78 protein-coding genes and 1 pseudogene are annotated in these 82,175 nt (G+C 54.1%); 58 read left to right on the top strand and 21 right to left on the bottom strand.

Annotation, left to right across the window (positions count from 1 at the left end):
* The first annotated feature begins 167 nt into the window (after window positions 1–167).
* Complete coding sequence (locus tag Q8R39_03440) at window positions 168–1,523, top strand: hypothetical protein (GenBank protein MDP3735455.1); 1,356 nt, start codon at window positions 168–170, stop codon at window positions 1,521–1,523.
* A 68-nt stretch (window positions 1,524–1,591) separates the two neighbouring features.
* On the opposite strand, the gene Q8R39_03435 is transcribed toward Q8R39_03440, so the two are convergent.
* Window positions 1,592–2,536: a WavE lipopolysaccharide synthesis family protein gene (locus Q8R39_03435; GenBank protein ID MDP3735454.1), complete on the bottom strand. Its 945-nt coding sequence runs from the start codon at window positions 2,534–2,536 to the stop codon at window positions 1,592–1,594.
* A gap of 276 nt (window positions 2,537–2,812) precedes the next feature.
* Between Q8R39_03435 and Q8R39_03430 the strand changes: the two genes are divergently transcribed.
* The 11 genes from Q8R39_03430 to Q8R39_03380 all read left to right on the top strand — a co-directional run bounded on the left by Q8R39_03430 (window position 2,813) and on the right by Q8R39_03380 (window position 12,876).
* Window positions 2,813–4,186 (top strand): HAD-IA family hydrolase, encoded by a 1,374-nt coding sequence (locus Q8R39_03430; protein ID MDP3735453.1) that lies wholly within the window; start codon window positions 2,813–2,815, stop codon window positions 4,184–4,186.
* Between the two features lie 29 nt (window positions 4,187–4,215).
* On the top strand, window positions 4,216–5,010 hold the full coding sequence (locus Q8R39_03425; GenBank protein ID MDP3735452.1) for a hypothetical protein: 795 nt from the start codon (window positions 4,216–4,218) through the stop codon (window positions 5,008–5,010).
* A 137-nt stretch (window positions 5,011–5,147) separates the two neighbouring features.
* Entirely contained in the window at window positions 5,148–5,882 is a 735-nt protein-coding gene (locus Q8R39_03420; GenBank protein ID MDP3735451.1) for an aldolase/citrate lyase family protein, read from the top strand.
* 16 nt (window positions 5,883–5,898) lie between these two features.
* Window positions 5,899–6,675 carry a 3-deoxy-manno-octulosonate cytidylyltransferase gene (kdsB, locus tag Q8R39_03415; GenBank protein MDP3735450.1) on the top strand — a complete coding sequence of 259 codons (777 nt, stop codon included), beginning with the start codon at window positions 5,899–5,901 and terminating at the stop codon, window positions 6,673–6,675.
* Window positions 6,672–7,592: a phosphoglycerate dehydrogenase gene (locus Q8R39_03410; GenBank protein ID MDP3735449.1), complete on the top strand. Its 921-nt coding sequence runs from the start codon at window positions 6,672–6,674 to the stop codon at window positions 7,590–7,592. The genes kdsB and Q8R39_03410 overlap by 4 nt, the downstream gene beginning before the upstream one ends.
* Window positions 7,593–7,596: 4 nt before the next feature.
* Window positions 7,597–8,631 (top strand): Gfo/Idh/MocA family oxidoreductase, encoded by a 1,035-nt coding sequence (locus tag Q8R39_03405; GenBank protein MDP3735448.1) that lies wholly within the window; start codon window positions 7,597–7,599, stop codon window positions 8,629–8,631.
* Between the two features lie 36 nt (window positions 8,632–8,667).
* On the top strand, window positions 8,668–9,339 hold the full coding sequence (locus Q8R39_03400; GenBank protein MDP3735447.1) for an SIS domain-containing protein: 672 nt from the start codon (window positions 8,668–8,670) through the stop codon (window positions 9,337–9,339).
* Complete coding sequence (locus Q8R39_03395) at window positions 9,329–10,084, top strand: SDR family NAD(P)-dependent oxidoreductase (GenBank protein ID MDP3735446.1); 756 nt, start codon at window positions 9,329–9,331, stop codon at window positions 10,082–10,084. The genes Q8R39_03400 and Q8R39_03395 overlap by 11 nt, the downstream gene beginning before the upstream one ends.
* A 233-nt stretch (window positions 10,085–10,317) precedes the next feature.
* A complete protein-coding gene (locus Q8R39_03390) occupies window positions 10,318–11,385 on the top strand; it encodes a 3-dehydroquinate synthase (protein MDP3735445.1) in 1,068 nt (355 codons plus the stop codon).
* A gap of 2 nt (window positions 11,386–11,387) precedes the next feature.
* Entirely contained in the window at window positions 11,388–11,972 is a 585-nt protein-coding gene (locus tag Q8R39_03385; GenBank protein ID MDP3735444.1) for an SIS domain-containing protein, read from the top strand.
* A gap of 31 nt (window positions 11,973–12,003) precedes the next feature.
* Window positions 12,004–12,876, top strand: coding sequence for a hypothetical protein (locus tag Q8R39_03380; protein MDP3735443.1), 873 nt, complete (start codon window positions 12,004–12,006; stop codon window positions 12,874–12,876).
* Between the two features lie 181 nt (window positions 12,877–13,057).
* On the opposite strand, the gene Q8R39_03375 is transcribed toward Q8R39_03380, so the two are convergent.
* From Q8R39_03375 to Q8R39_03320, 12 genes are all read right to left on the bottom strand, one after another.
* Window positions 13,058–13,699 carry a hypothetical protein gene (locus Q8R39_03375; protein ID MDP3735442.1) on the bottom strand — a complete coding sequence of 214 codons (642 nt, stop codon included), beginning with the start codon at window positions 13,697–13,699 and terminating at the stop codon, window positions 13,058–13,060.
* Between the two features lie 105 nt (window positions 13,700–13,804).
* Window positions 13,805–14,584 (bottom strand): glycerophosphodiester phosphodiesterase family protein, encoded by a 780-nt coding sequence (locus Q8R39_03370; GenBank protein MDP3735441.1) that lies wholly within the window; start codon window positions 14,582–14,584, stop codon window positions 13,805–13,807.
* Window positions 14,585–14,638: 54 nt separating this feature from the next.
* On the bottom strand, window positions 14,639–15,994 hold the full coding sequence (locus Q8R39_03365) for a CDP-glycerol glycerophosphotransferase family protein (GenBank protein ID MDP3735440.1): 1,356 nt from the start codon (window positions 15,992–15,994) through the stop codon (window positions 14,639–14,641).
* A gap of 252 nt (window positions 15,995–16,246) precedes the next feature.
* Window positions 16,247–16,603, bottom strand: a complete 357-nt coding sequence (locus tag Q8R39_03360) for a hypothetical protein (protein ID MDP3735439.1) — start codon at window positions 16,601–16,603, stop codon at window positions 16,247–16,249.
* 54 nt (window positions 16,604–16,657) lie between these two features.
* Entirely contained in the window at window positions 16,658–17,623 is a 966-nt protein-coding gene (locus Q8R39_03355; protein ID MDP3735438.1) for a polysaccharide deacetylase family protein, read from the bottom strand.
* Window positions 17,620–18,768, bottom strand: a complete 1,149-nt coding sequence (locus Q8R39_03350; GenBank protein ID MDP3735437.1) for a hypothetical protein — start codon at window positions 18,766–18,768, stop codon at window positions 17,620–17,622. The genes Q8R39_03355 and Q8R39_03350 overlap by 4 nt, the downstream gene beginning before the upstream one ends.
* Window position 18,769: 1 nt before the next feature.
* Window positions 18,770–20,053: an acyl-CoA reductase gene (locus tag Q8R39_03345; protein ID MDP3735436.1), complete on the bottom strand. Its 1,284-nt coding sequence runs from the start codon at window positions 20,051–20,053 to the stop codon at window positions 18,770–18,772.
* 4 nt (window positions 20,054–20,057) lie between these two features.
* Window positions 20,058–21,155 (bottom strand): hypothetical protein, encoded by a 1,098-nt coding sequence (locus Q8R39_03340; GenBank protein ID MDP3735435.1) that lies wholly within the window; start codon window positions 21,153–21,155, stop codon window positions 20,058–20,060.
* Window positions 21,145–22,230: an iron-containing alcohol dehydrogenase gene (locus Q8R39_03335; GenBank protein ID MDP3735434.1), complete on the bottom strand. Its 1,086-nt coding sequence runs from the start codon at window positions 22,228–22,230 to the stop codon at window positions 21,145–21,147. The genes Q8R39_03340 and Q8R39_03335 overlap by 11 nt, the downstream gene beginning before the upstream one ends.
* Window positions 22,227–23,696 (bottom strand): class I adenylate-forming enzyme family protein, encoded by a 1,470-nt coding sequence (locus Q8R39_03330; protein ID MDP3735433.1) that lies wholly within the window; start codon window positions 23,694–23,696, stop codon window positions 22,227–22,229. The genes Q8R39_03335 and Q8R39_03330 overlap by 4 nt, the downstream gene beginning before the upstream one ends.
* Window positions 23,674–23,925 carry an acyl carrier protein gene (locus tag Q8R39_03325; GenBank protein ID MDP3735432.1) on the bottom strand — a complete coding sequence of 84 codons (252 nt, stop codon included), beginning with the start codon at window positions 23,923–23,925 and terminating at the stop codon, window positions 23,674–23,676. Before Q8R39_03325 ends, Q8R39_03330 begins: the two co-directional genes overlap by 23 nt.
* On the bottom strand, window positions 23,894–24,316 hold the full coding sequence (locus Q8R39_03320; protein ID MDP3735431.1) for a 4'-phosphopantetheinyl transferase superfamily protein: 423 nt from the start codon (window positions 24,314–24,316) through the stop codon (window positions 23,894–23,896). The genes Q8R39_03325 and Q8R39_03320 overlap by 32 nt, the downstream gene beginning before the upstream one ends.
* Window positions 24,317–24,417: 101 nt before the next feature.
* On the opposite strand from Q8R39_03320, the gene Q8R39_03315 reads away from it, so the two are divergent.
* The 5 genes from Q8R39_03315 to Q8R39_03295 all read left to right on the top strand — a co-directional run bounded on the left by Q8R39_03315 (window position 24,418) and on the right by Q8R39_03295 (window position 28,749).
* Window positions 24,418–25,473, top strand: coding sequence for an N-acetylneuraminate synthase family protein (locus tag Q8R39_03315; GenBank protein ID MDP3735430.1), 1,056 nt, complete (start codon window positions 24,418–24,420; stop codon window positions 25,471–25,473).
* A 175-nt stretch (window positions 25,474–25,648) separates the two neighbouring features.
* Window positions 25,649–26,665, top strand: a complete 1,017-nt coding sequence (locus Q8R39_03310; GenBank protein ID MDP3735429.1) for a polysaccharide biosynthesis protein — start codon at window positions 25,649–25,651, stop codon at window positions 26,663–26,665.
* 248 nt (window positions 26,666–26,913) lie between these two features.
* A complete protein-coding gene (gene neuC / locus Q8R39_03305) occupies window positions 26,914–28,074 on the top strand; it encodes a UDP-N-acetylglucosamine 2-epimerase (GenBank protein MDP3735428.1) in 1,161 nt (386 codons plus the stop codon).
* Between the two features lie 197 nt (window positions 28,075–28,271).
* Window positions 28,272–28,499, top strand: coding sequence for a type II toxin-antitoxin system HicB family antitoxin (locus Q8R39_03300; protein MDP3735427.1), 228 nt, complete (start codon window positions 28,272–28,274; stop codon window positions 28,497–28,499).
* Between the two features lie 25 nt (window positions 28,500–28,524).
* Complete coding sequence (locus Q8R39_03295) at window positions 28,525–28,749, top strand: type II toxin-antitoxin system HicA family toxin (protein MDP3735426.1); 225 nt, start codon at window positions 28,525–28,527, stop codon at window positions 28,747–28,749.
* Window positions 28,750–28,754: 5 nt separating this feature from the next.
* Here Q8R39_03295 and Q8R39_03290 read toward each other — a convergent pair whose 3' ends face one another.
* The 3 genes from Q8R39_03290 to Q8R39_03280 all read right to left on the bottom strand — a co-directional run bounded on the left by Q8R39_03290 (window position 28,755) and on the right by Q8R39_03280 (window position 31,396).
* The gene (locus Q8R39_03290; protein ID MDP3735425.1) at window positions 28,755–29,522 is read right to left on the bottom strand and encodes an acylneuraminate cytidylyltransferase family protein; all 768 of its coding nucleotides are present in this window, start codon (window positions 29,520–29,522) and stop codon (window positions 28,755–28,757) included.
* A gap of 163 nt (window positions 29,523–29,685) precedes the next feature.
* The gene (locus Q8R39_03285; GenBank protein ID MDP3735424.1) at window positions 29,686–30,552 is read right to left on the bottom strand and encodes a transaldolase family protein; all 867 of its coding nucleotides are present in this window, start codon (window positions 30,550–30,552) and stop codon (window positions 29,686–29,688) included.
* Window positions 30,553–30,571: 19 nt separating this feature from the next.
* A complete protein-coding gene (locus Q8R39_03280; GenBank protein ID MDP3735423.1) occupies window positions 30,572–31,396 on the bottom strand; it encodes an SDR family oxidoreductase in 825 nt (274 codons plus the stop codon).
* A gap of 255 nt (window positions 31,397–31,651) precedes the next feature.
* Here Q8R39_03280 and Q8R39_03275 point away from each other — a divergent pair, with 255 nt between their 5' ends.
* The 4 genes from Q8R39_03275 to Q8R39_03260 are packed head-to-tail and all read left to right on the top strand — an operon-like array spanning window position 31,652 to window position 36,464.
* The gene (locus Q8R39_03275; protein ID MDP3735422.1) at window positions 31,652–32,659 is read left to right on the top strand and encodes a Gfo/Idh/MocA family oxidoreductase; all 1,008 of its coding nucleotides are present in this window, start codon (window positions 31,652–31,654) and stop codon (window positions 32,657–32,659) included.
* 41 nt (window positions 32,660–32,700) lie between these two features.
* Complete coding sequence (locus tag Q8R39_03270; GenBank protein ID MDP3735421.1) at window positions 32,701–33,114, top strand: AraC family ligand binding domain-containing protein; 414 nt, start codon at window positions 32,701–32,703, stop codon at window positions 33,112–33,114.
* A complete protein-coding gene (asnB, locus tag Q8R39_03265; GenBank protein ID MDP3735420.1) occupies window positions 33,111–35,033 on the top strand; it encodes an asparagine synthase (glutamine-hydrolyzing) in 1,923 nt (640 codons plus the stop codon). Before Q8R39_03270 ends, asnB begins: the two co-directional genes overlap by 4 nt.
* Window positions 35,034–35,042: 9 nt before the next feature.
* Window positions 35,043–36,464, top strand: a complete 1,422-nt coding sequence (locus Q8R39_03260) for an oligosaccharide flippase family protein (protein ID MDP3735419.1) — start codon at window positions 35,043–35,045, stop codon at window positions 36,462–36,464.
* A 12-nt stretch (window positions 36,465–36,476) separates the two neighbouring features.
* Here Q8R39_03260 and Q8R39_03255 read toward each other — a convergent pair whose 3' ends face one another.
* The 3 genes from Q8R39_03255 to Q8R39_03245 form a co-directional block, all read right to left on the bottom strand.
* A complete protein-coding gene (locus Q8R39_03255; protein MDP3735418.1) occupies window positions 36,477–37,139 on the bottom strand; it encodes a DUF4956 domain-containing protein in 663 nt (220 codons plus the stop codon).
* Window positions 37,140–37,141: 2 nt separating this feature from the next.
* On the bottom strand, window positions 37,142–37,873 hold the full coding sequence (locus Q8R39_03250) for a polyphosphate polymerase domain-containing protein (GenBank protein MDP3735417.1): 732 nt from the start codon (window positions 37,871–37,873) through the stop codon (window positions 37,142–37,144).
* Window positions 37,874–38,020: 147 nt separating this feature from the next.
* The gene (locus tag Q8R39_03245) at window positions 38,021–40,492 is read right to left on the bottom strand and encodes a CotH kinase family protein (protein MDP3735416.1); all 2,472 of its coding nucleotides are present in this window, start codon (window positions 40,490–40,492) and stop codon (window positions 38,021–38,023) included.
* A gap of 271 nt (window positions 40,493–40,763) precedes the next feature.
* Between Q8R39_03245 and Q8R39_03240 the strand changes: the two genes are divergently transcribed.
* The 37 genes and pseudogenes from Q8R39_03240 to tsf all read left to right on the top strand — a co-directional run bounded on the left by Q8R39_03240 (window position 40,764) and on the right by tsf (window position 80,826).
* The gene (locus tag Q8R39_03240; GenBank protein ID MDP3735415.1) at window positions 40,764–41,291 is read left to right on the top strand and encodes a hypothetical protein; all 528 of its coding nucleotides are present in this window, start codon (window positions 40,764–40,766) and stop codon (window positions 41,289–41,291) included.
* Between the two features lie 52 nt (window positions 41,292–41,343).
* Window positions 41,344–42,219 carry an SPFH domain-containing protein gene (locus Q8R39_03235; protein MDP3735414.1) on the top strand — a complete coding sequence of 292 codons (876 nt, stop codon included), beginning with the start codon at window positions 41,344–41,346 and terminating at the stop codon, window positions 42,217–42,219.
* Window positions 42,220–42,311: 92 nt separating this feature from the next.
* Window positions 42,312–42,932, top strand: coding sequence for a hypothetical protein (locus Q8R39_03230; protein ID MDP3735413.1), 621 nt, complete (start codon window positions 42,312–42,314; stop codon window positions 42,930–42,932).
* A 4-nt stretch (window positions 42,933–42,936) separates the two neighbouring features.
* Window positions 42,937–44,781: a peptidoglycan-binding domain-containing protein gene (locus Q8R39_03225; protein ID MDP3735412.1), complete on the top strand. Its 1,845-nt coding sequence runs from the start codon at window positions 42,937–42,939 to the stop codon at window positions 44,779–44,781.
* Between the two features lie 159 nt (window positions 44,782–44,940).
* Window positions 44,941–46,302: a hypothetical protein gene (locus Q8R39_03220; protein MDP3735411.1), complete on the top strand. Its 1,362-nt coding sequence runs from the start codon at window positions 44,941–44,943 to the stop codon at window positions 46,300–46,302.
* A complete protein-coding gene (locus tag Q8R39_03215) occupies window positions 46,299–47,690 on the top strand; it encodes a hypothetical protein (protein MDP3735410.1) in 1,392 nt (463 codons plus the stop codon). The genes Q8R39_03220 and Q8R39_03215 overlap by 4 nt, the downstream gene beginning before the upstream one ends.
* Window positions 47,691–47,790: 100 nt before the next feature.
* Window positions 47,791–48,762 carry a hypothetical protein gene (locus Q8R39_03210; protein ID MDP3735409.1) on the top strand — a complete coding sequence of 324 codons (972 nt, stop codon included), beginning with the start codon at window positions 47,791–47,793 and terminating at the stop codon, window positions 48,760–48,762.
* Between the two features lie 44 nt (window positions 48,763–48,806).
* Complete coding sequence (locus tag Q8R39_03205) at window positions 48,807–51,311, top strand: YfhO family protein (GenBank protein ID MDP3735408.1); 2,505 nt, start codon at window positions 48,807–48,809, stop codon at window positions 51,309–51,311.
* 41 nt (window positions 51,312–51,352) lie between these two features.
* A complete protein-coding gene (locus tag Q8R39_03200; protein ID MDP3735407.1) occupies window positions 51,353–52,705 on the top strand; it encodes a glycosyltransferase in 1,353 nt (450 codons plus the stop codon).
* A gap of 65 nt (window positions 52,706–52,770) precedes the next feature.
* Window positions 52,771–53,607 (top strand): polysaccharide deacetylase family protein, encoded by an 837-nt coding sequence (locus Q8R39_03195; protein MDP3735406.1) that lies wholly within the window; start codon window positions 52,771–52,773, stop codon window positions 53,605–53,607.
* Entirely contained in the window at window positions 53,597–54,250 is a 654-nt protein-coding gene (locus Q8R39_03190) for a class I SAM-dependent methyltransferase (protein MDP3735405.1), read from the top strand. The genes Q8R39_03195 and Q8R39_03190 overlap by 11 nt, the downstream gene beginning before the upstream one ends.
* Window positions 54,251–54,300: 50 nt before the next feature.
* On the top strand, window positions 54,301–55,671 hold the full coding sequence (locus Q8R39_03185) for a hypothetical protein (protein ID MDP3735404.1): 1,371 nt from the start codon (window positions 54,301–54,303) through the stop codon (window positions 55,669–55,671).
* 35 nt (window positions 55,672–55,706) lie between these two features.
* Window positions 55,707–56,591 carry an EamA family transporter gene (locus tag Q8R39_03180; GenBank protein MDP3735403.1) on the top strand — a complete coding sequence of 295 codons (885 nt, stop codon included), beginning with the start codon at window positions 55,707–55,709 and terminating at the stop codon, window positions 56,589–56,591.
* A gap of 2 nt (window positions 56,592–56,593) precedes the next feature.
* Entirely contained in the window at window positions 56,594–57,337 is a 744-nt protein-coding gene (locus tag Q8R39_03175) for an acylneuraminate cytidylyltransferase family protein (protein ID MDP3735402.1), read from the top strand.
* Between the two features lie 82 nt (window positions 57,338–57,419).
* Window positions 57,420–58,148, top strand: a complete 729-nt coding sequence (locus Q8R39_03170; GenBank protein ID MDP3735401.1) for an acylneuraminate cytidylyltransferase family protein — start codon at window positions 57,420–57,422, stop codon at window positions 58,146–58,148.
* 11 nt (window positions 58,149–58,159) lie between these two features.
* Complete coding sequence (locus tag Q8R39_03165) at window positions 58,160–59,893, top strand: nucleotide sugar dehydrogenase (GenBank protein MDP3735400.1); 1,734 nt, start codon at window positions 58,160–58,162, stop codon at window positions 59,891–59,893.
* Window positions 59,894–59,920: 27 nt separating this feature from the next.
* A complete protein-coding gene (locus Q8R39_03160) occupies window positions 59,921–61,213 on the top strand; it encodes a hypothetical protein (GenBank protein MDP3735399.1) in 1,293 nt (430 codons plus the stop codon).
* Between the two features lie 6 nt (window positions 61,214–61,219).
* The gene (locus tag Q8R39_03155) at window positions 61,220–61,945 is read left to right on the top strand and encodes a class I SAM-dependent methyltransferase (protein ID MDP3735398.1); all 726 of its coding nucleotides are present in this window, start codon (window positions 61,220–61,222) and stop codon (window positions 61,943–61,945) included.
* A gap of 73 nt (window positions 61,946–62,018) precedes the next feature.
* Complete coding sequence (locus tag Q8R39_03150) at window positions 62,019–62,987, top strand: N-acetylneuraminate synthase family protein (protein MDP3735397.1); 969 nt, start codon at window positions 62,019–62,021, stop codon at window positions 62,985–62,987.
* A 35-nt stretch (window positions 62,988–63,022) separates the two neighbouring features.
* On the top strand, window positions 63,023–64,276 hold the full coding sequence (locus Q8R39_03145) for a glycosyltransferase family 2 protein (protein MDP3735396.1): 1,254 nt from the start codon (window positions 63,023–63,025) through the stop codon (window positions 64,274–64,276).
* A gap of 80 nt (window positions 64,277–64,356) precedes the next feature.
* The gene (locus Q8R39_03140; protein MDP3735395.1) at window positions 64,357–65,001 is read left to right on the top strand and encodes a hypothetical protein; all 645 of its coding nucleotides are present in this window, start codon (window positions 64,357–64,359) and stop codon (window positions 64,999–65,001) included.
* Between the two features lie 111 nt (window positions 65,002–65,112).
* Window positions 65,113–65,502, top strand: coding sequence for a cupin domain-containing protein (locus Q8R39_03135; protein ID MDP3735394.1), 390 nt, complete (start codon window positions 65,113–65,115; stop codon window positions 65,500–65,502).
* 3 nt (window positions 65,503–65,505) lie between these two features.
* Complete coding sequence (locus Q8R39_03130) at window positions 65,506–66,765, top strand: class I SAM-dependent methyltransferase (protein MDP3735393.1); 1,260 nt, start codon at window positions 65,506–65,508, stop codon at window positions 66,763–66,765.
* Between the two features lie 5 nt (window positions 66,766–66,770).
* A complete protein-coding gene (locus Q8R39_03125; GenBank protein ID MDP3735392.1) occupies window positions 66,771–67,865 on the top strand; it encodes an NAD-dependent epimerase/dehydratase family protein in 1,095 nt (364 codons plus the stop codon).
* A 21-nt stretch (window positions 67,866–67,886) separates the two neighbouring features.
* Window positions 67,887–68,834, top strand: a complete 948-nt coding sequence (locus Q8R39_03120; GenBank protein MDP3735391.1) for a Gfo/Idh/MocA family oxidoreductase — start codon at window positions 67,887–67,889, stop codon at window positions 68,832–68,834.
* Window positions 68,822–70,009, top strand: a complete 1,188-nt coding sequence (locus Q8R39_03115; GenBank protein MDP3735390.1) for an NAD(P)-dependent oxidoreductase — start codon at window positions 68,822–68,824, stop codon at window positions 70,007–70,009. Before Q8R39_03120 ends, Q8R39_03115 begins: the two co-directional genes overlap by 13 nt.
* Window positions 70,010–70,532: 523 nt before the next feature.
* Complete coding sequence (locus tag Q8R39_03110) at window positions 70,533–71,669, top strand: Gfo/Idh/MocA family oxidoreductase (GenBank protein ID MDP3735389.1); 1,137 nt, start codon at window positions 70,533–70,535, stop codon at window positions 71,667–71,669.
* Window positions 71,670–71,767: 98 nt separating this feature from the next.
* On the top strand, window positions 71,768–72,016 hold the full coding sequence (locus tag Q8R39_03105) for a DUF4258 domain-containing protein (protein ID MDP3735388.1): 249 nt from the start codon (window positions 71,768–71,770) through the stop codon (window positions 72,014–72,016).
* A complete protein-coding gene (locus Q8R39_03100) occupies window positions 72,013–72,264 on the top strand; it encodes a DUF2283 domain-containing protein (protein MDP3735387.1) in 252 nt (83 codons plus the stop codon). The genes Q8R39_03105 and Q8R39_03100 overlap by 4 nt, the downstream gene beginning before the upstream one ends.
* 173 nt (window positions 72,265–72,437) lie before the next feature.
* Entirely contained in the window at window positions 72,438–73,019 is a 582-nt protein-coding gene (locus tag Q8R39_03095) for a histidine phosphatase family protein (protein MDP3735386.1), read from the top strand.
* A gap of 241 nt (window positions 73,020–73,260) precedes the next feature.
* Window positions 73,261–74,103, top strand: coding sequence for a hypothetical protein (locus Q8R39_03090; GenBank protein MDP3735385.1), 843 nt, complete (start codon window positions 73,261–73,263; stop codon window positions 74,101–74,103).
* A gap of 83 nt (window positions 74,104–74,186) precedes the next feature.
* Window positions 74,187–75,977, top strand: a complete 1,791-nt coding sequence (gene polX, locus Q8R39_03085) for a DNA polymerase/3'-5' exonuclease PolX (protein ID MDP3735384.1) — start codon at window positions 74,187–74,189, stop codon at window positions 75,975–75,977.
* A 21-nt stretch (window positions 75,978–75,998) separates the two neighbouring features.
* A pseudogene (gene rpmE / locus Q8R39_03080) lies at window positions 75,999–76,187 on the top strand (50S ribosomal protein L31).
* 242 nt (window positions 76,188–76,429) lie between these two features.
* Entirely contained in the window at window positions 76,430–77,401 is a 972-nt protein-coding gene (locus Q8R39_03075) for a PCRF domain-containing protein (protein MDP3735383.1), read from the top strand.
* Window positions 77,402–77,452: 51 nt separating this feature from the next.
* On the top strand, window positions 77,453–78,175 hold the full coding sequence (gene rpsB / locus Q8R39_03070; protein ID MDP3735382.1) for a 30S ribosomal protein S2: 723 nt from the start codon (window positions 77,453–77,455) through the stop codon (window positions 78,173–78,175).
* A gap of 183 nt (window positions 78,176–78,358) precedes the next feature.
* The gene (locus Q8R39_03065) at window positions 78,359–80,230 is read left to right on the top strand and encodes an Ig-like domain-containing protein (protein MDP3735381.1); all 1,872 of its coding nucleotides are present in this window, start codon (window positions 78,359–78,361) and stop codon (window positions 80,228–80,230) included.
* A gap of 17 nt (window positions 80,231–80,247) precedes the next feature.
* Window positions 80,248–80,826 carry an elongation factor Ts gene (gene tsf, locus Q8R39_03060; protein MDP3735380.1) on the top strand — a complete coding sequence of 193 codons (579 nt, stop codon included), beginning with the start codon at window positions 80,248–80,250 and terminating at the stop codon, window positions 80,824–80,826.
* Window positions 80,827–81,262: 436 nt separating this feature from the next.
* On the opposite strand, the gene Q8R39_03055 is transcribed toward tsf, so the two are convergent.
* The gene (locus Q8R39_03055; protein ID MDP3735379.1) at window positions 81,263–81,574 is read right to left on the bottom strand and encodes a cupin domain-containing protein; all 312 of its coding nucleotides are present in this window, start codon (window positions 81,572–81,574) and stop codon (window positions 81,263–81,265) included.
* A 22-nt stretch (window positions 81,575–81,596) separates the two neighbouring features.
* The gene (locus Q8R39_03050) at window positions 81,597–81,830 is read right to left on the bottom strand and encodes a DUF4242 domain-containing protein (GenBank protein MDP3735378.1); all 234 of its coding nucleotides are present in this window, start codon (window positions 81,828–81,830) and stop codon (window positions 81,597–81,599) included.
* Window positions 81,831–82,175: the final 345 nt, after the last annotated feature.

Raw genomic sequence — 82,175 nt, 5'->3', positions numbered from 1 at the left:
GTTCCAAACAAATTTCAAATTCCAATGCACCAAATCTCAAACACGCACGTCGTGTTTGGAGGTTGGATTTTGAGTATTGTGATTTGTTTGGAGCTTGTTTTTTGGAATTTGGAAATTCAGACTGGAACGGGGGACATCGGATGTCTCGTAATTTCGTAATTCGCAGTATGCAAGATATCAAAAAATTTTCGCCGCCGCGCGTCGTGTGTCTCATGTATCCGAGTATGGGGATTCTCGACAATTGGCTCCCCGTACTCTCTGAGCTGAAGCAGAGGCGGCCGGACCTGAAAATCACCGCGCTCCTTCCGCGGCAGCGAGTTGTTGCAGAAATTGACCTTGCTGAAGTGACGATGCGCCTCGGCGAGCAGGTCTTCGATGAGGTCGTTTATAAATCGCGTGCCGGTTTTTGGGCGAGGGCGGAGAGCTTCGCGCAAACAAAAGCTCTCGCTGAACGCTCGCGTACTGTAAGCAGCATGATCGGCACGGTGCGAGCAGTTTTTTGGTATATGGACGCAATACATTTCCTCCGGCCTCTCATACGACCTGTTGCCCTGATGGCCGACAAATTTTTGCAGCGTCTAGGCGCTCTCTCTACTGACGAAACATATGCCGACATGGCGCGCATCGGGCGAGACACCACGGCGCTCTGTTTTGACCTTTTTGCGCTCACGAAAGTGGACGGTAGGGACATCATAAGGTACTTTCAAAAAGCAGCATGTTTTTCAATACAGCACGGACTAAACATAGTTGAGAGCGTAGGCGACGGTGTACGCATTCGACGCGCGCCGGCGAGGATCGTGGCGTATGCGTATTCAAAACACGAGACCGTCGCGTACAAGCATAATTACGGACTTGGCGAGGGGGAGATAAAAGTCATCGGGGTGCCGCGACACGAGTCGCGTTGGATTGAAAAGATTTTGCGTGAATCAAAACGTGATATGCCGGAGTCGTGGGGGCGCTATATTTTTTTGATATCCCGACCCGCGAACAGCGAGTTTCTCACGAAAGAGAAAAAACGACAGGCATTGGAAGACTTACGGAGGCTTGCTTTCGATGATCTCGGTTGTAAGATTGTGGTGAAGTTGCATCCGACGGAGCTGGTACCGAAGAATAACGATGCCCTCCTATACGAGCAGACGTTCGACAACTCGATGTATGGAAAACGCTGGCGGTATTCTTCTACCCACCCGTTCGTGCTCGGCGAGCGAAGTATGTTCGCCGTCGCGTTTTATTCAGGTGTGCCGGTGGACATGCTCGCGCTTGGTGTGCCAACGATCGAGTTGCGGAACATCGGAGGAGCGGGAGAAGAAGGCGCGGGAGCCGCATATCGTTCGCGAGGTCTTGTGCTCCCCGCAGACAATTACGAAGAACTGAAGCGCCACGCGGACGCCATCATACATGACAGGGCGGCGGTCATACAGCAGCTCCTGCCGCAGTATGAAGCATTTTTCGGAGGGGCGCACAAACAGCCGATATGCGTGATTGCGGATGATATCTGCAGAGCTCTTGATGCATCTGCGTAGCCATACAGATGACGAATCAAAATCTCAACGCGCATCAACACAGGCCGCGTCGGTCTCGAGGCGGGCCGTTACTCACGCCGACTTTTATCATGAACGAATACGTGGAGCCATTCTAAAAACGATATAGACCGTTGTGTTTTGTTGCTATACTTCGTGTATCGAAATTCCCGATGTCGTTTATATTTATACCAATACCAATCGACCAACACGGGATCGATAAAAAGACAGTGCTTGCGATACGCGCATTCTGAATCTTGAAGCGTCAACGAAGGATTGCCGCCGATCTTTTTTAGATACTCTCGGAATAAATATGCTTCTGGGGCGATATTTTTTTCAAGGTTCTGATCAGCAACGAGATCAACCGCCCAGTAGAGAAGCATATCATCCGTATCGCCGAACAGAAACATGTCAGCAAGTCTATAATAGTCACCTCTCATATTACCGCACGACAAGCCGACGAGCCGTTTTTTTTGGTGGAATCCGTCGTGTACGGGGAAATGAGTAATTAAATCGATTAGCGATTCAAGCAAAAACGGATTATACATCCTTTGGTCTGTTCGCGTTTTCAGAATATACTGCACTTTTTTGTCACGCGCGAATTGGATACCGGCGCACGTTGAAATGATTTGAAAATTGATATTATACGGGCCGTTATACTTTGGCTTGTCGTGCAACAATACCACCGCCTCCTGTTTGATTTTATCGATGTACGAGGAATCTTCATTGTTCCACGTGGAGATAACGATGAGTGCCTGAGGGAAGTGTTTTTTATAGATGCGGACTGTCTCTAACGTAAAATGATGGCTTTTCAGAAGTGGTCCTTGCAGCACGATAGCGCAATTTGAATAGTCAGAACCCGCAATTGGCGTCGTTATAACGTCTTTTGCATACATAGGTCTTCGGTGAAAGGTAAGGAACTTCCCGGTGATTTTTTCGTATAGTGCAATCTGCATTTCAACGAGTCGTGCAAGAAAAGCAATGACAACGGGAGTTATTTTGTGAAATGCGTTCATGATGGTACAGTGGAATTGACGTGCGGCAAGAAGGCCGATAGTGCAGGCATTATCTCACGGTGGCAATTGGTGTGCCACACGGCGGGCGTCCTGGACGGGGTTGTAGAGGGAAAGGACAGTCGCCCGATGGTGTTTCATGATGATTGTTTTGACCTTGCCAGGACCTACGCAAAATTACACTCGATTCACGATTCAAGCCATATTTCTCCGGCGAACGGTGTCCACTTTAGGCATATTTTAGCTTTTGTATAAGTCCTACTTGCCATGCCCACGCCTATGCTTAAGCTTATTATTTTTGATCTCGACGGCGTTCTGGTGGAGGCGCGAGACATGCACTACGAGGCCCTGAACAGGGCACTTGCGCAGTTTGGGTACACGATTACTCACGATGAGCACCTCTCAACCTACGACGCGCTGCCGACATCAAAGAAACTCGAGATGTTGACGGAGCACAAGGGTTTCCCTGCGGATCTGCACGAGAAAGTGTGGCAGGAAAAACAGCAGCAGACGCGCGCGCTTATCAATGAGATGGCGTACGATGAGCGGATGCGGTCAATCCTGAGGCGGCTGCGGGACGACGGATACGGCATTGTTGTTTGCTCAAATTCGGTTCGGGAGTCGACAAAAATGATGCTGCTCCGGAAAGGGCTTCTCGAATATGTTGACTTTTATCTCTCTAATCAGGATGTCGCGAACGCTAAACCCCATCCTGAAATATATCTTGCCGCAATGATCAAGGCGGGTGTGCGGCCGAGAGAGTGCCTTGTTGTTGAAGATTCTCACTATGGTCGGCAGGCAGCGGTTGATGCGGGCGCTTACTTGTGTCCCGTACGGGACGTAGCAGATGTAACCTACGAGCGAATTACTGAAGCCGTCGCGGAAGCGAACAGGGACGCCAACTACAAAAAGTTCGTGCCGAAGTGGCAGGGGCGGGATCTTACCATTCTCATTCCCCTGGCAGGGGCGGGGAGACAATTTCAAGAGCGGGGCTACACCTTTCCAAAGCCTTTGGTCGAAGTCCATGGGAAACCTATGATTCAACTCGTCGTAGAGAACCTTAACACCGAGGGGAACTTTATTTTTGTGGTACAGCGAGAACACTACCAAAAGTACCACCTGAGTTACTTACTGAACCTCATCGCGCCGGGATGCAGGATCGTGCAGACCGAGGGGATTACCCGTGGCGCCGCCGAGTCCGCGCTCCTGGCCAGCGAATACATTGAAAACGACCGCCCGTTGGTGATCGCAAACTCGGACCAATTTCTTGAGTGGAACAGTAACGAATTTTTTTACGCAATGGCGCACGAAGAGTGCGACGGGGGAATCGTAACCTTTAAGTCGACTCATCCCCGCTGGAGTTTTGCAAGACGGGGAGAAAACGGTTACGTCGTGGAAGTTGCCGAGAAGCGACCCATAAGCGACGATGCGACAGCCGGTGTCTATTACTACGAACGCGGCGCAGATTTTGTTCGCGGAGCACGGCGAATGATCGAACGAAATATTCGTACGAACAATGAATTTTATGTCTGCCCCGTGTTCAATGAGCTGATCCAAGAAGGTAAAAAGATCCGCATGTTTCCGATTCGTCGGATGTACGGACTCGGCACGCCGGAGGACCTTGAGTTGTTTTTAAAAACGTCGCCCACATAAGAGGCGTTCCAGCCGAAGGAGGAAATGATATGAAGTTACTCATACCAATTGCAGGAAGGGGTTCTCGGTTTAAGAAAGAGGCGCACCTGAATCCCGAGTATCATATTCCGAAGCCGTTTATTTCAGTGCGCGGGTACCCGATGGTGCGGTGGGCCACCGGCTCCTTGCCTTTTGTGGCACACAGGGGACAGCGGGTGGGGAGTGACTTTGCGATACGCGCGGGCGACATCGTGTTCGTAGCGCTTGAAGAGCACGAAAGAGACTACGCCCTTGTGCGTCGTCTTAAGGAAATCTACGGGAAAGAAGTCAACGTCCTGTTGATCCCTGAGGTAACGCGCGGCGCTGCAGAAACGGCGCTCTGCGCCGAGGAGTACATCGTCGCCGACGAGCCGCTTCTTGTTTCCGACTCGGACCATTTTTTTGACGGCGGCGCGCTTCTTAATGCGATTGCAGCAGACCCATCTGCCGATGGGTTTATTCCCGTGTTCGAGGTTCCGGAAGGGGACACGAAATGGAGCTTTAGCCGTTTTGACCCGAGCGGTTCTATTGACTTGGTGGCGGAGAAACAACCGATTTCCACATGGGCCAACATCGGTGCGTATTATTTTGGCAGGGGGAGCGATTTCCTTGAAGCAGCGACCGAGGCGATCGAGCGTGGAGAATATGTGAATAATGAATTTTATCTGGCTCCACTCTACAATAAACTCATTGCGCGAGGGAGGAGCATCAAGGCGGTGTTCCCGAAGTATGTCTATGGTCTGGGAACGCCCAGAGACTTAGAGTATTTTCTCCAGGAGACTAATTTCGACCTTTCGGACGAGTGACCTTTTTTTTCTCCATTTCCTCCTGCGTACGGACAGCAAGGGAACCATTCGCGGCAGAAGCAGGTTTTAGAACAGTGCAGAGGGCACGGGGTTTTGTGCTTGACGCCGCCCCCTTTTGATCGTTTAAGACAAAACGCATGAAACCTGTCTCTATAGGCACGTGGATCACGCTCGGGCATCCGTCTATCGCGGAGATTTTTGCTGCGGCTGATTTCGACTGGGTGTGCGTTGATATGGAGCACTCGGTGATTGACTATACCGAAGCGCAGCTTTTAATCGCGGCTATCCAGTCGAAAGGAAAGCAGGCATACGTGCGCGTCGGGGAGAACAACCCACGGATCATCAAGAGGGTGCTTGATGCGGGCGCCGACGGCATTATTGTACCGATGGTCTGCTCCGCGAGCGATGCGCGTCGAGCGGTAGAGGCGGTGCGGTATCCGCCGCGAGGGAAGCGCGGCGTGGGGCTTGCGCGCGCGCAAGGGTACGGCTTTTCTTTTGACGAGTATAAGCGCGGCAAAGCGAAAGACATCAAGCTCGTGGTGATAATCGAGCACATTGACGCCATCAAGAACCTGCGAGAGATCATCGAGGTGGAGGGCGTTGATGGCACGTTCATCGGCCCGTATGATCTTTCCGGCTCGCTCGGCAAACCGGGAGACTACAATGAACCGGATGTGCAGGCGGCGCTCGCCGACTATGAGCGCATCGCGCTCCAGTATGACAAGTGGGTCGGTTTCCATGTGGTGCCGCCGGATCACCGGCTTGTCGAAGAAAAGATCGCGAAGGGGTACAATTTTATTGCCTTCTGTTTCGATGCGGCATTTCTTGGCAACGCGTGCAGGACCGAGTTAAGTCAAATAGCAAGGCCGTAATGGCGAGTAAATTTTTATGAAAGTTGTTGGCATAATACCCGCGCGCATGGCGTCAACCCGTTTTCCAGGCAAGCCCCTGGCGCCAATCCACGGCATGCCCATGGTGGGGCATTGCTTATTGAGGAGTAGCCTCTGTTCGCTTATGGACGAGGTGTATGTGGCGACGTGCGACCAGGAGATTTTTGATTATGTAGAGAGCATTGGCGGGAAGGCGGTGATGACCGCGAATACGCACGAGCGTGCCACTGATCGTACCGCAGAGGCGGTCGCGAAGATCGAAGAGGCGACCGGCGAGTCGATAGACCTCGTCGTCATGGTGCAGGGCGATGAGCCGATGGTCGTGCCGGAAATGCTCGAAAAAGCAATCCGGCCGATGTTAGACGATCCGTCTCTCAATATCTTGAACATTATTGCGCGCGTGGACCGTGAGACTTTTGAAAGCCCCAACACCGTAAAGGTGGTAGTGGACGGCACGGGGAGGGCGCTCTATCTTTCTCGATCTCCTATTCCATCGGACGCGAAATACAAAGGTGAGATACCGATGTTAAAGCAGCTCGGCATTATTCTTTTCAACAAAGATTTCCTGATAAAGTACAACCGCATGCCCGCGACGCCCCTAGAGACAATAGAGTCCGTTGACATGCTGCGCGTTATTGAAAACGGCATTCGCTTGCAGACGTCGATAACGGACACAGATACCAGCTCCGTTGATACGCCGGAGGACCTCGAGAGAGTCATCGCGCGGATGAAATCCGATCCCCTTATTGCAACGTACGTGAAGTCGCCATCATGAGTGAAATTGTTGTAACTTCCCGGACATTCTCCGGGACAAAAGAGTTGCGAGAGGAGCTCTTGAAACATTTTCCGGATACTGCGTTCAATAGTGATCGGGCGCTCGCGGACGATGACCTGGCATTCTTTATTGGCGATGCTCGTGGGGCGATTGTCGGACTCGAGAGAATACACGAAGGGGTGTTAGACAAGCGCCTAAATTTAGAAATAATCGCGAAATATGGCGTCGGACTCGACAACATTGACGGTGAGGCTTGTGCGCGGCGCAACATCACGATTGGCTGGACCGGCGGCGTGAACCGACTCTCGGTCGCAGAAATGACGCTCGGCTTCATGCTTGCGCTCTCGCGGAATCTTTTTAAGACATCAGCCCGATTAAAGCGCGGAGAGTGGGACAAGAGCGGCGGTTTCGAGTTGAGCGGGAAGACGGTCGGCATCATCGGCGTTGGGCATGTCGGAAAAGAAGTCATTCGCCTGCTCAAGCCCTTTGGCTGCCGGATATTGGTAAACGATATTATTGATCAGGCCGATTACTACCGCGACGAGGGGGTTGAGGAGGTCAGTAAGGAGGAAATTTTTAGGCGTGCAGATATAGTAAGTATCCACACGCCGCTTACAGAAGCGACACGCGCTCTCGTCAACGAGGGAACGCTTTCGATGATGCGGCCTGACTCACACCTCATTAATACCGCGCGCGGTCCCATAGTGAAGCTAGAGGCCTTGACGCAGGCTCTAAAATCTGGCAGGCTTGCCGGGGCGGCGATTGACGTCTACAACGAGGAGCCTCCCAAGGACAAAGAATTACTCGCGCTCGAGAACGTGATAACGACGCCGCACATAGGAGGCAACTCCAAAGAAGCGGTTCTCGCGATGGGCATGAGTGCCATAGAGCACTTGAGGCGACACTTCAAGAGATAACGCTATGATAAAAAAGAGGGTAGGCATTGTCGGGTACGGGGTCGTGGGCAAGAGGCGGAGAAGTTTTATAGACGCGCACCCCGTGCTCACGACCGTTGCGGTCTCTGACATAACGTTTCCCGAAGACGTTGTGGAGGCGGGCGGCGCGCGGGCGTATCGAGACTACCAACACCTGCTGAAAGAGGACTTGGATGCTCTGTTTGTTTCTGTCCCCAACTACCTTGCTCCGGAGGCGACCATCGCGGGGCTCAAACAAGGCCTCCATGTTTTTTGCGAAAAGCCGCCCGGTCGCTCGGTCAAAGACATTGAGGAGGTGATACAGGAAGAAAAATCGCACCCGGGTTTAATTTTGAAATATGGATTTAACCACCGGTACCACGACTCTGTTCAGGCGGCCCTGAAGATTATCGAGTCGGGAGAGATGGGGGAAATTATCAACGTACGCGGGGTGTATGGGAAGAGCAAAGTAGTCCCGTTTTCCGGGGGGTGGCGATCGGAAAGAAAATACGCCGGAGGGGGCATTCTCCTTGATCAAGGAATCCACATGCTGGACTTGATGCGTTTGTTCTGTGGGGAGTTTCGGGAGGTGCGGAGTGCTGTGTCGAACGATTTTTGGAACCACGACGTGGAGGATAATGCGTACGCCATCATGAAAGACGAGCGGGGGAGGGTTGCCATGATCCACTCGAGCGCCACCCTCTGGGAACACGGTTTTTCTCTGCATGTCTTTTTAGAAAAGGGATATCTCAAGCTCTCCGGCCTCGTGACCGGTTCAAAAAGCTACGGGGAGGAAACACTGCAGATTGGGCGGCGAGGCGATTCGGACCAGGGTACACTGGGCTCTGAGACCATTAAATACCTGGATGATAATTCCTGGAAGCGTGAAATAGACGAGTTCGCCGATGCCATACAAGGCGGCGCTCCTGTAAAGTTCGGCACGAGCGAAGACGCGCTCGACACCATGAAATTGGTCTACCGGATCTACTTCGCCGATCGAGCATGGCGTGATAAATTTAGCATCGCGGACCCTGATGCGTAGCCTGTAACCAGCTTAACCGGTACTCTCTGGAAGGGTATGAATAACCTGGAAAAAATATTTTTAGCGAGTCAAAACATCGAGGCCTTTGCCGGTGGTTATTTCCGCTACCTCGCTGGGCTTCTTGAGTCCCTTGACCAGGGAGCGATCAGCGCGTTTATGCAAACACTCGAAAACGCGCGAGTCCACGACAGTACGGTGTTCGTGGCAGGAAACGGCGGGTCCGCGTCAACGGCCTCGCATATAGGGAACGACATCGGGATGGCGATGGTGAAGGTGGCGCAGCGTAATCGGCCGTACCGGGTTTTCCCGCTCACGGATCATGTGTCAACCATGACCGCTGTCGGCAACGATTACGGATATGACGACATCTTCACGAAGCAGCTTGCGATACACTACAGAGACGGGGACGTGCTCGTCGTGATCTCAGCGAGCGGCAATTCCCCGAATGTGGTGAGAGCAGCAGAGTGGGTGCGCGAGAGGCAGGGGACGGTCCTCGGACTTCTCGGGTTTGACGGCGGGAAGCTGAAGGACCTCTGCCATGTGCCGATCGTCGTGGCGACGCCGAAGGGCGAGTACGGGCCGGTTGAGGACGTTCACCTGATCTTGAACCACATGCTTACAAGCTGGATACAGCAGAAGTTCGGGGGTAGCGCGGCCGTTTCGCTTGCGCCGCACGCGCACCCCACAGGGATGCCGTATGCAATTTGATTTCACCGGCAAGATAATTATTGTGACCGGCGGCACGCGCGGCATCGGGAAAAGTATTGCCGAGCATTTCGCGGCGCTTGGCGGAGAAGTCATTGCCACCGGCACGGACCTGGATCGTCTGAGCGCCGCGCAGGGTCTCACTTTTCGTCGTGAGCGGCGAGCAAATTACTTTCATCTGGATTTTCTCGAGGACGGCTCGTGTGACTCTTTTGTGACGGAAGTAGAGGAGTGCTACGGGCGCGTTGATATATTGGTGAACAATGCCGGTATCAATGAGGTCGGGGCAATTGGCGAGACGAGTACAGTGGACTTCGAGAACGTGATGAAGGTGAATGTGACTGGCCCCCTGCAGCTGCTACAAGAGACGAGCGTCATGATGAAGAAAAACGGATACGGGCGCATCGTTAATGTCGCGTCCATTTTTGGCGTTGTCGCACGCGACAAGCGCGTCTCGTATATAACGTCTAAAAATGCGCTGATTGGCCTCACCAAGGCCGCAGCAGTTGACCTTGCCCCGTATAATATCCTTGTAAACGCAGTTTCGCCCGGCTTCGTGGCGACAGAGATGACAAAACGGATGCTTGCTGATCCCCGCGAGCGCGATGCGCTTCTCGCAAAAGTGCCACTCCGGCGCTGTGCAGAACCAGACGAGATAGCGAAAGTCGTGCTGTTCTTAACAAGCGATCTGAACACTTTCATCACCGCGCAAAATATTATCGTCGACGGGGGGTTTGTGAGTGTATAGGGGGTAACCACCCACGTCTCATAATTTCGCGCTCGAGCTTCGGTGTTTGGAAATGATAGTCGCCTCAGCGACGAAAAACGCATAACTCGCCTGCGGGCCAGAAACAGATGCGTTTTTCTATTCAGGCTCGCGTTTCCTAAACACCTCTCGCTATGCGCGAAATTATGAGACGTGGGTGGTATGGCGAGAGGTTTGGTGTTTCGTGCGGGTGATTACAATTACAGGGATTAGATATGCTGCATACTTTTTCAGTAAAATCTTCGGTCCATAATTACACGGCTGCTTTTGTCGATGATGCACCAACTACGCTCGCGTCATGCCTCTCGGAGGGCGATTTTGTGATCGTTGATAAAAATGTCCTCGAGCTGTACGAGCGTACGATCGGAGCTCTTGTCCGCGGCCACGGGCACGTTGTCCTTGACGCGACCGAGGAGAAGAAGAGTTATCTCGGGGTCGTGTCGGTGCTTGAGCACCTGATTGAGAATGGCTTCAGGAAAAACAACCGTCTTGTCGCGATTGGCGGGGGTATTACACAGGACGTGACGGCCTTTGTAGCCTCCATTCTTTATCGAGGCGTGGCGTGGTCGTTTTTCCCGACGACGCTCCTTGCGATGGGCGACAGCTGTATTGGGAGTAAAACAGCGATTAACTTTGGACGCTACAAAAATCAGGTGGGCAATTTTTATCCGCCGCACCAAATTTTTATTGACATGACGTGGCTCGACACGCTGCCCGAGCGCGATATGAAATCAGGGCTAGGTGAGATGCTGCACTACTATATTGTCTCCGGAGAGCGGGATTACGAACGCTTTGTTCGTGAGTATGTTCGCGCACTCACCGATCGGGAGACTCTGCGGGGAGTTATTGAGAGGAGTCTCGAGATTAAGAAAAAAATTATAGAACTGGACGAATTCGACCGGAATGAAAGACAGGTTTTGAATTACGGCCATTCCTTCGGACATGCTCTTGAGTGCGTGACCCACCACAAGATACCGCACGGCATAGGGGTTGTGTTCGGTATGGACATGGCGAATTTCATCTCGATGAAGCTGGGGTTTATCTCAAAAGAGCTGTTTGAAGACCTCAGCGCATTTTTTTCGAAGGTCTGTGCGGGTTTTGACATGGGAGACAGTAACTTCGATACATTTATGGACGCGCTCGGCAGGGACAAAAAAAATGTCGGGTCAGATCTCGGGTTGATATTGATGCGTGGCGTGGGGCAGACGTTTAAGACCGTCGTCCGCCCCGATCGCCAATTCAGAGAGTGGATGGGAGAATATTTTGCCGCTAGAATTCATTAACTATGCACACGAGAACGTTTCGACTATATCTTGATGCACTGTCTCAGACGCTCGAGCGCATGCAAGCGGATGAGGAGCTCCTGGGACGCGTCGAGTCTGCGCGGGAGTGTCTCGGCGCCTCGCTTGCGAGCGGTTGTAAGGTGCTTATCGCAGGAAACGGCGCGAGCGCGACGCACGCCGAGTATTTTGCCTCACAGCTCGTGGGGTCGTTCAATAAAAGCAAACGCCGCGCTCTCCCCGCGCTTGCGCTCACCACCGATACGTCGTTCCTCACCGCGTGGAGTAACGACGTTGGCTTCGAGAGCGTTTTTGCACGCCAGATCGAGGCGCTTGGGAGAACGGGCGATGTTTTTATAGCAATCTCAACGAGCGGAAACTCACCGAACATCCTTGCGGGGGTCGACGAGGCGCGCCGACAGCGTCTCAAGACCGTGAGCCTCCTCGGCAAGGACGGCGGTGCGATGAAAGGTCGCGCGGACTATGAGATTATCGTGCCATCCTCATCAACCCAAGAGATTCAAGACGCTCATCAGTGGATCCTCCACAGTTGGTGCGAGGCACTCACGGAAATGTTCGAAAATAAATGACATTATGACTACGCATGAGTGTATACCTCTGATGAGCGCCACTGCAGTGCGGTATATAACCACGCATCTGCTTCGGCGAAAAAATTCGAGCCTAGAGAGGGAGCATTTCATTATCGAATACGGGTCGGGGGACTCAACGAAGTTCTTTGTAGACGAGTTGATTACGGCGAACATTGTCGCGCGTTACGTCGCCGTTGAGCGATCGCCGCTCTGGTATGCGAGGATGCTCTCGTATTTTCCGGGTGGGACAACAGCCCGAAACGTTTGGTCCCTAAAAGACTACGTCGCATTTTTGCGCTCTGAATCGCAGAACGTATGGGACGTGCCTCCGGAATGTCGGCGGCTCGAGCGTGAGCAGAAGAAAATGAAAACGCTACGATTCATCGCCGAGTTCCTGTTCCGGAAGAACAATTTTTGGTTCGATGAGAAGTATGGCGTGAAAATCGACTGCATTGATTTCGAGTATGCGTATATATACGAGGGGTTCAAAGACCAGTACGGCGAGTCGCCGAATAAGCATAAGTATATTCGCCTGCCGCTTACTGGATTGCTCGAAGCACTTCAAGCGGGACGGAAATGCCACGCGGTGTTCATCATTGATGGCGGACCGAGAGCAGATATTGTCAAGGAGTGCTTCGACCTGATTGATCGGTACAAAAATCTGACAGTCGATATTTTTCTGCTTGAAGCGTACCGCGGTTACTACGAGTCGATACTTTCGTCTCGGCCTGGCGGACGGTTTATAGCGGCGGAAAAAAACGAGATGCTCGATGGTCGAGCGTATCTGCCCGAGCCGCATGGGAGCGAGGCGCCCCTGTCTGCTTGCTCAGTATTACTCGACGCGCCGACCAGAGAAGCGGCACTTCTCAAAGAGTTGTGGCATTTCACCAATGTGCGAGAGTGAACGATTAGGCAAAAAGTGCACGAAATACTTTATATAAGTCTCTATTTTTCCTCGCTTGTGGTTATGGAAGACCGCGGAGTGCCGACAGGAATGCCCTGCCCTCCGGTAGGGTCGTTTACAATGTAGAACCCCACAGCGCATGGCTGTGGGGCCCAACATCAAATTTATTGTTTGCTCCTTTTTATAGCAAATCTAGCGCCGAACCGATGCGGACACGTCGACATTGAAATAACGTTTCGCCTTCGAGCTTCTCAATCCCACAGCAAAACGCGGAGAGATCCCCACCATCATAACTGCGAATCCTACAGAGTGTTGCGTGCAAGATGTCGTCCATCCGGCGAACCTGCAGGTTGTAGGCCTTGTATACGGTGGCGAGGTCCATCCTCAACCCGATGAGCCATGTCGGAATGCTATCCGCCATCAAAAGGCAGTTGCCTTCTCCATCGAGGATTACATGTTGAAACAGCAAGTCCTTGTGGTGACGATAACCGTCAGCAACAAGGGAAATTTCTTGCGACATGAATGAGCAAATTTCGCACCAGTCGCCAAGATTTTCGTTCCAATCAGCTTCAAGCACAGTGGCATGGAGCGGGAAGTCAAGGCCAGCAAGGATAACGTCAATCCCATGGGACTCAGCCGACTTCGCTATTGCCGTCAATAGCTGGTCGTTGGTGAAGTCGCCGAGAAAGGAAACATTCATGCGTTGCGCAAGCGCTGGCGGAAACCCACTGAATGTTCCCACGTTTCCCGCCTGCACCGCCGCCGCACCGGCTTCTTTCAGACCCTTAATTTTCTCAAGCACCGGATCCGTTCCGTTTGCCATGAGACACTCCTTTTCTTTATGATTGTCCGAAAGTACGAACCAAAAAACAGCGAGTGTGCTCGCTGCCTTGTCAAGGCATAGCCCTGCGAAATCACTAGATTTACGCTATAGCAACCCGAGCAGATCGTCAAGGTCTCGCGGGTGGGCGGTGCACACCCCGTCAATTTTCCACGTGATGAAATTCCGCCAGTCTTTCTCGTAGCCCTGGAGAGCGTGCGAGTGGCCGTGATCGGCGTGAAGTTCTGGCGATATCGCGTAAATCTTTTTACCCGCCCTCTGGATTTCCCGGGCGCGCTGCTCAGTATACTCACTGGCCGGTATTTTCCACTCATCCCACCAGACCGTGTGGAAGAGATTGAGGTGCTGCCGCGCCTCTCCCCAGGTGTATATGGTAGGAGCATAATTCTTCTCGCCGACCGAGATCGCAATTTCGACAGACGGGTCGGCTTTGCGCACGCGCTCGGCGGTTTCGAATGTGAGATCGAAGAGCAGGGCTTTTTCGTGCAGGCCGCAACGCCTGAAAGCCTCGAGCAGTATGCGGATCTGTTGCTCTCCCTGCTCGTCGCCCTTCACATGGATAGCGGCTTTCTGTGTTGGGCCAAACCGCGCCATTATTTGCTCTGCCACGTCCGGAAAACGTGGAATTTTCACACCCGGTTTCAGTACGTCCAACCGAGAAAGCTCTTCGTACGTGCTCTCCCGGACCGTGAGCTTCGTGCCAGTCACGTGCTCCGTGTCCGGATTGTGCAGGCATATAAGCTGTCTGTCTTTCGTGAGCCGCACGTCAAGCTCAATGCCAAATCCCGCCTCGAGCGCCGCGGCAAACGCCGGCATAGTGTTTTCCGGATGCTCCAACTTTAATCCTCGATGTGCAAAAATCAGCATAGTGACCAAGTGGGGCTATTTTTAAGGGATGACGCGTGACGGTGAAAGAGCGTGTCATGAAGCCAACAGGGCTCTAAGAGCACGAACGACCCTCTCGGACGCTCTTGTATCTGATGGACCGCAGATGGTGCGGACAATATCGCCTCGTTCGCTCTCATCGAGGTGAGGGTTTTGTAAATACATTTTTAATAAATCACGAAATTCCCCCTCGCTCTCTGCGACCCGGACACCGCCGCTCCGGACCAATCGTTTGATGTGCGTAAAGTCGTAACCATAGAGTTTGTCCCAGTGCGTTTTTGCCGCGGCGTAAAAATGAATCAGAATAATCGGTTTATTGAACAGAGCCGCGTCGAGCGCAATGGTAGAGGGTCCGGTCGTTACCACGTCGCTGTGACAGAGGGCGTTCATCAAAAAAGTATCATCCGCGGCTGTTATTTCTCGGTCGGCAAACCTGTTGGCGCCAAAAGCGAGGCCCGGCTTATTAATATACACGTTCGGTGCACGGAGAGTTTCGATATTACTCACCGTGTCGAGTGGCGGAAAGCGCACGATGATATTTTCCCCGGTCTCCGCAAGTAACTCGAGGAGCACGCGGTCAATCTCGGCGTCGTTCACATAGAAATTGCCGATGGGCGCGTGGAGAACAACTTTTTTTGTCGGATCAAGACCGAGCGACGCGAGAAATGTCTCCCGACTCTCCTGCGGGCCGCGGCGGTAGCGATCGTAGTGAGGAACGCCGGTAACCGCGATGCGTTTCTCGGGGATATAGTGGAGCGCGTGCGCCTCCTGTCTTGAAACCTCATCTGCGACGATGAGTGTCAGTGGCACAATCCGGATCATCCCCCACTGGCTGAGGTTGTCCCACGATCTGACCATCGCCGCTCGTGGCACAGAGCGTTTTTTTGCTTCCTGCAGTAGCGCGACGTCATTTTCGTTCTGGATATCAGTGGCAAAAATGAGATCGGGGGCATAGTGCTCAAAAATTTTCTTAAATATATTTTTGGGCGACAGATGGTAATCCAAAAATCGCACGAAGCGCACGAGCAGAGACGAGCGCGCCAGCACACGCGCTGGCAGAAAAAATAGATAGTACTGGAGCCACTTTTTGTTGACGACGCGTTGGTACGTTTGCCTGATGGCGACGGTCTCGGTGGCGAGCATGTTCCAGGACAGGCGTTTGAAGAAGAGACCGAAAAAATAACGCGTTGGTTGATTGGCGTCGACGCCTTCAATACAAACATTCGGTCCGCCGAAATTTTTTTCGTAATATACGGTTTTATGCCGAGGAACCACGATCACGAGGCGCGCCCCGTCTCGTAGAAGCAGTTTCAAGATATCCGTCGAGAGAATATTTCTCGAAATTAAGGAGTGAAAACTGGTAATGACGATTGTTTTGGCGTCCTTATGCATATGACTTGAGAGCGGACTTAACGAAGGTCCGTGCCCTGTTGATCCGGAATTGCAGATGAGTTTTTATCTTGTACCACAGAGAGCCGGTGATCCACCGCATATAATCCATTGCGTTTGGTTCAAAATAGAAAATGGTATACCCTGCGCTTTTATGCAGCGAAAACGGCCTCTTGCGGTAGGATACGAATGTTCTTTTCCTCGATGCTTCCTGAAGCACCCCGACTTGGCCTCGCCGATCATTTTCGACAAGGATTACCCCCCCCTGCGCAATCGTTGCGGGAGTCCATGAGTATCTGCATCTTGTCCGTCAACGATGATGAGGTCAAACGCCCCCTTCGTTTCTTTTATGAACCGTTCATGGATGACAAAGGGAGCGTTTTCGCGCAGCCGCTCGATGCAGGGTTCAAAATTCTCCGTTCCGACATACTCGAACGTGTTTTGAAATTCTCTTATGCCGTACGGTATTGTTCCGACGCCGACGCCGACCTCTAAAATTCTCCTCGGTTTTTCACTCCTCACTATGTTTTTCAGTTCGTTGAGAAAAAACAAAGATGCTATAGCATAATCTCCGTTCGTCTTTTGATATTCTTCGTATTCTGTTTTTGTCATTTTGTACACCATGTGAAGTTACATTGCATTAACCACCGGACAAACCGGCGGGTTTCATGTAATCAGATATTTCTGCATGTCATTGGCGTCAATCCGGTTAATGGCGAGTAGGCTCGGAGACGCGGCGGCGTAGCCTTTCTCGCATGTCAGGGCTGCACGGAAGCCGCACGTTTTTGCAATATCCATCGCAACTTGATCGTATGCTCCGCCTAAACCGTACGGGTACGAAAATGACGTACTCATCTCCCCCAAAATTTCCTCAAGTATTATTTTAGAGCGAACGATTTCCTCGCGCTGCGCTTCTTCGGAAAGCGAAGACAAAAATTGGTGTGTATGTGAGTGAGAGCCGATTTCCATACCGGCGCGCTGCATCTGCTGTATGTCCTCTTTGTCTAAATAAAATTTGCTAACCCACGCCGATAGTTCGCCGTAGAACGCGCGAAACAAGTGGTCAATAAGTAACGAGCGCACAGGTTCGGAAACAAAAACATTGAGCAGATATTTATAATATGCAGTCGTCTGGTCGTCCCAGGGAGACATCGCTGCATATTTTTTGATCAGGTCCTCGGTGTTTAGAGGAGCCGCAACCCCGCTGTTTTTAACGAGCCAACGCGTGGCTTCGGTAATCAAATCAGCAACAGAAAACAAGGAGTCTTCTTCTACCGACGCAGCAAGAAGTAGGTGGTTTTTGTGGACCGGAGCAAGCCAGCGATCAGTCAAGGGGCGAGTGATCACAAAAAAGCTCCCTTTTAGTCCATATTTTTGAAACAGAGGCATTACATTTTCGATATGAACCTTGAGGCCGTCGTCAAAACTCAGCACGGCCATTTTCGACGGCGGGAGAGTGGTTAAATCCTTTGTCGCCTCGAGGTACTCATGTAACGTCACGATGCGATACCCGCTTTCTAATAAAAGTTTGACGTGTCGTTCAAAATCATCCACGAGCATGCCTTTCATTCTCGGCCGCTCCTCCTTTCTTTGTATGTAGTGATAGACGATGATGATTGATGCATCGGTCATGGGCTCGTATTTAAATTTGTAATGGTATTAGGGCGGTCCTGGTCACCGTCGGCGCTCGTGGCATACCAATTGGAAAAAGAATTAAAACCATTCTCAGGATCAATGGCGCGTATATTTTTGGAGACGATATTGACAAAAGGGTCGGAGAAACTGAGAGGGTCCAGTAGCCGTGGGACCCGCTCGGTAAAATCTCGGGAGGATATAAAACCGAGGCGAGTCAGGGCGTGGTCAAAGAGGTTTGTTGTCATAAAAAAATCTGCCATAAGCGCGCCCGCCTCTTGTAATTCGCCGAGGAGAGCAAAAGCCAGAGCTTCGGCAAACCCGTCGTCGGGAAGAAATTCAACCACCCTTCCCACGCGCTTCTGTGAAGGAGCGATCTCGGCAATTCTCCATACCGCGAGCCCCCTGATTTCATGTTTCTCGTCCGCAATGACGAGCGGCGTATAGGTAAAATGCGGATGGGCACCATATCTCCAGTTGAAAAAATCGGCGTCGCGCCATGCGCCGTAAAATTTTTTCGCCATGTTTTTTTCCCAAAAATCGGTCATCGTTTGGTCAAACACCGATGGCTTCATCGTGTCTACCGTCTCGCCTTTGAAGTGCTGAAATCGGCTCAATCCTTCTTTGATTTTTTCTGTATCTCCCGGCCGTACTTCTTTGAAGATTTTGAGCGCGACTTCGTCGAACACAAAAACATATTTATTCATAAAGCCGAAATTGTAGCCCATGGCTTCAAGGAGACTCCTGCCGCCCTTGTGCTGCAGGCTCGCACCGGTGCCTGCGGAAATAAAAATTGACTCATCGGCGAGTAGATGGCGCACAATCGCCGGACCGATCCCTTTTTGTTGCAACTCGGCGCTGATCATAAAATTTGAATTCCACACCATGGGCAGCTTCGCCCCCGTTCTGTTGCTGAAGTAATGTGGGATGACAAATATGTGCCCGACCAGCGCATTTTTCCAAAATGTCCCGATGATCGGCAGCGAACTTTTTTCGTCACTTACTCGCGGAGGGTGCGTGTACCACTCGAAAAATTTTTCGTCCGTAAGAATGTAGTGGTCGCCGTAGGCGCGCTTCATAAAGCCCGTGAGAGCGCCGCGGTCATGCTCGGTAAGATACCGGGTTGTAAAATTTTCTGCGAGCATTTTAGTGATAGCGGACCCAGCGCACCAGCCGATCCATGGCGAAGAGTCCGTCCCAGGGAGAAGCGAAAAAGCTCATATTCCCCAATTGCGGGAGACGGTCACCGCCCTTCAATGTTAGGTCATCTATTTTTTGCAAATCTTCTTCAGGAGCGCCCACAAAGCCGATAGTCTGAATTTTGTGACTGTTTAGTGACGCCAGATCAGAGATGCTTTTTATTGGTTTTATAAAAATAGTGCGGGAACCGACGATGGGCGAAAAACCTTCCTCGTTCGTTATAATGACTGTCCAGTCGGTAGCGTTTCCTTGAGGAATAATAACCTCTCCCCGTGAGGCATACTCTGCGCGCAGAGTCAATATCTGCATAACCGTTTCCGCATCCATCTCTCCCTTGGGGAGGAGGAGCCGTGTTGTCCTTTCGAGCTCCTTTGCAAGTATCTGACCGAATACCTCAGGCGTCGCTACTCCACCCGCTTCAATAAAAACAACGTGGGGAGAAGAACAGGCGTACTGATCAAAATTTGCCACGTCAACGGCGAGGGCGCTGGCTATAGTTCTCATGCGGTCTTGAGGAACCGCTTTGCTGATCAGAGCATACGAGTACTTCGGGCCGTATACGATATCTTCAGTCCAAAAATTTTTAGAAAGAGACAAAATCGCTTTGACGCTCTCTTCACCACCCCACAGTATACGGACATCGGCAAAACGGGAAAGTTCCTCGTGGGCAGCTCTGTCGTTTTTTGGGACACCTATAACACTTACCGAATTGATGATACGCTCCCATCCTTTATGCCCCCGCGCCGCGTCAGCCGCTATCTCGAGCATGTCAAGCAAAATCTCGTAATTTTTCTTGGGCGCTTTCGTGAGCAAAACGTTCTTGGTGGCCGTCACCTGCGCCAGGGAATATATGCCGAGCAGCGGGATATTGCCGGCAAGCCACTCGACCACGAGTCCCCTAGGTTGGGCGTGCAGGAAAAAATCAAACCCCTCCGGCTGTATAAAACCGTCGAGGTACGCACGTTTTCCCCTCAGAGCAAGGTCTAGGTTTTTTCCCAAGTTTTCTTTTTTAAGAAAATGCACCAAGTCTCCAAAATTGCCTCCGGTTTTTTGCGCCGGATGAGATAATCGGGCGATTCGCGCGCTAAGGACGCCAAAAAAATCAAGAATCTCATCAACCGGAATATTGTGCAGGGCAGCGCGCGAATCTTCAAGCGCTCGCACCACATCGGCAAGCTCGCGCTCGGTATGCTCTTTTTTGCCCTCGAAAAACAGGCTTTGTATTCGCATACGTTTATGGCGGCAGCTCTAGAGCGTCGGCACATCCTTTGGTTTCCGCTTCAGGAGCTCTGCGCACGAAAGAAAAAAATTGTCCCCGCCGTCCGCATGTGCAGCCGTCATTTCCTCCGAGGCTCCCGATGTCATCGGTAAGCAGGGCGATGCCCGGGTAGCTATGGGCAAGGGGCGAGAGAACCTCGATCATCCCCTCCTGGCTCGCGCCGAGAGGCCGCATGCTTCTTAGATCACGAATAATAACCTCTGCATACGCGGGCACATGCTTGTAGCCGTATGCACATTCAGGATAAATCACCCCCGGCTGCTCTATCATGCCGTAAAAATCAATAAGGTCGTTCCTCGCAACAGAAAAAAATTCGGCAAGGCCTTTTTTGAACGACTCGTGGTCGATATTCATGCTCGCCAACTTTTTCCACCCGCCGCTAAAAAGTACGGTCGGATGTGGAAATTCTTTTAGCAGGGCGCGTACGTCCCGATCGTGTTTATATTTTTGGAAAATTTCATAGAGTATTGTGGTGACGCCAAAAAATACCGGAGACCGCCCGTCCATTTTTTTCAGTGCCTCTTGCAGTACAGACGCGCGTAACTGAAGTTCGCTATCAAGCAGGCAAAAGAAACCAGACGAAAAAGCGAGCAGCCCGCGGATCGTGGTAGCGCGGGAAGAAAGTTCCTCTGCCGTTGACTCTACAACGGAGCGACTGTCAAAGATAACAAACGGCCTGCGCTCCCCACCGAGAAGCGAAGACATGATTTTAGAAAGCGCCGTTCTCTGCCGCTCTCGGGTAACTCGATCAATGGAAATAGAGCTCGGCGTGCCGCTCGTTGTGGCGCTCGAATGGGTCATTTTTACGATGTCGCTTTGCGGAACGGAGAGCAACGTCCGTTTCTTAAAGATGCCAATGGGGAGCGGCGGAATATCGGCGAGATTGTCCACGCGACCGTCAAAAGCATTCGCGCTCAAGAACGTAGCATAAAAAACGCAATTTTTTTTATGGAACAAAACCGAGTCGCGCATGGCCGCCAAAAAAAGGAGCGCCTTTTCTTCATACGGCATGAAAGCCGGTTCGGCAAGCAGTTTTTCGATATTATCTGACACAGGTGATACCGCAGGACCGCATAATCTCTTCGAGCTCCGCGTCGCTCGGCATGAATTGATGCGTTTTTACCGCTGGGTCTTTTTTTATAAAACGTGATACTTCCTCTAAAGATACCCGCGCTTCTTTCAGCGCCTCCCGCACATCAGTGTCCAGACCGCATTCCCCGTAGAGCTTCCGTGTGCATTCTAAAATATCCCTTGTTTCTTGAATTTTTTTATAGTACTCGCTGTTTCTTTTGAGATTGAGCCGGATGACCGGCAGAAGAAACAGTGCAATAGCCCGGCCATGCCCAAGAGCGAAGCGAGGACCGAAAAAATCTGCCATGCCATGCGCGAGCCCGACCGACGCGCTGCTCTGTACCAGTCCTGAGAGAAACCCAGCGGTTTGTAAATACGTCCGTGCTTCAAGATTTTCGGGATTGCGGCATGCCTGCGGCGCATATTTTAAGATGAGCGAGAGGGCCTCTCTTGCAAACAGGTCTGAAATTGGATGCGCCAGTCTCGAAGTCAGGCCTTCTAATGCGTGGGCATATGCGTCAATGGTAGTGCAGGCGGTGAGTTCGGGCGAAAGAGAAGTCAGCAGTACGGGATCATACAAAATCACATCCGGAAGCAGCGCCGGGGACACCAGTGGCTCTTTCTCGCCTTTTTCGTTGACGAATAAGGAATACCGGCTTACTTCCGACCCGCTTCCTGCCGTCGTGGGAATTAAAATAACCTGCAGATTTTCTTTATGGATATGCGCGGTTTTTGCCACGTCCATGGTGGAACCTCCGCCGACGCCAACAACAGACGCATAATTTTTATCGGCAAGCTTCATCGAAAAATCGTTGTATGTCCGAGCGGTAGGTTCTTTCTCCACAAAAAAGATTTCGCTCGGGGCGGTCGTAAAACGGGAAGCGATCATATTCTTGTGCGTGGCCCACGCATCCCTTGATGCGACGAGCAAAAAATCACCGTCGAGTACCCTGAGAAAATCGAGCGCCCGTGCACCGTGGTAGAGATGGCCCGGAAAGAACATTTTCGGAACTGCGAGCAAGCTCCAGTGAGAATGCACATCCGTCTTTTTTGTCATAGCAATAACTTTTTCTGCACCTTACCAGACGACGTTTTCGGCAGATTTTTGACAAACTCGATACTCTTCGGGGTCTTAAACGGCTCAAGGTTTCTTCGGCAAAAATTTTGTATATCTTCCTGTATAGTTTTTTCGTTATAACCCTCCCCGAGCACAATAACGGCTCGCGGCACCTCTCCGAGCCACGCGTCTTTCTCGGCGACAACGGCCGCGTCTTTAACCAGCGCGTGTTTTTTTAACATTTCCTCGATTTCGTACGGATATACTTTATTCCCGCCGATGTTCATCACGTCGTCTGTGCGGCCTACAATATACAGATAGCCGTCTTCATCAAGGTATCCGTTATCGCCGCTTGCGAGCCATTTCTTTTGTATTCTTTTTTTGGTTTCTTTTGGATTTTTCCAGTAGCCGCTGACCACGGTCGGTCCGTTGATATAAATTTCTCCGATTGTGTTTCGGGGAAGCCTTTTTCTTCGCTCGGAGAGCACCGCGATCTTTACGCGTGGAGCGGCTTTGCCGACCGAGGTAAACCGCCGCTCGGTGCGGTAATTTATAAACGTGGAGCGAGACGCTTCAGTCAGACCGTAATAGGTAAAAAAATCGGCGCGCGGCGCCAATGACAGAATTTTTTTTATCGTCCGGGGAGGAATCGGGGCGCTGTTTGCAAGCAGGAGACGCAGACTGGCGCTTGAGCGCTTAAACAAAGTGCTCAAGGGTCCGGCCAGGGTTTCAAAAACGGGAGGGGTTGCCGAAAAAGAGGTTGCCCGATATTCACGGATATCCTCCAGAATCTTTTTTAAGTTGATAAAGTTTTTATAGAGCAAAACCGTCCCGCCGACCCCGAAAACGGCATGGACATTACCTAATCCGAAAGAATGAGTTATGGGGAGAGGATTACTGTCGATGGACTCATGAGAGTAGTTAAGCCTCCGCAGCATATTTATTGCAGCCGAGTACGCGTTGGCATGTCGTACCATAACCCCTTTTGGGGTACCGGTGGTGCCAGTGGTAAAGAGGAGCGACGCGAGATCGTTCGGCCTGACTGTGCGCTTTTCCCGAAGAGCGTCGGTACAGAGCATTGCCCGAGATGCATCCTCGACCCGTACGCCTCGAACCACGTCTTTGAATTTTTGCATCAGAATTTCGTTCGTGAGACAGAGCACTGCACCGCTCGATACGGTCCTTTTCAGAAGCATTTCCGGGTTTATTGCAGGATCAACCGGTACCGCCACCCGCCCCGCTTTTAGAATGCCGAAATAACACGCGATAAATTCGCATGAGTTCGGCAAAAACAAAATCACGCGATCTTGAAATGTCGTTGATCCGACAAGAAGAGAGGCGACACATTGAGCGGCCCGGTCGAGTTCTCTATACGAGAGCGTACGCCGATCCATGCGCAGGGCGGTTTTATCGGGGAATTTTTTTGCGCTCGCTTCTAAAAATTTATGAAGTAACTGGTCCGCCATTTTTTTTTGAAATCACCCTAAAAAAATCCTCCGGCGTGTTGAGCGCCATAACTTCTTCCATTTCGAACCTGGAGCCCAGGCGCTCCTCGCATTTGCCGACCAACTCCATGTGGCTTAAAGAATCCCATCGAGGGAATTCCTCCTGCTTTTTTTCCCACCGGAACGCTTCCTCGGGAAACGTTTCCTGGAATATTGTTTTAATCCGCTCTCGTATTTCTTTTTGTTCCATACTTTTTATTGGAGGTTGTTTCCTGGCACACGGCGGCGGCGCATGCATACTCGAGCGTGTGCGAGATACTCACCTGGCACGTCATGTCTTTTAAGCTCCGTATAAAAACAATAGGGCGGCCATCTTTTTCGTGGAGCACCTCAATGTCTCGAATGGATAATTTTTTCTTAAAAAAAGAAAGTGATTTTACGACGGCCTCTTTTGCCGTAAACATACCCGCCGCATGAGGATAGGGATCTGTATACGTCGCAAGTCGCTCCAGTTCTCGTGCGGAAAAAATATGTACCCAAAATCTTTTCTCTTTTGAAAACGAGTGTGCCCGGAAACGGCGTATCTGTTCAAGATCAACTCCGATACTCGTCCCGGGGCGCGGACCCGACTTTCTTTTCATGGAGAATAAAATACCATGAGGTTGCTCTGTGAGCAAGATGAAATCGATGGCGCATGCGTCCTTGCTAGTGGGCGTGTGTCGTGTTAGTCATAAGTGACGATATGGCAAGGGCAAAAAAACCATCACTCACTATAGGGAAGCGGGTTATTGGCGCGGACTACCCGCCGTTTGTGATTGCGGAAATCGGCATCAACCATGAAGGCGACATGCGCAAGGCAAAACGCATGGTGTCTGATGCGGCAAAGGCTGGTGCCGAGTGCGTAAAATTTCAGTCGCATGTAATCGAGGACGAGATGACGCCCGTCGCGAAGAAAGTCATTCCGGGTCATACGAAAGAATCGATCTGGGACATCATGGCGCGGTGCGCGTTCGATGAGGACCAGGAGCGCGAATTGAAAAAGTTTACCGAATCGCTCGGCCTGATCTACCTCTGCACACCATTCTCGCGCGCCGCGGCGGACAGGCTCGAGCGCTTGGGTGTTCATGCCTACAAGATTGGCTCCGGCGAGTGCAACAATTACCCCTTGGTCGAGCACATCGCGTCATTCGGGAAGCCGATAATCCTCTCGACCGGCATGAACGATCTCCGCTCTATCCGGCCGGCAGTGCGCATCCTCGAGCGGCGTTCTGTATCGTACGCGTTGCTTCATTGCACTTCGCTCTACCCGACGCCGTATGAGAGCGTGCGCCTTGGCGCGATCGCGGAGCTCGCGCGGGCCTTTCCGCGCGCAGTCATAGGTTCGAGTGATCATTCGCTCGGTATCTATACTGCTCTTGCCGCAGTTGCACTGGGTGCATCCATTCTCGAAAAGCACTTTACTTCGGAGAGGCGTTGGCCCGGGCCGGACATCGCGATTTCGATTATGCCCGGAGAGCTCCGCGAGCTCATCGTGGGCAGTCGCGCGATTTTTGCGGCGCGCGGGGGCAGCAAGCGCATACTGGCCGCAGAAAAGCCGACCATTGACTTCGCGTACGCCTCTGTGGTAGCGATTCAGGACATTGCGCGCGGGGAGCTCTTGACGCGCGAGAATATATGGGTGAAGAGGCCGGGTACCGGAGAGATACGAGCGGTTGATTTTAAGCGGCTCCTTGGTATGCGCGCAAAACGGCCAATCAAGAAGGATAGCCAACTGAGCTGGAAGATGGTGGTGCCGTGATACAAAGCTCGAATTTCCAAATTCCAAAAAACCCGTCTCCAAACAAATCACAATATTCAAAATCCAATCCGCCAGCTGGCGGACTAAACACGACGTGAGAGTTTGGGATTTGGCGCATTGGAATTTGAAGTTTGTTTGGAAATTGTTGGTTGGAGCTTGGAATTTATTCTACGATATGTCCGACCCTGCTTCATTCATTCGCGGTAAAAAGATTTTGGTCACCGGCGGTACCGGCTCGATCGGCCGCGTGATTGTGAACCAACTGCTGTCGTTCGATCCTGCCGTCGTCCGTATTTTCTCGCGCGACGCCATTAAGCAGATTGAGGTCGAGGACGCGTTCGCTCGAGATCGTCGTCTGCGCTATATCCTTGGCGATATTCGAGATCGGGACCGCCTCATGTCTGCGTGTGAGGATGTGGACATCATTTTCCACGCGGCGGCGTTTAAGTATGTGCCGCAGGGGGAGTATAATCCATTCGAGGCGGTGCAGACCAATGTTATCGGTACGCAGCATGTGGTCAGTGCGGCGCTCAACACGCCGACCATTACGCACACGGTGATGATCTCCACCGATAAGGCAGTGGCACCGACCTCCACCATGGGGGCGTCGAAGCTCCTCGCTGAACGACTCATAACAGCAGCCCATTACATTCAGGGGAAAAGAGGGAAAATTTTTACGACGGTGCGGTTTGGCAATGTTCTCGGTACCGTCGGCTCGGTGTTGCCGCTTTTTCACGAGCAGGCGCGAGCTGGAGCGCTCACGGTAACGCATCCGGATATGACGCGGTTTTTCATGACGATACCCGATGCGGTCGAGCTCGTCTTTGAGGCTCTGATGAGAGCGCGCGGCGGAGACATTTTCGTCCTGAAGATGCCCGCGCTCAAGATTGCGGATTTGGCGGAGGTGTGCGCAGAGCGTTTCACTTCCCCCCCAGCGCGCGTGGTCTACGGAGTGATTCGGCCGGGGGAGAAAATCCACGAAGGGCTCCTCACCGAGGACGAGGCGCGTACCGCGCTTGAGACTGAGCGCCACTTTATCATCGTCCCGCAGATAGCGACTGCGGACGTCGCCGCAGATCAGTATACCTACGCTGGCGCTCTCCCGCGTACCTCGGAGACATACCTCACGAGAGCCGTGGCGCCGCTTGGGAAGGACGACATCTCGGCGCTCCTCGACCGCGCTGGGTGGTAGCGTACATGACATAAAGCGCAAATCGCAAAACGAAAATTGCAAAACAACACAGCAAAATTCAAAATTCCAAAAAACAAGCTTCAAACAAATGATTCAAATTTCAATTTCCAAACACGACGTACGTGTTTGAGATTTGACGCATTGGAATTTGAGATTTGTTTGGAGACGGGTTTTTTGGAAATTGGAAATTTGTTTTGCTTTTTGCACTGTTATTTTTCGCTTTGCATTTTACACTTTGAGTTTTTGTTATGATCCCCACACGCCCGCTCCGTGTCGCGCTCGTCTCCGAGCGCCGCGCGGACTACTCCCGCTTCAAGCCGATTCTCTCGCTCCTGCGGAGCGACCCTTTTTTTGAGTACCGGCTTATTGTCACCGGAGTATCGCTCTTAAAGAGTCGCGGCGAAGATATCAACAGTATAAAAAAGGATGGGTTCGACATCGCCGCAACGATTCCCATGTTCCCGGAGCGGGTGGTGCGCGACACCGGTGGCCACATGACGCGCGGCTGCGGCCGCGTGATGATCGCGCTTACGGACCTGTTTGAAAAACTCGAGCCCGACCTTGTGCTTACCGGTTTTGATATTGGGGCCAATTTCGCCGCAGCGGTCGTCGGCGCGCATCTCAACATCCCCGTTGCGCATATCCAGGGCGGTGAAGTGACGGGGAGCATTGACGAATCGCTCCGGCACGCGATGAGTAAATTCGCGCACATCCATTTTCCTGCAACGAAGAGCGCTGCGCGGCGTCTCAAGCGCATGGGTGAGGACCCGCGTTTCATTTTCCCCGTCGGCTGCCCTTCGATAGATGCGCTGCTCGCGGCCCCGATTCTCTCTCGAGAAGATACATGCCGCATTGCGGGGGTAGACCCGCAGGCACCATATCTCCTCGTTGTGCAGCACCCGGTAACGACGGAAATGCACGATGCGGAAAAACAGATCGAGATCACACTCCGTGCTATAGCGAAAACGAACGTCGAGGCGGTCGTTCTGTATCCGAATAACGATGCGGGGGCCGAAGCGATCGTGAAGAGGATCAGGCGCGGCGCGCGGCTGAAACGTCTCAAGAGCCTGTCTCCAGAGCACTACGCAAACGTGCTGCGTCATGCCGCGGCACTCGTCGGCAACTCTTCAAGCGGCATTCACGAGTCTGCGACATTTCGCGTGCCGACAATCAACATCGGCTCGCGGCAGCAGGGTAGAGAGAGAGCGGGAAACGTGATAGACGTTCCCCATGACGCATCGGCAATCGAGCACGCCATCCGCACAGCGCTTACGGACGAGGGATTCCGCCGCAGAGTCCGCCGTGTCAAGAATATCTACGGCGACGGCCAGTCCGCCGAGCGCATCGTCTCTATTTTAAAGAGCCTCAACCTCGCATCGGTGCCGATACAGAAACAGTTTGTTGACTAAGCGGCTGCAGCGTGGTACACTCTCCTGCGGATTCTGTGGCAGAACTCTGTACGAAAGTCGTACCAGCTTCGCCACGGCCTCTCTGTGTCTACGCTGATAACAGCAGCCCTCTGCCCCGCGCAGGAGGGATGCTTTTCTTGCTGGAATTTCTTAACATGGGATTTGATTTTCCAGCCGTTGTCGTTTACTCTTAAGTCATGAAAAACTACTACCACTTCGCCATCGTCGTAGAACAAGACAAAAACGGATATTTCGTTTCCTGCCCTGAATTACAAGGGTGCTACAGCCAAGGACAAACATACGAAGAAGCGCTGAAGAACATACGCGATGCCATAAAGTTGCACCTCGACGATCGTGCTGCAGAACGAGAAATAATCCCCACCGGGCGCTCGGTGAGCGTCGCCTCGGTTGCTGTTGCCGCGTAGAGAGCGTGGCCAAGGACTGTCACCCATGCCCCGGCTTCCACGTCTCACTGCAAAACAAATCTCGGCTGTTCTTGAAAAGAGCGGCTTTTTTGTTACTCGCCAAAGTGGTAGTCACGTGATCTACCGCAACAAAGCAGGCAGCCGCGCCACGGTTCCTGCTCACGGCAGCACCATACTTCACCCCAAAACATTGAAAAGCATACTGCGCGATGCAAACGTAAGCGTCGAGGAGCTCCGAACGCTCCTGTGATGCCTTTATATAAATGACGCAAGGGCGCGTCGAATTTTTTGTCGGTTACGATAAATCGTTTCGGCGAGTACAAAATCATCCGGCGTATCAATGTCTATGGAACGCCACGCGTCAACAACGACGGCGAGGGTGCGTTTTGGTTGGAAGGTTTTTTCTCGTACAAACGCCGCGTATTTGACCAGATAGACGAAGCAGCCGTTGAGTTTGTAGGCGGGATGGAATTTTTGCCCTTGGAAACCAGTAATCCTGCCTCGCCGCATAAACCTTTTATCAACGGCTATTTTTTTATTGGCGAGCTCAAGATAGCTCCCTTCTCCTAAGCGGTAGAGCAGCGGGTGGGTAGAGCAGACCGTGAGCGCCGCATCTGCTTTTTGATCGCGCCTGAGAGCTTCGATACACCGGTATACATCCTCTGCTTCCGCAAGAGGCGAGGGCGGCTGCAGGTGCATGATGTAATCCGGCACATACCCTTCGTCTTGTCTTAGTCTTGCGAGGAGGTGGAGCGCGCTGTCGGCAACGAGGCTGTCATCCTGCGCGAGGCTCTGCGGTCTCAAGAAAGGCACTTCTGCCCCGAAGCGCCGTGCCACCTGCGCTATCTTCTCGTCCTCGGTCGAGACGATGATTCGGAAATCAGCGCCCCTCAGTGTCTTTGCCATGCGAATCGTGTATGAGATCAGGGGTTTCCCCGCAAATGGGCGGGTATTTTTCCCCTGCACCCTTTTGCTCCCTCCGCGGGCGGGGATGAATACAAGTATTTTTGCGTCTTTTTTCATGATGGGCTTCTCGCGAAAATTTTTTGGGCCGCGCTCTTGTTTTTATAATCTGGCGCACTTTATGCCAAAATGACACAGGTTTGCCAAAATTTACCGGAACAAACGTCCTAAAATAAGGACATTCGCGGAAATATTTTCGCAAATCTGATTTGGGTGCGTATATTTACCGGATAAGCGCGTTCCAATCGTCGGCAAAACGTTCAACGCCTCTTCCGGTAAGTTCGTGGGTAAGGTCAAATTCTCTCCAGTCCTTTGACAGATTAATTTCTCGATAGGGAATTTCTTTTAGTCCTTTGGCGGGGTATATAAAATCGTCTTTCGGAATCGGCATGCCTTGTCCACCCCATTCTTTGAGAATTTTGAAAGGGGCGGTAATAATGTCGGAGCCAAGTTGTATCGCGTAAAGAAAATGGTCCATATTTCGGACACTCGCGACCAAGACTTTCACGTGCTCGTCACCGGCTTTATACATCTTCGTGATATTTTTAATCAAATCCATGCCATTCTCTCCCCTGTCGTCAAGCCGCCCGACAAACGGAGATACGAATACGTCGCTTTTTTTCGCGCCGCGTGTCGCCACATACACTGCCGCCGCCTGCTCTTGGGTAAAAACCAGCGTCATGTTGACTCGCATGTTTACCTCTACGGAACGCCTCGCCGCCGCAAGTCCGGCCGCTGTCGTGGGGTACTTAATGTGTGCGTTCGGAATCCACGAAAACATTTCTTTTCCCTGTGTAAACATCTCATCGGTGGCTGTGTTTTTGTCGGCATATACCTCAACCGATACCGAGCCCTCGGGCACAAGGGTTGCTATCTCCTTCACCACCCCGTGGTAAAAATCGTATATTTCTTCCTCGGTGAATGTATCTCCCTTGGCAAGTCGCTCCTGCGCGTTGGGATTTTTCGCGATGAGCGTTGGGTTTGTCGTCTGCCCATCAAGGAATCCGAGCAGGGTAATAATTTCTTTCGTCTCCTTCGAGTCACCGCCGTCTAAGAATATTTTTGTTGTAAGATTTTGTGGTTTTGTCATATTCTTCGTGGGCGGATCCTCACCACGCCGTCCACCCGCCGTCAACGACCAGGTTGCTCCCGGTCATATACGCCGATGCGTCGGAGCAGAGAAAAAGCAGCGGCCCGCGATACTCTTCTTTTCTCGCCATTCTCCCGAGCATGGTGCGCGCCGCATAGGCTGTCACAAACGCCTCGTCGTGGTCGGCAAAGACGCCGCCGAGCGAGAGCGTGTTGACTCGGATGCCGTGGGGTGAGAGGTAGGAGGCAAGTGAGCGCGTAAAGTTCATGATGCCGGACTTTGCCGTGGCGTAGGCGAGCGACCGATACACGCCTTCCTTGTAGATGCGATTGTCCGGTGCAGCGAGCCCGTATATCGAAGAGATGTTCACGATAACTCCGGAGCGGGCTTTTTTCATCTGCGGCATGACCGCCCGGGTACAAAGAAACGAGCCCGTGAGGCTGACTTCAAGCTCTTTGCTCCAGAGCGGGAGCGAAAAATTTTCATACGCCGCCCACCGATCTGCGTTGTCTGAAAAATCGGTGAGAGCGGCGTTGTTGACGAGTATGTCTACTGTCTGGTATTTATTGAGAATATCCTTGAATGTTTTTTTGACGCGCGATTCGTCGGTAATGTCTATCGAGCGCCCGTCGACGCGTGTGCGAATGGAGGCGGGCAGTGTTTCGAGCCGAGCACGCACGGTGCGGGGAGGCAGCATATCAAGGAGGACCACACGAGCGCCCGCCTCAGCGAGTATGGTCGCATACTCGATGCCAAGCATGCCACAGCCGCCGGTAATGACCGCGGTCTTTCCGGAGAGACTAAAAAGTTTATCTATGGGGCTGGCGCGTCGTGTCTTTTTCATCTCTAAAAGTTCTCATGACTGTAGCAAAAATATCGAGTTTGAGCAATTTTAGTGCTTACACCTTTTATTTTTGTGCTCGTGCTTGAAGTGTCTGGAAATGGTGTCGCCTCGTCTACGAAAAATGCAGAACTCGGCCTCCCTCCTGGTCGGCCTCAGACAGCTGCATTTTTCTACTCGGCTCGCCATTTCCTAAACACCTCTCGCAATGCACAAAAATAAAAGGTGTGCGCACTTGCTTAAGCGAGTGGTCTCTTTATGCGATTTTTATTTCTCGGTCTTGGGTCTATCGGCGAGCGGCATGTGCGCAATCTCTATGCGCTCGGCTATAGAGATTTCGTGGCGTATCGCACGAGCGAGAGGGTGGCGAGCGCGGAGATCGAGTGCGGCGTTCGACGCGTCCGCTCGCTCGAAGACGGTTTTTCTGTAAGGCCGGACGCGGTTTTTATTACCAACCCGACTGTATTTCATGCGCGGGATACGCTCGCGGCGCTCGCGGAGGGCGGTCATGTATTTGTGGAGAAGCCGCTTGCCGCATCGGCCGAGCATGTCGAGGAAATCTTTGCTGCGGCCGAGGCAAAGAAGCGCTGTGTATACGTCGGTTATCACCTGCGGTTTCATCCACTGCTTCGTGCCATTAAAAAAGCGGTGGATGAGCGCGAGGTCGGAGATCCGATTGCCGCCCGCATCAGTGTCGGTCAGTTTCTGCCGGATTGGCACCCAAATGAAGATTACCGCAGCAGTTATGCCGCTCTGAGAGAGCTCGGCGGCGGCGTGATCCTCACTTTGAGCCATGAGATTGATTACGCCCTGTGGCTTTTTGGCGCCGTGAGGAGCGTCTACTGCCTCGGCGGGCACAAAAGCAATTTAGATATTGACGTTGAAGACGTGGCCGACATCCTCCTTGAGTTTGAATCCGGCTGCATCGGCGCGCTGCATTTGGACTATCTCGCGCGTCCTCCGCGGCGCGATTTCTCTCTCGTTGGCACGGGGGGACAGATCGAGTGGGACTACTTTTCAAATTGCGCTAGCATTTTTTCCCGCACGAGTGCAGCGTCCCCGCGCCGGGTCGGCCTCGATGAGCCGTTTGATAAAAATCAGATGTACCTCGACGAAGTCGTACATTTTTTGAGAGTCATCCGCGGAGAAGAAGAATCGCAGGTGCCGCTCTCCGAGGCCGTCGCCACCCTCGACGTCGCGCTTGCCGCCCGCGAGTCGCTCGAGACAGGCGCCATCGTGCGACTGCCGCAGCGTAGCCACGAGTGACGCGTGCCTGTTTTTTGCGGTTGTATGAAGTGCACCATTTCATGATTGAGGCACGATATTTTTCACAGAGCGCTCTCTTGGAGCTGCTTCGAGAAAAGCCGCAGCAGGGGAGGCGGATGCTGCCGCTTCCGGCTGGTGTGACCGAGATGCCATTCGGCATCCTTGAAGACAGCGCCGTCGAAAATGCGCCGGAGATACACCGCCGCGAGGGGGATCTCTGGCAGTGTCTTGCGGGCGAGGTGACGTTCCTCGTCAACGGGGAGCTTATCGGTGCCACCAAACGAGCACGGGAGGACGGCTCGTCCAATCCAGACGAGCTTGTTGGCGAGCGGATTGAGGATGGCACGACGTACGCCCTGCGCCCCGGCGACTGGCTCTGGATCCCGCCCGGCGTGCCGCATCAGCACGTTGCTTCCGCCACCGCGCGGCTCGTGATAATCAAAATTCGTGGTTGAGCTTCCGTGGTGACGTCCCCGTGCTGATTGTTGTTATTAGTGGTGTGGCGCTCTGTGGCGTCGTGTTTTTAATGTGTGGCATCATTGGAATTGCCGGAGCGAGGGAGATTGACGAGAGCGCGCTCTGTCGGGCGCGCGACTCTCTCGCGCATCGCGGACCGGATGGGAGCGGTATCTATATTGACCGGGCGCGCGGTGTTGGGCTCGGCCATCGCCGTCTCGCTATCATTGACCTCTCGGAGGCCGGAGTGCAGCCGATGCGCTCTGCGGACGGCAGGTACGTTGTCGTTTTTAACGGCGAGATTTTTAACTATATCGAACTGCGCGAGGAGCTCCGCGGCCGGTATGAGTTTCGGACTGAGACGGATACTGAAGTATTACTTGCGGCGTTTGTGCTCTGGGGCCCGGCGTGTCTTCTCAGGTTTAACGGACAGTTTGCGTTCGCGATGTACGACAGCGAACAGGGTTCTTTGTTTTGCGCGCGTGACCACTTCGGCATCAAGCCGTTTTTTTATTCTCTTGATGGGGGAGTGTTCCGTTTTGCCTCCGAGATTAAGGGTTTGCTCGCGCTCGGCATCACTCCGCGTGTCAATGAGCACGCCGTAGCCGAGTATCTCGCGGACGGACTCCACGACCACAGCGAGGAGACGTTTTTTGACGGCGTGCTGTCGCTTCCTCCGGGTCATACACTTGAGTACCGCTCTGGAGCAGTGTCCGTGCGAGCGTATTGGGATCTCGCCGAGCGAGCGGTGCCGCCCGCACCGCGAAGCGAGGCAGAGGCAGAGGAGACGCTCCGTTTTCTCATTCGCGATGCGCTGCGGCTTCAGTTCCGCTCCGATGTACCGGTAGGGCTTAATCTCTCAAGTGGGCTTGACTCAAACGCGCTCCACTATTACGCGAAAGAGGCGGTGGGTGCTTCGCCGCACCTCTTTACCGCTTGCATCGCTGACGAGCGAAGCAGCGAGTGTCGCGTCCTAGAACGTATTTTAAGCGATGCGGAGTGCTCGCGCTGGCATAGGGGCGATCTCGGGCCCGAGGATGTATGGGAGCGTACGCGAGAGCTTGTGGCGATCGAGGATCAGCCTGCGGGCGGCATGCAGACCGCTGCCTACTATGCGCTCTATCGGGCTACGGCGGAGCGCTCGGGAGTCACCGTGCTTCTTGAGGGGCAGGGCGCTGATGAAATTTTGGCAGGATACGGTTCGTATGTGCCGCCGTTCTACCGCGACCTCGTGCGCGAAGCACGCGTCTTTGACATCGCGCGATTCATGCTGGTACGGGCCCTAAATGAGGGAATAGGAAAGTTCTGGCGCTCGTGTTCGCGGCGGATCATACCCACTCGCGCGAGAGAGCACGAGCGCTCGAGTCGAGCCGGCGCGGGAGTGCTCGACGCCGCATTTCGGCGACGCATACAGGAGCACTGTGGTACACGCATCTTTCCGATGCCGTTTGACTCTGCGCTTTTGAATGCGCAGTACCGCGACATCCGGTACACGAAACTGCCGCGGGTGCTCCGCACCAACGATCACATCAGCATGCACTTTTCAAAAGAGTTGCGCGTGCCGTATCTTGATACGCGCCTTGTTGAGTTCTGCTTCTTTCTCCCGGACCGTTATAAAATTGCTCCGCACATGCGCAAGGTGCTCTTACAGCGGGCAATGCGGGCGTATCTTCCCCCCGCGCTGTGGCAGAGGCAAAAGTTTACTTTCCGGAGCTTTCAGACGGCATGGCTGGTACGGTATTTTGCGCCCGATGTACGCGCACTCCTCGCTCGTGCCACGAGCCGCTCTGGCGCATACACGGACGCCGAGGCCGTGGAGAGGATCATAACCGAGACGCTCCGAGAGCCCACGGGGGATTCTTCTCTTCTCTGGAGACTCATTACCCTTGAGCTCTGGCTTGAGCGTTTTATCAACTAACGCGCCACCATGGCAACAGCACAATCACGCGTGTCTTTTTTGCGTCACTATGTGCTTGGTGAGCTCCAGTTCGGCGGTTGGGGGCTCGTCGAGCGCGGCGTGAGCGCACTGAACGCCCTGATCGTTCTTTCGGCGCTCTCACTTTACGAGTATGGCGTGTTCCAGCTGCTGCTTGCCGCATTTGGGTTTGCGATCGGGCTTCCATCGCTCATGATGACATTCGCAGACAACGACGTGTCGCGTTTTATCGGCGAAGGCAGGGAGCGTGAGGCGAAACGTGCCTTTTTGGAGTTTTATGGCTTGCGGTGTGTCGCGACACTTCTGCTTGCGGTGCTCTTTTTTTTCGGCTCGAACCTCTTTATCCAAAAATACGGCTCCGAGGTTGCGCGTTTCGGAAAAATTCTCGCCTTGCTTATGGCGGTTGACGTACTGCAGCGTTTGTGTACGTCTCTCCTCAACTTTCGCCTCAGATTTGCCGCCATCGCGCGCAGGCGCGTCGTGCAGAAGACGCTGCAACTCCTCTTCCTCGGCGCGTTTGTGGTGAGTGCCTCAAAAGTTGACGTGCGCGTGGTGCTTTGGTCTCTCGTCGTCGGCTCACTCGGCATGGGCGTCACCATGGTGCCGTCCGCCATCCGTGCGTATACGCCATGGCGAGGACTCAAGGCGGTGCGGCGTTGGATCCTACCGCGCACGTTTAAGGCGTATGGGAAGTGGGCGAGCGCTCAAGGGTTACTCGGCCATGTGACGGAGCAGGTAGAGCCATGGCTGATTAAAATTTTTGTGAGCACAGAAGCCGTGGCGCTCTTTGTGGTAGCGCGCTCTCTTATCGCTGTAGTGACGAACTTTGTGCCGACGCGCACGCTCGGCACTTTGCTTCCCATGCGCGTCTATGATTCTCGGTGGTCGCGGCGTGTCTTCCTCCGCGGGGTGAAATATCAGGTGGCGTTCACTTTCCTCGGCGTGCTTGCGGGAGCCGCGGTGTTCCCTTTCGCGGTTCGCCTCTTCTTTCCGAAATATGTCGTCGCACTTCCGTATTTTTACGCGCTTGCCGGAACCGCTCCCATTGCCGCGATCGGGTCACTGCCCGTATTTTTTCTCCGCGCCATGCGGCGGCAGAGATTTCTTTTCTTCAACCGCGTCGTCAAAACCGCGGTTGCGTTGCCGCTCACGCTGATCTTCCTCCCACTCCTCGGCCTCTGGGGTCTTGTGCTCGAGCGCTGGCTGCAGCTTCTTGTTAAGGCGACCGTGCTCGTGCTCTATCTCAAGCGCTCCGCACCGGAGTTTGCGCTGCACGTGCGCGACCTTACGCATTTCGGCAAGGAAGACGCGGACTTTGCGCGCGAGGCCTTGCGTATAGGCGTGCGCGCCGCGCGACCCTATGGTGTGGCCGCGCGACGGGCGTTCGGGTTTGGGCGGCGCGGCGCGTCGTGAGCCGCGCGCAGTCTATTCGATATCTTCCTTGGTCGAGACGAGCTCTATGTTGTCGGTCTGCGGAGCGTTCTGAAGCGCGCGCACGAGCGCGTGTGCTTCCCTTTCGTTGAGAGGGGTTATAGAGTAGGTGAGTGATCGCGTACCGCCCGAGGCGCGCACGGAGAGCATGTGGTGCGCTGTGCAATACTGTTCGAACAGAGGCGTGTACGTTTCCGGCTCGGCTTTCGTCGTGAAGTAGAGAAGCGTTTCAGGTTTATTGAGGGAACCGAAGTCGAATTTGGAAAGCGCGAGAACGACGATGCCAACGAGGCCGGTTGCGACGAGCGCGAGGGCGTAGTTCGTCGTGCCGACCGCAAGGCCGGTAACAATGGCCCAAAGAAGGAACGCCGTGTCGCGCGTGTCTTTGATAGCCGTCCGATAGCGTATGATGGTGAATGTGCCGAGGATGGCAAATGCGCGCGCGAGAGAGTTCTCGACGACCAGCATGACTACCGCGGAGAGGATTGCGACGAGTATCAAGGTAAAGACGAAGGAGGGCGAGTAGGAAAAACCGCGATGCGTTTTGCGGTAGATAAACGCAATCGCGAACGCAAGCGCGAATGAGAATGCGATAGCGGTGAGCGCGGCGAGCGCGGTGACTTGCGCTGCGGCAATTTCTGGTACATCGGTGAACATAGTTAGATAAGTAAACGTGATCGAAGCGTCGTGACGCCGATACAGTATTTTGAGAATGCTATTCGTTGAAGACCCTCGTGCACGATAAGCGTATGGAGCCAGACCGGCATCGCGCCGTTGTATTTGATCTCCATCACGACCGAGCGGCGCGGCGGAAGGGCGGTGGCGTACGTCTCGCCGAGAGCATACGGATATGCCTCAAGCGCGCGATCGAACGTAACGCGCAGGTGGTTTGCCTCTGTGCCGATAAGCGGCTGGCGGTCGTAGCGTACCATAATACGGGGCCTCAGCGCAAAATTAGCAAGAAGCGTCGTGAGCCGCAGGGCGACCTTTCTCTCCTCGGCCTCTCCGACTCTCCGCGCGGGAGCCGTGAGTCCCGGGATGTTTCGCGCTGCCACCATCTCCATCGCCCCGCGCGCAAGCGTGATCCGGTCTTTCGTGACGATATCGCCGTCTTTGCGCTTGAGCTCGAGGTACAGGGGCGCGTTTTGTCCGAGCGTCTTCGTATAGCCGCGCAGGCGTACCTTAAACCGTCGGTATAAGCCGTGTCGTTTGTCGTGGTAGCAGAGAAACGCGGGCGAATCAAAATAGAGGCTCGTCACCGGGTAGTGATGCGATGGAGAGCTTGCGACGACTTTATCCCATCGCATCCCGCGTGCAAGAAGAGCGCCGATGAGATGGTCGGCCTCAGTCGGCGTTACCAGATATTTCCATTCGAAGCGTTGGGTGTGCATGGCATTAATTTTCAAATTCCAAGAAACAAGCTCCAAACAAATCACAATATCCAAACCCCAAGCTCCAAACACAGATAATGGCGTGTTTGAGATTTGGCGCATTGGAATTTGAGCTTTGTTTGGAAATTGTTGGTTGGAGCTTGGAATTTAGCGCGGTACTCTCGGAAGATACCTCAACCCGATCGTCTCTCCGCCTGGAGCATCAAGCAGGCGGTAATCGCCAGCTGCCGCATTGCGAAAGCGCGGCGTAACGTCTATGACGTCCTCGGCAGAGCCGGGGAAACCGCCCTCAATGATGCTTCGGTCCATGGCAAGCTGGGCGTCGCGTGGCACAGAAATGGTACGCTCGGTACTTTGAGCGATTACGGAGGCACTGACTTTCGCCGTGGCGGTTGCCGCCGGGAATATCGGATTATCGTGATAGATATTGATCCCAATGCGCGCTCCAACGATCAGAGCATGGGTGAGTGTCGCGCTGCTGTCGTCCTTGATCGCGACGCCGATATCGGCCGTATCGATAACGCTGTTCTTGAGCTCGAGCTCGGTGCTTGCTCCGAGCGAAAACCCTTTGTCGCCCGTGCGGGTTACGACCACGTCCTCGACGAGCGCCTTCGTGCCGTCAATGTCAACGCCGTCGTTGCCGCTGTCGCGAAAGGCAGTGCGCATGATAGTGCCGCTCGCAAAGTCGGCGTCAAACGCATCCGCGCTATTATCTCGGAACAGCGAATCGGTTATTGCGAAGCTGCCGTATTGGACCGAGAGCGCATCGTCCCCCGCAGCGTGCGCAAATGTGCTTGCGGCGATCGAGACCGCCGCGTGGCGCACCGTGACCATACCGCGAAACAGCATCCCGTTAATAGGTCCGGCGATCGTGCGGTGCTCATCCGGCGAGAGCGGGGGGTCGGGGCGTTTCGCAGTATGGAGAAAGAAGACGTTCTCGAATCGGCTCTCGTTCGGCGCGTCGATGATCGCAAGGGTGCCCCACGGCTCTGTAGGGCTGAGCGGTAGAAAGCGTATCGGACGCTCCGCTGTGCCGCGGGCATCTATGGCACTGTAGCTCACGAGAGATGCATGAGCGTCAAGGAAGACATCGGTTCCGGCCTCGATGTGAAGGCGTGTGTTTTCTGGCACCAGCGTCGTGGCGCGGAGTACAACGCTCCCGGGCCCGAGGTGGAGTTCTCCGGCGGTATCTTTCGAGAAGTTGGGGTGTGCGGCGAGGAATTCCTCCGGAGAACGGCTGATGTCGTGAAAATACGTGAATGCATCTCCGGTCGGCACCGGAGGCGCATACTCTCCGTCTGGCTCGGCGAGCGGGCGTTCTCGCTCTGCCGGAGCCGCGGGAGGGGGTTCGGCCTCGAGGTAGTGCTCTTGGAGGTAGGCGATGTTGCGCGAGAGGATGTCGCGGTAGCGGGCCACCTCCTCTCTAAAAAAGCGGTTCGAGTAATTTTTCAGAGTATCGCGGTAGAACGCCGGACGAAGCGTTTGGTAGAGTTCATCGTAGTACCGAAAATCGTCCGCGACCGTTTCCGAGTCGGCGAGGTACTCTCGCAGGAGCCTGTTTCGCTTCTCGAGGAACGGCTGGTGGGCGAGGATGCGGAGCACGAGTGGATTGTAGTCTTTCGGGTCGATACCCCTCGACTCTATCGGCGCCTCAAGATCGCCGATGTTGACGTCCCAGGGGATATATTTGAATTTTCCAAGCGTCGGGTCGAAGTAGAGGCGGGCATTGTGGATCGCGTCTTGGTGCTCGCTCCCGGAGAGGAGCGCGTGGACATTCCATCGGTAGAACGTTTCGAGATCGAGTATGTCGTCTATGTTGCGATTGAAGTATTCATCCGACGGGTGGTTGAGGATGGCGATGAGCAGCGCGAGATCTTCCTTATGTTCCGCGCCCGGCGCGTTTGCGACGTATTGCTGCCAGTGGCTCGTCGATCGGTAGAGGTCTTCGCTCCCGAGCCCCTGCTCACCGTAGAGATTTCCGTCGGTTTTAAGACGGTTGCGCTCGAGTAACTCTTCGGACCAGTGTTCGAATTCATAGTAGAGGCCAGCTTCATGGCGGTTCACGAAGAGGTAGACAAATCCGGTTTCCGGCGCCGCGAGGCCGAGTTTCTTTGCGCGGTGGAAGTTCGTCGCCTCGACGAGGAACTCTCTCTCTTCAGGGTAGATCAGGGTGATCGCTTTTTTACCCATGAAGAGACTTTCGTCCGGGAAAACAATGCGCCACGATTTTTGTGGAAAACGAAAATGTTGTCCGCCGTCGCCCCGATAGGTGACGCGCACGTCGTAGCGGCGGCCGTCGGGGTCGTAAAAGACGGCAGGCACGTAGATTTTTTCGCGATCGAGGTTGCCCTCCTGGATCCTGAAGTAGTCGTCGAGCTCGCGCTCGTGCTCGGGGTCTATGACCAGGCGATAGGCGGGGACAGGCAGCGGCTTGAGGCGCGCGGTGAGACTCTGAGGTATTTCGGTAAGGCGCTCGAGCGCGACATAGAGGCCGCGCGCTTCATTGACGATGGGGCGACGTACCGGCTCGGGGAAGACGAATTTTATGAGGAGCATCGTGCCCCCTGCGAGTAGTACCGCGCCGATACTAGCGCCGACCCATTTATTTTTTAGAGTCATTATGGACATGGCGCACCCGGGGTAGCACGACTTTTGATAAAAATCGGTCTCTAGTCTCTATAAGGTATAAAAAAAAGACCACGGAGTATCACCAGGGCTCTGCCCCACGGTAGCCTACGCTAGCACAAACGGCCAGCTTTTGCGAGATGTTTAGTATATTCCGTGTCCCGCATTCGTATCGTCTCGCGGAGACTTCAGGTTGTATGCGGTACAATACGCGTGACGGAACCCTCCGTCGCGCGGTCCCCGTATATCCGCCATTTTCTATTGTATGGCCCTTTCTTTTTTTAAAAAACCAGAATGTGAAATTTGTAGAAATCCAAACGCAAAAGACGTTCTCGTTACTCCGGTGCTCGGAGGAAAAGCGACGAGACAGAAGGTTTGCAGGGTTCACTTTTTAGACGGATACAAGAAAGCGTTCACGGCACACCCCTTTAAGATGGTGGTGACATACCCGATACTCGACACATGGAACAGCACGTATGGATTCTATTCGGTTTCAGAGATGAAAGCGTACGCGTATCAAGACGACGACGTTACAATGGTTAAGAAATTGTTGGCGTTGATACCGGCTGGACAAGAGTGCGCTTTTTTCGGGCTCGAACCATCGAAGAAAGCGACCTTGGAACATTCGTGGCAGACCCCTGCTTACTTGCGAGAATCTGAAGCAGAGTTTATGAGCAAGGAAGAAGCGTGTAGGCACGTGAGTGATGGACTCGCTGTGCGACAGCGTAACTTTGACGATGGGTTTACTGTTCCTTACGGAGGAGAAGGGGTGTTTCTAACCTCGCTTCTCTAGCGACAAGAATTGAGTTATACTGAGCTATACTTTTGACGACAAATAATGATCTATGACCTCTGCATCACCTTTCCAATTCCTGGGGCTCACAATCCTTGCGGTGTTTATACTCGCCGGGATACGCATTGTCAGGCCGACACGCAGAGCGGTTGTTGAGCGTTTGGGTAAATACAAAAAATTCTGCAACCCCGGGTTCCACTGGATTATCCCGGTTATCGACCGCATGGTGCAAGTCGACACCACCGAAAACATGGTGGACATCGCTTCGCACGAGATCATCACCGAAGACAATCTGAATGCGAAGGTTGATATGATGATCTACTTCCAGGTCAAGCGCGATGAGGACAATGTAAAGCAATCTTTGTATGAAGTGAGTGATTTCAGAAGCCAGATTGTCTCACTGGCGCAGACGACTGCACGAAACGTCATTGGCGGCATGGCGTTCAAGGACGTTAATTCGCAGCGTTCGAAGCTGAATTCCGAGCTTGCCGACATCTTACGAAAAGAAACAGGTAAATGGGGCGTTGAAGTAGTGCGTGTTGAAATGAAGGAAATTATTCCGCCGAGAGACGTTCAGGAAACCATGAACATGGTTATCAAGGCAGAGAACAGTAAGCGCTCGGCCATCGACTTTGCCACAGCGAAAGAGACAGAAGCCGACGGCAACCGGCGAGCAATGATCAAGGAAGCTGAAGGAAAGAAGCAGGCCGCCATCCTCGAGGCGGAAGGACAGGCGCAGGCCTTTGATCTCATAAACAAGTCATTTACCGGGAACGCGCAACTTCTCAAGCAACTTGAAGTTACCCAGCGTGCTTTGCAAGACAACGCGAAAATAGTTTTGACGGACAAAGGCATTTCCCCCCAGCTCTTTATAGGCGAACTTCCTGTCGCCCGAAAGGCTATTGAGGAGAAGTCGCGACTGGGTTAATTAAACTGTGTATAGAAAAAAAGTGTGCAAGACGCCTCAGAGGTACGGTATCTCCCACAGGGCCTCTGGCATTTTCAGGATCACAGAATACCATGAACTCTTTTGGCCGTTTCATACTCGCGTTTGTTGTCATCTCTGTAGCGGCACATGCAGTGTCGCTGTTTGTATCTGCAGAGACCGTCTTTCAGTATGAGACCGAATATCAGTATGACACCGAATATGCGAGCAAAGACAGTGGCGTGCGCGTGCTTGTACCGAAATACTGGAGCGTCTCCGAGCGCACCTTTACTACCCTGAGTAACAACTCGGTGGGCTTGATTTCTCTACGAGATCGCACCGACCAAGGGGTACGGATTGTAAAAAAAGCCTATGTGTTAAGCTCTACGCCCGCCGCTATTTTTTCTGTGCCCGAGGCAGTTGTCGCTAAGGTCGACCCCATAGACCTGGTCAATTTCTATATCGCTCAGCAACGGCGATCGTTGGTGGGCGTTCGGGTAACAGCGGCGAGCATGAAAGAGCGAGATGGTAATAAAATATACTCCGTCGAGTGGAGCTACGTTTCTACGAAAAAGAACCGTCTTATTGTCTTCGATGACTTCATATTTCGGAAGGGTAAGGTACATCAGGTACATACGGTCTATACGGACAAAAATCCCGTTCTGCGCGATCTCATGGTCCGCATACTCCAGTCGGTGAAATTCACCAATTATTGAATCCATGTTTTTTCGTAAACCATCCATCTGCCAATACGCCGTCCTGTGTGGAGCCTTTTTTGCTCTCTTTTTCCTGAGTAACTCTGCCGAGGCGGTCAACCAAAAGGTGCATATTACGATCACGCCCGATTTTAAAGCGAGCGGTCATTGGACGTTTCCTCTGGACACGAAGTATGTGAGCGCGAGCGCTTTTGATAATGTTGATAACTTCGGGGCGACTGGTGCCATGACATACCTCTTCCGGGGAGCGGCTGATGAAATGGGAAATCTCGAAACTGGCTTCGAGAGCGGCTACATTATCGTGCCGAACCGTTACAAAACTAACTCGGGTGTTCACAATCTTTACATCGACTACGACATTTCCACCGTTCTGACACAGCCTGTCGCGGTGTATGAATTTTGGGTCGCGCGGGGCTCCTACTTTCTCTCCCCCGCGATAACGATTGATTATCCAGCAGACTGGAAGGTGCTATCTGCCTGGCCGTCGTATGAGGCGCAGGGCCAGACGCTTTCTGTGGCGTACCCTGCTGGAAACTCCTCCTATGTCGCCCCCGTACTGGTGGCATTCGCAACGCCGAACGCAGGGACGGGGAATGCGGTTAAGACGGTGGGGCGGTATACGGTAGCAGGGTCGGTCGCGTCGGTAGCGAAGCTTGAAACTGCCCTGTCGCAGATGTCTTTTGTCGACGACCTTTTTGTGAAGTCCCTCGGCATCAAACCGCCAGAGAATATACTCATCTATGCGGCTGATCTTTCCGATATAGATGTCGGGTATGAGGCAACGGCACTGGCTGCTCCACCGAACGTCGTCCTCTACAACAAGGATTATCTTGATACCGAGACGCTCAGTGAGATTAAAACAACACTCGTGCACGAGATGGCCCATCTTGTCGAAAGGAATCAGCGGCTTTTCTACGGGGCCGCGTATTCCGCGAAATGGTTTAAGGAGGGTATCGCGGTTTTTATGGAGACCCAGGCACGCCCGTACATTTTTGCAGATATACAGGAACAAACGCTTCTGGATATAACGAACCGCACTCACCTGTTCAGCGCCAAAGAACTCAAGGCAAAATACGATAAAAATTTCGATTATAGTTTTGAAGGAGGTATCGATTTCCCAATCCGTGATTCATATACGCACTCGGGAGTAATCATCTCGAATCTCTATAAAAAAGTCGGCGCAGACGGTATGGTGGAGCTCTTGAGGATTTTGAAGACACGAAACCCGTCTCCTCAAGGAAGTACTGCCGAAGACACGGACATGATCGTGAGTGCCATGACGCAGGTAAGCGGATTAGAGCGCGCCGATTTATTCTTCCCATACAAGGGCAGTCCGGCGTTTGATGATGACGTAAAATCCTTAGTGCGTGCCGATTATTCCGACGCCGCTATTGCTGCCCTTGCCGAGTACATGAAGACTGGCATCCCGTCCTACTTTAACAGCGCTGGAGGTGCTGTTTTGCCGCCCCAGCCCGAGCTAGAGCAGTCCCCAATCCCCGCTGCGGTCGCTCCTCCTTCTCCTTCCTCTACTTCTGTTCCTGTACCCGTATTGCCACTGGCCACGACTGCCACGGCGACGATAGATTGTAAACTCACCAGAACTCTTGGACTTGGAATGCGAGATGCGGGAACCGGGGGTGAAGTCTCGAAACTACAAAAATTTCTCATTAAAAAAGGGCAACTTGAAGCCGGTTTGGCGACTGGGTATTTCGGGAAATTGACTCAAGCGGCAGTGCGCATGTGGCAGGGCGCGAGCGGGGTTGTCTCGAGCGGCAGTCCCGCAACTACCGGGTACGGTCTTATCGGTCCGAAATCGAGGGCGCTGCTTGTGAGCCAGTGCGGTACGTAGAGACGTACACGTCTAAATCAGGACTCTCGTGGGAAAAGCCACAAGTAGTCTTGTTTTTACACGCTGCCCGTCGCCCGTGCCATCGACGCCAGGGGCGGAGTTGTATGGAGTGACATTCATGCGCGACAGGATGCCCGCTGTCGAGCGGTGTTTTTTCGTATGCCATCGATTTTCATTTCAAGCTTCCACCCGCTCATTTCACGCAACATTCTCGGGACGACTGTGATTGATCAGGTGCTTGTTGCGAGGCCGGAGAGCACCGTTGTCATCCTCTGTCCGGAGCGAAAGAAGCCTTATTTCGAGCGGGAGTATGCGGGCGAGCGCGTGCTTATCCGAGGTATTTCCGCACGGCTCACGAGGCGAGATCTCATACTGCGTACGCTTGTCCTCTCGGCGCTCCGGACGAGGGCGCTTTCAATCAAGCGAGCCGCTGAACTTAGCGGGCGCGGCGCGTGGCTCTCGCGGGTGTTGTCGAACAGGGTAGCTCATGCTCTGGTACGGGCATTGAGCCGCATGTTCACGCCGCGCTTCCCGTTCGACGCACTTTTGAGAGAGTTTCGCCCCGCGCTTGTTTTTTCGACCGACGTGCAGAATGAGCACGATGTCCGACTCATGCACGCAGCCCGTGGGTTGAGTATCCCCATCGTCGGCATGGTGCGCTCATGGGACAACCTGACGGCCAAAGGACTCCTCCGCGTGGTGCCGGATCGGCTCGTTGTCCACAACGACATCATTGCTCGTGAAGCAACCGTGCTCCACGGCATTGCGCCGCAGCGCGTCGGCGTCGTGGGCATTCCGCACTACGACGGATACGCGCGGTACCGTGAGCACGTGAGCACGGGAGCGACCCGCGCGGTGTTTCTTCGAGAACTCGGGTTTGATCCCGGGACGCACGTTGTTCTCTTTGCGCCGGTTGGCGACCGGTATGTTGCGGCGAGGCACGCGATTGATCAGCACTGTATCGCGCTGCTCGATTCTTGTCTCCCAGACACCGCTCTTCTGTTTGTGCGCCTGCCGATCGCAGACGAGGTTGCGGGGGTACGTCCCGGGCGGTTCGGTCGCGTGGTTGTCGAGCGCGGCGGCTCAGGGCTCGGCCATGTGAAAAATACGGAGCTCTCGCGCGCGGACGACGTTCGTCTTGCTCAAACGCTTGCCGCAGCAGACGTCGTCGTCGCCGGACCTTCAACTATCTGCGTGGACGCCGCATTTTTTGATAAGCCGATTGTTTTAGTCGGATTTGACGGTACGGACGCGGCGGCGCTTCCGTATCAGGAGAGCGTGCGGCGCTTTTATGATTACGAGCACTTTAGCGCGGTGCTTGAGAGCGGCGGGGTTATGTTCGCAAAAAGCGAGGGTGAACTTTGCGGTGCCGTGCGCACGGCGCTCTCCGATCCTGCGCGAGGCCACGAAGGGCGTGAGCGGCTCGCGCGGGAGGAGGCGTATCGCCTCGACGGCCGCGCGAGCGAGCGGCTCGCGGGTGTACTTCAAGGGTTTTGCCCTATCAATAATTCACCGGCATGACGACTATCTTTTTGACTTGCTTTCAGGCGGTGGAGGTAAAAAATTTGTTGCGCACTGAGGTTGCCGCCGCGCTGCTCTCTCGGAAAGATGCGCGTATCATTGCGCTTGTGCGCAATGAGGAGCGCGCGGCGTATTACACACGCGAGCTTCCAATTGAGGGCGTTACGTACGCAGTGTGTGATCCAGCGCCACATGGCGCTCTCGAGCGCCTGATGAGCTTCCTTAAATTTCATCTTATCCGCACGAGAACGACCGACCTGCGCAGGCGCGGGCACTACCTTGAGTCACGGAATGCTTTCGCGTACTACGCAGGGTCTTTGTTGAATCGCCTCATCGTGCACTCTTTTGTGCGGCGGTTGCTGCGCCGACTCGATACGGCTTTCGTCGGCGACAGTGGTTGCGGCGCACTTTTCGAGAAGTACCAGCCTTCTGTGGTTGTGCTCGCGAACCTTTTCGACGACGGTGAAGTCGCGCTGCTTCGCGACGCGCGGCGGCGGGGCGTGCCGACAGTCGGTTTTATCAATACGTGGGATAAGCTCACCGCCCGCGCGTCGCTGCGCCTCCTGTCAGACAGGATCCTCGTCTACAATGAAATTGTGCGAGACGAGGCGGAGCGTTTTGCCGATATGCCTCGCGAGCACACGAGTATCGTAGGCGTGCCGCAGTACGACATATATTTCACGAATAAGCCGATGAGCCGCGAGGCATTTTTGCGCTCGATTGGCTCCGACCCAACAAAGCGCCTTGTCCTTTTTGCCCCAATGGGGACTGCGTTTTCAAAGTATGATTGGTATGCGATAGACCTGCTCTACGATCTCATCGAGCAACAAAAACAAATTCCGAACGCCGAGCTTTTCGTGCGGTTTCAACCCAACGATTTTGTAGACCGACAGGAGATTGAGAAACGGCCGTGGCTTCGGTACGATCTGCCTGGTCTTCGGTTCGGCTCAGAGCGTGGCGGTGACTGGGACATGACGCGCGAGGACGCGGAGCGGCTGCGCGACACGCTCGCGCATGCATCTCTGGTCATTTCCTACGCATCGAGCATCGGGATTGACGCGGCGCTCATGGGGCGGCCGGTCATCAACATCAATTTTGAAATAGGGGAGAGCATCGGGCGCGTACCGAGTCTCCGGTCGCCGACGTTTTACTACGGGACGGAGCACTACCGAAAAGCGCTTGCGACTGGCGGTATCCGGCTCGTCGGGAGTGTCGAGGAGTTAGTGGAGTGGACGCGGCGCTACCTTGATAATCATGAGCTCGATCGGGACGGCCGCGAGCGTCTCGTGCGCGAGCAGTGCGCGTTTATGGACGGGAAGGCCGGCGAGCGGATCGCGCACGCTATTTTTGAGCGTGTGGCCTTGCACTATCAGAGCGCGGCGGTGTAGTATGCGAGCGAACGAGAGAGTGGAAAGTGTAGAGGGTAGTGCACGACGACGCATTTTTATCGTCCGTCTCCGCTTTCCACCTTCTACTCTCTCGTCGTCTATGTCCACACTCAAACGTCTCGTAAAGAAATTTTTGCGCGCCTGCGGGCGCCGATATTATCGTACGCTCTCGCTACCGGCGATGTGGCGTTTTCGTAACCGCGCCGCGATCCGACGCTACCGCTCCGCGCCGCCAATAGTGAGCGACGTTGGGCGGGCGATTATAGGCGAGCTTGAGCGCACCGGAATTGCCGTGACGCGCGCCGACGCGCTCCTCGGCGGGAAGCGCGTCGTTGAGCTTATTGCGTACGCTCGCGAGCGATGGGAGAGTCCGGCCGTGCGTGCTCGAGCAGAGCGCTCGCACGACGAGCGCGCAGGCGAGAGCACGCGAGCCAAATCGTATTTTTTGGTAAATCTCTGGGAGGGGCCAGCAGTGCTCGACTTCGCGCACCCGTTTACGCGATTTTCACTCGACGAGGCGATACTCGGCACAGTTGCGGGGTACCTCGGCATGTGGCCGAAGTTTCGCGGCTGGGCGCTTGAGGCAACGGTGCCGATGCCCACGAGCAGGGACCGATTCGCCTCACAGCGCTGGCATCGCGACCCCGAAGACCAGAAGCTCGTTAAGGTGTTTCTTTACCTCAATGACGTGGACGAGGACGCTGGCCCGTTCACCTACGTGCAGTTTTCGCATAGCGGTGGCAAGTGGCGCTCGCTCTTTGCGCAGGAGCCGCCCGCGGGTTCTCCCAAGATGCCGCCGGACGCCGACAATTTTATTCCGAGCGAAGATATAAGAGTGTGTACTGGCGCCGCCGGGACTATCGTTTTTTGCGACACGAGCGGGCTCCATCGCGGCGGCTTTGCACGGGAGCGCGAGCGATTGATGTATACAAGCATTTACACGCCGCCCGGTTCGTTTACGCCGATTTCCTATTCTTATCCCGAGTATTTTTCCGCGTCCTCACACCTCTCGTCACTGCAGCGTTTTGCGCTCGAGAACGACCCCCACCAGCGTGAGCCACGGTGGCATTAACAGCGATACTTTTCAGCAAAAAAGTTGTGTAAGCGTATAGTACGATGTCTGCATTGTTTAAAACCGTACGCCTTGTTTCGGCAGCCGTGCAAAAAGCCGCCTTCGGGCGATTTTGGTTTTTATTTTTGGTCATCCCCGTATTCATAGCCCGCGCCCCGCTTTTAGTAGGCGGTCGGATTTTGTGGTGGAACGATGTGGTAAAACTGACAGCCCCTTATTTTTCTTTTCTGCATCGAGCTCTCGCGAGCGGCACGAGTTATTTGTGGAGCGCGGAGACTCTTTTTGGTTTTCCCATTTTCGCGACTTCATCCGGATTTTTTCTACCTTGGTTCCACCTTATAGCCCTTTTGAGCTCTACGCCGGAGCGCGCTCTGTATTACACAAACGTATACGGCTTTATTGTATGTGTGCTTGCCGCTATATCATGCGCGGCGCTTGCCCGCGCCCTCGGCGTCTCTAAATCGGCGGCCCTCATGGCGGGTGTCGCGTATATCGTTACATTTCGTATCATCGTTCCCACCGCAGTACACGCGCAGTTGTTCTTGCCGTTGCTGTTTCTCGTTCTCTGGAAGCTTGCCGCCAAACGGTGGTCGTATGTTTTGTTCGGCATCGCTTTGATCGCGTTTGGCGGACTCGGCGTCATATTCATGCAGTTTGTTTATTTTCTGGCGGCTGCAGCTTTGTTTGTCTTATTTATTGCGTGGCACCTATATCAGAGAGGCGGTGCCCGTGAACTCCGCGGGTTTCTCTTGAGAGTTGCTCTGATGTTCGGCGTGGGGTTTGCCGTGGCGTCGTATCAGTTGCTGCCGACCGCGCTCATCAGTGCCTATTCCCCACGCGCAGCGGGGGGAGTCACGTACGCAGAGGCAATTGATGATTCACTATTACCCCAGGAACTTATACGGTTGTTTCTCCCCGGCGTGAAGAGCCCGCAGGGGATTCCGTTCGGGTCGCGAGGCGCAAGCGAGCTGCTTTTCATAGGCGTTATTCCGCTTTTTTTTCTTATTATTTCACTGCGAGATCGGCGCCCGGTACCGCGTTTTTTCCTCGGCTTGGCGTTCGTTGCCTTGAGTCTCGCACTGTTTCGTTCCATACCGTTTAAGTTCCTGCACGACCACACGTTTGTTTCAATGTTTCGTTCTCCGGCGCGTCTCGTTCTGCTTGCGACATTTTGTTTCTCTATACTGAGCGCTTTTGGCGTTGATGCTCTTCGAGCGCGTGTTCCGGATGCTAATTTGAAGCGCTGGACCGGAAGGGCCAGGGGCATATTTTTATGGACCGTGATGGCGTTGGCCGCGCTCGTCGCTGCGCTGAATATAATTTTTCTGTTTTTTGAGCGGCACGTTGCTTCATTCTTAAAATGGTTTTTTGAACGCTTCTTGTACCACGTGTACCAGCCTGCTGGGGCGTACCCACCCAGCCATTATTTCGGCATCATTGACCGTGTGTTTTTAGACCTGCGACAGTATCTTTCTTTTTCAAACCCTCTGCTCCTCGCGAGCTTCATGTCGCTCGCGATCGGCGGGGGAGCGATCTATCTTTATTCCCGTACGCCGCTCGTGAGGCGACAGAGTGTCGTGCTGTTGATCGTCGCCGCTCTGTCCGCCGGTGCAGTCGGCATGTTCAATTACCCGACAATCAAATCGGGCGCATACGAGAAGAGACCGGCGACCATATCGTTCCTTGAGAATCACCCGGGCCGTGTTTTACAGCACCTCTACAGTTCGAATGAGGAGGGGATTATGGAAGAGAGGAAGCTTACTTTGGAAGACAGGCTGATATACCGCCAGGCGGTGTTGGTTCCTAACCAGTTTTTGCATTACGATATACAGTCGTCGCTTGCGGCCGATGCGCTCGTGCCGCATGCGGCTAACCGATTGATGAGTTTTGTGGCGGTGGTCCCAGTTTTTACCGGACTGACAGAAAACCCTTTTCGAGTCCCTGACCGTACCAAGGAGGAGGTACTCATAATGCGTAAGGCATTATTAGATTTTCTCGGCATACGCTATATTGTTACCACCACTCCCTTCGAGGAGGGCGTATTCCCGCAGGTATTCCAAACGGAAATAACAGAACACAAGATCCCCGTATTTATATATGAAAACCCCGAGGCGAACGATATTTTTTACTTCGCAGATCGTCTGACGTTCCTTGACGCCGAAGATGCAGAGGTGTTTGAGCGCTACCGCACAGATTTTTCCCAGATGCTTGTTCAGTGCACGGCCGACGAGCGGTACGAAAAAAGCTGCAGTTCGGGGGAGCGTACGTTTGACGGAGAACACGTCGTGGAAATAGAGAAGCACCAAAACGGGCTTGCGGCGCTTAAAGTGTATACAAAGACTCCCGGCTTTCTCGTTTTTTCGGAGAACAACCTGCCGGGGTGGGATGCGTCACTCGACGGAGTCCCGCTCCCCATCTACAGGGTGAATACCGTGTTTATGGGCGTTGCGATACCTCGAGGAAAACATGAACTCGTGTTTTCTTACAGCAACCCATGCGGCACGCTCGCCAAGGCTCTGCGCTGCGCGAGAGAGATTGCTGGCCTTTAGCGCGTGCGTCATTTTAGTGCGTAAGGTACGTTATATATATCATGAGGGTACAATCGTATATTTCGGCCGTCATTCCTGTGTACAACGAAGCGGAGAATATAGTGAAAACTGTCTCTGCCATCCACAGATACTTTTTAGAGCGCGGCTACACGAATGAGATAATCGTGGTCGATGACGGTTCCACGGACGGCACGGCCGGAGTGTTAAGGAAAAATTTTAATTCGTCAGACATAAAGTTAATTTCGCACGGCCACAATCGGGGCAAGGGCGCTGCGGTAAAAACCGGCATGCTGGCTGCGTCAGGGGGTGTTAGATTTTTTATAGATGCCGATGGCCAGATATCTCTTGAATACTTAGACGAGTTTTTGGAGCATATCATCCAGGGATACGATGTCGTGATCGGCTCAACCGGTCTTTTATCCGCTCGACTGGATCTGTGTGATTATCGTTTTTTCCTTGGATCTTTGTCTAAAATCGCAATACCCCTAGTTATGGGCTGGTCTATCAGAGACAGCCAGAGAGGTTTTAAGATGTTTAACGAGGAGGCTGCGCGTACACTCTTTGGACTCCAGACACTAGATGGCTGGGGTTTTGATATTGAAATATTAGCAATAGCGACTCAAGCCGGATTGAAAATAAAAGAAGTACCCATAACGTACAAAGCGAGCAAAGAATCCAAGGTCCGCGTAACGTCCTATATGCGTACCCTCCTTGAGCTTTTTACCGTAAAAAAAAATATTGTCATGGGCAAATATGGACAGAGAAGGACGGATTGGAATTCATATTATAACGAACAGCGCTCAGCGCCGATATACATTAAATTTTTTCGAAAAACCAAGAGCAAGGTCTTAGTTGACTTCATACAAAAATATATTTCCTACCCTCATACTATGAGGGTTGTTGAGCTCGGCGGCGGTGACAGTTGTTTCTACTCGCTCATAAAAGATAGGTTTAGCCCGAAAGAATATCATGTTGTTGACAATAACGACGTAAGTCTTAAAAAATTTGAAGACAAGTTTGGTTCCGATACAGGCACCTTTCTTCATAGAGCCGATGTTTTAGTCGTACAGAACGAACCGCAAGCTGACCTCGTGTTTAGTGTCGGGCTCATAGAGCATTTTTCTCCGGAAGATACCAAACGTGCTATTGTAGGCCACTTCAGTCTGCTTTCTTCTGGAGGGCTCGCAATCATCGCTTTCCCGACCCCGACACTCTTATACCGTTTTGCGAGGCGCGTCGCCGTCCTCGTTGGGAAGTGGATATATCACGATGAACGTCCACTCACCATGCACGAAGTCGAAACGACTGTTAAGGAACACGGGACTATTATCGAGCAAAAAATTATTTGGCCCATACTGCTCACGCAAGCAGTCATCGTTGCGAAGAAGAAGTAAGCGATAGTCTCGTCTCGATATCTGCGCACATAGACCGAGCGGCCGCAGTATCTTGTGAGTAAAAGATGAAAAATATTCTCTCAATTGATACGGAGTCGTGGATACATTTCTATGAGGATGCGCTTAAGATTAAAAAAACATCCTCTGACGAGAGAAAGATAATGGACGACGGCTATATCCGGCACGCAATAGAAAAAATACTGGATGTACTTGACGAGTTTGAACAGAAAGCGACCTTCTTTATAGTCGCTGAGATATATGATTGGCACCCTCGTGCGGTTGAGGAGATACAAAATAGGGGCCATGAAATCGCGTATCATACACACACCCATCCCCTTTTAACGAAAGCGGCGATTCTAGAGCGGGAGTTGGTTCTTTCAAAAAAATTTATAAAAAAATTTAATCCTAAAGGGTTTCGCGCTCCTCTGATGTATCTCCCGCCAGACTCGTGGCGGTATTTGAAAAAATACGGTTTTAAGTACTCTTCTTCAACGTACGATGCATATGCAGTTTTTAATTATGAAGGGATAGACGAGATACCCGTCTCGATTGTCGCGTATCGTAAAGCCAGCGTTTCAAAAGAGCTTCCAAAAAATTTGACGATGAGCCTCTTGCTCCGTTCGATACCGATCGGAAGCGGTCTTTTTATGGCGCTTTTGAAAGCGAGAGGCACCTCTTATTTTATAAGAAAACTAAATGAGCGGGGAATTCCTGCCATTTTATTTATACATCCCTGGCAGCTCTATGAGACAAAAGAGATAGCCTCAATTCCGTTTAAGATGAAATTGCTTTTAAAAAATCCGTTCTGTCTGCCGTATACCAGCAACATACAAAAAATGGCACGAACACTATTGCAGGCGCACACCTTTACTTCATTTCAGGATTATTATTATGGACAGTAGGGAATACTGGGATAACAAAATTATTGCGTGGGAAGATTCGCTCTCCTCGAGCGAAGGTCTTTCATTTGTCGAAACGCTCGCCTCGAAGTTTCGAAAACCTCTCAAGGTGCGGAGCGAGTTGTGTCTGGATATCCTAAAAAAGAATGCGCGAAATAAATCAGTTTTGGAGCTGGGGTGCGGCTCGGGCTATTTTGCATTTCGGATGCGTCGGGAAGCCGGACCGCACAGCATCGTCGGAGTTGATGTTTCTCGCAGGGCCATCGAGCGCGCCAGGAGACTCCAGAAAGAATTAGACATTACCGGAGGGCTCGCGTTTATTGAGGGGGACGCGAACAGCATACATCTTCCAAAAGCGGATATTACCGTAGGTCTTGGTTTTCTGGATTATCTCACTGCAGAGGAAATTGTCGCGCTGTTTAAAAACTTAAAAAGCGAGTATTTTGTATTCACTTTTTCCGAGAAGAAATTTTCATTACTGAGATTACTGCACATGCTCTATCTCATTTCCCAACGCTGTCCAAAACACTATTATTATACAAAATACGACATGAGACTATGTGCTGAACAGAGGCACAAGGACGTTCGAATCATAAGCCACCATACGATGCTGTTTGGGTGTATCATCCATAATCTTCCCTATTAAAACGCGCTCCCGTAGGAAACATCGCAGTAGTATAGTGGCACCCAGAAATTATGCAAACCGTTTTTCTCTTCATTTCTAATAATGCGTATGCGTCGGATTTGCTTCGGACGCGATTTATTGTTGAGCTTGCGGCACGGTTCCATGTGTTGGCGTTTCTTGCGCCGGGCGCCCTCGCCGGTGGTGCGCCGTATCCCGCGCTCTCGAACCTCACCTACATCGAGCGGGCGATTCAGCATCCGAAATTTTGGATCCTCTTCGGTAAGCTTCTTCGTTACTCGATGATCCGAAAGTACGACTTTGAACCCGTTGTCGCGCGCAACAGGCTGAAGGGCATGCGCGACTGGCGACGTCGCGCGCTGCGGACGCTCTCGTATGCGCTGCCGCAGTGCTGGATTACGAACGACCTTTTTACATGGCTTGAAACGCTCCTTGTGCCGCGCAATCGAGCGTGGGAGGAGCTGCTCCGCCGCTATGAGCCCGCGATTATTCTCACGTGCTCCCCCGGTTTCAACCATTTTGATGCGGAGGCGGTGGTGTACGCGAGGAAGTACTGCGCGCCGACCGCGGCGATCAATTTTAATTGGGATAATCTCCACAACGGCGGCGTTCATTTTCGTCGGACGGACTACCTCTGTCTTTGGAATGATCACATGAAGGGGGTCGCAGTACGCGAGTACGGCTATGTGCCGGAGAACGTGTTTATTTCCGGGCCGGTACGGTTTGACAACCACATCTCGCCGCAGCGCTCGCTCCCGACGCGCGAGGAATTCTTGCGGAGTAAAAATCTCGACCCGCGTGAAAAAATGATTTTACTCACGACGATAACGGACGGCAACTATCCCGAAGAGCACCTGGTGCTTGCGGACATCCTTGCGGCGCGCGAGCGGGGCGTGTTCGCGGGCTACCCGAATATCTTCGTGCGCTTGCACCCGAAGGAAGACGGTAGGAGGTTCGCGTCACTTCTTGCCTCGCCACCCAGGAATTTTCATCTCGAGGCGGCGGGCAAACGGCGCGCTACGGCTGCCGGTAGCGCGGTTGAGCTCGACGAGGAAGATATCGCCAATCTTACGGCAACACTTCGCTACGCTGACGTCAATACCAACTACCGCTCAACACTCTCGATCGAAGCGATTCTCTGCGACACGCCCGTCGTGAACATCTGTTACCCGGATCGCTACGCGCGCGGCTATTCTCATAGGCACTATGTGCCGCTTCTTGAGAGCGGCGCCGTGCGGCTGGTGAGGAGCCCCGAGGACTTGATGACCGCGCTTAATGCTCATCTCACTGATCCGTCACTCGGTGCGGTTGAGCGCTCTCGGGCGCGAGAGCAGCTCATGCCTCGCGCCGACGGGACGGCCTACAAACGGCTCGTTGACATGATAGAAATTTGTGTCACTATTGCACCACGCGTTGTGTTATAGATTATCAGTGGGCGGGCATGTAGGAATGGAAAGTTATGACGATTCTCTTTCTTGCATTAATGTTAAGCGGTACTTTTGCGCTCGGCATTAGCGATGTTTTGAGAAGGAAGCATCTGAAAGATGGTCTGAACGATCAGGCGCTCCTCGTCATTACTTTGTTTCTCACCGGAATATTGTTATTACCAATTCTTGTCCTGGTTGGGATTCCAGAGATTGAGGACGGTTTTTGGTCCGCTGTCGCTATAACGGGTTTTTTAAATTTAATATCACAGAACTTATTTGTTCGGGCTTTTAAGTTGAGTGATGCGTCTCTTATTGCGCCTCTACGTCTCATTATCCCACCGCTAGTCATTTTTACTGGATTTTTGTTTTTAAATGAGAAACCGTCTTTGGCCGGTGTTGTTGGAATTTTTATAACGATGTCGGGTCTCTGGTTTTTACTTGGTGGAGGCAAAATTTTTAGATATCAGAACAGGCAATCCTCGATAAAGGATAGAGGGGTTGCATATGGGCTTATCGGTTCTGTTCTTTTTGCCGCTTCCTTTCCTTTTGATAAAATTGCAGTCGTGCGATCCTCGGCGCTGTTCGCAACTTTTTTTATTTTTACATCGCTTGGCATTCTTACCTATGTAATCAATATGATGTACGATCGGAAATTTACCACCACCGTTATCGAATCTTTTACGCAGCATTGCAAGGCGCATATGCTTATTTCATTGTTTAGCAGTGTGGGCGTTGTGTTAACAAACCAGGCGTTACATTACTCTCTCGTAGCATACGCATCAAGCCTGAAAAGGCTCCAAGCGCTATGGACAGTGGTTATAGCGGGCAAATTTCTCGAAGAGAGAGAAATGGGCCGCCGAGCGATAGCAACGCTATTAATGTTTATAGGGATTCTTCCTTCTGTTTTTTTGAATTGAGTATGAACGCGAAAACGACACCTTTTCTTAAGCAGCGCGTGATCCTCGGCGTCATTACGGCACGGGGCGGCTCAAAGGGCATTCCTGGGAAAAATATAAAGCCGCTCGGCGGCAAACCCCTAATTGCTTTTTCAATCGAGGCGGCCCGAGGCAGCACGTTTCTCACGCATTGCATCGTTTCAACAGACAGCGAAGAGATCGCGGACGTCGCGCGGACTTGTGGCGGAAAGGTGCCATTCGTACGCCCGGCCGAGCTTGCGACTGATCACGCACCACACGTGCCGGTGATGCAGCACGCGATTTCCTTTATGGAGGAGCGTGAGGGCAGGAAGTTCGATTATGCCGTGATACTCCAACCGACCTCGCCGTTTCGCACGCCGGAGGACATTGACGAGACGCTCCGAATCTTGATTGAGAGCGGGGCGGAGAGCGCGGTGACGCTCGTCGAAGTCGCCAACGCGGACCATCCGGTGAAGGCAAAGCGGATCGAGAACGGTCGCGTGCTTCCGTACACCATGGCAGAACCGGAAGGTGCGCGTCGCCAGGATCTGCCGACCGCATATCGCAGGAGCGGCGCAGTCTACGCCATGCGGCGTGATACTATCATGGCTGGACGATTGTATGGAGAGAGCGTCGTCGGACATGTCGTGCCGCGGGAGCGCTCGGTGGACATAGACGAACCGCTTGATTGGCTCAAAGCGGAGTGGATGCTTGAGAATTTGAAGCGAAAAGGGTACAGATTTTAATTTCCAATTTCCAATACCCAATTTCCAAAGCGCTGTCACAAGAGCGTGGATGCGTATTGTTTGGTTGAGGGATGTTGTTTATATGAACCCATATATACTCGCCGTTATACCCGCGCGCGGAGGGTCCAAGAGCGTGCCGCGGAAGAATATCAAGCCGCTTGGCGGCGTGCCGCTCCTTGCGCACATGCTGCGCTCGGCACTGGCGAGCTCGAGTCTCAGCCGCGTCGTTGTTTCTTCCGAGGACGAGGAGGTGCTCGATATCGCTGCTTCTTTGGGAGGCAGGGAAGTCGCGCTTCGGAGGCCAGTGGAGCTTGCACTTGATACGACCCCGGATGTCCCCATGCTCCAACATGCGACGAGCGAGATTGAGCGCGAGATGGGGCGCGCGGTAGACTATGTGGTGCAGCTCCACGCAACGACACCATTTCTTACCGCCGCCGATATTGACGAGGCGCTCGAGATGCTTGTCGCGCGCCGCGAGGCAGACTCTATTGTCAGTGTATATGAAGTGAGAGATTTTCACCCGGTGAAGATGAAGCGAGTGCGCGCCGATGGTTTCCTTGAGCAATATGTCTCGGGTACCGAGGAGCTTACGACCTCCCGTAGGCAGGATTTCGAGTCGGTCTATAAGCGAAACGGCGGGCTCTACGCGGCGAGACGCTCGGTCGTCATGGAGCTGGGGAGAGTGTGGGGAGAAAAAGTGCTACCATACATCATGCCGCACGAGCGCTCGGTGGATATCAACAGCGCGACTGATTTTCTAGTCGCTGAGGCGATCTACCGATCACTCAAAGAGCGCGGGGAGTTGTGAGTTTTTTGCGTATGGAGCAGACGAAAAAATCTATAGATTCGCTTATACTATCCTACGACCAGACGCTCGGGCAGGCGCTTGCGCTGATGAATCGGCAGGATCCGGGAGTGTCGGAATTGCCCGGCGGGATTGTGCTGGTTGTTGATGAGACGGGTAAGCTCGTCGGTATTGCGACCGACGGTGACATCCGTCGGGCTCTCGGCCGCGGCGCGACCTCGGACGAGCCGCTTAAGAGCGTGATGAACCCGCAGCCGTTTACGGTACGGGGCCGGGAGGAACCGGCAGCACTCTTTGAGCAGGTGGTCGCGCGTATGAGAGAGGGAGGGTGGCAGAAGAAGCACTTTGAAAAAATAGTCGTTATTGATCGAGACGGGCGGCCGATAGATATCGTGTGGTTCCACGAGCTCTGGCTCGCTGCGGACGTCCGGGCAAAGCGTGTCGCTGTTATCGGCCTCGGCTACGTCGGTCTCACGCTCGCGCTTACGTTCGCTGATCTCGGCTTTCGCGTCGTGGGCTTTGACACGAACGCGGAACTCACGGCCCTCGTGCGACGTAAAAAAGCGCCGTTCTTTGAGGAAGGCATAGAGGATTTGCTTACTGATCATGTCGGCAAGCGATTCAGCGTGCTCACGAGCCTCGACGAGCGTAGTCTCGCAGATGTCTACATCATCGCAGTGGGGACACCGCTTGATAGAGAGCAGCGTCCGCAGCTCGCACACCTGAAGGATGCCGCGAACGCAGTCGGCCGCGTTCTCAAGCGCGGCGACAGCGTTATCCTCCGCTCTACCGTTCCGCTTGGCACGACGCGCGATGTTGTAGTGCCAACTCTTGAGAAGCGCTCCGGCCTTAAGGCAGGCGAGGATTTTTTTGTTGCGTTTGCGCCGGAGCGCACAGTAGAAGGCCAGGCGCTGTCCGAGCTCCGCTCTCTCCCGCAGGTCGTTGGTGGAATCAATCGAGCAAGCACGAACGCGGCTGCGGCGATTTTTAATCTCATGACCGATACGGTGATAATCGTAGACACACTTGAAGAGGCAGAGATGGTCAAGCTCGTTAATAATACCTACCGCGATGTTACGTTTGCGTTTGCAAACGAGGTATCGTTGATTTGTCGCAGATGGGGCATTGATACACAGCGGGTGATTTCTGCGGCAAACACTGGCTACCCGCGCTCGATGGTGCCGCGGCCATCCCCCGGCGTCGGCGGCTACTGCCTCGAGAAAGACCCGTTTCTCTATATCGCCTCCGCACACGCGCGCGAATATACTCCCCTGCTTGCTCGAGATGCGCGGGAGACGAACGTCGCGATTCTTACCGTCGTTGCGGACGAAATCCGCGCATTTCTCCGCGCGCGGCGGAAGGCGCGAGGCAGAGGAGCGCTCCGCGTCGGCGTTCTCGGCCTTGCATTCAAAGGCGAGCCGCCGACCTCAGACATGCGTGGATCGCCGACACTCGAGCTTGTCGCTCTCTTGCGAAAAGAGCGTGGCGTGACGATTGTCGGTTACGACCCGGTGGTCGCGCGACCCGAGATCGCCGCGCTCGGCATTGAGGTCGCGCGCACGAGCGCCGAGGTGTTCCGCGACGCCGACGCAGTTATCGTGATGACGAATCATCGCGCACTCCGCTCGCTCCCGATCCGCAAACTCCTCGCGCTCTCGCGCGCGGGCGTCCTCCTGTTTGATCCCTGGGCGCTCTATCAGCGTGATGAAGTCATGAAGGTTGTGGGCGTAGACTATCGGATGTTGTGAGTTGCGGTTAGAAGGCTACATCTTGCCATGCCATCGCGTCAGTATATAGTGACGAATTTCGCCTACGGCACCGGGCCGTACCTGCATACGACCGAGCTGGCGATTGCGTTCAATGACGAGCTCGAGCGGCGGGGGAGAGAGCGCTCGGCGATTATCGTGCCGCTCGTCTATGGCGAGCGACAGCGCGCGGTGATGCGCGAGGAGTTCGCCTCCTTTCTCCGCGCGCGGCCGGAGGAGATTGTGCTCGACGAGAATCTCGGCATGATGCTCCGGGAAATTTTTTATGACGGCACGGCCGACTATGCCGTCTCGCTTGCGCGCTGGATTGAGCGAGTGAGAGACACGGCAGCGCGCGCGCACGAGCACCTCTCCGGCACTTTCGCCGTGCACGCATTTGACGGTACGGAGCGCGTGGTCGACGGCCGACAGATTATTATCGAGATGAGCCGCTCGCCGCGACTTCGTTTTGATATCGCACCGGCGTATTCGACTACATTTGGTTTTCTTTCGGATATTTTCACCCGTGCGCTCCGAGAGCCGCCGGGCGCGATTGCGATTCCCGCGGATGTGCTTCAGCAGGGAATCGAGTCCGCAGAATGGGTAGAGCAGGGACAGCGTATGCACGCCGTCGGCTTCCCCGGCACGTTCACCCCGCTCGAGAATGCCGCGCGGCAAGCCGCGGGGTCTAGCGGCTCAATACACACACGGGATTCGATGCCCTGTGTGAGTTCTCTAACGGGGTTCACGGGCGACCTACCACCTACCACCTACCACCTACAACCTACAACCTTTCTTACTCCGCCGCTCACCTCGCAGCAGCCCAAGACCGCCGCGCCGCTCGAGAAGCCCGGCATCCTCGTAACGGTGACCGGCATAGCGGGGTTAGAGAGGTTGTATACTGAGGCTACGGACCTGGGCCTCGCGATTTATAGCACTACCGAGGGAGTCCCTCCCGGCAGCATGCGTATGCCGCCGGACGTCATTGTCGATTCGAACATCGTGTTTCAATTTGCTCGTGCGGGATGGGGCTCGATCTGGCTCTCGCTTACGACAGGTGTCCCGATCGTCGTTCCCGCGTTTGATCCGGTAGATGATCCGGAGATTTATTTTAATAATAAAATGATCGAGCGGCTTGGGATCGGCATTGTCTACAGGGGCGAACCCCTTAGTGAACTCACGGGACGACTGCCCTCCGTGTGCGTCGCGATGGAGACACTTCGCACGTGCATCTTCGAGCGGTGGGGGACGCTTGACGGCCACTCCGTGAGCGCAGCGCGGTTTGTCGAGGATTTTTTAAGGAGCGACGGGGGTGTACAATAAGGCGGCATGAACGGCGATCCTCAAAACAAGCGCGGGTGGTCACAGAATAGGCTGTGGGGCTATGAGTACTTCCGGCGCGAGATCGGCAGAATCACTCCCGAGACGGTTATAGTTGACATCGGCGCGGGAAAAGGTCAGTATGGGGATCTTTTGCGGCAAGGCAGCTATATCGGTGTCGACTTCGTTCAGTTCCCAGGCGTCGATGTTGTTACCGATATTGTCGCCGGTATACCACTCTCCTCCGAGATCGCGGACATTGTGGTGCTCTCGAATGTACTTGAGCACGTCCCCGATCCTAAAGCGGTGCTTGCACACTGTTACCGCATTTTGAAACCGGGCGGAAAGATCGTGATACTCGTACCGTTTTTTATCTCAATTCACCAGGAGCCGCACGATTATCTGCGCTACACGCACTACATGCTGCGTTACCTTCTGTCTCACGCTGGGTTTGTAGACGTCGTTGTCGAGCCAAGCGGGAATGTCATCGACGTGATGCAGAAAGTACAGACCGGATTTTTTAGAACCGCCAAGGCAAGCGTGCGACAGCGCTTCCGCAGAAATCTGGCCGTAAAAGCGTGTGGTTATGCTTCTGTTGCCCTGCTCCGGTGGTGCGCGCGTGGCATTTTTCTCGTGGCGCGCACGATGACCAATCCGAATCTCCGTACAGGCAAGGACTGGTACGCGGAAGGATACGGGGCGGTGGCGCACAAGAAGGTAGAGAGTAGAAAGTAGATAATGGGGACGGGCGACGCGTACGATGTCGTACTACTCTCCACCTTCCACTTTTCTACTTTCCAATAAACAAATGACTAAACTCATCGTCGAACTCTGCCAAAATCACAACGGCGACCGCGAAATTTTCGCGCAGCAGATTCGCGCTGCGGCAGAAAACGGCGCCGACATCGTGAAGATGCAGTCGATGTGGTCCGAGGACCTCCGAGACCGTTCGCGCTTTGAGGAAGGCGAGACACATCCCGACGGCTCGGTGAAGACGATCAAGCGTCCCTTTGACGCTGAGCGCGAGCGGCTCGCCAAGCTCGACCTCACACTCGACGACCACCGTTTTTTTATCGAGCAGTGCGTGAAGTATGGCGTCGTGCCGATGACGACGATTTTTGCGCGGCACCGCGTTCCCGGCGTTGGTGCACTGCCGTGGCCCGAGCGGATTGTCAAAGTCGCCAGTTATGATTGCGCGAGTCCGGCGCTGCTCCGCGAGCTCGCAGAGTATTTTGATCGCTTCATTATTTCGACCGGAGCAACATACGACGAGGAGATTGAAGCAACCGCTTCCCTCATGCGCGAGCTCGGTAAGGAGTTCACGTTTCTCCACTGCGTGACGAGTTACCCGAACACGCTCGAGATGGCGCACCTCGCTCGTATGGACTGGCTGAGACAACATGTGCCGCAGGTCGGCTGGTCTGACCACACGCACGTCGGTCGCGATGGAATCACGGCTGCAAAAGTCGCGATCATGCTTGGCGCTGATTACGTCGAGCGGCATTTTACCGTACTCGCTGCCGATCAGTCGAAAGACGGGCCGGTTTCAATAACGCCGAAGCTCCTTGCCGAGCTCGATCGTTTCCGAAGACTCTCGAGCGGGGCGCAGCGCACGGAAGTGGAGCGTGACATTCCGCTTTGGCAGACGCTCCTCGGGAGCGCCGAGAGGGACATGACGCCGACCGAACTCCTGAATAGAGACTATTATCGCGGCAGGTTTGCGTCGCCCACGAGAGATGGCTGGGTATACAACTGGGAGGAGATACCACTCAATTAAATTCGAAATTCGAATATCGGATTTAAGGATACCGTATGTTCTTTTCTATTCTGATTCCCACTGGCGGCAATCGGCCTGTGCTGATCGCGATGGCGGTGCGCTCGGTCTTGGCGCAGACGTGTCAGGATTTTGAGATTGTGGTTGCCGATGTGCGCGGCTCGGAGGAGACGAAGCGCGCGGTACTCTCCTCCGGCGACAGCCGCATCAGATATTTTGTGGTGCCGCAGGGACGCGGGCCGAATTACTCGTTCGACTACAGCGCGCTTCAGGCGCGCGGGCGCTATATCCTCTGGTTCGACGATGACAATTATCTCCTCCCGCACGCGCTCGCCGTTTTTAAGCGCGTGATTGACAGCGAGGATAACCCGGACATCGTTACTGCAAGCCATCTCTATTATTACGACGGTGCGCACCCGCGGCATTATCTGCGCAACCACCTCGGCGTTGTGCCGTTTACGGGAGCGACATGCGATGTAAGTCCGCGCGCCATGCTCATGGCGCTCTTTTCATTTGCGCGGCGCGGTGGGGCAGGCGAGATGCCGCGTTTGCACACGTCGGCAACGGTGATTTCGCGCGAGGCGGTCGAGCGAGCGTTCTCGCGCGCAGACACCGTCGTGTTTGAATACATGCCCACGGCTCACTCGCACCAGCCGATTCTTCTTTCGTTCGCGCGCTCGTGCATTTTCATTGACACGCCGGTCGTCGTGGTCGGTCGGTTTGGGATCTCAATGAGCCAGGCGTGGTCCACGGCGGCGCGCGCGCGATTCAAGCGTGATGCGTTTCCCCTGCGCGAGAGCCCGCTTACCGCGCATACGTACAGTAACGCGCTGCTCGAGAGCTTTCTCCGCGTCAAGAAGTTGTTGCCGGAGCTTGTTTCTGACATACCGATTCGTCTTGATCGAGTGCTCAGAGCGCATCTCGATGAGCTCGTGTATCTCAATATGGACGCGCGTGATTTCCCGCGCAATTGGCTAAATCTGTTTCGCGTGTTGCACTCTCGCCCGCGCGCAGAACAGCTCGTTATGCGCCGCCGTGCGCTGCTCGCACTACCCCGCGCCCTCATCGTTTTCCTCGGGCGGCGCCTTGGCATCCACCACCGCATCCGTGCTCTCCGTGGCGCGCGACAGAGGGCGCGTGCGGCGGTACTTACATCGCGCGAGAAAATGCAGCGCGGCGTTGAGTTTGAAATCCCGTTTGAGAAATACGGCGTCCGCACCATAGAAGACCTAGGCATTCACGCGCGCGATATTCTCCTCGCCGAGCTCGACGTTGACGTCTTCAAAATTTGACAGGCTGCAATTTTAATGTACAATCCTCTTGGGTGTAAATTCCTCGTTAGAACGCGTTCAATTTCAGGGAGGCACACAGGGTGGCAAAGTTTGATTTGAGTGCTGAGGCGCGGGATCTGGTCGTTATTGATGCGATTGTTGGGGACGATGAAGGCGTCGGCATGTTGCCAGAAACAACTGCCTTTCTTTTTGCAGAGTTTGCGGATAGCGATGGTGCTGTTCTCAGACAAGGTGTCCGTTTGTGGCAGAATGGTGTGGCCCAGAAGTTTGTGCTCTGCGACGGCACGACTGCGCACGGGGCTCCGCCGTGCGCGCGGCGAGAGGAGCAACTGCATGAGTACGGCGTGCCGTTTAGTCAGCTTGTTCGGATTACGAATGACGAAGTGCGCGCGGCGTACAATACACTCACGGAGGCCCGCGCATGCGTGCGGCACGCACGGGAGATGGGATACACTGAGGGCATTTTTGTCGCTGCAAGGTTTCACCTGCTGCGCACGGCGATGACAGTCGTCGGCGTCGTGCTCGATGAATATCCGGAGTTCCGTGCATACTTTTTGTCCGGGCGATATCTGCAGTGGAATCAGGAGGTGACACACTCGCAGGGTGTTACGACCGGCAGGCGTTGGGAGTTGCTCCGGGACCACGAGCTTTCCGGCATCCTGAACTACCCGAATATGCCACTGCCGAGCAGAGTACTCGAGTATCTCGTCGCTCGGTGGCGGTAGCGCCCGAAACATAATCTCGCGCCACCATTACCGTACACCCCGCAAGCCAAGGAGTTGGCGGGGTGTTTTTTGTTGTATGCGCTAGATGTTTTGTGATAGGGTGAATGTGTCATGTTGCAGGTGACGAAAAACATCAAACCGGAATTTGTAGATGAGCGCGGGGGGATTACAAAAATTCTCGATGACGGGAAGACGGTGATTCGCAGTGTGCTGAAGATCTCCTCAAAGAAGGGGTCGGTTCGTGCAAACCATTATCATAAAAAAGACGCGCATTATGCGTATGTTATGTCCGGCCGCATGGAGTACACTGAGGCGCCGGCGGATGCTCCGGAGCGGAGCGAGTCGGTCGTGCTTGAAGCGGGGGATATGGTGTTCTCGCCGCCGATGACCATTCACCGGATGCGTTTTCTCGAGGATTCGGTGTTTTTCGCGCTTGCAACAGAATCGCGCGCACAGGAGGACTATGAGGCGGACACGGTGCGCGTCACACTTCCTCACTAGCTCATGAGCGTGACCATGGAACCGGGTCTTTCTTTTCGCACGAATGCCTGCCGCGTATGCAGGAGCACGGCGCTCGCGCCGATACTCTCGCTCGCCCCGACACCGCCGGCAAATGCGTTTCTCCGCCCCGAGGAAGTGGAGAAGCCCGAGCCGCACTTTCCACTCGAGCTTTTGTTCTGCGAGACGTGTCGCTTCGTGCAGCTCGGAGATGTTGTCTCGCCGGAGCTCCTTTTTGGTACGTACGTCTATGTCTCCTCGACCTCGCCCGTTTTCGTCGCCCACTTTGAGGAGCTTGCGGAGACGCTCACGCGCCGTTTCGATTTTCCTCCAAACTCGCTCGCGGTCGACATCGGGAGCAACGACGGCATTTTGCTCCGGCCGCTCGCCGAGCGCGGGTGGCGCGTGCTCGGTATTGATCCGGCGCGCGAGATTGCCGCGCGCGCTAGTGGCGCAGGTGTCGAGACGATCCCCGCCTTTTTCTCAACAACTCTTGCGTGCGCTCTCGCGGAAGAGCGCGGGGGCGCGAAGCTTATCAGTGCGACCAGCGTCTTCCCCCATGTGCACGACCTTGATGACCTGGTAGCCGGCGTTGCGGCGCTGCTTGACGAAGACGGCGTTTTTGTGATTGAGGCGTACTATCTGGGCGCGATGCTCCGGCATAATCTGTTCGATACCGTCTACCACGAACACCTCTCCTACTTCACACTCCGCTCGCTCATGCGCCTCTTCGAGCGTCTCGGGATGTCGGTTTTTGATGTTGAGGAAACAGAGACGCACGGCGGCTCACTTCGGGTATTTGTCTCACCTGCCGGTCGACGGCCTCTGAATCACGCTGCGCTCCGACGCGTCCTCGACGAGGAGGACGCATCGGCGCTCGGGGAGCGGGCGACCTACGCGGCGTTTGGGGAGCGGATCGAGCGCAATAAGCGCGCGCTTCGTACACTGCTCCTCTCGCTCAAAGAGAGCGGGAAGCGGCTTGCGGGCTACGGGGCACCGGCGAAGGGCAACACGCTCCTCACTCACTTTGGTATCGGCGCCGAGACACTCGACTATATAGTGGACGACAGTGCCTGGAAGCAGGGGCGCTACACGCCCGGCACGCACATCAGAGTGGTGAGCGCCGAGGCACTCCGTGAGGCACCGCCCGATTACCTTCTGATTCTCGCTTGGAATTTTGCCAAGCCGATTATGGCGAAGCTCGCCGATTTCAAAGCCCATGGAGGGCGGTTTATTGTACCCGTTCCCGAACCTGTGGTGTTGTAGTGCATATGAACGACATACAAAGACTGTTTACCGAAGACATTCGCACTATAGTCGCGCTCCTCGGCGGTGCGCTTGACCAGCTTGCCGGGAAGACCGTGCTCATTACCGGGGGCGGGGGATTTCTTGGCCGCTACCTCGTGGCGACGCTCGTCGCGCTTAATCGCGAGCGTTTTGAGCGGCCGTGCTCTATTGTGGTGCTCGATAATTATATTACGGGCGTCGCGAACAACCCGTTGTTTGATTTCAGCGCCTATCCTGAAGTGCGCGTGCTCGAGCACGATGTGCGTTTCCCGCTCCCCGAGAAGCTCAGCGCCGCGTATATCATTCATGCCGCGGGCCTGGCGTCACCGGTCTACTACCGCAAATTTCCGGTCGAGACGATTGAGGTTGCGGTCAACGGCACGAAGCACCTTCTTGAGTTCGCGCGCGAGCGCGGGATCGAGGGGATGCTGTATTTCAGTTCAAGCGAAATCTACGGCGACCCGGTTCCTGAGTTCGTGCCGACCCCAGAGCACTACTGGGGGAGGGTTTCAGCGGTTGGCCCTCGCGCTTGCTATGATGAGTCGAAGCGGCTCGGCGAGACGCTCTGCAGCATTTACCATGAGTATTACCGTGTGCCGGTGAGCACGGTGCGGCCTTTTAATGTCTACGGCCCGGGGATGCGCGCTGACGACTACCGCGTCATCCCGACGTTTTCCGTGCAAGGCCTCCGTGGTGAACCCCTCACGGTGCACGACCACGGTCGGCAGACGAGGACTTTTTGCTATATCACAGACGCAGTGCACGGTTTTCTCAAGGTGCTGGTCGCGGGGAAGCGCGGCGAGGCGTATAACGTGGGGCATGATCGTGAGGAAATTACTATGCGAGAGCTCGCCGAGCTCATGAGCGGCATGTTGCCCGAGCGGCCGGAAGTGCGCTTGGTCTCCTACCCCGACGCATATCCTGCCGGTGAGCCGCAGCGGCGGTGTCCGGACCTTACCAAAAGTCGGCGAGATCTTGGGTATTCCCCTGCGATAGACCTCCGCACTGGCCTCGCGCGCACGCTCTCCTACTATAGGGCGCTGCTTGCTGATACGCCGCAGGGTGCGAGAGCGGATTAATCCGTTGCTGGCGTGAACCGTATGTCTGTGCTCCGCTGTGTGCTCTTGGGCGCTGGAAATTTCGGCAGGCACTACGCGCGCTTGCTGCAGACGATTGAGGGTGTCGCGCTTGAGAGCGTGGTGGTGCACCAGAGTGCTGCGGGAGATGTGCGCGCGGCGCTCGGCATTCCGAGCGCAATCGAGGTGTCGACTGACGCCGCTGCAGCGCTCGGCAGCTCTCGGTATGATTGCGCTATCATTGCGACATCCCCGGCGACGCATTTCGCCCTCGCCGAGGAGGCGCTCGCGCGCGGTATGCATGTGCTCGTCGAGAAGCCGATGGTGACGAGCGTCGAGGATGCGAGAGCGCTCGCTCATGCGGCCGAGATCTCGGGAAAAGTGTGCATGGTGGGGTACCAGTACCTTTTTCACGACGCGATTCGCTATATCAGAGAGGAGCTCATCGAGCGCGGTGTTCGTTTTACACACTTGTTTGTCGAGCATGCGCTGTCTCCGCCGCGCCCTGATGTGAACGTGCTTTGGGACGTTGCGCCGCATGCGCTCTCGATACTGCACTATCTTTTTGGGGCGCCGCGTATTGGTGCGGTTCACGGTTCTCTCCGCGCGCAGGAAGGTGGAACGCTTCCCGGCACGGTAGCGATGACGATGTGTACTGAGAACGGCCCATCACTCACGCTTGCATCCTCCTGGTACGGGCGGGAAAAAAAACGCCGTCTCACGTTTCTCGGCGAGGGCATGCGGGTGCTGTTTGATGAGTCGCTCGCGGGCGGACCGCTTTTGATCTGCCGCGATGGCGTCGCGCCTCAAGTGCCTGCGTTTGACGCGCGAGAGCCGCTTCGGAGGGAACTTGACCATTTTTTCGCGTGCGCTCGAAGCGGTGCGCGACCACTCACTGACGTTTCTTTTGGGCGTCGTATCACTGAGGAACTTGCGGAGTTGGAGTCACGTCTTGATGTATGCGCATTTTGAATACTATTGGGCAGGTACTGACGCCCGAGGCGAGGGCGATACTCGAGGGAGTAGGGTGCCTTGACGACCGCGCGCTCTCGCAGGGCGAGCTTGCGGAAGTCATTGGCGAGTACGATGCGGCGCTTGTTGGGCTCGGGCTTACGTTTGACTCGCGCGTGCTCGCGCGTGCGGAGAAACTGCGCGTGATCGCAACCGCGACGACGGGGCTCGACCACATTGACCTCAACGCCGCGCTCGTGCGCGACATCGAGGTACTCTCGCTTCGCGGCGAGGAGGAGTTTTTGAATACGATCACCGGTACTGCGGAGCTTGCGTTTGGGATGCTGATTGATCTTGCGCGGCGAGTGCCGTGGGCTTTCGAGTCGGTGAGGCGCTACGAGTGGAACCGTGAGGCGTTCCGCGGCCACTCGCTCTCGGGTAAGACACTGGGGATCGTGGGACTCGGCCGCCTCGGCCGCATCATGGCGCGGCAGGCAGCGGGCTTCGGCATGCGCGTTATTTTTTTTGATCCGTACGTTCGAGCGTCGTCGCCGCGGTTTTTCGGGAAGACACCGGATGTTGACCGCGCTCGAGGCCACGCTGCATTTTATGCGGCTGCCTCTAACGGGGTTGAGGATCTATTGCGTAACAAAGCGTCAGGCGTCAGGGGCGGACAAGCCGACGAAGCCGAGGAGGAAGCTGAGGAGGGTCAGACCCTCCTCAGCCAATGCCGAGGAGGGTCTGACCCTCCTCGTGCGGGTGCCTTTACGGCGAAAGCGGAAAAGGTTGATTTTGACGAGCTGCTTCGCGAGAGCGACGCGGTCTCCATCCACGCGCATCTCACTCCGGAGACCGAAGGCATGTTCGGCGAGCGCGAGTTTGCGCTGATGAAGCCGAGCGTTTATCTTATTAATACCTCGCGCGGCAAAATTGTGAATGAGCGCGCGCTCCTCGCGGCGCTCAAGCAAAATAAGATCGCAGGCTACGCAACCGACGTGCTCGCCGACGAGCTCTCGTTCGAGTCGGCGGGCTTCTCAAAGCACCCGCTCGTCGAGTACGCCGAGATGCACGAAAATCTCCTCATCGTCCCGCACATCGGCGGCATGACCGTCGAGTCGCGCGAGGCGACCGATGTTTTCATCGCGCGTAAGCTGGCGCAGTATCTCCGAGAGTCGCTCTCTCTGAGGGCTGCGTAGTGCAGGGGAGTGTTGTGCCGTGTAGGTCGCGAAAGAAGTGTGCGAGGGCGCGCGAGAGCATGAAAGCCAATTTTGCAATAAGCACGCGACCGCAACCTTATTGCAAATTGAAAAAGCAAATTGAAAAATTTACAATAATTTAACGATCGTAAATTATTGTAAATTTTTACACGGTGTCACTGCGGGCAGATCTACGTTGGTGCGTGTATTAGACCTCTTGCATAACCCGCTCCTGCTGCGATTTTTGATTTTTGGCTGCGACTTCGTCAGCCTTCGCAAAATGGTTCTCGCCGTACAACAAGTACGCCGTCGAACCATTTTGCTTGTCTTCCTCGTCTCGCTCAAAAATCAAAAATCTCGCCACGAAACGGGTTACGCAAGAGGTCTATTGTGACGATCATGTGCCCATTGGTGCGCCACCGTTTGACACTGAGACCATGACTGTGCTTTCATATCGCGTGGAGATAGGTTGTTTAGCCTGTCACATTTTCACTCGCATTTTCACCATTTGGAGGATTGAGAAATGGTACTGAGCGCAGGGTTGATCGGTTACGGCAAGCGGGGTGAGGTGCTTGCGCGCATAATTCGCGAGCACGTGCCGGAAATTGAGATCGTTGGCGTTGCGGATCCGGATCAGGAGCGGCGAAAGCATGCGTCCTTTCGCCATAAAATCGTAGCGAGCGAGAAGTATACATTCGCCACCGCGCAGGAACTTTTCGACAAGTTTATTCCTGCGGTTTCGATCATAGCCACAAACCCGCCACAGCACTGCGAACTTGCCGTGATGGCGGCGGAGCGCGGTTGTCACATCTTTTGCGAGAAGCCGCTTGCGCTCTCGCCGGATGAGGCAGACCGGATGGTTGCAGCAGCCAGGAAGGCAGGCGTCGTGAGCGCGGTGGATTTCGAGACAACGTTCGCTGACGCTTTTCATGTGCTTGAGGCCTACATCGGCAGCGAGGGCTTTGGCACACTCTACCGATTCGAGGCGATCGACAAAGGTCGGCCGCCTGCATATGACCTCGAGGAGTGCACGCCACACTTTTTGCAGGCTCTGATGCACCTGACACACTCGCGGCCGGTGGAGGTCTTTGGACGAGTGATCGTTGACGGTAGGAATGCGACACTCGACGATGTGAAGCTGGTCTCTGAGCTTTACCCCGCGGGCCGCTCGCACGGTATCGGCATGCGCGCCGACTCGATCGAGGCGACGTATCGATTTGAGAACGGCGTTCTCGCGCACCTCTTTCTGCACGGGCTTGACATGGACTTTCTCATGCGTGCCGGGCGAGACACGCCGCCGGGGAGTGAGTTCATGGCTCTCGTCTGCTACGGCACACGTGGGCAGATCAAGTGGCATCAGACCTCGACCGGCTCGGTCTATGTCAAGAATGTGCCACACGACCTTCTCGACGAGATGCAATGGCGTCCGGTACCGAGTATGTGGCGGGCGGATTCAGATTGGGTGATGCCGACCGCGCGTCTGCTTCGCGACTTCGTTGGAGCGATTCATGACCCGCTTCGAGAAACGCGTCCGCGCGTTTCGATCGGCGCTGCCTCGCTCGTGCTCGACATGACGCTCGGCGTCTATGCCTCGCACCTCGCGGGCAGACCAGTCGCCCTGCCGCTTGTGGAGCGTCGACACCCACTTGCTGCTCGCTAAATCATTCGGAAATTTACGACTCACTCGCGCCGTCTTTCCACGGAAAGGCGGCGTTTGCTTTCATGATTGAGGCGTCGTATGATATCCACAATTGTGGTATGCAGTTCTTTTTGACCGCACATGCACGTCAGAGGATGCGAGAGAGAAACTTGACGACAGTAATGCTTGAAACGGCGCTGCACCATCCGGTGCGCATAGTGCGCGACAGCGGTGGCCGCTTGCTTATTATCGCCGTGCACACTCGAGACGGTGGGGCGCGTGCGTTACTGGTTGCGGGAAAGATCGAGGGAGAAACGCTCCGGATTTTTACGGTCATCGAGACGACGAAGATTCAAAAATATCTATGAAACAGAGAAAAAATAAAATCAATCCTAAAATTTTTTACGATAAAGAAAGCAACGTCCTTATTATCGAGGTGAAGAAAGGACGAAGCTTTGACTCGGACGTGTTCGGCAATCTCGTGCTTGACTATGACAAGCGGGGGCGGGCGATGCGCGTCAATCTCTACGACGTTGACTTTGATCGTTTTTCCGAGCAGCGGAGCGCTCTCCAGGAGTTCAGCGTGGCACGGCGGCGTGAAGTAGCCGTTGGATAAGCCGCCTACAACCAACGCCCGCCTTTCCTCTGGAAGGCGGGCGTTGGTTGTAGAGCGTGTTACTGCGCGGTTATTCGTTTCTGTTCAACATTCGCTGGCGCGGTGACCTCGATTCGTCGCATGTGGTTCTAGCGAGGAGAAATTGGCGCGAAAATCACTGTGGAGGTTTACGTATGAAGTTTTTACTTATTCGTCACTGCGAGACTGATTGGAATCGCGAAAAGCGTTTACAAGGACACACGGACATTCCGCTGAGTGACTATGGCCGTGAGCAGGCGCTTTGCCTCGCGGGGGACTTGATGAAGCAGGGCGATATCGCGCGGATTATCTCCTCTGACCTCGAGCGGGCAACGGAGACAGCGCGCATTATTGCCCAACACTTTGCAGCCGAGATGCCTCGGGGCCTTTTTGCCACGGAGGACCAACGTCTACGAGAGTGCTCGTTCGGCCAACTTGAGGGTAAGACATGGGAGGAGATCGAGCGAGAATTTTTGGTACGCAAAACAGGTAGAGCATATATATATACGGGCGATGACGACCCGTACGATTTTACGCAGTTCGGCGGTGAGCGGCGTGATGACGTGATTAGGCGGCACGTTGGTTTACTTGACGATGTTGTTAGACGTACAAAGTCTGTTGATCGCGAGTGTGTACTTCTCGTCGGTCACAGTACTGCGCTGAACACCCTCCTCTCGCACTTCGATTTACCAACCGGGCTCCGACGTGGAGAGATCCGAGAGCTCACGTACCCGTAACTTTTTGGGACACGCCGCGCGGCAAGAGCCGCGCGGCGTTACTCGTTTCTGCTCGACGGTGAGGCGCGCCGTTCTCACTTGACAACCAGCTCGCGCTCCGTATACTCTCCGTAGGTTTTGTTCGTCGGGTCGTGTATAGAGCTCGATACCGGCAATTGACACGAGCGCGCCTTGCGGGGCGCATCCAACTTTCCCGCGGGAAGGTTGTACCAACGGCTGCGGCCGGAAACGGAGATCGGCGATGGATAAGACGTATACGACGTTCGTAAATTATTTGTCTGCGGAGCATCAATGGGGAGCGCATGCGTTGTTTACTCACTGCGTCCCAATCGAGGAGCGTGTACAGCAATGTGAGGCGTTGCTCGTGGCCGCGCTAGGGGGTGGCGAGGGTGAGCAGGCGCGTCAGTACATCGGTTGGCTCATGCGTGCGAGCGACGACTGCCATCTTGTGCCCGTTGCTACGCTCAGTAGTGGCACCTATAATCTTCCCGAGACTGAAGAGGTACAACAAGCCCGTGAGCGCGCGCTCATCGCGCGTGTCGATCTCGCGATGCGGTTGTATACACTCGTGCCGGGATGGATCATGAGCTGGAACTGGCATTGGAATGGCAAAATTGAGGCGTTGTCAAAGACAATGCCGACGCTGCTCCGCGAGATCACGACGGCGTGGCGGGACAGTGTTTCTGAGAAAGAATCCGATCGCATCTTTGCGTTTCTGAATACGGAGGGGCTGTTGCAGGTTGGCTTGCCCGAGAATTTCAAACCCGAGCTACGTGCGATGATTCAGGAAGCTGTCCGTGAGGTGACTGATCGACGATTCCCGGCAGGTCGGCTCGGCAGGCACCTTGCGCTTCTGAGGTCGGATGTCGGGTATGGCGAGCAGCAGCACCTCAGCGAGATCAGGCGTCTTTTGGCAATTGCGTGGGCGCGCAATAGTGATTTCGAGAGACTGCAGCTCGTTGTGCAGGCAACTGACGCCCTGCCGGGCAAGAGCAAGGCGGCGTTTCGTTTACTCCGGACGCATGCAGAGTACATCGCGGCGCTTGAGCGCGATAACATGCTGACAGCGGCCCAAGCAGAGTGACAGGGTGAAGTCTTTTTTTTGCGACAGGGAACTAGACCATTCTGGTTCCCTGTTTGTATTTTTTATTGCTATACTTGAGGGCGATGCAGCATCTCACGAATAGAGAAATTGCTTCTCGCTTGCGTGAAGTGGCGGCGCTCTACGAAATGGACGATATTGCCTTTAAGCCGCGCGCGTACGAGAAGGCGGCGCTCGGAATCGAAGCTTTGAGCGAAGAAGCGGGGGAAATTTTTCGCTCTCGTGGCAGAGAGGGACTGGAGGCAATTCCCGGCATCGGGCGCGGCATTGCCGAGCACATCGAGGAGATGCTCACGCACGGCACTTTCCGCGAGTATGAACGACTGAAAAAGAAAGTGCCAGTCGAAGTGCTTGCGCTCATGGCGGTCGAGGGTGTGGGCCCCAAAATGGTGAAGACGCTCTGGCAGAAGCTTAAAGTCCGTACGCTTGCCGATCTTGAGCGCGCCGCGCGCGCGGGGAAGGTAAGAAAACTCTCGCAATTTGGTGTAAAGAGCGAGGAGAAAATTCTTAAAGGGATTGAATTTTTAAAAAAGTCCGGCGGCAGGAGAGTGCTCGGCACAATGCTCCCTGAGATCGAGCAGCTCGAGAGATCGGTGCGGGAGTTTCCTGAAGTGCACGAGGCGATTGTCGCTGGCTCGGTGCGGCGGAGGAAAGAGACGATCGGCGACATTGACATTGTGGCTGTTTCAAAAAACCCCAAGCGCGTGATGGAGCGATTCCTCGCACTCCCCGAAGTCGCGCATGTCTACGCGAGCGGCGAGACGAAGACCCTGGTGCGGCTCACGAACGGCCTCGACGCGGACCTTCGTGTCGTGCCCTCTAAGAGTTTCGGGGCCGCGCTCAACTACTTTACGGGCTCGAAGGCACACAATATCGCACTGCGGGAGATGGCGGTTAAAAAAGGGTGGAAGTTGAATGAGTACGGGTTGTACAAAAGTCAAAAGTCAAAAGTCAAAGCTCAAAACCACAACGTAAAAGTTAAAAGTGCCGAAATCCAGATTGCAGGGAAAACAGAGGAGGACTTATACAAGACATTGGGATTGAGGTACATCGAGCCGGAGTTGCGGGAAGATACGGGGGAGATTGAGGCGGCTCGAAACAACAAGTTGCCTAAGCTTATCGGCTACGGTGACTTGAAAGGCGATCTTCAGGTGCAGACGGACTGGACAGACGGTGACGACTCGATTGAAGAAATGGCGCGCGCGGCGAAGGAGGCGGGGCTTGAGTACATCGCGATAACCGACCATACGAGGGGTCTCGCCATGACTGGCGGTTTGGATGAAGAAAAGCTTCTGAAGCAAGCCGATGAGATTCAGCACATCAACCGCAAAATACAAAATACAAAATACAAGATACACGTCCTCACCGGCGCCGAAGGCAATATTGGTAAAGACGGCTCGCTCGATATCGCGGATGAGGTGCTCGCTAAGCTCGACGTCGTCGGCGCTGCGGTTCACAGTCACTTCAAGCTATCGCGTGCGGAGCAAACAAAGCGTCTCATCCGCGCGATGGAGAATCCGCATGTAGATATAATCTTTCATCTCACCGGTCGGCTTATCAACAAGCGCGAAGCGATCGAGCTCGATATCGAGGAGGTTATTCGCACAGCAAAACGTACGGGTACTATACTTGAGATCGATGCATCCCCAGAGCGCGCGGACATTAAAGACGAGTACATAAAAAAGTGCGTCGAGGCAGGCGTTAAAATGGTTATTGATTCCGACGCACACGCGGTTTCGCACTTCGCATTTTTATCGTTTGGTATCGCGCAAGCACGACGAGGCTGGGCGAGCAAAAACAATATAATCAATACGCTCCCGATCGGACAATTTTTACGGCGGTTGAAAGGGTACTAAATCTCTGTTAGAGTAGTTGCCATGAAAACCGATATTCACCCGACATACTATGCGGACGCCCGTGCGACGTGTGCGTGCGGAGCGGTGTACACCCTTGGATCGACCAAGAAGGAAATTCGGGTCGAGATCTGCAGCACATGCCACCCGTTCTACACGGGTGCCGAAAAGATTGTGGACACCGCCGGGCGCGTAGAGAAATTCATGCGTCGTAGGGCCGCGGCGCAGCCTGCTGTGGTTGCCGCAAAGAAAGATCGGCACGAGAGAAGGCAGGAGGTGAAACGCGCTGAGAAGCGGGCGAAGACTAAAGTGGAGAGGGCTACACACGAGACACCTCGATCCCCGTCCAGAAATAAAAAGACAACTTCGGTCGAGACGGGCGCTGAGGGCAACATTTGACAATTTACCTTTGACATTTGACACACGACGCGACGGGGTCAAAGGTCAAATGTTACATGTCAAATGTCATGGTTTTGGACGCGCACACGCTTGCCGATTACAAGGCAAATCCGAAAACCGCCTATCTTGCCGCGGAATACGAGCGTCTTGAGAAAGAAAAGCAAGAGGCGCTCAGTGTCGCGGCGGATGATGCGGCGCTCCGCGCGCTCGTCGAGGAGGAGCGCATTTCTTTTGAACGCCAGCAAGCGGAGCTTCTCGCCGAGATGGAGCGTATCCTCTCGCGCGAGCACGAGGAGGAGGCGCTGCCTAGCGAGGCGATACTTGAGGTGCGCGCCGGAGCGGGCGGGGAAGAGGCCGCTATTTTTGCGCGCGAGCTTGCTCTGATGTACCAGAGGTTTGCCGAGCGCGAGGGGTGGGAGTTCGTGCCGGTTGACGAGTCGGAGAGCGAGCTTGGTGGCTACAAACAGGCGGTGTTCGATGTGCGCGGCAGAGATGCATATGCGAAGCTCCGTCACGAGCGCGGGGTACACCGCGTGCAGCGGGTGCCCGCGACTGAGAAGTCCGGCCGCATTCACACTTCGACCGCCTCAGTCGCGGTGTTGCCTATAAGAAAAAAACCTGCCGTCGTGATTAGTCCCGCAGATATTGAAATGGAGTTTTCTCGCGCTGGGGGGGCCGGGGGACAGAACGTGAATAAAGTGGAGACCGCGGTGCGCGTGATCCACAAGCCGACTGGCATTGATGTGCGCTCGACCTCCGAGCGCAGCCAGCTCCGGAACCGCGAGAAAGCGCTCGCCATTCTTGCGGCAAAGCTCTCCGAGCTCGCCGAGGAGTCTCATTCCTCCGAGAGCGCCGCCGAGCGCCGTCAGCAGATCGGCTCCGCCGAGCGCTCGGAGAAAATTCGTACATACAATTTCCTACAGGATAGAGTCACCGACCACCGGCTGAAGAAAAGCTGGCACAGCATCGAGCGCATCATGGACGGCGACATCGCACCGCTCATCGAGGCGCTTGAGGCCATAGCGTAAAGTTTGGCACCGCGTTTGCTTTCGCGGGCTTTTTTTGGTATGGTGGGACGTATGGAAAATGAAGCATCAAGCGTTGCCTCGCCCATCGTGGAGACGCTCTTTAGCGTCGGGGCGCACTACGGCTATAAGAAATCGCGGCGGCATCCGTCCGTCTCGCCCTATATTTTCGGCGTGAAGAACCGCGTCGAGATTTTCGATCTTGTGCAGACGTCTGCGCTTTTTGAGCGCGCGAAAGAGTATGTACGCTCGCTCGGTGCCGCGGGGAAGACCATGCTCTTTGTTGGTACGAAGTTTGAGGCCAAAGAGGCCGTGCGCGCGGGTGCGCTCGAGGCGGGCCAGCCGTTCGTCGTCGAGCGCTGGATCGGGGGAGCACTCACGAACCTCTCCGAGATCCGCAAGCGCGTCAACAGGCTTGAGACGCTCCGGAGTGGACGCGAGTCGGGTGAGTTTGACAAGTACACGAAAAAAGAGCGCCTGCTCCTTGATCGGGAGATCGCGCAGCTTGAGAAAAATTTCGGCGGCATCGTCGCGATGGCGGCGCTTCCGGCGGTGCTCTTTGTTGTTGATCCGCGCGAGGAGAGCACGGCCTTGCGCGAGGCAAAGCGCATGAAGATCCCCGTGGTCGCGCTTGCAAGCTCGGATTGTGATATCACGAACATCGCTTATCCCATCGTCGGCAACGACGCCGCGCGAGGGAGCATTACGTTTTTTGTGAATGAGATAGCAAAAGCGTATCAGGAAAGCAAGACTAATGTTGGCAGTGTTGTTGTTTGAACGTGCAACACATGCTGGCTTCTGTAGCTTTTTGCTGTTCTATAGAGTGCACGCCATGAAATCGGATTGATATTCCCCTACAAACCCCTTTTATTTATGGGTTTTAACGGGGGCAAAAGTATCATTTCATATGCAATGCTAATGCGGTCGTATAGTTAGTAGTTATTGCGAATCTTTTTTTATATGAACGATCAAATAAAACTAGCCGCAGCCTTGTTTATTGTCGTGATTTTTAGTGCCAATTTATTATTTGCTCCGAGTGTAGCTTCGGCACAAACGAACGAGCAAATCAGCCAACAACTAAAGGCACAGATTGAACAATTGCAGGCACAGATTAGAACTCTGCAACAACAGTTGGGCATTGTGAGTTCGACTGAACCGAAACCGGTGTCTGTTCCGACACCAATCCCATCAGTTTTTCCGGATTGTCCTGTGTTTTCACATGCACTTTATCGCGGCGTGAGCGACATCACAACAGGAGGAGAAGTGTCAAAATTGCAAAAGATGTTAGCCAATGACCCGAGCGTATATCCAGAGGGACTCATAACCGGATATTATGGTCAGCTTACCGAAAAAGCGGTTCAGCGCTGGCAAGCAAAATGGAAAATTGTTTCTTTCGGGAGTCCCGCGACCACAGGATATGGAGTTGTGGGGCCGCAGACACGAGCAAAAATTATTACAGCTTGCCCCATTGTGAGTAGCACCAGCACCCCCACTATTTCTCTCACTGCACCTCTTGCCAATACTACCGTAGCACACACCATCACTATCTCCGCAACTGCATCAGACGACATCGGCATCTCGAAGGTGGAATTTCTCGTAGACGGCGCCCTCAAAGGAACAGACACGACCGCTCCCTACTCCTACGCATGGGATACCACAAATAACAATACCCATCCCTGCAATGGAGCTCATACCCATACGCTATCAGCCAAAGCGTATGATGCGACTGGAAACTCAAACACAAGCTCTACTATTGTGGTGAATATGCAGACTCCGAGCTACTGCACACCTCAGACTTCTAAGTTCTCCCTCAACGATCGTATCTCCATCAATGTTGGCGCCAACGTTACCCTCAATATCCGCTCCACAGCCAACGGGACGATTACCGGCTTCCAACCTCATGGAGCGCTGGGGACTATCATCGGAGGTCCGACAACAGCCGGAGGATTCACCTGGTGGAATGTGAACTATGATACAGGGATCGATGGCTGGAGCGCGGAGAGTTATCTGCAGAAAGTGGATGCACGCGCTAGAGGAGCCGATATATCGTACGGACCAGGTCCCCGCCAGAAACTTGATGTGTATTATGACACAACTTTCAAAAACGCACCGATCGCTTTCTTCATACACGGCGGCGGCTGGCAATCTGGCGATAAGAGCAATGCAGCAACACATGGCCGCCCCGATTTCTTCAATGGTCTTGGATTCGTCTATGTAACTCCCAACTACCGGCTCTCCTCAGATGGCGATATGTTTCCGTTACAAATCCAGGATGCTGCCTGTGCTCTTGCGTGGATCAAGCAAAATGCCGCTCGATACGGCGCTGATCCTTCGAAGGTTGTTATCATGGGAAGCTCTGCAGGCGCGCATCTCGCCGCTATGATTACCTACAACCCTGAAGGCGCATGGCTCAACGGATGTTCGACGCAAGGCCAATCGCTTGCGGTCCAGGGATTCTGGGGCGAGAGCGGGTTATACGACTTCGATGTCATTGCGGATCCGATCAAAACGCAATCTGCCCTGCAGCCGTTCTTGGGTGATTTGTATGATCCCACACGATGGTCGCCAGCCGAGCCAATCAACTTTATCTCGCCCGGCGATCCGCCCGCACTCCTCATGCATGGAGACCAGGATTTTTTTGTCGGCTTTCAGCAGAGTATTGACTTTGCCGCAGCGCTCAAGAGTCAGGGGATTCCTGTCACCCTTGATATTATTCCCGGTTATGGACATACGGACGGCATTCGAAACTTTGATTCCAACACATCGCTCAGAAACGAGGTAGAGACATTTGTCAGAAATATCATAACAGGAAATTCCAGTTATAAAAGATAGTGGATTGGTTCTAACCCATGATAACGACCGACGATATCAAAGCCCTGCGCGACGAGACTGGCGTCTCCGTGATGCAGTGCAAAAAGGCGCTTGAAGAGGCGGGGGGCGATAGGGAGAAGGCAAAGGTGATTCTCCGTAAGCTAAGCGGCGTCGCGGCAGCGAAACACTCCGAGCGCACGCTCGGCTCCGGGGCTGTCGGGAGCTATGTGCACGCAACAGGCACTATCGGCGCGATGACGCTTCTCGCGTGCGAAACCGATTTTGTTGCGAAGAATGACGAGTTTCGCTCGCTCGCGCGCGACATCGCGATGCACGTCGCTGCGATGAATCCGGATTTTTTACGACGCGAGGACGTGGGTGCTGAGGCAATGGATGCCGCGCGCGCGGTGTTTGAAAAAGAGTCAGCAGGAAAAAGCGTGGAGATCCGCGAGAAGGTTATTTCCGGCAAACTCGATGCGTACTTTGCGGAGAAAATTTTACTCGAACAGCCGTTCATTAAAGACGAGACGCGGCGCATCCGCGACCTCGTCACCGCCGCATCGCAGAAATTCGGCGAGCGGGTGGAGGTAACGAGGTTCGTCAGGGTCGCAGTCTGATGAAAAGGGTCCCTTGTTCCATGGGTCCATGCCACGCACGTTGGCGCGGGGTGCATCGGCTTTCGGAACAGGAGGTTTCAATCTGCGGAGGAGGTGGGCATTGAACCTCGTCGCTCCGCTTCTCCTGGAGAACCCACGGTTCTCAACCTCAACCACAAAGTTTCCTTTTGAAACTTTGTGGTTGAGTGCTCTCCTCAACGGTCGCAGCAGGTTCCCCGACCCCCTCCGCCCTCGAACCAACCCTCATCCTCGCTCACTTCGTTCGTTGCGGTGTCTGTTTGAAAATCTCCGAACGGAACTCTTTGGGCTCGGCGGGCGGAAGACCCCCACACCTTCCGCCCGCCTCGCCTTACCTGCCCGACCGAAACTCTTGAGTGAAGGCGGGAACCGGAGCGGAAAGGACGATTTCAAGTTTTTCTTTGGCGGCAATAAGATTTTAGCGCTTGATTTCCAACCAGACTGCGGGTTCACTGCTTGTAACCCGTAAATCGTGTCCGGCGGGTATTACTCCGACTTCGCCGGGGCCAAATTCAATTTCATTACCTCCGGGCATACGGACATGGAATGTACCTGAAACTACGTATAGCACATGGTCATATGGACAATCTTCCCCATGATACCCCGGCTGTGCCGTATTCCTCTGCAATTTAAGACCCTCTCCCACATCAAGAATTTCAAGCTTCATCGTTTTTTTTGGATTGTAGACCTCGTCCGGGGATGCGAAACTCTTTTTAACAATAGTGTTCATATTTTATCCATTTGTTAAATTATTATTCCGAACGATTGACTTCAAAAACGTCTTCCAACGATATATTGGCGTTCTCGTGCGCCTTACGCACTTCATCCGCAGAGGACGCTTCCGTCACGCAGTACCCAACCTTTCTTTCATTGTTTGAGTACGCATGGATGGCGCGGCAGCCAAGCTCGGCACAGGCCTTTTTATAACCTTCCCAGCCGCCGCCCATACTCTTTTTTAGATCGTGGACTCCAAGAAATAATGCCATGATTTTTGACCTCATTATTTTATTGATTAAATCGTCGACTTTTGATTAACTATATCACTTGCTGAAGAGACTAGAAAGTTATTGTTTGACTCTTCATCAAAGTAGGTTCGGATTTTAACCAAAAGGTACACTGCTCACTTCGTTCGCTGCGGTGTTTTTTGACTGATGTTCGAACTTTCTTTGACGAAAATCCTGAAAACTAATTTGGACTCGGCAGGGCAAACTATTTTTCTGGGGGAATGGAATTGCCCTGCCTCGGCTCCCGTCCCGCCCGCAGGAGGGGTCTGGGGAGGAATGCGGGCGGGTTTCTGACTGGGGGTTTTCGTTTTCGCCACCGAATTTTGT

Source organism: bacterium (genome assembly GCA_030697645.1).
Taxonomy (GTDB): Bacteria; Patescibacteriota; Minisyncoccia; order Phycocordibacterales; family VMGT01; genus JAUYPI01.
Note: the sequence above shows the minus strand (reverse complement) of the source record. Positions and strands in the feature narration are given on the sequence as shown.

What these genes read in the sequence shown, in the direction of transcription:
- Q8R39_03440 (MDP3735455.1), top strand. Translation starts at nt 168, where the DNA reads ATGCAAGATATCAAAAAATTTTCGCCGCCGCGCGTCGTGTGTCTCATG.
- Q8R39_03435 (MDP3735454.1), bottom strand. Translation starts at nt 2,536, where the DNA reads ATGAACGCATTTCACAAAATAACTCCCGTTGTCATTGCTTTTCTTGCA.
- Q8R39_03430 (MDP3735453.1), top strand. Translation starts at nt 2,813, where the DNA reads ATGCTTAAGCTTATTATTTTTGATCTCGACGGCGTTCTGGTGGAGGCG.
- Q8R39_03425 (MDP3735452.1), top strand. Translation starts at nt 4,216, where the DNA reads ATGAAGTTACTCATACCAATTGCAGGAAGGGGTTCTCGGTTTAAGAAA.
- Q8R39_03420 (MDP3735451.1), top strand. Translation starts at nt 5,148, where the DNA reads ATGAAACCTGTCTCTATAGGCACGTGGATCACGCTCGGGCATCCGTCT.
- kdsB (MDP3735450.1), top strand. Translation starts at nt 5,899, where the DNA reads ATGAAAGTTGTTGGCATAATACCCGCGCGCATGGCGTCAACCCGTTTT.
- Q8R39_03410 (MDP3735449.1), top strand. Translation starts at nt 6,672, where the DNA reads ATGAGTGAAATTGTTGTAACTTCCCGGACATTCTCCGGGACAAAAGAG.
- Q8R39_03405 (MDP3735448.1), top strand. Translation starts at nt 7,597, where the DNA reads ATGATAAAAAAGAGGGTAGGCATTGTCGGGTACGGGGTCGTGGGCAAG.
- Q8R39_03400 (MDP3735447.1), top strand. Translation starts at nt 8,668, where the DNA reads ATGAATAACCTGGAAAAAATATTTTTAGCGAGTCAAAACATCGAGGCC.
- Q8R39_03395 (MDP3735446.1), top strand. Translation starts at nt 9,329, where the DNA reads ATGCAATTTGATTTCACCGGCAAGATAATTATTGTGACCGGCGGCACG.
- Q8R39_03390 (MDP3735445.1), top strand. Translation starts at nt 10,318, where the DNA reads ATGCTGCATACTTTTTCAGTAAAATCTTCGGTCCATAATTACACGGCT.
- Q8R39_03385 (MDP3735444.1), top strand. Translation starts at nt 11,388, where the DNA reads ATGCACACGAGAACGTTTCGACTATATCTTGATGCACTGTCTCAGACG.
- Q8R39_03380 (MDP3735443.1), top strand. Translation starts at nt 12,004, where the DNA reads ATGAGCGCCACTGCAGTGCGGTATATAACCACGCATCTGCTTCGGCGA.
- Q8R39_03375 (MDP3735442.1), bottom strand. Translation starts at nt 13,699, where the DNA reads ATGGCAAACGGAACGGATCCGGTGCTTGAGAAAATTAAGGGTCTGAAA.
- Q8R39_03370 (MDP3735441.1), bottom strand. Translation starts at nt 14,584, where the DNA reads ATGCTGATTTTTGCACATCGAGGATTAAAGTTGGAGCATCCGGAAAAC.
- Q8R39_03365 (MDP3735440.1), bottom strand. Translation starts at nt 15,994, where the DNA reads ATGCATAAGGACGCCAAAACAATCGTCATTACCAGTTTTCACTCCTTA.
- Q8R39_03360 (MDP3735439.1), bottom strand. Translation starts at nt 16,603, where the DNA reads ATGACAAAAACAGAATACGAAGAATATCAAAAGACGAACGGAGATTAT.
- Q8R39_03355 (MDP3735438.1), bottom strand. Translation starts at nt 17,623, where the DNA reads ATGACCGATGCATCAATCATCATCGTCTATCACTACATACAAAGAAAG.
- Q8R39_03350 (MDP3735437.1), bottom strand. Translation starts at nt 18,768, where the DNA reads ATGCTCGCAGAAAATTTTACAACCCGGTATCTTACCGAGCATGACCGC.
- Q8R39_03345 (MDP3735436.1), bottom strand. Translation starts at nt 20,053, where the DNA reads ATGCGAATACAAAGCCTGTTTTTCGAGGGCAAAAAAGAGCATACCGAG.
- Q8R39_03335 (MDP3735434.1), bottom strand. Translation starts at nt 22,230, where the DNA reads ATGACAAAAAAGACGGATGTGCATTCTCACTGGAGCTTGCTCGCAGTT.
- Q8R39_03330 (MDP3735433.1), bottom strand. Translation starts at nt 23,696, where the DNA reads ATGGCGGACCAGTTACTTCATAAATTTTTAGAAGCGAGCGCAAAAAAA.
- Q8R39_03325 (MDP3735432.1), bottom strand. Translation starts at nt 23,925, where the DNA reads ATGGAACAAAAAGAAATACGAGAGCGGATTAAAACAATATTCCAGGAA.
- Q8R39_03320 (MDP3735431.1), bottom strand. Translation starts at nt 24,316, where the DNA reads ATGAAAAGAAAGTCGGGTCCGCGCCCCGGGACGAGTATCGGAGTTGAT.
- Q8R39_03315 (MDP3735430.1), top strand. Translation starts at nt 24,418, where the DNA reads ATGGCAAGGGCAAAAAAACCATCACTCACTATAGGGAAGCGGGTTATT.
- Q8R39_03310 (MDP3735429.1), top strand. Translation starts at nt 25,649, where the DNA reads ATGTCCGACCCTGCTTCATTCATTCGCGGTAAAAAGATTTTGGTCACC.
- neuC (MDP3735428.1), top strand. Translation starts at nt 26,914, where the DNA reads ATGATCCCCACACGCCCGCTCCGTGTCGCGCTCGTCTCCGAGCGCCGC.
- Q8R39_03300 (MDP3735427.1), top strand. Translation starts at nt 28,272, where the DNA reads ATGAAAAACTACTACCACTTCGCCATCGTCGTAGAACAAGACAAAAAC.
- Q8R39_03295 (MDP3735426.1), top strand. Translation starts at nt 28,525, where the DNA reads ATGCCCCGGCTTCCACGTCTCACTGCAAAACAAATCTCGGCTGTTCTT.
- Q8R39_03290 (MDP3735425.1), bottom strand. Translation starts at nt 29,522, where the DNA reads ATGAAAAAAGACGCAAAAATACTTGTATTCATCCCCGCCCGCGGAGGG.
- Q8R39_03285 (MDP3735424.1), bottom strand. Translation starts at nt 30,552, where the DNA reads ATGACAAAACCACAAAATCTTACAACAAAAATATTCTTAGACGGCGGT.
- Q8R39_03280 (MDP3735423.1), bottom strand. Translation starts at nt 31,396, where the DNA reads ATGAAAAAGACACGACGCGCCAGCCCCATAGATAAACTTTTTAGTCTC.
- Q8R39_03275 (MDP3735422.1), top strand. Translation starts at nt 31,652, where the DNA reads ATGCGATTTTTATTTCTCGGTCTTGGGTCTATCGGCGAGCGGCATGTG.
- Q8R39_03270 (MDP3735421.1), top strand. Translation starts at nt 32,701, where the DNA reads ATGATTGAGGCACGATATTTTTCACAGAGCGCTCTCTTGGAGCTGCTT.
- Q8R39_03260 (MDP3735419.1), top strand. Translation starts at nt 35,043, where the DNA reads ATGGCAACAGCACAATCACGCGTGTCTTTTTTGCGTCACTATGTGCTT.
- Q8R39_03255 (MDP3735418.1), bottom strand. Translation starts at nt 37,139, where the DNA reads ATGTTCACCGATGTACCAGAAATTGCCGCAGCGCAAGTCACCGCGCTC.
- Q8R39_03250 (MDP3735417.1), bottom strand. Translation starts at nt 37,873, where the DNA reads ATGCACACCCAACGCTTCGAATGGAAATATCTGGTAACGCCGACTGAG.
- Q8R39_03245 (MDP3735416.1), bottom strand. Translation starts at nt 40,492, where the DNA reads ATGACTCTAAAAAATAAATGGGTCGGCGCTAGTATCGGCGCGGTACTA.
- Q8R39_03240 (MDP3735415.1), top strand. Translation starts at nt 40,764, where the DNA reads ATGGCCCTTTCTTTTTTTAAAAAACCAGAATGTGAAATTTGTAGAAAT.
- Q8R39_03235 (MDP3735414.1), top strand. Translation starts at nt 41,344, where the DNA reads ATGACCTCTGCATCACCTTTCCAATTCCTGGGGCTCACAATCCTTGCG.
- Q8R39_03230 (MDP3735413.1), top strand. Translation starts at nt 42,312, where the DNA reads ATGAACTCTTTTGGCCGTTTCATACTCGCGTTTGTTGTCATCTCTGTA.
- Q8R39_03225 (MDP3735412.1), top strand. Translation starts at nt 42,937, where the DNA reads ATGTTTTTTCGTAAACCATCCATCTGCCAATACGCCGTCCTGTGTGGA.
- Q8R39_03220 (MDP3735411.1), top strand. Translation starts at nt 44,941, where the DNA reads ATGCCATCGATTTTCATTTCAAGCTTCCACCCGCTCATTTCACGCAAC.
- Q8R39_03215 (MDP3735410.1), top strand. Translation starts at nt 46,299, where the DNA reads ATGACGACTATCTTTTTGACTTGCTTTCAGGCGGTGGAGGTAAAAAAT.
- Q8R39_03210 (MDP3735409.1), top strand. Translation starts at nt 47,791, where the DNA reads ATGTCCACACTCAAACGTCTCGTAAAGAAATTTTTGCGCGCCTGCGGG.
- Q8R39_03205 (MDP3735408.1), top strand. Translation starts at nt 48,807, where the DNA reads ATGTCTGCATTGTTTAAAACCGTACGCCTTGTTTCGGCAGCCGTGCAA.
- Q8R39_03200 (MDP3735407.1), top strand. Translation starts at nt 51,353, where the DNA reads ATGAGGGTACAATCGTATATTTCGGCCGTCATTCCTGTGTACAACGAA.
- Q8R39_03195 (MDP3735406.1), top strand. Translation starts at nt 52,771, where the DNA reads ATGAAAAATATTCTCTCAATTGATACGGAGTCGTGGATACATTTCTAT.
- Q8R39_03190 (MDP3735405.1), top strand. Translation starts at nt 53,597, where the DNA reads ATGGACAGTAGGGAATACTGGGATAACAAAATTATTGCGTGGGAAGAT.
- Q8R39_03185 (MDP3735404.1), top strand. Translation starts at nt 54,301, where the DNA reads ATGCAAACCGTTTTTCTCTTCATTTCTAATAATGCGTATGCGTCGGAT.
- Q8R39_03180 (MDP3735403.1), top strand. Translation starts at nt 55,707, where the DNA reads ATGACGATTCTCTTTCTTGCATTAATGTTAAGCGGTACTTTTGCGCTC.
- Q8R39_03175 (MDP3735402.1), top strand. Translation starts at nt 56,594, where the DNA reads ATGAACGCGAAAACGACACCTTTTCTTAAGCAGCGCGTGATCCTCGGC.
- Q8R39_03170 (MDP3735401.1), top strand. Translation starts at nt 57,420, where the DNA reads ATGAACCCATATATACTCGCCGTTATACCCGCGCGCGGAGGGTCCAAG.
- Q8R39_03165 (MDP3735400.1), top strand. Translation starts at nt 58,160, where the DNA reads ATGGAGCAGACGAAAAAATCTATAGATTCGCTTATACTATCCTACGAC.
- Q8R39_03160 (MDP3735399.1), top strand. Translation starts at nt 59,921, where the DNA reads ATGCCATCGCGTCAGTATATAGTGACGAATTTCGCCTACGGCACCGGG.
- Q8R39_03155 (MDP3735398.1), top strand. Translation starts at nt 61,220, where the DNA reads ATGAACGGCGATCCTCAAAACAAGCGCGGGTGGTCACAGAATAGGCTG.
- Q8R39_03150 (MDP3735397.1), top strand. Translation starts at nt 62,019, where the DNA reads ATGACTAAACTCATCGTCGAACTCTGCCAAAATCACAACGGCGACCGC.
- Q8R39_03145 (MDP3735396.1), top strand. Translation starts at nt 63,023, where the DNA reads ATGTTCTTTTCTATTCTGATTCCCACTGGCGGCAATCGGCCTGTGCTG.
- Q8R39_03135 (MDP3735394.1), top strand. Translation starts at nt 65,113, where the DNA reads ATGTTGCAGGTGACGAAAAACATCAAACCGGAATTTGTAGATGAGCGC.
- Q8R39_03130 (MDP3735393.1), top strand. Translation starts at nt 65,506, where the DNA reads ATGAGCGTGACCATGGAACCGGGTCTTTCTTTTCGCACGAATGCCTGC.
- Q8R39_03125 (MDP3735392.1), top strand. Translation starts at nt 66,771, where the DNA reads ATGAACGACATACAAAGACTGTTTACCGAAGACATTCGCACTATAGTC.
- Q8R39_03120 (MDP3735391.1), top strand. Translation starts at nt 67,887, where the DNA reads ATGTCTGTGCTCCGCTGTGTGCTCTTGGGCGCTGGAAATTTCGGCAGG.
- Q8R39_03115 (MDP3735390.1), top strand. Translation starts at nt 68,822, where the DNA reads ATGCGCATTTTGAATACTATTGGGCAGGTACTGACGCCCGAGGCGAGG.
- Q8R39_03110 (MDP3735389.1), top strand. Translation starts at nt 70,533, where the DNA reads ATGGTACTGAGCGCAGGGTTGATCGGTTACGGCAAGCGGGGTGAGGTG.
- Q8R39_03105 (MDP3735388.1), top strand. Translation starts at nt 71,768, where the DNA reads ATGCAGTTCTTTTTGACCGCACATGCACGTCAGAGGATGCGAGAGAGA.
- Q8R39_03100 (MDP3735387.1), top strand. Translation starts at nt 72,013, where the DNA reads ATGAAACAGAGAAAAAATAAAATCAATCCTAAAATTTTTTACGATAAA.
- Q8R39_03095 (MDP3735386.1), top strand. Translation starts at nt 72,438, where the DNA reads ATGAAGTTTTTACTTATTCGTCACTGCGAGACTGATTGGAATCGCGAA.
- Q8R39_03090 (MDP3735385.1), top strand. Translation starts at nt 73,261, where the DNA reads ATGGATAAGACGTATACGACGTTCGTAAATTATTTGTCTGCGGAGCAT.
- polX (MDP3735384.1), top strand. Translation starts at nt 74,187, where the DNA reads ATGCAGCATCTCACGAATAGAGAAATTGCTTCTCGCTTGCGTGAAGTG.
- Q8R39_03075 (MDP3735383.1), top strand. Translation starts at nt 76,430, where the DNA reads ATGTCAAATGTCATGGTTTTGGACGCGCACACGCTTGCCGATTACAAG.
- rpsB (MDP3735382.1), top strand. Translation starts at nt 77,453, where the DNA reads ATGGAAAATGAAGCATCAAGCGTTGCCTCGCCCATCGTGGAGACGCTC.
- Q8R39_03065 (MDP3735381.1), top strand. Translation starts at nt 78,359, where the DNA reads ATGAACGATCAAATAAAACTAGCCGCAGCCTTGTTTATTGTCGTGATT.
- tsf (MDP3735380.1), top strand. Translation starts at nt 80,248, where the DNA reads ATGATAACGACCGACGATATCAAAGCCCTGCGCGACGAGACTGGCGTC.
- Q8R39_03055 (MDP3735379.1), bottom strand. Translation starts at nt 81,574, where the DNA reads ATGAACACTATTGTTAAAAAGAGTTTCGCATCCCCGGACGAGGTCTAC.
- Q8R39_03050 (MDP3735378.1), bottom strand. Translation starts at nt 81,830, where the DNA reads ATGGCATTATTTCTTGGAGTCCACGATCTAAAAAAGAGTATGGGCGGC.